This is a genomic window from Actinocorallia aurea (assembly GCF_054783995.1).
On the sequence record NZ_BAAGPQ010000034.1, the window covers coordinates 54,378 to 166,572 of the forward strand.

General features: G+C 73.2%; 102 protein-coding genes, 1 tRNA gene and 1 pseudogene (2 of these 104 only partly in view). 66 read left to right on the forward strand and 38 right to left on the reverse strand.

From position 1 onward, the window contains the following. The 3 genes in view from ACYVOM_RS36010 to ACYVOM_RS36020 are tightly spaced (at most 37 nt apart) and all read left to right on the forward strand, a layout consistent with a single transcriptional unit that may run on beyond the window. On the forward strand, positions 1-5 hold the 3' portion of the coding sequence (locus tag ACYVOM_RS36010; protein WP_460308073.1) for an acyl-CoA dehydrogenase family protein. Its footprint begins 1,135 nt before the window's first position; the window shows 5 of its 1,140 coding nt (coding positions 1,136-1,140); the start codon falls outside the window, past its left edge; it ends in the stop codon at positions 3-5. 35 nt (positions 6-40) lie between these two features. Next, positions 41-1,525: a class I adenylate-forming enzyme family protein gene (locus tag ACYVOM_RS36015; RefSeq protein ID WP_460308074.1), complete on the forward strand. Its 1,485-nt coding sequence runs from the start codon at positions 41-43 to the stop codon at positions 1,523-1,525. Between the two features lie 37 nt (positions 1,526-1,562). Then, the gene (locus ACYVOM_RS36020) at positions 1,563-2,357 is read left to right on the forward strand and encodes an enoyl-CoA hydratase/isomerase family protein (protein WP_460308075.1); all 795 of its coding nucleotides are present in this window, start codon (positions 1,563-1,565) and stop codon (positions 2,355-2,357) included. Positions 2,358-2,467: 110 nt separating this feature from the next. Here the strand turns inward: ACYVOM_RS36020 and ACYVOM_RS36025 are convergent, their stop codons facing one another. After that, positions 2,468-3,382: an NAD-dependent epimerase/dehydratase family protein gene (locus tag ACYVOM_RS36025; protein ID WP_460308076.1), complete on the reverse strand. Its 915-nt coding sequence runs from the start codon at positions 3,380-3,382 to the stop codon at positions 2,468-2,470. Positions 3,383-3,487: 105 nt separating this feature from the next. Here ACYVOM_RS36025 and ACYVOM_RS36030 point away from each other — a divergent pair, with 105 nt between their 5' ends. After that, complete coding sequence (locus ACYVOM_RS36030) at positions 3,488-4,435, forward strand: GlxA family transcriptional regulator (protein ID WP_460308077.1); 948 nt, start codon at positions 3,488-3,490, stop codon at positions 4,433-4,435. 57 nt (positions 4,436-4,492) lie between these two features. Here the strand turns inward: ACYVOM_RS36030 and ACYVOM_RS36035 are convergent, their stop codons facing one another. After that, positions 4,493-5,311, reverse strand: coding sequence for an enoyl-CoA hydratase/isomerase family protein (locus tag ACYVOM_RS36035; protein ID WP_460308078.1), 819 nt, complete (start codon positions 5,309-5,311; stop codon positions 4,493-4,495). Positions 5,312-5,383: 72 nt separating this feature from the next. Between ACYVOM_RS36035 and ACYVOM_RS36040 the strand changes: the two genes are divergently transcribed. Further along, positions 5,384-6,631: a CaiB/BaiF CoA transferase family protein gene (locus ACYVOM_RS36040; protein WP_460308079.1), complete on the forward strand. Its 1,248-nt coding sequence runs from the start codon at positions 5,384-5,386 to the stop codon at positions 6,629-6,631. 117 nt (positions 6,632-6,748) lie between these two features. On the opposite strand, the gene ACYVOM_RS36045 is transcribed toward ACYVOM_RS36040, so the two are convergent. Both ACYVOM_RS36045 and ACYVOM_RS36050 read right to left on the reverse strand, forming a co-directional pair. Beyond that, positions 6,749-7,573, reverse strand: a complete 825-nt coding sequence (locus ACYVOM_RS36045; protein WP_460308080.1) for an SAM-dependent methyltransferase — start codon at positions 7,571-7,573, stop codon at positions 6,749-6,751. 83 nt (positions 7,574-7,656) lie between these two features. After that, the gene (locus ACYVOM_RS36050) at positions 7,657-9,309 is read right to left on the reverse strand and encodes a FadD3 family acyl-CoA ligase (protein WP_460308081.1); all 1,653 of its coding nucleotides are present in this window, start codon (positions 9,307-9,309) and stop codon (positions 7,657-7,659) included. Positions 9,310-9,435: 126 nt separating this feature from the next. Here ACYVOM_RS36050 and ACYVOM_RS36055 point away from each other — a divergent pair, with 126 nt between their 5' ends. The 4 genes from ACYVOM_RS36055 to ACYVOM_RS36070 all read left to right on the forward strand — a co-directional run bounded on the left by ACYVOM_RS36055 (position 9,436) and on the right by ACYVOM_RS36070 (position 14,308). Beyond that, entirely contained in the window at positions 9,436-10,347 is a 912-nt protein-coding gene (locus ACYVOM_RS36055) for an SDR family NAD(P)-dependent oxidoreductase (protein WP_460308082.1), read from the forward strand. Further along, the gene (locus tag ACYVOM_RS36060) at positions 10,347-11,618 is read left to right on the forward strand and encodes an acyl-CoA dehydrogenase family protein (protein WP_460308083.1); all 1,272 of its coding nucleotides are present in this window, start codon (positions 10,347-10,349) and stop codon (positions 11,616-11,618) included. Before ACYVOM_RS36055 ends, ACYVOM_RS36060 begins: the two co-directional genes overlap by 1 nt. A 3-nt stretch (positions 11,619-11,621) precedes the next feature. Further along, complete coding sequence (locus ACYVOM_RS36065) at positions 11,622-12,494, forward strand: amidohydrolase family protein (RefSeq protein ID WP_460308084.1); 873 nt, start codon at positions 11,622-11,624, stop codon at positions 12,492-12,494. Between the two features lie 101 nt (positions 12,495-12,595). After that, positions 12,596-14,308, forward strand: coding sequence for a class I adenylate-forming enzyme family protein (locus ACYVOM_RS36070; protein ID WP_460308085.1), 1,713 nt, complete (start codon positions 12,596-12,598; stop codon positions 14,306-14,308). 52 nt (positions 14,309-14,360) lie between these two features. Here the strand turns inward: ACYVOM_RS36070 and ACYVOM_RS36075 are convergent, their stop codons facing one another. Next, a complete protein-coding gene (locus tag ACYVOM_RS36075; RefSeq protein ID WP_460308086.1) occupies positions 14,361-14,912 on the reverse strand; it encodes a GNAT family N-acetyltransferase in 552 nt (183 codons plus the stop codon). 79 nt (positions 14,913-14,991) lie between these two features. Further along, complete coding sequence (locus ACYVOM_RS36080; protein ID WP_460308087.1) at positions 14,992-15,228, reverse strand: hypothetical protein; 237 nt, start codon at positions 15,226-15,228, stop codon at positions 14,992-14,994. A 284-nt stretch (positions 15,229-15,512) separates the two neighbouring features. Between ACYVOM_RS36080 and ACYVOM_RS36085 the strand changes: the two genes are divergently transcribed. Further along, positions 15,513-15,668 carry a hypothetical protein gene (locus ACYVOM_RS36085; RefSeq protein WP_460308088.1) on the forward strand — a complete coding sequence of 52 codons (156 nt, stop codon included), beginning with the start codon at positions 15,513-15,515 and terminating at the stop codon, positions 15,666-15,668. A gap of 101 nt (positions 15,669-15,769) precedes the next feature. Beyond that, a pseudogene (locus ACYVOM_RS36090) lies at positions 15,770-16,453 on the forward strand (serine/threonine-protein kinase); the annotation flags it as partial. Here the strand turns inward: ACYVOM_RS36090 and ACYVOM_RS36095 are convergent. Continuing rightward, complete coding sequence (locus ACYVOM_RS36095) at positions 16,369-17,019, reverse strand: hypothetical protein (RefSeq protein ID WP_460308089.1); 651 nt, start codon at positions 17,017-17,019, stop codon at positions 16,369-16,371. The pseudogene ACYVOM_RS36090 and the gene ACYVOM_RS36095 overlap by 85 nt on opposite strands. A 261-nt stretch (positions 17,020-17,280) precedes the next feature. On the opposite strand from ACYVOM_RS36095, the gene ACYVOM_RS36100 reads away from it, so the two are divergent. Next, positions 17,281-17,354: transfer RNA gene (locus ACYVOM_RS36100), tRNA-Trp, on the forward strand. A gap of 61 nt (positions 17,355-17,415) precedes the next feature. Here the strand turns inward: ACYVOM_RS36100 and ACYVOM_RS36105 are convergent. From ACYVOM_RS36105 to ACYVOM_RS36115, 3 genes are read right to left on the reverse strand one after another with little or no spacing between them, the layout of a single operon-like run. Continuing rightward, positions 17,416-18,144 carry an enoyl-CoA hydratase/isomerase family protein gene (locus ACYVOM_RS36105; protein ID WP_460308090.1) on the reverse strand — a complete coding sequence of 243 codons (729 nt, stop codon included), beginning with the start codon at positions 18,142-18,144 and terminating at the stop codon, positions 17,416-17,418. After that, entirely contained in the window at positions 18,141-19,232 is a 1,092-nt protein-coding gene (locus tag ACYVOM_RS36110; protein ID WP_460308091.1) for an acyl-CoA dehydrogenase family protein, read from the reverse strand. The genes ACYVOM_RS36105 and ACYVOM_RS36110 overlap by 4 nt, the downstream gene beginning before the upstream one ends. Next, positions 19,232-20,578: an ABC transporter substrate-binding protein gene (locus ACYVOM_RS36115; RefSeq protein ID WP_460308092.1), complete on the reverse strand. Its 1,347-nt coding sequence runs from the start codon at positions 20,576-20,578 to the stop codon at positions 19,232-19,234. Before ACYVOM_RS36115 ends, ACYVOM_RS36110 begins: the two co-directional genes overlap by 1 nt. Before the next feature lie 89 nt (positions 20,579-20,667). Here ACYVOM_RS36115 and ACYVOM_RS36120 point away from each other — a divergent pair, with 89 nt between their 5' ends. Next, positions 20,668-21,081: a nuclear transport factor 2 family protein gene (locus ACYVOM_RS36120; RefSeq protein ID WP_460308093.1), complete on the forward strand. Its 414-nt coding sequence runs from the start codon at positions 20,668-20,670 to the stop codon at positions 21,079-21,081. 1 nt (position 21,082) lies between these two features. On the opposite strand, the gene fabG is transcribed toward ACYVOM_RS36120, so the two are convergent. Genes fabG through ACYVOM_RS36135 form a run of 3 tightly spaced genes read right to left on the reverse strand, consistent with a single transcriptional unit; the run spans position 21,083 to position 23,560 of the window. Beyond that, positions 21,083-21,826 (reverse strand): 3-oxoacyl-ACP reductase FabG, encoded by a 744-nt coding sequence (fabG, locus tag ACYVOM_RS36125; RefSeq protein WP_460308094.1) that lies wholly within the window; start codon positions 21,824-21,826, stop codon positions 21,083-21,085. Positions 21,827-21,879: 53 nt separating this feature from the next. Next, positions 21,880-23,094 carry an acetyl-CoA C-acetyltransferase gene (locus ACYVOM_RS36130; protein WP_460308095.1) on the reverse strand — a complete coding sequence of 405 codons (1,215 nt, stop codon included), beginning with the start codon at positions 23,092-23,094 and terminating at the stop codon, positions 21,880-21,882. A 13-nt stretch (positions 23,095-23,107) separates the two neighbouring features. Next, positions 23,108-23,560: a MaoC family dehydratase gene (locus ACYVOM_RS36135; RefSeq protein ID WP_460308096.1), complete on the reverse strand. Its 453-nt coding sequence runs from the start codon at positions 23,558-23,560 to the stop codon at positions 23,108-23,110. Between the two features lie 77 nt (positions 23,561-23,637). Here ACYVOM_RS36135 and ACYVOM_RS36140 point away from each other — a divergent pair, with 77 nt between their 5' ends. The 4 genes from ACYVOM_RS36140 to ACYVOM_RS36155 are packed head-to-tail and all read left to right on the forward strand — an operon-like array spanning position 23,638 to position 27,602. After that, the gene (locus ACYVOM_RS36140) at positions 23,638-25,152 is read left to right on the forward strand and encodes an AMP-binding protein (protein WP_460308097.1); all 1,515 of its coding nucleotides are present in this window, start codon (positions 23,638-23,640) and stop codon (positions 25,150-25,152) included. A gap of 42 nt (positions 25,153-25,194) precedes the next feature. Further along, positions 25,195-25,956: an SDR family NAD(P)-dependent oxidoreductase gene (locus tag ACYVOM_RS36145; RefSeq protein ID WP_460308098.1), complete on the forward strand. Its 762-nt coding sequence runs from the start codon at positions 25,195-25,197 to the stop codon at positions 25,954-25,956. A gap of 12 nt (positions 25,957-25,968) precedes the next feature. Continuing rightward, a complete protein-coding gene (locus ACYVOM_RS36150) occupies positions 25,969-27,135 on the forward strand; it encodes a thiolase family protein (protein ID WP_460308099.1) in 1,167 nt (388 codons plus the stop codon). A 2-nt stretch (positions 27,136-27,137) separates the two neighbouring features. Next, positions 27,138-27,602: a nuclear transport factor 2 family protein gene (locus ACYVOM_RS36155; protein WP_460308201.1), complete on the forward strand. Its 465-nt coding sequence runs from the start codon at positions 27,138-27,140 to the stop codon at positions 27,600-27,602. 116 nt (positions 27,603-27,718) lie between these two features. Here ACYVOM_RS36155 and ACYVOM_RS36160 read toward each other — a convergent pair whose 3' ends face one another. Both ACYVOM_RS36160 and ACYVOM_RS36165 read right to left on the reverse strand, forming a co-directional pair. Beyond that, entirely contained in the window at positions 27,719-28,402 is a 684-nt protein-coding gene (locus ACYVOM_RS36160) for a GntR family transcriptional regulator (RefSeq protein WP_460308100.1), read from the reverse strand. After that, complete coding sequence (locus tag ACYVOM_RS36165; protein ID WP_460308101.1) at positions 28,399-29,187, reverse strand: enoyl-CoA hydratase-related protein; 789 nt, start codon at positions 29,185-29,187, stop codon at positions 28,399-28,401. The genes ACYVOM_RS36160 and ACYVOM_RS36165 overlap by 4 nt, the downstream gene beginning before the upstream one ends. 123 nt (positions 29,188-29,310) lie before the next feature. Between ACYVOM_RS36165 and ACYVOM_RS36170 the strand changes: the two genes are divergently transcribed. The 7 genes from ACYVOM_RS36170 to ACYVOM_RS36200 all read left to right on the forward strand — a co-directional run bounded on the left by ACYVOM_RS36170 (position 29,311) and on the right by ACYVOM_RS36200 (position 35,599). Beyond that, positions 29,311-30,501 (forward strand): CaiB/BaiF CoA transferase family protein, encoded by a 1,191-nt coding sequence (locus ACYVOM_RS36170; protein WP_460308102.1) that lies wholly within the window; start codon positions 29,311-29,313, stop codon positions 30,499-30,501. A gap of 265 nt (positions 30,502-30,766) precedes the next feature. Then, entirely contained in the window at positions 30,767-31,102 is a 336-nt protein-coding gene (locus ACYVOM_RS36175; RefSeq protein ID WP_460308202.1) for a hypothetical protein, read from the forward strand. Between the two features lie 224 nt (positions 31,103-31,326). Continuing rightward, on the forward strand, positions 31,327-32,307 hold the full coding sequence (locus ACYVOM_RS36180; protein ID WP_460308103.1) for a Rieske 2Fe-2S domain-containing protein: 981 nt from the start codon (positions 31,327-31,329) through the stop codon (positions 32,305-32,307). Then, on the forward strand, positions 32,300-32,986 hold the full coding sequence (locus ACYVOM_RS36185) for a TetR family transcriptional regulator (RefSeq protein ID WP_460308104.1): 687 nt from the start codon (positions 32,300-32,302) through the stop codon (positions 32,984-32,986). Before ACYVOM_RS36180 ends, ACYVOM_RS36185 begins: the two co-directional genes overlap by 8 nt. Before the next feature lie 74 nt (positions 32,987-33,060). Next, a complete protein-coding gene (locus ACYVOM_RS36190) occupies positions 33,061-34,299 on the forward strand; it encodes an amidohydrolase family protein (protein WP_460308105.1) in 1,239 nt (412 codons plus the stop codon). 75 nt (positions 34,300-34,374) lie between these two features. Then, positions 34,375-34,752 (forward strand): nuclear transport factor 2 family protein, encoded by a 378-nt coding sequence (locus ACYVOM_RS36195; protein ID WP_460308106.1) that lies wholly within the window; start codon positions 34,375-34,377, stop codon positions 34,750-34,752. Between the two features lie 103 nt (positions 34,753-34,855). Beyond that, positions 34,856-35,599, forward strand: coding sequence for a GntR family transcriptional regulator (locus ACYVOM_RS36200; RefSeq protein WP_460308107.1), 744 nt, complete (start codon positions 34,856-34,858; stop codon positions 35,597-35,599). An 81-nt stretch (positions 35,600-35,680) separates the two neighbouring features. Here the strand turns inward: ACYVOM_RS36200 and ACYVOM_RS36205 are convergent, their stop codons facing one another. Next, positions 35,681-36,160: an FBP domain-containing protein gene (locus ACYVOM_RS36205; protein ID WP_460308108.1), complete on the reverse strand. Its 480-nt coding sequence runs from the start codon at positions 36,158-36,160 to the stop codon at positions 35,681-35,683. A gap of 41 nt (positions 36,161-36,201) precedes the next feature. Next, positions 36,202-37,149 carry a DUF5954 family protein gene (locus ACYVOM_RS36210; RefSeq protein WP_460308109.1) on the reverse strand — a complete coding sequence of 316 codons (948 nt, stop codon included), beginning with the start codon at positions 37,147-37,149 and terminating at the stop codon, positions 36,202-36,204. Between the two features lie 219 nt (positions 37,150-37,368). On the opposite strand from ACYVOM_RS36210, the gene murA reads away from it, so the two are divergent. After that, positions 37,369-38,709 carry a UDP-N-acetylglucosamine 1-carboxyvinyltransferase gene (gene murA, locus ACYVOM_RS36215; RefSeq protein ID WP_460308110.1) on the forward strand — a complete coding sequence of 447 codons (1,341 nt, stop codon included), beginning with the start codon at positions 37,369-37,371 and terminating at the stop codon, positions 38,707-38,709. Positions 38,710-38,884: 175 nt separating this feature from the next. On the opposite strand, the gene ACYVOM_RS36220 is transcribed toward murA, so the two are convergent. Then, positions 38,885-40,168 (reverse strand): amidohydrolase family protein, encoded by a 1,284-nt coding sequence (locus ACYVOM_RS36220; protein WP_460308111.1) that lies wholly within the window; start codon positions 40,166-40,168, stop codon positions 38,885-38,887. 161 nt (positions 40,169-40,329) lie between these two features. On the opposite strand from ACYVOM_RS36220, the gene ACYVOM_RS36225 reads away from it, so the two are divergent. Further along, positions 40,330-41,964: an AMP-binding protein gene (locus ACYVOM_RS36225; protein WP_460308112.1), complete on the forward strand. Its 1,635-nt coding sequence runs from the start codon at positions 40,330-40,332 to the stop codon at positions 41,962-41,964. Continuing rightward, a complete protein-coding gene (locus tag ACYVOM_RS36230; protein ID WP_460308113.1) occupies positions 41,964-42,779 on the forward strand; it encodes an enoyl-CoA hydratase/isomerase family protein in 816 nt (271 codons plus the stop codon). The genes ACYVOM_RS36225 and ACYVOM_RS36230 overlap by 1 nt, the downstream gene beginning before the upstream one ends. Before the next feature lie 34 nt (positions 42,780-42,813). Here the strand turns inward: ACYVOM_RS36230 and ACYVOM_RS36235 are convergent, their stop codons facing one another. Beyond that, a complete protein-coding gene (locus ACYVOM_RS36235) occupies positions 42,814-43,425 on the reverse strand; it encodes a TetR/AcrR family transcriptional regulator (RefSeq protein ID WP_460308114.1) in 612 nt (203 codons plus the stop codon). A gap of 98 nt (positions 43,426-43,523) precedes the next feature. On the opposite strand from ACYVOM_RS36235, the gene ACYVOM_RS36240 reads away from it, so the two are divergent. From ACYVOM_RS36240 to ACYVOM_RS36260, 5 genes are all read left to right on the forward strand, one after another. Next, positions 43,524-44,186, forward strand: a complete 663-nt coding sequence (locus tag ACYVOM_RS36240; protein ID WP_460308115.1) for a PaaI family thioesterase — start codon at positions 43,524-43,526, stop codon at positions 44,184-44,186. A gap of 58 nt (positions 44,187-44,244) precedes the next feature. Then, positions 44,245-44,766 (forward strand): septum formation family protein, encoded by a 522-nt coding sequence (locus ACYVOM_RS36245; RefSeq protein ID WP_460308116.1) that lies wholly within the window; start codon positions 44,245-44,247, stop codon positions 44,764-44,766. A 106-nt stretch (positions 44,767-44,872) separates the two neighbouring features. Continuing rightward, positions 44,873-45,907: a septum formation family protein gene (locus ACYVOM_RS36250; protein ID WP_460308117.1), complete on the forward strand. Its 1,035-nt coding sequence runs from the start codon at positions 44,873-44,875 to the stop codon at positions 45,905-45,907. Between the two features lie 105 nt (positions 45,908-46,012). Beyond that, positions 46,013-47,044 carry a DUF4190 domain-containing protein gene (locus ACYVOM_RS36255; protein WP_460308118.1) on the forward strand — a complete coding sequence of 344 codons (1,032 nt, stop codon included), beginning with the start codon at positions 46,013-46,015 and terminating at the stop codon, positions 47,042-47,044. A 122-nt stretch (positions 47,045-47,166) separates the two neighbouring features. Further along, positions 47,167-48,198 carry a septum formation family protein gene (locus ACYVOM_RS36260; RefSeq protein ID WP_460308119.1) on the forward strand — a complete coding sequence of 344 codons (1,032 nt, stop codon included), beginning with the start codon at positions 47,167-47,169 and terminating at the stop codon, positions 48,196-48,198. Between the two features lie 4 nt (positions 48,199-48,202). Here the strand turns inward: ACYVOM_RS36260 and ACYVOM_RS36265 are convergent, their stop codons facing one another. After that, complete coding sequence (locus ACYVOM_RS36265; RefSeq protein ID WP_460308120.1) at positions 48,203-49,429, reverse strand: CaiB/BaiF CoA transferase family protein; 1,227 nt, start codon at positions 49,427-49,429, stop codon at positions 48,203-48,205. A gap of 64 nt (positions 49,430-49,493) precedes the next feature. On the opposite strand from ACYVOM_RS36265, the gene ACYVOM_RS36270 reads away from it, so the two are divergent. Next, positions 49,494-50,876, forward strand: coding sequence for an OB-fold domain-containing protein (locus tag ACYVOM_RS36270; protein ID WP_460308121.1), 1,383 nt, complete (start codon positions 49,494-49,496; stop codon positions 50,874-50,876). A gap of 2 nt (positions 50,877-50,878) precedes the next feature. Further along, the gene (locus ACYVOM_RS36275; protein ID WP_460308122.1) at positions 50,879-52,069 is read left to right on the forward strand and encodes an acetyl-CoA acetyltransferase; all 1,191 of its coding nucleotides are present in this window, start codon (positions 50,879-50,881) and stop codon (positions 52,067-52,069) included. A 90-nt stretch (positions 52,070-52,159) separates the two neighbouring features. Here ACYVOM_RS36275 and ACYVOM_RS36280 read toward each other — a convergent pair whose 3' ends face one another. Beyond that, on the reverse strand, positions 52,160-52,903 hold the full coding sequence (locus ACYVOM_RS36280; protein ID WP_460308123.1) for a hypothetical protein: 744 nt from the start codon (positions 52,901-52,903) through the stop codon (positions 52,160-52,162). Positions 52,904-53,010: 107 nt separating this feature from the next. On the opposite strand from ACYVOM_RS36280, the gene ACYVOM_RS36285 reads away from it, so the two are divergent. Genes ACYVOM_RS36285 through ACYVOM_RS36300 form a run of 4 tightly spaced genes read left to right on the forward strand, consistent with a single transcriptional unit; the run spans position 53,011 to position 57,256 of the window. Beyond that, positions 53,011-53,844 (forward strand): enoyl-CoA hydratase/isomerase family protein, encoded by an 834-nt coding sequence (locus ACYVOM_RS36285; RefSeq protein ID WP_460308124.1) that lies wholly within the window; start codon positions 53,011-53,013, stop codon positions 53,842-53,844. 45 nt (positions 53,845-53,889) lie between these two features. Next, complete coding sequence (locus ACYVOM_RS36290; RefSeq protein WP_460308125.1) at positions 53,890-55,077, forward strand: acyl-CoA dehydrogenase family protein; 1,188 nt, start codon at positions 53,890-53,892, stop codon at positions 55,075-55,077. Then, the gene (locus ACYVOM_RS36295) at positions 55,068-56,042 is read left to right on the forward strand and encodes an acyl-CoA dehydrogenase family protein (protein ID WP_460308126.1); all 975 of its coding nucleotides are present in this window, start codon (positions 55,068-55,070) and stop codon (positions 56,040-56,042) included. Before ACYVOM_RS36290 ends, ACYVOM_RS36295 begins: the two co-directional genes overlap by 10 nt. Before the next feature lie 8 nt (positions 56,043-56,050). Continuing rightward, on the forward strand, positions 56,051-57,256 hold the full coding sequence (locus ACYVOM_RS36300; protein ID WP_460308127.1) for an acyl-CoA dehydrogenase family protein: 1,206 nt from the start codon (positions 56,051-56,053) through the stop codon (positions 57,254-57,256). Here the strand turns inward: ACYVOM_RS36300 and ACYVOM_RS36305 are convergent. The 8 genes from ACYVOM_RS36305 to ACYVOM_RS36340 form a co-directional block, all read right to left on the reverse strand. Further along, on the reverse strand, positions 57,219-58,727 hold the full coding sequence (locus ACYVOM_RS36305; protein WP_460308128.1) for a class I adenylate-forming enzyme family protein: 1,509 nt from the start codon (positions 58,725-58,727) through the stop codon (positions 57,219-57,221). The genes ACYVOM_RS36300 and ACYVOM_RS36305 overlap by 38 nt on opposite strands. A 128-nt stretch (positions 58,728-58,855) precedes the next feature. Next, positions 58,856-60,010 carry a thiolase domain-containing protein gene (locus ACYVOM_RS36310; protein ID WP_460308129.1) on the reverse strand — a complete coding sequence of 385 codons (1,155 nt, stop codon included), beginning with the start codon at positions 60,008-60,010 and terminating at the stop codon, positions 58,856-58,858. Continuing rightward, positions 60,010-61,053, reverse strand: coding sequence for a lipid-transfer protein (locus ACYVOM_RS36315; protein ID WP_460308130.1), 1,044 nt, complete (start codon positions 61,051-61,053; stop codon positions 60,010-60,012). Before ACYVOM_RS36315 ends, ACYVOM_RS36310 begins: the two co-directional genes overlap by 1 nt. Continuing rightward, the gene (locus tag ACYVOM_RS36320; protein WP_460308131.1) at positions 61,050-62,066 is read right to left on the reverse strand and encodes an OB-fold domain-containing protein; all 1,017 of its coding nucleotides are present in this window, start codon (positions 62,064-62,066) and stop codon (positions 61,050-61,052) included. The genes ACYVOM_RS36315 and ACYVOM_RS36320 overlap by 4 nt, the downstream gene beginning before the upstream one ends. Positions 62,067-62,174: 108 nt before the next feature. Continuing rightward, entirely contained in the window at positions 62,175-62,948 is a 774-nt protein-coding gene (locus tag ACYVOM_RS36325) for an SDR family NAD(P)-dependent oxidoreductase (RefSeq protein ID WP_460308132.1), read from the reverse strand. Continuing rightward, the gene (locus ACYVOM_RS36330) at positions 62,945-63,193 is read right to left on the reverse strand and encodes a phosphopantetheine-binding protein (protein ID WP_460308133.1); all 249 of its coding nucleotides are present in this window, start codon (positions 63,191-63,193) and stop codon (positions 62,945-62,947) included. Before ACYVOM_RS36330 ends, ACYVOM_RS36325 begins: the two co-directional genes overlap by 4 nt. A 101-nt stretch (positions 63,194-63,294) precedes the next feature. Further along, the gene (locus tag ACYVOM_RS36335) at positions 63,295-64,350 is read right to left on the reverse strand and encodes a methyltransferase (protein ID WP_460308134.1); all 1,056 of its coding nucleotides are present in this window, start codon (positions 64,348-64,350) and stop codon (positions 63,295-63,297) included. Continuing rightward, a complete protein-coding gene (locus tag ACYVOM_RS36340) occupies positions 64,350-64,820 on the reverse strand; it encodes a nuclear transport factor 2 family protein (protein WP_460308135.1) in 471 nt (156 codons plus the stop codon). The genes ACYVOM_RS36335 and ACYVOM_RS36340 overlap by 1 nt, the downstream gene beginning before the upstream one ends. 150 nt (positions 64,821-64,970) lie before the next feature. On the opposite strand from ACYVOM_RS36340, the gene ACYVOM_RS36345 reads away from it, so the two are divergent. The 3 genes from ACYVOM_RS36345 to ACYVOM_RS36355 are packed head-to-tail and all read left to right on the forward strand — an operon-like array spanning position 64,971 to position 68,298. Then, positions 64,971-65,987 carry an MDR family NADP-dependent oxidoreductase gene (locus ACYVOM_RS36345; RefSeq protein WP_460308136.1) on the forward strand — a complete coding sequence of 339 codons (1,017 nt, stop codon included), beginning with the start codon at positions 64,971-64,973 and terminating at the stop codon, positions 65,985-65,987. Further along, complete coding sequence (locus ACYVOM_RS36350) at positions 65,984-67,114, forward strand: winged helix DNA-binding domain-containing protein (RefSeq protein ID WP_460308137.1); 1,131 nt, start codon at positions 65,984-65,986, stop codon at positions 67,112-67,114. The genes ACYVOM_RS36345 and ACYVOM_RS36350 overlap by 4 nt, the downstream gene beginning before the upstream one ends. A 20-nt stretch (positions 67,115-67,134) precedes the next feature. After that, positions 67,135-68,298 (forward strand): acyl-CoA dehydrogenase family protein, encoded by a 1,164-nt coding sequence (locus tag ACYVOM_RS36355; protein ID WP_460308138.1) that lies wholly within the window; start codon positions 67,135-67,137, stop codon positions 68,296-68,298. A 58-nt stretch (positions 68,299-68,356) separates the two neighbouring features. Here the strand turns inward: ACYVOM_RS36355 and ACYVOM_RS36360 are convergent, their stop codons facing one another. Further along, the gene (locus ACYVOM_RS36360) at positions 68,357-69,571 is read right to left on the reverse strand and encodes a cytochrome P450 (RefSeq protein ID WP_460308139.1); all 1,215 of its coding nucleotides are present in this window, start codon (positions 69,569-69,571) and stop codon (positions 68,357-68,359) included. 43 nt (positions 69,572-69,614) lie between these two features. Further along, entirely contained in the window at positions 69,615-70,235 is a 621-nt protein-coding gene (locus tag ACYVOM_RS36365; protein WP_460308140.1) for a dTDP-4-dehydrorhamnose 3,5-epimerase family protein, read from the reverse strand. A gap of 127 nt (positions 70,236-70,362) precedes the next feature. Here ACYVOM_RS36365 and ACYVOM_RS36370 point away from each other — a divergent pair, with 127 nt between their 5' ends. Genes ACYVOM_RS36370 through ACYVOM_RS36390 form a run of 5 tightly spaced genes read left to right on the forward strand, consistent with a single transcriptional unit; the run spans position 70,363 to position 77,214 of the window. Next, positions 70,363-71,493: a glycosyltransferase gene (locus ACYVOM_RS36370; RefSeq protein ID WP_460308141.1), complete on the forward strand. Its 1,131-nt coding sequence runs from the start codon at positions 70,363-70,365 to the stop codon at positions 71,491-71,493. A 28-nt stretch (positions 71,494-71,521) separates the two neighbouring features. Next, the gene (gene uvrA, locus ACYVOM_RS36375; protein WP_460308142.1) at positions 71,522-74,047 is read left to right on the forward strand and encodes an excinuclease ABC subunit UvrA; all 2,526 of its coding nucleotides are present in this window, start codon (positions 71,522-71,524) and stop codon (positions 74,045-74,047) included. After that, complete coding sequence (locus ACYVOM_RS36380) at positions 74,044-75,039, forward strand: Gfo/Idh/MocA family protein (protein ID WP_460308143.1); 996 nt, start codon at positions 74,044-74,046, stop codon at positions 75,037-75,039. The genes uvrA and ACYVOM_RS36380 overlap by 4 nt, the downstream gene beginning before the upstream one ends. Further along, positions 75,039-75,464, forward strand: coding sequence for a cupin domain-containing protein (locus ACYVOM_RS36385; RefSeq protein ID WP_460308144.1), 426 nt, complete (start codon positions 75,039-75,041; stop codon positions 75,462-75,464). Before ACYVOM_RS36380 ends, ACYVOM_RS36385 begins: the two co-directional genes overlap by 1 nt. Positions 75,465-75,495: 31 nt before the next feature. After that, a complete protein-coding gene (locus tag ACYVOM_RS36390) occupies positions 75,496-77,214 on the forward strand; it encodes an MFS transporter (protein WP_460308145.1) in 1,719 nt (572 codons plus the stop codon). 59 nt (positions 77,215-77,273) lie between these two features. Here the strand turns inward: ACYVOM_RS36390 and ACYVOM_RS36395 are convergent, their stop codons facing one another. Next, positions 77,274-77,594: a 2Fe-2S iron-sulfur cluster-binding protein gene (locus tag ACYVOM_RS36395; protein WP_460308146.1), complete on the reverse strand. Its 321-nt coding sequence runs from the start codon at positions 77,592-77,594 to the stop codon at positions 77,274-77,276. A 174-nt stretch (positions 77,595-77,768) separates the two neighbouring features. Between ACYVOM_RS36395 and ACYVOM_RS36400 the strand changes: the two genes are divergently transcribed. Next, the gene (locus tag ACYVOM_RS36400; RefSeq protein ID WP_460308147.1) at positions 77,769-79,169 is read left to right on the forward strand and encodes an alpha/beta fold hydrolase; all 1,401 of its coding nucleotides are present in this window, start codon (positions 77,769-77,771) and stop codon (positions 79,167-79,169) included. Between the two features lie 53 nt (positions 79,170-79,222). On the opposite strand, the gene rfbB is transcribed toward ACYVOM_RS36400, so the two are convergent. Further along, positions 79,223-80,206 (reverse strand): dTDP-glucose 4,6-dehydratase, encoded by a 984-nt coding sequence (rfbB, locus tag ACYVOM_RS36405; protein WP_460308148.1) that lies wholly within the window; start codon positions 80,204-80,206, stop codon positions 79,223-79,225. Positions 80,207-80,344: 138 nt separating this feature from the next. Here rfbB and ACYVOM_RS36410 point away from each other — a divergent pair, with 138 nt between their 5' ends. Continuing rightward, positions 80,345-81,133, forward strand: coding sequence for an SRPBCC domain-containing protein (locus ACYVOM_RS36410; protein WP_460308149.1), 789 nt, complete (start codon positions 80,345-80,347; stop codon positions 81,131-81,133). Between the two features lie 48 nt (positions 81,134-81,181). On the opposite strand, the gene ACYVOM_RS36415 is transcribed toward ACYVOM_RS36410, so the two are convergent. Then, positions 81,182-81,979 carry an AfsR/SARP family transcriptional regulator gene (locus ACYVOM_RS36415; RefSeq protein WP_460308150.1) on the reverse strand — a complete coding sequence of 266 codons (798 nt, stop codon included), beginning with the start codon at positions 81,977-81,979 and terminating at the stop codon, positions 81,182-81,184. Between the two features lie 178 nt (positions 81,980-82,157). Further along, complete coding sequence (locus ACYVOM_RS36420; RefSeq protein WP_460308151.1) at positions 82,158-83,324, reverse strand: epoxide hydrolase family protein; 1,167 nt, start codon at positions 83,322-83,324, stop codon at positions 82,158-82,160. A gap of 63 nt (positions 83,325-83,387) precedes the next feature. Between ACYVOM_RS36420 and ACYVOM_RS36425 the strand changes: the two genes are divergently transcribed. Together ACYVOM_RS36425 and ACYVOM_RS36430 are read left to right on the forward strand one after the other, a co-directional pair. Further along, complete coding sequence (locus ACYVOM_RS36425) at positions 83,388-84,371, forward strand: helix-turn-helix transcriptional regulator (RefSeq protein WP_460308152.1); 984 nt, start codon at positions 83,388-83,390, stop codon at positions 84,369-84,371. A 138-nt stretch (positions 84,372-84,509) separates the two neighbouring features. Next, positions 84,510-85,115 carry a response regulator transcription factor gene (locus tag ACYVOM_RS36430; protein ID WP_460308153.1) on the forward strand — a complete coding sequence of 202 codons (606 nt, stop codon included), beginning with the start codon at positions 84,510-84,512 and terminating at the stop codon, positions 85,113-85,115. 13 nt (positions 85,116-85,128) lie between these two features. Here ACYVOM_RS36430 and ACYVOM_RS36435 read toward each other — a convergent pair whose 3' ends face one another. Together ACYVOM_RS36435 and ACYVOM_RS36440 are read right to left on the reverse strand one after the other, a co-directional pair. Beyond that, a complete protein-coding gene (locus ACYVOM_RS36435) occupies positions 85,129-86,361 on the reverse strand; it encodes a sensor histidine kinase (protein WP_460308154.1) in 1,233 nt (410 codons plus the stop codon). 421 nt (positions 86,362-86,782) lie between these two features. Further along, positions 86,783-87,688, reverse strand: a complete 906-nt coding sequence (locus ACYVOM_RS36440; RefSeq protein ID WP_460308155.1) for an MBL fold metallo-hydrolase — start codon at positions 87,686-87,688, stop codon at positions 86,783-86,785. Between the two features lie 164 nt (positions 87,689-87,852). Here ACYVOM_RS36440 and ACYVOM_RS36445 point away from each other — a divergent pair, with 164 nt between their 5' ends. Genes ACYVOM_RS36445 through ACYVOM_RS36455 form a run of 3 tightly spaced genes read left to right on the forward strand, consistent with a single transcriptional unit; the run spans position 87,853 to position 90,559 of the window. After that, a complete protein-coding gene (locus ACYVOM_RS36445; RefSeq protein ID WP_460308156.1) occupies positions 87,853-88,299 on the forward strand; it encodes a nuclear transport factor 2 family protein in 447 nt (148 codons plus the stop codon). 23 nt (positions 88,300-88,322) lie between these two features. Beyond that, positions 88,323-89,228 carry a glucose-1-phosphate thymidylyltransferase RfbA gene (gene rfbA / locus ACYVOM_RS36450; RefSeq protein ID WP_460308157.1) on the forward strand — a complete coding sequence of 302 codons (906 nt, stop codon included), beginning with the start codon at positions 88,323-88,325 and terminating at the stop codon, positions 89,226-89,228. Beyond that, the gene (locus tag ACYVOM_RS36455; protein WP_460308158.1) at positions 89,225-90,559 is read left to right on the forward strand and encodes an NDP-hexose 2,3-dehydratase family protein; all 1,335 of its coding nucleotides are present in this window, start codon (positions 89,225-89,227) and stop codon (positions 90,557-90,559) included. The genes rfbA and ACYVOM_RS36455 overlap by 4 nt, the downstream gene beginning before the upstream one ends. Before the next feature lie 33 nt (positions 90,560-90,592). Here ACYVOM_RS36455 and ACYVOM_RS36460 read toward each other — a convergent pair whose 3' ends face one another. After that, complete coding sequence (locus ACYVOM_RS36460) at positions 90,593-91,609, reverse strand: ketoacyl-ACP synthase III family protein (protein ID WP_460308159.1); 1,017 nt, start codon at positions 91,607-91,609, stop codon at positions 90,593-90,595. A gap of 162 nt (positions 91,610-91,771) precedes the next feature. Between ACYVOM_RS36460 and ACYVOM_RS36465 the strand changes: the two genes are divergently transcribed. The 13 genes from ACYVOM_RS36465 to ACYVOM_RS36525 all read left to right on the forward strand — a co-directional run. After that, positions 91,772-92,791 carry an acyltransferase domain-containing protein gene (locus ACYVOM_RS36465; protein WP_460308160.1) on the forward strand — a complete coding sequence of 340 codons (1,020 nt, stop codon included), beginning with the start codon at positions 91,772-91,774 and terminating at the stop codon, positions 92,789-92,791. Further along, positions 92,784-95,696: a type I polyketide synthase gene (locus tag ACYVOM_RS36470; protein ID WP_460308161.1), complete on the forward strand. Its 2,913-nt coding sequence runs from the start codon at positions 92,784-92,786 to the stop codon at positions 95,694-95,696. Before ACYVOM_RS36465 ends, ACYVOM_RS36470 begins: the two co-directional genes overlap by 8 nt. 2 nt (positions 95,697-95,698) lie before the next feature. After that, positions 95,699-101,713 carry a type I polyketide synthase gene (locus ACYVOM_RS36475; protein ID WP_460308203.1) on the forward strand — a complete coding sequence of 2,005 codons (6,015 nt, stop codon included), beginning with the start codon at positions 95,699-95,701 and terminating at the stop codon, positions 101,711-101,713. After that, on the forward strand, positions 101,710-102,690 hold the full coding sequence (locus ACYVOM_RS36480) for an aromatase/cyclase (RefSeq protein WP_460308162.1): 981 nt from the start codon (positions 101,710-101,712) through the stop codon (positions 102,688-102,690). The genes ACYVOM_RS36475 and ACYVOM_RS36480 overlap by 4 nt, the downstream gene beginning before the upstream one ends. Next, positions 102,683-103,831, forward strand: a complete 1,149-nt coding sequence (locus ACYVOM_RS36485; RefSeq protein ID WP_460308163.1) for an acyl-CoA dehydrogenase family protein — start codon at positions 102,683-102,685, stop codon at positions 103,829-103,831. Before ACYVOM_RS36480 ends, ACYVOM_RS36485 begins: the two co-directional genes overlap by 8 nt. Before the next feature lie 90 nt (positions 103,832-103,921). Further along, complete coding sequence (locus ACYVOM_RS36490; RefSeq protein ID WP_460308164.1) at positions 103,922-104,572, forward strand: FMN-dependent NADH-azoreductase; 651 nt, start codon at positions 103,922-103,924, stop codon at positions 104,570-104,572. A gap of 25 nt (positions 104,573-104,597) precedes the next feature. Beyond that, positions 104,598-105,866 carry a beta-ketoacyl-[acyl-carrier-protein] synthase family protein gene (locus tag ACYVOM_RS36495; RefSeq protein WP_460308165.1) on the forward strand — a complete coding sequence of 423 codons (1,269 nt, stop codon included), beginning with the start codon at positions 104,598-104,600 and terminating at the stop codon, positions 105,864-105,866. Further along, entirely contained in the window at positions 105,863-107,077 is a 1,215-nt protein-coding gene (locus ACYVOM_RS36500) for a ketosynthase chain-length factor (protein ID WP_460308166.1), read from the forward strand. The genes ACYVOM_RS36495 and ACYVOM_RS36500 overlap by 4 nt, the downstream gene beginning before the upstream one ends. Positions 107,078-107,112: 35 nt before the next feature. Beyond that, positions 107,113-108,714, forward strand: a complete 1,602-nt coding sequence (locus ACYVOM_RS36505) for an acyl-CoA carboxylase subunit beta (RefSeq protein ID WP_460308167.1) — start codon at positions 107,113-107,115, stop codon at positions 108,712-108,714. Continuing rightward, positions 108,714-108,929, forward strand: a complete 216-nt coding sequence (locus ACYVOM_RS36510; protein ID WP_460308168.1) for an acyl-CoA carboxylase epsilon subunit — start codon at positions 108,714-108,716, stop codon at positions 108,927-108,929. The genes ACYVOM_RS36505 and ACYVOM_RS36510 overlap by 1 nt, the downstream gene beginning before the upstream one ends. Beyond that, a complete protein-coding gene (locus ACYVOM_RS36515) occupies positions 108,922-110,682 on the forward strand; it encodes an acetyl/propionyl/methylcrotonyl-CoA carboxylase subunit alpha (RefSeq protein WP_460308169.1) in 1,761 nt (586 codons plus the stop codon). Before ACYVOM_RS36510 ends, ACYVOM_RS36515 begins: the two co-directional genes overlap by 8 nt. A gap of 83 nt (positions 110,683-110,765) precedes the next feature. Next, the gene (gene hisD / locus ACYVOM_RS36520; protein WP_460308170.1) at positions 110,766-112,100 is read left to right on the forward strand and encodes a histidinol dehydrogenase; all 1,335 of its coding nucleotides are present in this window, start codon (positions 110,766-110,768) and stop codon (positions 112,098-112,100) included. Beyond that, positions 112,097-112,195, forward strand: the 5' portion of a protein-coding gene (locus tag ACYVOM_RS36525) for an SDR family NAD(P)-dependent oxidoreductase (protein ID WP_460308171.1). 675 nt of this gene lie beyond the right edge of the window; 99 of the gene's 774 nt are visible here — the first part of the coding sequence; the start codon lies at positions 112,097-112,099; its stop codon lies beyond the right edge, outside the window. Before hisD ends, ACYVOM_RS36525 begins: the two co-directional genes overlap by 4 nt.

Here is a 112,195-nt window from a genome sequence, read left to right on the forward strand (position 1 = left end):
CGTGATCCCACCTCTCCCCACCCACCGAAAGGCGGCCGCGGTGCAGCAGACCCCGGGCGGTCTCACCGACTTCCTCCTCGGCCATCCCGCCGCGCGCGACACCCCCGTCCTCTATGGCGTCGACACCGAACGCACCCTGGGCGAGCTGACGGCGTCGGCCCGCGTTCTCGCCGGACGCCTCGGCCCCGTCGCGGGCCAGCCCGTCGCCTGCGTCGTCGACGACGGGGTGCGCGCCGTCACCGCGATGTTCGCGACCTGGCTCGCGGGCGGCGTGTACGTGCCCGTCAACGGCAGGCTCACCCCGCGCGAGGTGGCCGCGCACCTTGTCGCGTCCCGCCCGGCCGTGGTCGTCGCCGGCCCGCGGACGCCCGTCCCCGAGGGGTTCGACGTGCTGCGCGAGCGCGAGCCCGACGTGTGGACCGCGGGATGCGCGCCGGACCGGGGCGAGCCGGCCTCCTACGGGCCGGACGCCGCCATCGTCATCAGGACCTCCGGCACGACCGGCGAGTCCAAGCCGGTCGTGCTCTCCCACGACGGCGTCCGGGACGGCATCGACACCGTCCTCGGCAAGCTGCGCGGCGGCCGGAGCTCCGGCAGGGCCCCCATGCCGAACCTCATCCCCAGCTCGCAGGCGCTGTGGGCGGGCGCGTGGAACCTGCTGTTCGCGTTCCGCGCGGGAGCCCCCGCGATCCTCATGGACCGCTTCGACCCCGTCGCCTACGCGGGCCTGGTGCGCCGCTTCGAGATCCGCTCGACGATCCTCGCGCCCGCGATGATGGCGATGCTCCTGGAACATCCCGAGGTGGCCGATCTCGCGCCGCTGCGGCTCGTCAGGTCGGTCACCGCGCCGCTCGCGCCCGACCAGGCGCGCAGGTTCCGCGACAGGTACGGCGTGGACGTCCTCAACTCCTACGGCCAGACCGAGCTGGGCAGCGAGGTCGCCGGGTGGACCGCCGCCGACACCCGCGAGTTCGGCGCGGCCAAGCTCGGCGCGGTCGGCCGTGCCCACCCGGGCGTCGACATCCGCATCGCCGGGGACGACGGGGCCGCGCTCGCGTCCGACGAGTCCGGCGAGATCTGGATCAGGTCGCCGTTCGCCACCGGCGATGCCGCGGGCCGCGTCGACGCCGAAGGCTACCTGCGCACCGGCGACCTCGGCCGCCTCGACGCCGACGGTTTCCTGTGGATCGAGGGCCGGGTGTCCGACATGGTCAACCGCGGCGGGCTCAAGATCGTGCCGCAGGAGGTCGAGGAGGTGCTCCGCGGTCACCCCGACGTCGCCGACGCGTGCGTCGCGGGCGTGCCCGACGAGCGGCTCGGCGAGGTGCCCGTCGCCTGGGTGCGGCCCAAGGCGGGCCGCAGCCCTGACGAGGCCGATCTCGCGGAGTACGCGCGCCGCGAACTCGCCGGGTACAAGGTGCCCGTCGCGTTCCGCGTCGTCGCCGACTTCCCCCGCACCGAGATCGGCAAGGTGCTCCGCCGCGACCTCGTGGCGGGCTTCGCAGCCGAGCCTTCCGACGCGTAGGCCCCAACCGCAACGCTTTCGAGAACGGGAAACCCCTTTGAGTTACCAGACCCTTCAGGTGGAGCGGCGCGGCCGCGTCGGGTGGCTGATCTTCGACCGGCCCGAAGTGCGCAACGCCATGAACAACGCCATGCGGGACGAACTTCGCCAGGCCTGGACGGAACTCGCGGCCGATCCCGAGGTGCGCGTCATCGTCAACGCGGCCAACGGCAAGGCGTTCCAGACCGGCGCGGACGTGCACGAGCTGGCGACCGACGGTCAGGGCATGGAACGCTACCGGGCCTCGGTCGAGGCCTGGGACCTGGGTTTCACGAGCTGGCACCACGGCATCGACAAGCCGGTCATCGCCGCGGTGAACGGCGTCTGCGCGGGCGGCGGCCTCCACTTCGTCGCCGACGCCGACATCGTCCTGGCCGCCTCCGACGCCCAGTTCACCGACCCGCACGTCTCCGTCGGCCAGACCAGCGCCATCGAGACGATCGCCCTCATGCGCAAGATGCCCGCCGAGGCGGTCCTGCGCATGGCCCTGGTCGGCCGCTACGAGCGCATGAGCGCCGAGCGCGCGCTGGCCCTGGGCATGATCAGCGAGGTCGTCGACCCACCGCAGCGCCTCCACGAGGCAGCCCAGGAACTCGCCGAGAAGATAGCCCGCAACTCACCCGCCGCCCTCGCCGCCACCAAACGCGCCCTCTGGGGCGCCCTCGAAGCGGGCCTCACCGACGCCTGCCGCGCCGGCGCCGCCGAGCTCACCGGCCTGTGGGGCCACCCCGACCAGGCCGAGGGCCCCGCCGCCTTCGCCGAAAAGCGCGAACCCCGCTGGAAGACCCTCTGACCACGCGCCGGGCCGGGAAAGCCGCGCGAGCGTCCCCCGGCCCGGCCGCCTCCGCGACCGTCCGCGACACCCGCGCCCCCGCCGCGCCCGACGACGCCGTCCGGGCACGGTCAGGCGGGGGCGGCCATCTCCTTCAGCACCGTTTCGACCGGCGTCGCGGTGACGCCCAGGATCCGCTCGGTCTCGGAGGCGTCGAGCAGGCTCGGGCGCTCGGTCAGGTAGAGCATCTCCGGGATCTCGGCCATGATCGGGTCGTGCCGTCCGAGCTCCTCCAGTTCCGCGCGGGACACCCGGGTGACGACGGGCGCCGGGAGGCCCGCCGCGGCGGCGAGGTCCCCGGCGAGGGCGGCGGCGGAGGACTCGGAGGACGAGGGCACGTGCCAGGCGCGGCCCCACGCGTGCGGGCTGCGGGCGGCGGCCGCGAGGGTCCGCGCGGCGTCGCCGGTGTACGACCAGCTGTGCGGCAGGTCCGGATCGCCGGGGTAGGCGACGGGGAGTCCTTCCAGGAGCGGCCGTGACACGGTCAGCGTGAACGGGGACACCGCCCCTGCTCCCAGGTAGTCCGAGGCGCGGACTTCGGTGACCCGCACGCGGCCCGCCTCGTGCGCGGCGAGCGCGTCGAGCCACATCCGCGCCCGGACCCGGCCCTTGACGCCGGTCGGCGCCATCGGCAGGTCGGGCGTCATCGGCCCGGCCACGGGCCCGTAACCGTAGGCGTTGCCGAGCATCACGTAGTCGGCGCCCGCGCTTTCGGCCGCGCCGAGCAGCGAGGCGGCGAGCGGCGGCCACTCCTGCGGCCACCGGTCGTAGGAGGGCATCGCGGCGTTGACGAGGACGGCGGCTCCGGCGGTGAGAGCGCGCAGCGCGGCCGGATCGGCGGCGTCCGCGGCGACCCGCTCGATCCGGTCGTCGACCGGGCCCCGGCCGCTCCGGCTGACGAGGCGCACCGGGACGCCCTCCTCGGCGAGGAGGAGCGCGGTGGCCCGGCCGGTCGCGCCGGCTCCGACGATGACGTGCAGTGACATGCGAAGACTCTTTCGGGAGAGGGGTTTTCCTGCGAACCCCATCCTTGGTCTGCAAAGGCGCCTAGGGTCAGTGGCACGAATGCCATATATCTGGAGGTTCAGGCCATGCATCGTGTCGTCGTCATCGCCGTTCCGCCCGCCACGACCTTCGACCTCTCGATTCCGGCCATGGTCCTCGGTGAGGCCGAGGTGAACGGCGCGACCGCCTACGACGTCCGCGTGTGCACCGCGCGGCCCGGCCCCGTGACGACGGGCGGCGGCATGGTCGTGACCGTCTCGCACGGCCTGGACGCGGTCGAGGACGCCGACACGGTCATCGTCACCGGCACGGCGGCACGGGAGGACACCGATCCGCGTGTCCTCGAAGCCCTCGTCAGGGCGGCCGGCCAGGGCAAGCGCATCGCCTCGATCTGCACGGGCGCCTTCGTCCTGGCCCGCGCCGGACTTCTCGACGGCCGGGCCGCCACGACCTACTGGGCGCGCAGCGAGGAGTTCCGCTGCGCCTTCCCGCACGTGGACCTGCGCCCCGACGTCCTGTACGTCGAGGACGGCCGAATTCTCACTTCGGCCGGCCTCTCGGCGGGTATCGACCTGTGCCTCCATCTCTTGCGCACCGACCACGGCGCGGCCGCGGCGAACGCCGTCGCCCGGCTCGTCGTGGCCGCCCCGGTCCGGCCGGGCGGACAGGCCCAGTTCATCGCCAGTCCGCTGCCGCCCGAAACCGGCGCCTCCCTCGCCGCCACCCGGGCCTGGGCCCTGGAGCACCTCGACAGGCCCCTGACCCGGGCGGACCTCGCCGCCCACGCCGGCACGAGCGTGCGCACGCTGGCCCGCCGCTTCCACGCCGAAACCGGCCTCAGCCCCCTCCAATGGCTCCTCCACCAACGCATCCTCCGCGCCCGCGAACTCCTGGAGACCACCGACCTCCCCGTGGACCAGGTGGCGCGCCGCAGCGGCCTGGCCACCCCCGACTCCCTCCGCGACCACCTCTCCCGCCGCACCGGCCTGACCCCCACCGCCTATCGCACCTCCTTCACCCAACGCACAAGGTGAGTCGAGGCGCGCCCTTCTCTGAACGGTCGTGCCTCGACCTGGGCGAGGCGAGGCGGGTCAGCGGCCGGTGAAGTCGGGGGTGCGGCGTTGGGCGAAGGCGGCCATGCCCTCGCGGAAGTCGGGGCTGCGGGAGCTCAGTTCCATGGCGTAGGCCTCTTCGGTGAGGTGGCGGCGGAGGTCGTGGTCGGGGGAGGCGGCCAGGAGGGACTTGGTGAGGCCCAGGGCGACGGTCGGGCCGGCGGCCAGGCGGGCGGCGAGGTCGTCGGCGGTCTCGGCGACCTTGTCGGAGGGGACCGCCGCGTGGGCCATGCCCCACTCGACGGCCTCGGCGCCGGAGAGGCGGCGGTCGAGCATGAGCAGTTCGCGGGCGCGGGCGGTGCCGACGACGCGGGGGAGGAGCCAGGTGCTGCCGGAGTCCGGGGTGAAGCCGCGGCGCAGGAACGGGTACCAGAACACCGCGTCGTCGGCCGTCACGGTGAAGTCGGCGGCGAGGGCGAGCTGCGCGCCGATGCCGACGGCCCAGCCGCGGACCGCGCAGACGACCGGGAGCTGGAGTTCCAGCAGCAGGGGGATGAGGCGGTTCGCCTGGTTCGGGAGGCGGCGCTGGATGCTGCCCGTGCGGGGCTTGGGGGCGTCGGGGGAGCGGCGGTTGCGGGAGACGATGTCGAAGCCGCCGCAGAAGTCGCCGCCCGCGCCGGTGAGGAGGACGGCGCGGAGGTCCTCGTCGGTGGCGGCGGTTTCCAGCGCGCTGATGAGGCCCGCCATGGACACGTCGTCCAGGACGTTGCGGCGCTCGGGCCGGTCGAGGGTGAGCCGCAGGACGCCCTCCTGGACGGCGACCGCCAATCCGTCCACTGACGCGTACCTGTCGGACATGGGGCCTCCAAAACCACGACACCGGGCGAGTTGTAGTTTTAATATAATAAACAATCTACGGAGGGAGCTGTCGTGGCGGAGGCGATCCAGGGCGGCGGGCTGCTGTCCGGGCTGCGGGTGGTCGAGTGCTCGATGCTCGGTCCGGGCGCGGTGTCCACCCCGCTGGCCGATCTCGGCGCGGACGTGATCAAGGTGGAGCCGCCGTCGGGGGACTACATCCGGGCGATGAGCTGGCCGATCGTCGAGGGGAGGTCGCTGCTGCACCTGCACATCAGCCGCGGCAAGCGCAGCATCGTGCTGGACCTGCGCACCGAGGACGGCAAGGCGGTCTTCCTCGACCTCGTCAGGGACGCCGACGTCGTCGTCGAGGCGATGCGGCCCGGCGGCCTGGACCGGCGCGGCCTGGGCTACGCGGCGCTGCGCGAGGTCAACCCGAAGGTCGTGATGTTCACGATCTCCGGCTACGGCATGACCGGCCCGTACCGCGATCTGCCGTCGCACGGCATCGCCTACGACGCCTGGGCCGGCACCGTCACCCCCGTCCCCGGCCCCGACGGGCTGCCCACGATCCCCGACCACACCTCGATCGGCATCACCGCGGGCCCGCTGTTCGGCACCGCCGCCATCCTCGCCGCCGTCATCAAGGCCCGCGAGAGCGGCCAGGGCTGCCACCTGGAGGTCGCCCAGTCCGACGCCGCGGCCGCGTTCGACTGGCTGCGCAGCGAAGGCCACCGCGCCTACGAGCGCCCGCACTCGGAGGTGACCGGCAACCCCGCCGACGACCTGGAGCGCCGACCGCCCGGCACCGCGGGCATGGAAGAGGGCGTCCGCTACCAGTTCTACGCCTCCAAGGACGGCCACGTCCTGTTCATGGCCTCCGAGCAGAAGTTCTGGCGCAACTTCTGCGCCGCCGTCGGCCGCGACGACCTCTACGAGGCCAACCCGGGCTCGAAGCTCGCCGACCACGCCCGCGGCAACCTTCCCCTGCGACGCGTTCTCGCCGCCCTCTTCGCCCAGCGCACCACCGCCGAATGGATCGAGTTCGGCCTGGCCCACGACGTCCCCATCGGCCCCGCCAACACGCCCGCCTCGATCGCGCACGACCCCCAGTTCGCCGACCGGATGCCGTGGCAGCCCGCCTCCCGCCTCGTCGCCGACCAGCTCCCCTTCCCCGTCCGCGTCGTCGGCGAGGCCCCGCCCGCCGCCGCCCTCCCCGCCCCCGACCCCGGCGAGCACACCGAGGCCATCCTCCGCGACGTCCTCGGCTACGACCCCGCCCGCATCACCGCCCTGCGCGCCTCCGGCGCGCTGGGCTCCTGAGCGGTCGGGCGGCGCCCCGCACGCGCCCGGAGCGCCGCCCGGCCACGCACGCCGAAGGCCGCCCCTCACCAGCGTGGGGAGACGGCCTTCGGCCTTGACGGCAGGGGGCTACAGGGCTCAGGGGACGCGCGCGACGACGCCGTGCATGCAGATGTCCTCCGGGCGGGCGCGGAAGCGCTCGGGAAGGTCCGGCCGCCACTGGGACAGGCTGGTGACGCCGGGTTCGACGGTTTCGAGGCCCGCGCACAGCTCGGCGAGGTCGGCGGCCGAGCGGAGGCGGAACGGGATCCCCGCGCGGCGGTTGAGCTCCTCGCGTTCGGCGACGTCGACGCCGGGCTCGTCGTCGGTGGTGGCGTGGCTGAGGGCCACGTAGCTGCCCGAGGGGAGCTCGTCGCGCAGGATCTTGAGCACGCGGTGCACCTCCTCGTCGTCGTCGAAGAAGTGCAGGACGGCGAGCAGCATCAGGGCGACCGGGCGGCCGAAGTCGAGGGTCGCGGTCAGCTCCGGCAGCGCGAGGATCGCCGCAGGGTCGTGCAGGTCGGCCTGGAGGTAGGCGGTCCTGCCCTCGCGGGAGCTGCGCAGCAGGGCCCGCGCGTGGGTGAGGACGATCGGGTCGTTGTCGACGTAGACGACGCGGCTCTCGGGCGCGATCCCCTGCGCGAGCTCGTGCACGTTGCCCGCCGAAGGCAGCCCGGAGCCTATGTCGAGGAACTGGCGGATTCCCGCCTCGCCCGCCAGGAACCGCACGGCCCGGCGCAGGAATCCGCGGTTCTCGACCGCGGAGAGCCGGATCGTGGGGAACGCCTGCGCGAGGATCCGCGCCGACTCGCGGTCGGCCGCGAAGTTGTCCTTGCCGCCGAGCCAGTAGTCGTAACGCCGTGCCGGGTGAGCGCGCGAGGTGTCGAGGCCCGGGGGAACGCCATCGAAGTCCACAGCCGTCATTCTCCAACATTCCCGGCCCACCGGCACCCCGCGTCACCAAGATCGCATCGAGCGCGCCGCGCCGGGTCTCGAGGGCCCGCGGGTCAGGGACGGGTGCGGCGGTCGCGCAGGACGTTCTTCAGGACCTTGCCGGCGGCGTTGACGGGGAGCTCGCCGACGATGTGGACGTGGCGGGGGACCTTGTAGTTGGCGAGGTTCTCGCGGGCGAAGGCGATGACCTCTTCGGGCTCCAGGAGGGTGGCGCGCCGGGGCACGACGAAGGCGGCGCCGACCTCGCCCTGGCGTTCGTCGGGGACGCCGATGACGGCGCTCTGCGCGATCTTCTCGAAGGAGTCGAGGACCTTCTCGATCTCGGCGGGATAGGCGTTGAAGCCGCCGACGATGAACATGTCCTTGATGCGGTCGGTGATGCGGACGCGGCCGTCGGCGTCGATGAGGCCGACGTCCCCGGTGTGCAGCCACCCTTCGGCGTCGACGGTCGCGGCGGTCTCGGACTCCTCCCCGAAGTAGCCCTTCATCACCGTGTACCCCCGCACAAGGATCTCGCCTTCCTGCCCCGACGACACGGGCCGGCCGCTGCCGTCCACCACGCGGACCTCAAGGCCGGGAAGAGGACGCCCCGCCGTAGCGGTGATCGTCTCCAGCGGGTCGTCGTAGCGGCACATGGAGACGATCGCGCACGACTCGGTGAGGCCGTAGCCCGTGACGATGTGGGAGAAGCCGAGCGCGTCGCGGATGCGGTACAGCAGCGCGGGCGGCACATTGGCGGCGCCGGTGACGGCGAGGCGGAGGTGCGCGACGCCCTCGGCGGAGAAGTCGGGGTGCTCCAGCATCGTCTGGTAGAGCGTCGGCGTGCCCGGCAGGACGGTGACGGCCTCCTCGCGGGCCACCCGGAGCACTTCGGGCACGTCGAGGGTCTTGGCGGGCAGCACGGTCGCGCCGACGATGAGGGAGGCGAGCCATCCGGCCTTGTACCCGAACCCGTGGAAGAACGGGTTGACGACGAGGTACCGGTCTCCTTCGCGCAGGCCGACGACCGAGGCCCACACCGCGTACGCGCGCAGCGTCTGGCCGTGCGTGCACATCGCGCCCTTCGGGTTCCCGGTCGTGCCGGAAGTGAAGAGCATGTCCGAGAGGTCGTCCGGGCCGACCTCCTGCGCGCGCGCTCGGAGGTCTTCGTCGGGGACGGAGGCGCCCGCGCCGAGGAAGTCCGCCCAGGTCGTCAGGGGGGAGCGGGCCGCGGAGTCATCGAGCAGGACCGTCTTCTCCAGGTCGGGCAGGCCGCCGTAGGGGAGGCCTCCTTCCGGCCCGCCCGCCGCGCCCGCGAGGGACGCGGGGTAGTCGCGCCCGAGGAACTCCCCGACGACGCACAGGATGCGGGCCCGGCTCTTGCGCAGGATGAAGGCCGCCTCCGCGCCCTGGAAGCGGGTGTTCAGCGGCACGAGCACGCCGCCCGCGCGCTGGAGGCCGAGCGCGGCGACGATCCAGCGGGCGGTGTTCGGCGCCCAGATCGCGACGCGGTCCCCCTTGGCGAGCCCGGCGGCGAGGAAGCCGCGGGCGGCCTCGGTGACCGCGGCGTCGAGGCCGGCGAAGGTGAGCCGGACGCCGCCGTCGACGATCGCCTCGGCCGCGCCGAGCCTCGCGGCGGCGTCGGCGAGCAGCGCGCTCGTCGTGCCCCAGCGCAGGTCGGCCCGCGGGTCGGTGAATCCGTCGGGGGTCGGGATGGGTTCCGGCACCGGGGCCTCCGCAAAAGGGTGGAGCGAGGGGGCAGACAGCGATCAGTATCTTCAATAACATATACATTCTGCACCGTCGAGGGGCCGCGCGTCGGCCCCCGCCCCGCTGACGCCTGGAGGCAGACCGTGTCCCGCTTGCTGGAGAACAAGATCGCCGTGGTGACCGGCGCCGCCCACGGCATCGGCCGCGGCCACGCGCTGGAGCTGGCCAAGCACGGCGCCACGGTCGTCGTCGCCGACCTCGGCACCAGCGTGCGCGGCGAGGGCGCGGGACACGACGCCGACGACGTGGTCGAGCTCATCACCAAGCGCGGCGGCACCGCCATGGCCGACTTCGCCGACATCGCCGACGAGGCCCAGGCCACCGCGCTGGTCGAGCGGACCGTCGCGGAGTTCGGCCGCCTGGACATCCTGGTGAACAACGCGGGCATCGCCCGCGACAAGGTCATCTGGAACATGTCGGTCGACGACTTCGACGCCGTCATGCGCGTCCACGTCCGCGGCACCTGGCTGATGACGCACCTCGCGGCCAAGCAGTGGCGCGCCCGCTCCGCGGCGGGGGAGTCCTTCACGGGCCGGATCATCAACACCACGTCCGGCGCGGGCCTGGCCGGCAACTTCGGCCAGTCGAACTACGCGACGGCCAAGGCCGCGATCGTCGGCCTCACCCTCACCACGAGCCTGGAGCTCGCCAAGTTCGGCGTGACGGTCAACGCGGTCGGCCCCGGCGGCATGACCCGGCTGACGGCCACGATGGGCAAGGACCTGAAGGCGTTCGAGCCCGACGACCTGGCCGAGGACGAGTACCACCCCATGGACCCGGCCGGGTCCTCCCCGCTGGTGGCGTGGCTCGCCAGCGATCAGGCCCAGCACGTCAGCGGCCAGGTGATCCGGGCGATCCACGACAAGATCCACCTCATGGAGGGCTGGCGCGAATCCGCCACCATCTCCGCGAACAAGAAGAAGTGGGACGCCACCCGCCTGGGCGACCGGATCGCCACCGACCTCTTCCACACCCGCGCCCCCGGCCTGCGCTGATGGACGCCTCCGACACCCCGGAACTCGCCGCCTTCCGCGCCGAGGCACGCGCCTGGCTCGCCGCCCACGCGCCCGAGCACGCCGGGACCGTCAAGCACCGCCTGCACTTCGAGCACGCCGACACCGCCGAGGAGTACGAGGCGGCCGAACGCGCCAGCGTCCTGGCCGCCAAGGCCTGGCAGGCCAGGCTGCACGCGGGCGGCTGGGCCGGGATCTCGTGGCCCGCCGCGTTCGGAGGCCGCGGCGGGTCCCCGGGACAGGAGGCGGTCTTCGCCGAGGAGTCGGACCTCGCGGACGTCTCGGTCGGCCCGCTGATGATCGGGCTGAAGATGGTCGGCCCGACCCTCATGCGGCACGGCACCGCCGCCCAGTGCGACGCCCACCTGAGCCCGCTGCTGCGCGGCGAGCGCGTCTGGTGCCAGCTGTACAGCGAGCCCGAAGCGGGCTCCGACCTCGCCGCCCTGCGCACCCGCGCCGTCCTGGACGAGGCCGCGGGGGAGTGGGTCGTCACCGGCCAGAAGGTGTGGACGTCAAGCGCGCAGGTGGCCGACTGGGCGATCCTGCTCGCCCGCACCGACGCCGACGTGCCCAAGCACCAGGGCATCACCTACTTCCTCGTCGACATGCGCTCGCCCGGCATCGAGGTCAGGCCGCTGCGCCAGATGAACGGCTCGTTCCACTTCAACGAGGTGTTCCTCGACGCCGTCCGCATCCCCGCCGACCAGGTCGTCGGCGAGGTGAACGGCGGCTGGAAGGTCGTGCACACGACGCTCGCCGCCGAGCGCGCGATGATCGGCGGAGGCGGCGGCGAGAAGGCGCGCGCCCTCCTCGACCTCGCCCGGGCACGCGGCAGGGACGGTGACCCGCTCGTCCGGCAGCGCATCGCCGAGGTGTTCACCCTCGACGAGATCCTGCGCTTCCTCGGCCTGAAGATGCGCGCCGCCATAGCGCGCGGGGTCCCACCCGGTCCCGAAGGCTCGATCATGAAGCTGCTCGTCGCGCGACGCGCCCACGAGGCCGCCGCGGCAGGGCTCGCGATCGAGGGCGAGGCCGCGCTCCTCGCCGGCGCCGACGCGCCCGACGGCGGCGCCTGGCAGCAGCAGCTGCTCAGCGCGCAGGGCCTGCGGATCGGCGGCGGCACCGACAACATCCAGCTCAACGCGATCGCCGAGCGCATCCTCGGCCTGCCCCGGCGCAGGCAGCCCGACAAGGACACCCCCTTCCGCGACCTCACCGGGACGGTCGCCGAGCGGTCCCGCAAGGAGGCCTGACCCATGAGCGTGCTCGACGGACAGCCCATCATCGACACGATGATCGGGTTCCCCATGCGGGACCCGAAGGCGACCTACGCGTTCATCACCGACAAGACGAAGGACGCCGAGTCGAGCGCGCTCAAGATGCCCGCCGGCTACCTCTTCAAGGACGCGCCCGGAGAGCCCGAACCGGAAGCGGTCCTGCCCGACCCCGTCGCCGTCACCCTCGCCCAGATGGACGCGCACGGCATCGCGGTCGGACTCGTCGGGGTGAAGGGCGAGGACGGCAGGCGGGCCGTCCAGGAGTTCCCCGACAGGTTCGCCGGCTCGCTCTCGATCGACCCCAACAAGGGCGTCGACGCGCTCCGCGAGATCACCGCCGCGCACCGCGACCTCGGCATCAAGGCCGTCGACGTGTTCCCGGCCGGGCTCAGCCCGCAGGTCGCGATCAACGACAAGAAGATGTACCCGGTCTACGCCAAATGCGTGGAACTCGGACTGCCGATCTTCGTCTGCGCGGGCATCCCCGGCCCGCGCGTCCCGTTCGAACCGCAGAAGGTCGAGTACCTCGACGAGGTCATGTACGACTTCCCCGAACTCGTCCTCGTCACCCGGCACGGCTGCGAGCCCTGGACCGACCTCGCCGTCAAGCTCATGCTGCGCTGGCCCAACCTGTACTACTCCACCAGCGCCTTCGCGCCGAAGTACTACCCGCGCGACATCGTCGACTACGCCAACTCGCGCGGCGCCGACAAGATCATCTACGGCGGCTACTACCCGATGGGGCTGAGCCTGGAGCGCATCGCGCGCGAACTGCCCGGCGTGCCCTTCAAGGACGAGGTGTGGCCGAAGTTCCTGCACGGCAACGCCCGCCGCGTCCTCGGCCTCGCCTGACCCCCTCCACGCCTGCCGACTCCCCGCTCGTCCGCCCTGCTTTGTCCACCCTCCGCCCACCCCTGCTCGTCCACCCTCCGCCCACCCCCCTGGAGGAAACCGTGACCGAAACCCAGTCCGCGCCCGTCACCCTCCGGTGGCGCGGCGACCGCCGTCTCGACCAGGGCATGCGGGATCTGCTCTGCGGTCCGGGCGGCCCGTTCGAACGCCGGATCGAGGACGTGCTGGGCGCGCCCGCCGAGGTGTTCGTGCAGCGGCCGCGCAGCATCCCGGAGATGCTCGAGGCCGCCGTCGCCCGCGAACCCGACAAGACCTACCTCGTCCTGGACGGCCCCGAGCCCGAGTCGCTGACGTTCGCGCAGACCGAGCGCCTCGCGCGCGCCTACGCCGAGGTCCTCGCCTCCCGGTACGGGATCGGGCCCGGCGATCGCGTCGCCGTCGCCGCCGCGAACTGCCGCGAACACCTGCTGCTGCTGTGGGGGACCCTGTCGCTCGGCGCGGTCGCCGTCGGCCTGAACGGCTGGTGGGCGCCCGCCGAACTCGACCACGGCCTCCGCCTGACCGAGCCGAAGGCCGCCTTCGGCCTAGGCCGCCCGCTGGAGCGGCTGCGCGCGTCCGAAACGGTCTCCTCCGGCGCGCTCACCGCCGACTCCCTCGACGACCTGCACGCCGCCGCCGTCGCGCTCGGCGAGCCGTCCCGCGCGCTCACCGCGACCCCCATCGCCGAGGACGACCCGGCCCTCATCATGTTCACCAGCGGCACGACGAACCGGCCGAAGGGCGTCACCCTCTCGCACCGCAACGTCGTGCACTTCGGCATGTTCGGCGGCATCGGCGGGGCCGTCGCCGCGCTCACCGGCACCGGTCTGCGCCAGGTGCCGCCGGACCTCCAGCGCACGTCGATCCTCGCGAACCCGCTGTTCCACGTGTCCGGCGCGTGCGTGGCGCTCGCGAACGCGTCCCTGTACGGGCTGCGGCTCATCATTCTCGAACGCGGCAAATGGGACGCTGAGCGGGCGCTGGAGATCACCGACAGGTACCGCCTCACCCAGTGGACGGGCGTGCCCACCCACTTCTGGCGGATGCTGAACCACCCCGACTTCGCGAAGTACCGGACCGACCAGGTCACCGTCATCGGCAGCGGCGGCGCCACCTTCGCGCCCGAACTCCTGCGCCTGTTCGCCCGCAAGATGCCCGGCCTCCAGATCACCAACGGCTACGGCATGACCGAGACGACGGGCTCCGGCACGTTCCTCAACGGCGTCGAGATGGACGGGCACCCGGCCTCCGTCGGCGCCGCCGCCCCCACCGTCGAGGTGCAGGTGCGCGACGAGTCCGGCAACGTGCTGCCCGAGGGCGAGGTCGGCGAGATCCACGTGCGCAGCGCCTCGGTGTTCCTCGGCTACTGGAACGACCCCGAGGCGACCGCCAAGGCCCTCACCCCCGACCGCTGGTACCGCTCCGGCGACTACGGCCGCATCGTCGACGGCGTCCTCTACCTGGAGAGCCGGATGCGGGACCTGATCCTGCGCGGCGGCGAGAACGTCTACCCGATCGAGATCGAGTACCGCCTCGTCGAGCACCCTTCGATCGCCGACGCGGCGGTCGTCGGCGTTCCGCACGAAGCCCTCGGCCAGGAGGTAAAGGCCTTCGTCGTCACCGAAGAGGGCGCCTCCCTGACGTCCGACGAGGTCCGCGCCTGGGTCGCCGAAGGGCTGGCCGCCTTCAAGGTCCCCGCTCAGGTCGAGTTCCTCGACGCGCTGCCTTACAACGAGACGGGCAAGGTCCTGAAGCGCCTCCTGGAAGACCGGTAGCCGTGCGGACAGGGGCTCTCGGCGGCCCCCGGTGGGACGGGGACGCGGTCGGTCAACGGGACCTGTCGATCCGGTAGACGTAGTGCAGGGGCGGGTCGATCGGGTTGTCGGGCTCCAGGTCGCCTTCGGCGACGCGCCGGTAGCCCGCCTTCTCCAGGCAGCGCCACGACGGCCGGTTCCCCGCGACGACGGCGGTGATGACGCACGGGACGTCGGGGAGGTCGTGCCACACGCGTCGGGTGGCGGCCCGCAGCATGGCGGGGCCGAGGCCACGTCCGGTGTCGGTGGCCGAACCGATGAGGTAGTCGAGCATGGCGGCGCCGGCGGGCACGTCGGTCAGCGTGGCGAGGGGCGCGAGGTCCTCGGGGTAGTCCGCGACGCGGCACCGCTGGACGAGGCCGAACGGCCGCCCGCCGACGAGCGCCAGGAAATCCTCGGACGGCTCCGCGCCCCGCACCGCGGGCCCGAAGTCGCGTGCGACGGCCTCCGGCGACGTGTCGTGGTTCCACCACCGCGCCACATGCGGCTCGGCCAGCCACCGCCCGAGCAGCGCGAAGTCGGCCTCGGCCACCCGACGGAACGTGATCTCGGCGTCCGCGTTCACGGTGGCAGTATCGCAACCGCCGACGACGAACGAGAACCTGTTTTCCGCACCGGCGAAGGACGCCCTTCGCCGGTGCGGATCAGGCGCGGGGCTGGGAGGCGGGGAGGATGCGGCCCCGCGCCCCGCCGGAGCGCACGTTGCGGACGGCCTGCACGACGCCGAGCACCAGGAAGACGAGGAACGCGGCGGCGATGAGGGCCGGCGGGGTGTCGTCGTCGCTGACGAGGCCGAAGAGGATGTTCACGGTGAGCGCCGCGGCCGTGCCGATGACGAGCCACCAGAAGGCGACGATGCCGAGAGCCTTCAACCACTTCATGGGAACCCCCGTCAGCACGCCTGTTCTGTCCCCGCAAAATAGCCTGATGCGGGGGCGGATGCCGGAGTTATCGGTAACGCTTTCACACCACCGCGGTCGGTCGGTCAGAGCCAGGTCGTGGCGAGCCGGACGGTCGCGGCGGCCCAGCCGAGGAGGACGATGGTGAGGCCGATGAGGCGGGCCTCGCCGCGGGAGAGGTGGACGCCGATGCCGCCGAGCTGGATGAGGACGCGTAGGCGTAGAACGCGGCGAGCAGGGCGGCTGCGATCCAGTAGGCGAGCTCCATGAAGGGCCTTTCGGACGAGGCGAGGCACCGGCAGCCTGGTGGGTTCACCCCCACCGGCCGCAGCCTCATTCCCCCAGCCCTCGCCCTGGCCGCCTGGGCCGCCGATCACGTCCCCGAGATCGAAGCCGCCCGCGCCGCCGTCGACCCCCGCTGAGCCCGCCCGCCCGTTCGGGTGATCGCCGGACGGGACGGGACGGGACGGGACGGGGGAGAATGTCCCGTTCTGTTGGTGTGCGGCGGTAGGGGGAGGCCGGGGTGCTCGGGGCTCGGGATCCGGAGGAGGTCGGCGGGTACCGGCTGCTGGGGAGGTTGGGAGAGGGTGGGCAAGGGGTCGTCTACCTGGGGGAGGGGGCGGACGGGGAGAAGGTCGCCGTGAAGGTGCTGCACGGGGGCGCCGCGGGCGATTTCCGGCGTGAGGTGGCGGCGGCGCGGAGGGTGGCGCCGTTCTGCACGGCCCGGATCCTTGAGGCGGGGGACGATTTCGTCGTCTCGGAGTTCATCGAGGGGCCGTCGCTGCGGCAGGCGGTCGAGGGCGGCGGGCCGCTGGGCGGGTCCGATCTGTACCGGCTGGCCGTCGGGACGGCGACGGCCCTGGCCGCGATCCACGACGCGGGGGTCGTGCACCGGGACTTCAAGCCCGGCAACGTCCTGCTCGGGCCCGGTGGCCCGCGCGTCATCGACTTCGGGATCGCGCGCAGCGCCGACGCGACGGTCTCGGTGACCGCGTCGATCATCGGGACGCCCGCCTACATGGCGCCCGAGCAGTTCGCGACCCGCGCGGTCACCGCGGCGGCCGACGTCTTCGCGTGGGCTGCCACGATCGCCTACGCCGCCACGGGCAGGCCCCCGTTCGGTCAGGACTCGCTGCCGCTGGTGATGCACCGGGTCGTCACGGGCGAGCCGGATCTCGGCAGGATCGGCGGTGCGCTGCGCCGTCTCCTCGTCCGCTGCACGGCCAAGGACCCGGCGGCCAGGCCGACGGCGCGGGAGATCCTGGCGGGCCTGCTGGAGACGTCCGCGCCCGACGAGGAGACCCTGGTGCTCGGTCGGGAGGCGGCGGCCTCCACGCCGGCCGACGAGGCCCGTACCGCGCGCTGGACGGCGCTGACCCTCACCGAGCCGCGCGGGCGGCGCGCGCCCCGCTGGCTGCCCACGGTCGCCGCGGCGGTCGTCGGCGTGGTGGTCGCGGGCGGCGTCGGCTTCGCGGTCATCCGGTCCCAGGACGAACCGGCCCGCACTTCCGCGTCCGGGCGGCCGACGGCCTCGGCAGGGACGGAACCCGAGGACGCGAAGGGTTTCGCCGCGTTCGTCACGCGGGCGGTGGACGCGGCGGGCACCGCGTCGGTCGAGGTGAGCGGCGGCCGGACCGAGGGCCTGGACCAGATGGAGTCCGAGGGGCGGCTGGAGGTCGAGTCCGGCGCGCAGACGAGCTTCGACGTGACCGTCAGCAGGCCCGAGTACGAGGTCGGGGATCCCGCGCGCAACCCGGCCCGGATGATCCTCATCGGGCAGCGCGCCTACTACAGGTCCGTCGGCGCGTCCGAGGCGATAGCCGCGACCCGGGAGGCCTACGGGCAGGGCGACGGACATCTCGACGTGCTGCTGGAGACCCGCTGGATGAGCTGTCCGCGGCTGGGCGACGAGCGGCCCGATCACCAAGCCCTTCTGAGCGCCCGCTTTGCCGGGTCTCGGGGGGATCTTGGCCGAGGGAGGACGTTCGGGCGCGTGAACATCTCCGAGGGCCGGGGCATCAGAAGAAGTGTCGAAGGGCTGAGCCAAATGGATCGGCGTCCGGGGGTCCAACCTCGGCGGAATGCAGGTTCGACTCCTGCCGGCCCTGCACGGTGACGGCGCGGGATCCCCTGGAGGGCCCGCGCCGTCGTGTTCTTCGGGCCGAACGCTCAGCGGCCCAGCAGTTCGGCGAAGGCGGCGTCCTCGCGGGCCCGGGCGGCGAGGATCGCGGCGCGGTGGGACTCGGTGATGACGCGCTTGGTGGCGATCAGCGACGCCAGCGGCTTCTCGGCCAGCTCACGGGCCAGCACGAGCGTCTCCGGCAGGACCTCTTCGCGCGAGACGGCCTTCAGAGCCAGGCCGTGCGCCACGGCCTCGGCCGCGGTCAGGGCGTGGCCGGACAGCAGGACGAGGTTCGCGCGCTGGGCGCCGAGCCGCAGCGGCAGCAGGTAGCTGCTGGCCGCCTCCGGCGCGACGCCCATGGTGGTGAACGGCGCGCGCAGCTTGGCCTCCTCGGCGATGACGACGAGGTCGCAGTGCGGCAGGATCGTCAGGCCCAGCCCGACCCCGCTGCCGTTGACGGCGGCCAGCAGCGGCTTGGGGAAGGCCGTGACGGCGTCCATGAGGATCGGGAAGCCCTTGCCGACGTCGCCGACCTCCTCGCCCGCCGCGTGCCTGCGGGCGATCTCGGCCATCTCGTTCAGGTCGGTGCCGGCGCTGAACACGGTGCCCTCGCCCGTCAGGACGGCGACGCTGACGGACGGGTCGGCCGCCGCCGCGTCCAGGGCCGCGGCCGTGGCCCGGTACAGCTCCTCGTTGAACGCGTTGCGGACGTCGGGCCGCCGGAACGTCAGCAGCCGGACCGCCCCTTCGTCGGTGACGCCGAGCAGGTCGCTCATGATGCCCTCCCGGAGGCGGTGAGGCGGTCCACGAGGTCGTCGCGGTGCCGGTCGGACGAGCCGAAGAGCGCCTGGACGCCCTGGGCCCTGCGGAAGTAGAGGTGGGCGGGATGCTCCCAGGTCACGCCTATGCCGCCGTGCAGCTGGATCGCCTCCGTGGCGACCCTGACGTACGCGTCGGCGCAGTAGGCCTTGGCGAGGGAAGCGGCGAGAGGGCCTTCGGGGGTGCCGGAGGCCAGGAGCGCGTGGTGCGCCGCGGCGCGGGCCGACTCGACCTCGACGTACATCCGCGCGCACGCGTGCTGCACCGCCTGGAACGCGCCGATCGGCTCGCCGAACTGCACCCGGTCCCGCACGTGCGCGACGGTCCTGGCGAGCAGGAACGCCGCGCCGCCGACGGCTTCGGCGGCGAGCGCCGCGCACGCGTGGTCCAGCACGTCGGCGATGATCGGGCCCGCGTTCCCGCCGACGCGGCGGGCCGCGGCCCCGTCGAACTCCAGCCGGGCGAGCGGCCGGGTCGCGTCCAGCGTCCGCAGCGGGACCGCGGTGAACTCCCGCACCGCGTAGAGCCCGGGCCCGTCCGCGCCCTGCGCGGTGACCAGGACGAGGTCGGCCCGCGCCCCGTCCGGCACGAGGTCCTTCAGGCCGTGCAGCACCGGCCCGTCCGGCCCGTCGGCGGCGGTGACGCCCGGGGACGCCCCGTGCCGCTCGGACTCCCCGAACGCGACCGCCGCGACGGTCCGCCCCGAGGCGATGCCCGGCAGGTGCTCCGCCGACGCCGCCGGGTCGCCCGCGGCGAGCAGCGCGCGCACCGCGAGGACCGCCGACAGGTACGGCCCGCCGTACAGTGCCCGGCCCATCTCCTCAAGGACGATCCCGGTCTCGACCGGCCCCGCGGCCGAGCCGCCGAACTCCTCGGGCACGGCGAGCCCCTGGAGGCCGAGCTGGTCGGCCATCCGCGTCCACACCGCGAGGTCGTGGCCGGGCGCGGTGTCCGCCCAGCGGCGCACCTCGGCCTCGGGGGAGTGCTCGGCGAGGAACGCGCGGACGACGCCGCGCAGTTCCTCCTGCTCGTCGCCGAACGCCATCACGCCTGCTTGAGCAGGGGCGAGCGGGTGTTGGACGGCCATTGCGGCCGGTGGTAGCCGCGGAAGTGGAGTTCGCCGCCGCGCAGTTCGCGGATGGTGAGGAAGTCGCCCTTGTAGCCGCGGTGGTCGTATTCGGCGAAGGTGAGGTAGCAGCCGGGTCCGCCGTTGGTGCAGGGCATCCACTTGATCTTCTCCAGGCCGATCTTCACCTCCTCCGGAATGGCGATGCGGGCGCCTGCGATCCCGTGCAGCGCGGCCCGCGCGGTGTCGTAGGAGAGCGCGACGACGACGTTGCGGCTGACGCGTCCGAAACGGGCCTCGAAGCGTTCCAGCATGGCCTCGTAGTTGGGGTTCGCGCCGTCCTCGCCGAGCTGGTCGACGCCGTGCCAGCCCTCCAGGCCCTCGGCCCAGGCGTTGGAGTTGGAGTAGAACATGAACGCGGTGCCCATGAAGCGCGGCGGGTCCCAGTCGAGGGCCTTGAAGCCCCGTGCGAAGTGGAAGGTCGAGTAGCCGTAGCCCATGTAGACGATGGCTTCGGCGCCCTGCTCCCGCATGGTCGCGAGGTGCTTTTCGAAGTTCTTGGGGTTCGGGCCCAGGCAGACCTCTTTGATGATCTCCAGGTCGTAGCGGCGGGCCGCGTCGCGGAAGTAGTCGGAGTACAGGTCGCCCGACGAGCCCTGCTCCCAGAAGAAGCCGACCTTGCTGTAGCCGTTCCGGAAGCACCAGTCCGCGGCCATGACGCCCTCGGTCGGGATGTCCCCGTTGGCGACGGTGAAGCAGTACTCGCCCGCGAACCGCGTCGTGCCCGTCCAGCCGAGCGCCGCGACGCCGGTCTCGTTGACGGTCTTGCACAGGTTGACGGAGTTGTCGGAGATGAACGGCCCGATGACGACGACGCAGCCGGCGTCCACGAGCGCCTGGTAGCCCTTGCGGACCTTCAGGTAGTTCTCCCGGGGCAGCCCCCGCGCGTCGACGGTGAGGATCTCGACCGGCCGGTCGTAGACGCCCTCGTTCAGGGCGTCCTCGACGGCCAGGATGATCGGGTCCATGAGGTCGGCCGTCAGCTGCCCGAGGTCCATGTCGATCAGCACGCCGATCTTCACCGGCTCGAACGGGTCGCCCTGCCCGACCACGCCGCCCGTCGGCGGGTAGATGACGATCGACTCGACGGGCTTCTCACCGATCTTCCCGCTGCCCTGGTACCAGAGTTCGTTGACGTGCTCGCCGTGCTCGGTGTCGGTCCCGGACCTGACGGACGCGACGGCCCGGTCGGGCCGGGCGATCCCGAGGTCGACGGGGGCGGGGAAAAGCCGGTCCGCGTAGCGCGGGGCGTCCTGCTCGGACATGCAGCAACCTCCTCGTACCGCCCTGGGGCGGCCTGTCCTCTGGGTGCTAACTTATATACAAAATATATTTGCTACAAGGGAGTGGGTCCATGCTCGACAGCCGGGACGTCGGCGACGAACTGGAGATCAGGAACGTCGTCGCGAGGGCCGCCCAGTACGCCGACACCGGCGACCTCGACGACTACGCGGCCCTGTTCACCGAGGACGCCCGCTGGGCGATGCCGGGCTTCCCGGAGAAGAACGGCCGCGCCGCCATCCGCGCCGCGGGGGAGGCCCGCCGCGCCGAGGGCCAGACCGGCCCGGGCAGTGCCAGCCGCCACCTCGTCAGCACCGTCGCGGTCGCCCTCGACGGCGACCGCGCGGTGGCCGACTCCTACTGGCAGTTCTTCGTCGAGACGGCCTCGGAGGCGCCGCGCCTGTTCTCCATGGGCGCCTACCGGGACTCGTTCGTGCGGACCGGCCAGGGCTGGCGGATCGCCGAGCGCGCCATCACCTCCGGCTGACTCACATGTGCCGCCCCCCGGTGACCTCCAGCACGGTCCCCGTCATGTAGCTGGACAGGTCGCCCGCCAGGAACAGGGCGACCTTCCCGACCTCCTCGGGCTCCGCGGCCCGCCCCATGGGCACCCCGGCGAGCTTCTCCGCCCAGAGGTCGGGGCGCAGCGCCTCGGTCATCGCGGTCCGCACGAGGCCGGGCTGGATCGCGTTGACGCGGACGCCCAGGTGGGCGAGTTCCTTCGCGGCGGCCTTGGTCATGCCGACGATGCCGGCCTTGGCGGCGCTGTAGTTCGTCTGCCCGGGCAGGCCCACCTTCCCGGAGATCGACGAGATGTTGACGATCGAGCCCGCGCCCTGTTCGCGCATGCGCAGGGAGGCGTGCTTCATGCCGAGCCAGGTGCCGTACAGGTGGACGTCCATGACCTGGCGGAACTGGTCCTCGGTCATCTTGCGCAGGGTCGCGTCGCGGGTGATGCCCGCGTTGTTCACCAGCACGTCGATGCGGCCGTAGGCGTCGGCGCAGGCTCTGACCATCGCCTCGACGTCGGCCTCCTCGGTCACGTCGCAGCGGACGGCGACGGCCTCGGCCCCGTCGGCGGCGAGTCCGGCGGCGGCCTCGGCGGCGGCGTCGCCGTCGATGTCGGCGATGACGAGGCGGGCGCCTTCGGCCGCGAAGACACGGGCGATGGCGAGGCCGATGCCCTGGGCGGCGCCGGTGACGACCGCGGAGCGGCCTTCCAGGAGGCTCATCCGGTTACCTCTTCCTCAGATCCGGGGGAACACGGGCAGGGTCAGGTCAGGGGTCAGGCGGGGAGGCGTTCGAAGACCGCGGCGATGCCCTGGCCGCCGCCGACGCAGAGCGTTTCGAGCCCATAGCGGGCCTCGCGCCGGTCGAGTGCGCGCAGCAGGGTCGCGAGGATGCGGCCACCGGTCGCGCCGACGGGGTGGCCGAGCGAGATACCCGAGCCGTGGACGTTGGTGCGGTTCCAGTCGGCGGCGCCGAAGCCCCAGGCGCGTCCGCAGGCGAGGACCTGGGCGGCGAACGCCTCGTTCAGTTCGATCAGGTCGATGTCGGCGAGCTTCAGCCCGGCCCGCTCCAGCGCGAGGGCGGTCGCGGGGACGGGGCCGAGGCCCATCGTGCGGGGCGGAACCCCGGCGACGGCCCACGAGGCGAGCCGGGCGAGGGGCCGCAGACCGAGCCGTTCGGCGTTCTCCCGGTGCGTCACGACGCACACCGCAGCGCCGTCGTTCTGGCCGCTGGCGTTGCCCGCGGTGACGGTAGCGTCGGGGTCGGACCTCAGCAGGACGGGCTTCAGCCGGGCCAGCGCCTCGGCGGAGATTTCCCGCCGGGGGTGCTCGTCGGTGTCGACGGTCTGCGCGCCCTTGCGGGTCTTCAGCACGACCGGGACGATCTCTTCGGCGAAGAGCCCGGCGTCCTGCGCGGCGACCGCGCGCTGGTGCGAGGCCAGAGAGAGGGCGTCCTGCTCCTCCCGGGTGATCCCGTATTCGGCGCGGAGGTTCTCGGCGGTCTCCAGCATGCCGCCGGGGACGGGGTGGTCCTTGCCGCCCGCCGTGGTCCTGCCGCGCGCCAAGGCGTCGTGCAGGGGCACCGAGGGGTCCTTGACGCCCCAGCGCATCCCGGTGGTGTAGAAGGCGGCGGAGCTCATGCTCTCCGCGCCGCCCGCGACGATGAGTTCGCTGACCCCGGTCTGGATCTGCATGGCGGCGTTGAGGATCGCCTGGAGGCCTGAGCCGCAACGGCGGTCGATCTGCAGGCCGGTGACGGTGACGTCCAGGCCCGCGTCCAGGGCGGCGACGCGGCCGATGGCGGGGGCGTCGGAGGTGGGGTAGCACTGGCCGAGGAGCACCTCGTCGATGTCGGCCGAGTCCAGGCCGGTGCGGGCGAGCAGGCCGCGGATCGCGGTCGCCGCCAGTTCGGCCGGCGGGACGTCGCGCAGCGCGCCCCCGTAGCGTCCGACGGGAGTCCGGACGGGTTCGCAGATGACGGCTTCACGCATGGCGGCCTCCCGCTCAGGCGGAGTAGCGCAGGAGCATGGCGGCGACGCACGCGGGCTTCGCGGCGCCCTCGACCTCCCAGGTGAACCGCAGCCTGACCTGGAGGCCGCCCGGGACGTCCTGGACGTCCTCGATCTCGGCGCCGACCCGGACCTTGGCGTCGACGGGGACGGGCGAGGGGAACCGGATGCGGTCGTAGCCGTAGTTGACGCCCATCCTCATGCCCTCGATGCGGTAGATCTCCCGCACCAGGCGGGGGCCGAGCGAGAGCGTCAGCAGGCCGTGCGCGATGGTGCCGCCGAACGGGCCCTGCGCGGCCCGTTCGGGGTCGACGTGGATCCACTGGTCGTCGCCGGTGAGGGCGGCGAAGGTGTCGATGTCGGCCTGCGTGACGGTCCGGTAGGAGCTGTAGCCGAGGTGCTCGCCGATGGCGGCCTTGATCTCCTCGACGCCGTTGAGGACGCGCATGGGGTCTCCCTAGTCAATAAAATATTAAAAAGAATGTATCAAGAGTGCCCTTCCGGTCCAGGGTTAGGGTGCGAGCTGTGACAGGAACGCGCGCGCATCCCGACACCCTCCCCGGCGTCCTGGAGCGGACCGCCCGGGACCACCCCACCCGTCCGGCGGTCCGCGACCCCCGCCTCACCTATCCCGAGCTCCTCGACGCCGCCGTGGACGCCGCCGCCGGACTCGTCGGGCTCGGGGTGCGGCCAGGGGAGAGCGTCGGCATCTGGCTGCCCAACGGCCTGCCGTGGATCGTCGCTTCCTACGGGGTGCTGTGCGCGGGCGCAAGGCTGGTCCCCCTCAACACCCGGTACACGGCCTCGGAAGCGGCCGACCTCATTGCGCGGTCCGGGTGCCGCGTCGTCATCGCCGGGGGAGACGGCGCGGGAAGGCCGCTCGCCGAACTCGCCGCGGAGGCGGGCGCGCGCATTGTCGTCGCCCCAGAAGAACTGGAAGGCGGGGCCGCCGACGAGGCGGAGGCCTTGCGGCGGATGGAGGCGGTGCGCCCCGAGACCGTCAGCCACGTGCAGTACACCTCCGGCACGACAGGGCGGCCGAAGGGGGCGCTGCTGCGGCACGGCGGCCTCGTGGAGACGACGCGCAGCTGGATCGAGATCACCGGGCTGCGCGCCGGGGACGTCTACCCGGTCGTCGCGCCCTTCGCGCACATCGGCGGGCACAAGACCGGGATCCTCGCCTGTGCCGTCGCGGGGGCGGCGCTCATCCCCGTGCCGTCGCTCGATCCCGCCGCGCTCGCCCGGACCGTCGGCGCGCGCGGCGTCACGTTCCTCCAGGGTCCGCCCGCGCTGTTCCGGGCGCTGCTCGCCGAGCCGGAGATGCCGCGCGGCGCCGTCCGCGCCGCGGTGACGGGCGCGGCGGTCGTCCCGCGCGACCTCGTCGGCGCGCTGCGCGAGCGGCTCGGGATCCGGCACGTCTTCACCGCCTACGGGCTGACCGAGGCGGGCGGCGTCTGCACCATCACCCGCCCCGACGATCCGGTGGGCGTCGTCGCCGAGACGTCGGGCCTGCCCATCCCGGGCACCGAGCTGCGGATCGACGCCCCGGACGGGCCCGGCGAGCTGCTCGTGCGCGGCCCCGGCGTCATGGCGGGCTACCTCGACGACCCGGCCGCCACCGCCGGGGCGTTCACCGACGGGTGGCTGCGCACCGGCGATGTCGCCGAACTCGACGGCGCGGGCCGGCTCCGGATCGTGGACCGGCTGAAGGACGTCGTCATCGTGGGCGGCCTCAACGTCTACCCGGCCGAGGTCGAGCACGTGCTGACCGTCGCGGCGGGGGCGCGGGCCGCGGCCGTCGTCGGGATCCCGCACGCACGGCTCGGCGAGGTGCCCGCGGCGTTCGTCGTCGGCGGCGGGCCGGCGGAGAGGATCGTGGCGCGCTGCGCGGCCCGGCTCGCCGCGTTCAAGGTGCCGCGGACGGTCTGGCACGTGGACGCGCTGCCCTTGACCGCCGCGGGCAAGGTGGACAAGGCCGCGCTGCGCCGGAGCGCGCTGGAGCTGCTGGGCACCCCCTTGAACCCCGCCGATCAGCCATGATTTATTATCTTTTATATAATTCTCCCACCCCCGGAGGCTCGTGTGGACGCAGCGAACAAGGTGGCAATGGTCGTCGGCGGCGGATCGGGCATGGGCCGCGCGACAGCCGAACTGCTCGCCCGGGCGGGCGCGAAGATCGCGATCCTCGACCTGCCGAACGGCCGGGGCGAGGACGCCGCCAAGGAGATCGGCGCGACCTTCCACCCCTGCGACGTCACCGACGAGACCGGTACCGAGGCCGCCATCGAGGAGGCCGTGCAGGCCCACGGCGGCCTGCACATCGCCGTCAACACGGCGGGCGGCGGCGTCAGCAAGCGGACCATCGGCAAGAACGGCCCGCTGCCCCTCGCCGAGTTCCGCAAGATCGTCGAGCTGAACCTCATCGGCACGTTCAACCTCAACCGGCTCCAGGCCTGGCACATGAGCAAGAACGAGCCCGAGGACACCGGCGAGCGCGGCGTCATCATCAACACCGCGTCCATCGCCGCGTTCGAAGGCCAGATCGGCCAGGTCTCCTACACCGCCGCCAAGGCCGGCATCGCCGGAATGAGCCTCACCATGGCCCGCGACCTCGGCAGCCTCGGCATCCGCGTCATGGCGATCGCCCCCAGCCTCTTCGCGACCGGCCTGCTCGAAGGCGCCCCGCAGGAGATCATCGACGTCCTCACCAAGGACGCCGCCTTCCCGCGCCGCGCCGGGCTGCCCGTCGAGTACGCCTGGCTCGCCGAGTCCATCGTGCGCAACCCGATGCTCAACGGCCAGACCATCCGCCTCGACGGCGGCCAGCGCTTCGCGCCCAAGTAAGGAGGCCGACCGATGCCCGAAGCCGTCATCGTCGCCGCCGCGCGCACCCCGATAGGCAAGGCCCACAAGGGCTCCCTCGTAGACGTGGACGCGTTCGCCCTGGCCGAGACCGCGATCGTCGCCGCCGTCGAGCGCTCCGGCGTGCCCGTGGACGACATCGACGACCTCGTCCTCGCCGAGTCCCTGCAGGGCGGCGGCGTCATCGCCAGGCACGTCGCCGTCCGGGCCGGGATGCACCAGGTGCCCGGCCTCGCCGACAACCGGCACTGCGCGGCCGGACTCAGCGCGCTCCAGATCGCGGCAGGATCCATCCGCGCCGGGATGGACCGCGTCGTCGTCGCCGGCGGCACCGAGAGCCTCAGCTCCATGCCGCAGGGCCTGAAGTCGGTCCCCGCATCCGCGCGCGACTACCAGCCGTGGATGTCGGCCAGCCACCCCGCGACGCCCGAGGCGCCCGCGTTCGACATGGCCCTCACCGTCGGCGAGAACACCGCGCGGATCGCCGGGGTCACCCGGGCCGAGGCCGACGCGTGGGCCGCCCGATCGCACCAGCGCGCGGCGGCGTCGATCGCGCGCGGCGACTTCGCCGCCGAGATCGTGCCGGTGACGCTGCCGGACGGGAGCCTGTTCGACACCGACGAGCACCCCCGCGCCGACACCACCGCCGAGAAGCTCGCCGGGCTGCGGCTGCTGCACCCCGAGATCGACGGCGCCGTCGTCACCGCGGGCAACTCCGCGGGCGTCAACGACGCCGCCGCGGCCCTCGTCGTCGTCTCCGACGACTACGCCCGCGCGCACGGTCTCACGCCGCTCGCCCGGATCGTCTCGTGGGGCTCGGTCGGCGTCACGCCCGAGCGGACCGGCCTCGCGCCGACGCTCGCCGTGCCGAAGGCGCTGGACCGGGCGGGCCTGAAGATCTCCGACATCGAGCTGTTCGAGATCAACGAGGCGTTCGCGACGATGGCCGTCGCCTCCAGCCGGATCCTCGGCCTGGACGAGTCCATCGTCAACGTGAACGGCTCCGGCTGCGGCCTCGGCCATCCCATCGCCGCCACCGGCGCCCGCATGGTCGTCACCATGCTCGGCGAACTCCGCCGCCGCGGCGGCTCCCTGGGCTGCGTCTCCATGTGCGCCGGCGGCGGCATGGGCTCCGCCCTCGTCCTGGAACTCCTCGGGTGAGCATGCCGAAGCCGACCCCCGCCGACGAGGCCCGCGAGATCATCGCGGCCTTCTGGACCGCCCTGTACGACCGCGACTGGACCCGCCTGAAGACCTTCTTCACCGCGGAGTCCATCTATTACGACATCCCCACGGGCCCCGGCGCGGCGGCCCGCGGCCCGGAGGGCATCGAGGCCCGCCTCAAGCTCGGCCTGGAGCCCCTGGCCGGCTACGCCCACGGCGACTCCCTCACCCTCGCCTCCGACGGCCTCGTCGTCACCGAGCACGAGGAGCACTGGCGCTGGCCCACCGGCGAGACCGTCACGCTCCCGTTCGTCTCCGTCCAGCACGTCCGCGACGGCAGGATCACCCTGTGGCGCGACTACTGGGACCTCGGCACCCTCATGGCCGGCGCCCCGCCCGACTGGCAGGACACCCTCTCCTCCGGCGACCTGTCCTGGCTCGTCGACGTCACCGGCGAGGTCTGACCGCACGGCGCAGCGGCGGACGCCTTCGGGCGCCCGCCGCTTTCGCGTATCGCGGATCCTGGCAGGTGAACAGCTCAGGAGGGGAAGCTCAGGAGGGGACGCTCAGGAGGGGACGCTCAGGAGGGGAAGAGGCCTCGGGAGGAGAAGAGGGAGGCCACCAGGTCGCCTTGGGACTGGAGCATGGTGGCGTAGGCGGAGGCCGCGGCTTCAGGGTCGGCCGCGCGGACGGCGGCCAGGACGGCCCGGCTGCCTGTGCGCTCGACGTCGATGGCGCCGGGGACGAGGGCGAAGAAGTTGCCGGGGACGATGCCGACCATCGCGCGCAGCACGGCGCGCAGGCGGGGGGAGCTGGCGGTGCCGAGGATGAGCCGGTCGAAGTCGCGGTTGAGGCGGGCGACCTCGTCGGGGTCGTCCTCGGCGGCGAGCCGGTCGCAGACGGCCGTCAGCCGCTCGATGAGGGCGGCGTCGGCGCGTTCGGTGGCGCGGCGGGCGGCGAACCCGTAGACGAGGCCGTAGAGGGCGTAGTGGTCGCGGACGGCCGCCTCGTCGAGCGCGCCGATGAACGCGCCCCGGTGCGGGCGGATCGTCACCCAGCCTTCGCGCTCCAGTGACAGCAGCGCCTCCCGGACGGGGATGCGGCTGACGCCGAGGGTGCGGGCGATCTCGTCCTGAGGCACCCGGTCGCCTTGGCGGAGCCGCCCGTCGAAGATGAGCCGCCGGATGTAGAGGGCGGCCTGCTCGCCGCTGCTGCGCCGCACCATCGCCTCACCGGGCGGCGGAAGCCGGGTCTCGGACGTCATCGGTCGCTTCCCCTCGGGTTCGGGCCGCGGCGCAGGCTCTCCTGGATCCGCCGGACGTTCTCGGCGAAGCCGGGCCGGTCGATCGACCACTGCTGGGCGGTGAGTTCGAGCGCGGCGGCCTCTTGCGCGGTCGGCAGGGCGAGGCTCTCGGTGAGCGTCTCCTTCGCGCGCCGGACGAGCTGGGGGTCGCGCGCGGCGGCCCGGCCGGCCAGCTTCAGCGCCAGCGGCTCCAGTTCCTCGTCCGGCACGCAGCGCCAGGCGAGGCCGCGGGCCGCGGCCTCCTCGCCGGCGAGCGCGTCGCCGCACAGGACGAGCGCGGCGGCGCCCTGCGCGCCGATCCGGGCCGCGAGCCGCCACAGGTGGCCGCCGCCGGGGTGGATGCCGACGTCGAGGAAGCGCGGGTCGAACCGGGCGTTCGGCGTGGCGAGGACGATGTCGCAGGCGAGCGGCAGGTTGACGCCGGCCCCGATCGCGGCGCCCCCGACGGCGGCGATCGTCGGCACGGGCGCTGCGGCGAGCGCCTGCATGCCCGCGTACATGTCGGCGAGCGGGTGCTCGCGGCTGATCAGCCCGTCGAGGGAGCCGCCCGCGCAGAACACGGGCGGGGCCGCGGTCAGGACGAGGGCGCGGGCTCCGCCGTCGAGGGCCGCCCCGACGGCGCGGGCCAGATCGTCGCTGAGCGGTTTGGACAGCGCGTTGCGCCGGTCCGGATCGTTGAGCCGGAGGACCGCGACGCCTTCGTGCAGCGCGAGGTCGACCAGCCCGGCTTGCGCGGTGGCCGTCATGTCCGCACCTTCCTGTGGCTCTCTGTCACTGTCGCTCTCGGTCACTCGATATCAAGATGCTATTTTATACATAATCAAATCGACAATGTTGTGCCAGAGGTTGTGCCCAGAGAAGGAGGCCCCATGCTGCCGCTCGCCGGTGTGCTCGTCGTGGCGGTGGAACAGGCCGTGGCCGCCCCGCTCTGCACCCGCCACCTGGGCGACCTCGGCGCGCGCGTCATCAAGGTGGAGAACCGCGCGGGCGGCGACTTCGCGCGCGCCTACGACGAGGTGGTCAACGGGATGGCCGCGCACTTCGTCTGGGCGAACCGCAACAAGGAGTCCCTCGCCCTCGACCTCAAGCACCCCGAGGGACGGGAGGCGCTGACCCGGCTCGTCGCGCGGGCGGACGTCGTCGTGCAGAACCTCGCCCCCGGGGCCGCCTCCCGCCTCGGCCTCGACCCGGCCGAACTGCGGGAAAGGCATCCGCGCCTCATCTGCGTCGACATCTCCGGCTACGGCAAGGGCGGGCCTTACGCGCAGGCTCGGGCGTACGACCTTCTCGTGCAGTCCGAGGCCGGCTCCTGCTCGATCACCGGGACGCCCGAGGCGCCCGCCAAGCCGGGCATCCCCATCGCCGACATAGGCGCCGGGATGTACGCGCTCTCCAGCATCCTCACGGCCTTGTACGTCAGAGAACGCACCGGACAGGGCGCCGCGATCTCCGTCGGCCTCTTCGACGTCGTGGCGGAGTGGATGGGCTTCGCGCTCAACCAGGCCAGGTACGGCGGTTTCGACGTCGCGCCCAACGGCCTCAGCTCCCCGATGGTCTCCCCGTACGGCGCGTACCGCACCGCCGACGCGCAGACCCTCGTCCTCGGCACCACCAACGACCGGGAGTGGCACCGCCTCGCCGAACGCGTCCTTCGCCGCCCCGACCTCGCCGCGGACCCCCGGTACGCGACCAACGCCGACCGCGTCGCCCGCCGCGCCGAACTCGACGCCGTCATCGCCGCGTGGGCCGCGACCGTCCCTCTGGCCGAGTGCCGCGCCCTGGCCGAAGCCGCGGGCCTCGGCCACGCCCGCCTCAACACCCCCACCGAGGTCCTCGCTCACCCCCAGCTCCTCGACCGGGAGCGCTGGCAGACCGTCGACAGCCCGGCAGGACCCGTCAAGGTTTTGCTCCCGCCCCCCGAGTGCGACTCCTGGGACTGGCGCCTCGACGCGGTCCCCGCCCTCGGCGCGGACTCCGGCCGCGTCCTCGCCGACCTCGGCTACCCGCCCGACGAGATCACCCGCCTCCACACCGAAGGAGTCGCGGGCCCGGCGAAATGACGGAGCCCGCGTTTCCCGCGGCCCCGCCCCGCCTTTCCCCGACCTGCCTTTTCCGGGCAAAAGCGCTGAGGCTCGCGTTAGCAGGAATTCCTTGGGCGGCTCTCATCCAGGAAATTGCGAACTGCTCCGTACCAGGTCGGCGACACGGTGAACTATCACGTATTTACGAATTCTGGTGTTATGTAAAGATTTTCCGGTTAGTATCGGAGTCCGTTTCGCCAGGAGAAGGAAAACCGTGGACATCGATGTCGTGCTCAAGGAGACCATGGCGATCGACGGGGCACTCGGTGCCGCCCTCGTCGACTACGAGAGCGGACGGTCGCTGGGCTCGCTCGGCGGAGGCCCCGCCCTCGACCTGGAGGTCGCCTCGGCGCACAACGCCGAGGTCGTCCGCGCCAAGCTCCGCGCCATCCGGGCGCTCGGCCTCAACGACACGATCGAGGACATCCTCATCTCCCTGGGCCGCCAGTACCACCTCATCCGCCTGTTCGAGGCGAACGCCCAGTCGGTGTTCCTCTACGTCGCGCTCGACCGCGACCGCTCCAACCTCGGCCTCGCCCGCTACGGCCTGCGCCAGGTGGAGCGCCTGATCACGGCCTGACGGCCGCCCCCAGATCCCGCCTCCCACCCCCGGCGCCGCCCGGGCCGACCACCCGTCGGCCCGGGCCGCGTCGTTTCGGGGGCCGGCGGAAGGGGCGGGCGCGGAGGCCGCCGTGAGCGGGCGGCACCGTGTCCTCGGGGCCTGGCGAGGGGGGCGGCGGAGTGTTATCTTCCGGAATTAAAGAAGGTTCTTCAAGAAGTCTCTTCACTCACTCGGAGGTCCCGATGGGCCGGTTCCCGTTTCCGATCCCCAACGGATGGTTCGCGGTCGCGCGGTCGGACGAGGTCGCGGCAGGGCAGGTCATGCCCGCGCACTACTTCGGCAAGGACCTCGCGGTCTTCCGGACCGTGGACGGCGAGCCCAGGGTCGTCGACGCCTACTGCCCGCACCTCGGGGCCAACCTCGCCAAGGGCGGGCGGGTCGAGGGGCAGCTCCTGGAGTGCCCGTTCCACGCGTGGCGGTACGACGGCGTGAGCGGCCGGTGCGTGGACGTCCCCTACACCGACGCCGAGCCTTCGCCGAAGGCCCGGGTGCACGCCTACCCCGTCGTGGAGCGGTTCGGGCTCATCTTCGCCTGGCACCACCTCGGCGGGCAGGCCCCGTACATCCCCATGCCGGAGATGCCGGAGTTCGACGAGGAAGAGTGGTCGGCGCCCGTCTTCCACGAGTTCAAGTTCGCGACCTGCTGCCAGGAGATGGCCGAGAACAACGCCGACTACGTCCACTTCAAGTACGTGCACGGCATGGAGTCGGTCCCCGGCGGCGAAGTCGGCTATGACGGGTTCGTGAAGACGGTCACCGAGCGCCAGGAGTTCAAGAGCAAGAGCGGCCAGGTCCACGCGATCGACTTCGTCCGCAAGTCCTACGGCCTCGGCCTCGGCGCGCTCCGCCTCAAGGGCGTCATGTCCTTCGTCTCCTCGGTGACCCCCGTCGACACCGAGAACGTGCACATCCGCTGGGTCTTCGTCATGCCCAAGTCGATGGAGTCCTTCTCCGCCAAGATGATCAACACCTTCGTCGAGGCGATCGCCGAGGACGTGCCCATCTGGGAGAACAAGATCTACATCGACAAGCCCCTGCTCATCAAGGGAGACGGCCCCATCATCGAGTTCCGCCACTGGGCGAGGCAGTTCTATGGTGAGGCGGTGCCCACCGAGGCGTGGGCCCCGAACCGGGTGAGGCGCAGGGAAGAGAGCGGTGTCTGAGAAGCGGGCGAGCGCGCGCGGCGTCGAGACGCGGGAGCGGATCCTCGACGCCGCGGAGCGCCTCATGGCGGACCGGGGGATCGGCGGGGTCTCGCTCAACGAGATCAACACCGCGGCCGGGCAGCGGAACACCGCGGCGCTGCACTACCACTTCGGCGGGCGGGAGGAACTCGTCAGGGCGATCCTGCGCCGGCACGGGGTGTGGCTGCGGGCGCGCCATGACGAGCTGTACGCGGCACTGGAGGGGCGGGAGCCCTCCACCCGGGAGCTCGTCGAGGTGATCATTCTGCCCGTCGCGGAGTACGTCGCGGCGGGGCCCGGCGCGCGGGCGGCGGTGCGGATCTGGGTGGCGGCGATCAACCGGCCCGAACTCGCCGTCGAGGAGATCCAGGGGCTGGTCGACGCCACGCTGACGCGGGCGGCGCGGGCGCTGATCGAGCGGATGACCACGGCGATGCCGCGCGCGCTGGCCGTCACGCGGCTCGTCACCGCGGCGCAGGCCGCGCTGCACGTGCTGGCGGACCGGGCCGTCCTGGAGGACGCCGCCGAGCCGCGGCGGGACGCGCCGCCGCTGGCGCTGGTCGCCGCGAACCTCGTCGACATGACGGTCGCGGCGCTCACCGCGCCCGTCAGCGCGGCGACGCGGGAGGCGCTGGACCCGGCGTCGGCCCCGGCCTGAACGGGCGGGGCCCCTTCACCGGGGCCCGCCCTGCACGTAAGGTGTATATAGAATCCATTATATAAGGAGGCGTCGTGACCGAGCAGTCACTGGCTCCGGACGTCCTCGCCGAGCGTCTGGCGAAGATCCCGCGGCTCATCGACGTGGACGCCCACGTCGTGGAGCCGGCGAACCTGTGGAGCACGCGGCTCCCGGCGCGGCTGCGCGAGGCCGGTCCGCGCATCGAGTACGCGCCCGCCGGAGACGTCCGCCTCGTGGACGGCCGCTACGTCGAGACGCCCGGCACCGAGGGCCCGGACGTCGCGTGGTGGGTCTACGAGGACAACCGGTCGCAGATCAAGAAGTACATCGCCGCCGCCGGCGTCCCCGCCGACGAGGTGACGAACGAGGGCATCACCTACGACGACATGCGGCCCGGCTGCTGGATCCCGGCGGAGCGGCTGGCCGACATGGACGTCAACGGCGTCGAGGCCCAGATGTGCTTCCCGAACTACGTCAGGTTCTGCGGGCAGATCTTCCTGTGGGGCAAGGACAAGGAACTGTCCCTCGCGTCCGTCCGCGCCTACAACGACTGGATGGTCGAAGAATGGTGCGGCGGCAGTGGAGGCCGTCTGATCCCGCTGTGCCTGGTCCCGCTGTGGGACGTCGACCTCGCCGTCGCCGAGGTGCGCCGCAACGCGGCCCGAGGCGTCCGCGCCGTCGCGTTCTCCGAGCTGCCCTCCTACCTTGGGCTGCCGAGCCTGCACTCCGGCTACTGGGACCCGTTCTTCGCCGCCTGCCAGGAGACCGGCACCGTCCTGGCGATGCACATCGGCTCCGGCACCAAGACCCCGCAGACGTCCCCGGACGCCCCCGGCGCGGTCGGCGCGACCATCATCTTCGGCAACAGCGTCGCCAGCATGACCGACTTCCTCTTCTCCGGCGTCCTGCACCGCTTCCCGCGCCTCAAGCTCCTTTACGCCGAAGCCCAGATCGGCTGGATCCCCTACCTCCTGGAGCGCATCGACGACGTCTGGGAGACCCACCGCGGCTGGGCGAACGGCCAGCTCAACTGCCCCGAGAAGCCCTCCACCTACTACTACCGCCAGATCACCAGCTGCTTCTTCAAGGACGCCGTCGGCGTGGAACTCCTCGACAAGGTAGGCCTCGACAACGTCACCTTCGAGACCGACTACCCCCACCAGGACGGCACCTGGCCCCGCTCCCGCGAAGAGGCCGCCCTCCAATACGGCCACCTCGACCAGCCCTCCATCAACAAGATCGCCCGAGGCAACGCCATCCGCCTCCTCGGCCTGGACCTCCCCGAGTCCTGAGGCCGGCGACGCCGTCCGCGGCCGCTGCGCCCGGCGCGGCGGCCGCGTGGCTTCGGTGCTCGGTAGGTTCGGGGGATGGAGAGTTTTCTGCGGGAGCTGGAGCAGCTGTTCTGGGACGCGCGGAGGGACGGGGACGGGGAGTTCTACGCGCGGATGCTGCGGGCGGACGCGGTGTTCGCCGGGGTGGACGGGCTCGCGGGCAAGGACGCGGTCGTCGCGCGGGTCGCGGCGGGGCCGGAACCTTTCCAGGACGCGGGGCTGACCGAGGTCGAGTTCGGGTGGCTCGGCGCGGACGCGGCCTACCTCGCCTACCGGGGTGGCTACACCGCGTTGCCGCCGGGCGGTGAGAAGCGGGATCTCGACGTGGCGGTCACCAGCGTCTACGCGCGAGAGGGCGGAATGTGGCTGCTGGTGCTGCGCCACGAGACGCCGTGGGTCGACGCCCCCGACTGAGGTGAAGATCATGTCGAGTTGGGATACGGGGAGTGACCTGGATATCTTATTCTCTATAGATGAGACGGCGGGTGGCCGTCCGGGGCGTAGGGGGATGAGGTCGATGGCGCGGCGGCGTGAGGCTGTGGTGGCGTTGCCTCCGGAAGAAGAGAAGGTCGCGCTGCCGGGGGAGAACCTGGCGCGGCTGAGCAGCGGTGAGCAGGTCCGGCTGTACGTGCGGCGGCTCATCTTCGACGGGGTGCTGCGGCCCGGGGCGCGGATTCCGCAGGGCGCGATCGCCGAGACGCTGGGGGTCTCGCGGATCCCGGTGCGCGAGGCGCTGATCGCGCTGGAGCGCGAGGGCTGGACCACGATCATCCCGCACCGCGGCGCGTTCGTGAACGGGCTCGACGAGCCGTCCGTGCGCGACCACTACGAGCTGTACGGGATGTTCTACGGCTTCGGCGTCCGCCGCGCCGTCGAGCGCCGCGGCCCGTCCCTGGGCGAGGCCCTCAAGCCGATCCAGGACAAGATCATGGCCGCCAAGGACCCCGGCACCCTTCACCGCCTGACGATGGACTTCCACCGCACCGTCATCGACGCCGCCAACTCGCCCCGCCTGCGCACGATGCTCCGCCAGATGACGGACATCGTCCCCGGCAACTTCTTCGAGCTGATCCCCGGCGCCGACACCGTCGAGCGCGAAGGCACCGCCGCCATCCTGACGGCCATCGAGCGCAACTACCCCGAGATCGCCGAACGCGAGTACGCGACGATGCTCCGCCGCCAGGGCGACCTCGTCGTGGCGCTCTTCCAAGCCCGCGGCATCTTCGACGTCACCGAGACCGAGGACGCCGACACCGAGTAGCCGCGCGCGCTCCGCCCGCCGCGGCCCGCATCTGCTCACCGTGGCGGCGTCGGCCTCGCCATCGAGCACCGACCCTCGCCCTCACGTGAGGATCTGGTCCAGGAAGGCCCTGAGCCTGCCGGTGGTGCCCGCGACCTTCTCCGCGACGGGGACGGGGTCTTCGTAGCGGTCGTCGAGGAAGGGGCTGCGGGCGCGGATGTGCAGGGAGCAGGCCAGGTCGGTGCAGAGGTAGGCGCCGACGGAGTCGGCCTCCGTGCGGGGGCGGCGGGCCGTCATCAGGGCGACGCCGTCCCCGGTGTGGGAGGTCTGGCACAGGGAGCACATGCTGTGGCGTGCGCCGCGGTGCGTCACGGTCAGCCGCATGGCCACGCCGACGAGCCGGCCGCCGTGCTCGGCGACGAGGTAGGAGCGGTCGGGGGCGCCCAGGTCGCGCCAGCCGAAGAAGTCGAGGTCCTCCCAGGGGCGCTCGGCGAGGTCGCGGGGGACGCGCAGGCGCCGGGCCTCGCCCTTGGAGCAGTTGATGAACGACGCCCGGATCTCACGCTCCGTCAAGACTCTCATGGTTCAGGGAACCTATCCGTCTCCTCCGGCGCGTCAACCGATTATCGGTAGTGCTCCTGGTCGGACGGGCGGGGGCTCTCCGGGCCGTCGGGGCCCAGGCGCAGGAAGCGGGAGACGCGGATGGTGCGGAACGTGCGGCCCATGACCTCCCATTCGGGGCCCGGGTTGCGGGCGATCCAGTCCGCCGCGCGGCGCCATCTGGCCAGCTCGTCCTCGGTGGGCGGATCGCCCTGGTAGGCGCGGATGCGCGGCAGGATCTCGGTGAAGTGGCAGGCGAGGTGCTCGCGCGCCTGGAGGGGGCCGTGGGCGCCCGTCAGCGGCTTGGACCCGCCGTCGACGACCTCCACGATGGTGAACTCCGGCGGCAGGACGACGACGGCGGGATGCGTCTTCACCGCGTGCCTCGCCTCGGCCTGGATCTGGTCGGGGACGGTGCCGGGGATCGGCTCGTAGCCGTGCAGGTTCAGCCGCAGCTGCGCCTCCCAGAACCCCGTCGGAACCAGGGGGTCGATGGGATGACCGCGCAGCAGCTGCGCCTCCCTGGGCGGGTCGGTGTCGGTGTGCCGGGGCGGCTCCATCACCCCGTTGCCGATGAGGGTGTACTTCTCGATGCGGATGATCCGGTAGCGGTGGTCGAGGATCTCCCACTCGTCCTTGGCGAGCTGCTCGCCCTCTTCAGGGTCGAGCTTCCCGGCGGCCTCCAGCAGCGCCCCGGCCCGCTCGGGACCGACGTCCGGAAGCTGCGCCGTCCTGCGGAAATGGGAGGCCAGACTGATGCGGGCCCCTTCCGGATAGCTCCCTCCCACGCTGCCGATCCGCCACCGCCGCCCGACCTGCACCGCGAACCCGAAGTCGGGCGCACCGGCCGGGAACAGCTTGAAATGGACGCCCATCCGCTCGCCCAGCTCCTGATCGCGCACCGCCATGGCGGGATCGAGATCGGCCACCACGTTGATCTTGTTGAAGCCACTCATCAGCGGAAAACCCATGCCCCCATCCTCCACAAACCGCAGGGGCGGCGCGGCGAAACGTGTTCATCCGATCACCCACAGCCGCAGGGCGGCGCGGAAGCCGCGGACGTCGGCGGGGCACGGAACACGTCGGCGGTTTTCTGCGTCTGATGAGGGTAGAGCGTCCTGCGGACGGTGAGGCTTAGGCGGCCTCCACCCCGTATCTTGCGCGAGAGAACTCTCATCTTGAGGAGCCCCATGAGCACTGGCACCGCCGCCATGTCCGCTGACCGGCGCCTGTACCGGATCACCGGTGGCATGCCGTTGAAAGGCGAGGTGAAGGTCTCCGGCGCGAAGAACGCGATCACCAAGCAGATGGTCGCCGCGCTGCTGACCGAGGAGCCGGTCCGCATCGCGAACGTGCCGCGCATCGTGGAGGTGGACCTCGTCGTCGGGATGCTGCAGCAACTCGGCGTCACCGTCGACTGGATCGGGCCGCACGAGATCCGCGTCGAGGCCGGCGCGATCGCCGACTCCGGGCTCGCCGAGCGGTACACCGGCGCGAACCGGATCCCGATCCTGATGATGGGCCCGCTGCTGCACCGGGTGGGCGAGGCGGTGATACCGCTGCCGGGGGGCTGCCAGATCGGCAAGCGCCCGATCGACTACCACCTCGACGCGCTCCGCCAGATGGGCGCCGAGGTCATCGAGCAGCCCACGGCGGTCCACGTGCGCACCAACGGGCTGGTCGGCGCGCACATCGACCTGGCCTTCCCGAGCGTCGGCGCGACCGAGAACGTCATCCTCGCCGCCGTGCTGGCCCGCGGCACCACGGTCATCCACAACGCCGCGGTGGAACCCGAGATCATCGACACGATCCTGATGCTGCAGAAGATGGGCGCGCTCATCGAGGTCGAGACCGACCGGCGGATCGTCATCGAGGGCGTCGAGCGGCTGCGCGGCACCAGCCACACCGCCATCACCGACCGGGTGGAGGCCGCCTCGTTCGCGGCGGCGGCCGTGGCGACCGGCGGCAGCGTGGAGGTCATCGGCGCGCGCCAGGCCGACCTGAGCGGCCTGATCAACGCGCTGCACCGGATCGGCGGCGGCTTCGCCGAGACCCCGCGCGGGCTCACGTTCTACCGGGCCCGCGACCTCACCGCCACCAACATCCGCACCGACGTCCACCCGGGTCTGCTCACCGACTGGCAGCAGCCGCTCGTCCTGCTGCTGACGCAGGCCAAGGGCGCCAGCGTCGTGCACGAGACCATCTACGAGGACCGGTTCGGCTACACCGAGCAGCTCCGTCAGATGGGCGCGCGCATCGAGCTCAACACCGCCTGCCTCGTCGGCGACTCCTGCCGCTTCGCCAACCGCGACCACCAGCACTCCGCCATCGTCAGCGGCCCCACCCCGCTGACCGGCCGCGACCTGGAGATCCCCGACCTGCGCGCCGGCTTCGCCTTCGTCCTCGCCGCCCTCGTCGCCGAGGGCACCAGCACCATCTCCGGCACCCGCTACCTGGAGCGCGGCTACGAGGACCCGGTAGGCAAACTCACCGCCATGGGCGGCCAGGTCGAAACGGCCCCGCTCACCTGACCCGCCGCCTCCGGCCGTAGCCCGGGGGCCGGTTAGGGCGAGCGGAACGTGAGCCCGGAGGCTTGGCACACGGCGGGATGTTCCGGGAGGAGCCTGGCGTCCGCGGCCCTCCCGGCCGGAGGTTCTGACGCACGGAGCCGTCCCGTCGAAGGGACGGCTCCGCGGAGGGGTCGGGTCAGGCTGTGGCGTTCTTGGCGAGGGTGCCCATGTCGATGCCGACGGCCTTCTCGAAGCGGCCGGTGTCGGTGGCGCGGATGGCGACGTCGTGGTCGCCTGCTTCGGCGCGGAGGGCGCCGACGGTGGCGTTCTCCTTGGTGCGGCCCGCTACGAAGGGGTCGAAGGAGTACCAGCGCATGGCGTTCTCGTAGGTGATCTTGTTGAGGTCGGCGGCGGGGACGCCTTCGGCGACGGCCATGAGCTCTTCGGGGGCGTTGGGCCACGAGGAGTCGGAGTGGGGGTAGTCGCACTCCCAGGCGATGTTGTCGATGCCGATCATGTGGCGGAGCTGGACGCCCACGGGGTCGCTGATGAAGCACGTGAGGAAGTGCTCGCGGAAGACCTCGGACGGGAGGCGGGAGCCGAAGTCCTGGCCGGTCCACAGGTGGTGCATGTCGTAGGTGCGGTCGAGGCGGTCCAGGAAGTAGGGGATCCAGCCGGTGCCGCCCTCGGACAGGGCGAAGCGGATGTCGGGGAAGTTCTTCAGGACGCGGGACCACAGGAGGTCGGCGGCGGCCTGGCAGACGTTCATGGGCTGGAGCGTGATCATGACGTCGATGGGGGCGTCGGGGGCCGTCACGGACAGCTGGCCCGAGGAGCCGAGGTGGATCGACAGGACGACGCCCTCGTCGGAGGCGGCGCGCCACAGCGGGTCCCAGTAGTCGTTGTGGAAGCTGGGGTAGCCGAGGGTGGCGGGGTTCTCGGTGAAGGTCATGGAGCGGCAGCCCTTCGCCGCGACCCGGCGCACCTCCTTGGCGCACTCTTCGGCGTCCCACAGGATCGGCAGGGCCATCGGGATGATGCGGCCGGGGTAGGTGCCGGCCCATTCGTCGATGTGCCAGTCGTTGTAGGCCTTGAGGACGGCGAGGGCGAGGTCCTTGTCCTCGGCGGCGGCGAAGAGGCGGCCCGCGAAGCCCGGGAACGAGGGGAAGTTCATCGACGCGAGGATGCCGCCCGCGTTCATGTCCTTGATGCGCTCGTGGATGTCGTAGGTGCCGGGGCGGATCTCGGAGAAGGCGGTCGGCTCGATGCCGTACTCCTCCTTGGGGCGGCCCGCGACGGCGTTGAGGCCGATGTTGGGGATGACGGAGCCGTTGAAGGTCCAGACGTCGGAGCCGTCCCGCTTCGTCTTGACCTTTGGCGCGAGGTCCCGGTACTTGGCCGGGATGTGGTTGTCGAACAGCGTCGGGGGCTCGACGACGTGGTCGTCCACGCTGATCATGATCAGGTCTTCGGCCTTCACGGTGCTCCTCGGGTGGGGGTCACGGGGCGGCTGAACGAGGGTCTCAACAGAGTGAACCGCAGTTCAGTTCGGCGCACAAGCGCCCGCTCGTCTTGTACCTCAAAAAGTAGATTAGATAACATATACAAGTTGCACCGTCCCGCCCCCGAGGAGACCCGAAAATGCCAGACTGGGTGAACGGCGAGCAGCTGACCCTGCTCGATCTGCTGGACAGACGCCTCGCACGGGACCCGGACGGCCCGTTCCTCGACCTCTGCGGCACGCCGTACACGGCGGCGTCGCTCGACGCCGAGGCCGATCGCGTCGCCGGAGCCCTGCACGCGCTCGGCGTCGGGCACGGCTCGACCGTCGCGACGATCCTGGAGAACGGGCCCGAGGCGGTCGTCGCCTGGTTCGCGATCCATCGGCTGGGCGCGATCGCCGTCCCGGTGAACACCGCGCTCAAGGGGCCGCTGCTGCGACACGTCCTCGCGGACTCCCAGGCGGCCGTCGTCATCGTGCACGACGACCTCGCGGACCGGCCCGTCGAGGTCCTGGAGCAGGTCGAGACGGTGCGGCACCTCGTCGTCGTGGGGAAGGGGCGGCCCGTCGTCTCCTGCTCGCGGGGCACGCGGGTGCACGGCTGGGACGAGCTCGCGGCCTCCGCGGAGCGGGCCCCCGGCGTGCTGGTGCGGCCCACCGACCTCGGCACGATCGTCTACACCGGGGGCACGACGGGCCCGTCGAAGGGCTGCGCGCTGAGCCACAACTACCATCTGTCGATCGCGCGGCAGATCATCTCCTCGTGGGGGCGGACCCCCGAGGACGTCGTGTGGAGCCCGCTCCCGCTGTTCCACTTCAACGCCATCTCGTGCATGCTCACCGGAACGCTCATCAGCGGGGGCAGGGCCGCCCTGTCGCGGCGCTTCTCCGTGTCGGGCTTCTGGCCGGAGATCAACCGGACCGAGGCGACGATCGCGTCTCTGCTCGGCTCCCTCGCCGTCCTCGTGGCGCGCGCGGACGACCACCCGGAGGCGAAGAACGCGGGGACGCCCGAGGCGAACACGAGCCTTCGCCTGCTCACCGGCGCGCCGATACCCCCGGAGATAGACGAGCTGTACCGGGAGCGCTTCGGCATCACCACCTTCAGCAACGCGTACGGAGCCACGGAGGCGTCCCTCATCTCTTGGCTGCCCCCGGGCGAGCCGGGGAAGCCGGGTTCGGCGGGCATCGTGAACGCGGAGACCTTCGACGTCCGGATCTTCGACGACGAGGACCACGAGGTGCCCGTCGGGGAGCCCGGCGAGATCGTGTGCCGGCCGAAGATGCCGCACGTGATGTTCGAGGGCTACTGGCAGCGCCCGCAGGCGACGGTCGAGGCGTGGCGCAACCTGTGGTTCCACACCGGCGACATCGGCAAGGTCGACGACGACGGCTACCTGTTCTTCGTCGACCGCAAGGCCGACTACATGCGGCGGCGGGGCGAGAACATCTCCAGTTGGGAGCTGGAGAAGGTGTTCCACGAGCACCCGGCCGTCAAGGACGTCTGCGTGCACGCCGTGCCGAGCGAGGTCAGCGAGGACGACGTCAAGGCGACGCTCGTCCTACGGGACGGGGCGGCCGTCACCGAGGAGGAGATGTGCCGGTGGTCGGTGGACCACCTGCCGTACTACGCGGTGCCCCGCTACTTCGAGTTCCGGGAGGAACTGCCCATGAGCCGGACCGGCCGGACGACCAAGAACCTGCTGCGCGACGAGGGCGTCACCGCCGCCACCTGGGACCGCGAGGCGGCCGGCGTGAAGTTCGAGCGCCGCTGATGGGCGCCGAAGCGCACGGCCTCAAGGGCGACGACCTCGGCACCCCTTACCTCCGCCTGGAGCGGCGCGGCCCGCTGGCCTGGTGCGTCGTGGACCGGCCGGACTCGCGCAACGCCCTCACCAGCGCGATGTACTTCGGGATCCGGCGCGCCGTCGACGTCGTCAACCGGGACCCGGACCTCGCCGCGCTGATCATCACCGGGACCGGCGACGTGTTCATGCCGGGCGGCGAGCTGCGCGGCCGCGAGCCCGACAGGTGGCTCGACTTCCCCGACCTCCTCAGCCTCGACTCCACGCCCTTCGAGGCGATCCGGCGGTCCCCGAAACCGGTCGTCTCGGCCGTCAACGGGATCGCGCAGGGCGGCGGGCTGCTCATCGCGATGCTCTCCGACGTCGCCGTCGTCGGACGCAGCGTGACCGTCCGGGCACCGGAGCTGTTCCGGGGCATCGCCGACACCGGGTACGCCTGCTACCTTCCCGGCCAGATCGGCATCGCCCGCGCGCGCGACATGCTGCTGACGGGCCGGACGGTCACCGCGGCCGAAGCCGTCGCATGGGGCATGTTCACCAGGCTCGTCGACGACGCCGACGTCCTGAAGGAGGCCGAGGAGGTGGCGATCCAGATCTGCCGGACCGCACCGCAGGCCCGCCTCCAGGTGAAACGCCTGGTCAACGAGCGCTACGGGACCGTCGACCGGATGACGTTCGACGCGCTCCTGTACAACGACGAGATGGTCGAGGGCGGCCGGGCGTTCGCCGAGAAGCGCGAACCCTCCTGGGTGCCCGAGGAGTTCCGTGGCGGAAGGCGCCTGTGACGGATGCGGGCCGGGCGCTCACCCGGCCCGCCCTTCAGGCGAGGAACGCCCGCTCGACCGTCTCGGTGAGGAGGTCGATCGGCAAGGGCGCGCCGCCGGACAGCTCGCTCGTCTGGAAGGCGCTCACCAGACCGGAGAACATGCGGGCCATGAGCACAGGGTCGCCTTCGCGGAGCAGGCCGGCCCGCTGGCCGTCGCGGAACAGCTCGGCCTGCATGTCGATCGAGCGGCGGAAGTTGGCGAGGGTCTCGGTGTCCTCGGGCGGGTCGGCGACCGGCGACGCGATCGCCCCGCCCCGCAGGACGAGCCTCCCGAACTCGGGAAATCTCCGGAAGAACCCGACCTGCCATGCGGCGAGGGCGACGAGGCGGCGGTCGGCGGGCTCGTCGGCGCTCAGCACCTCGGCCATCTCCGGCATGAACGCGGAGGTGCGGCGGTGGAAGATCTCCCGGTACAGCTCGTCCTTGCCCGAGAAGAACCCGTAGACCGCGCCCACGGAGTAGTCGGCGAGTTCGGCGATCTCGCGCAGGGACGCGTCGTGGAAGCCCTTCGCGGCGAACACCTGCTCGGCGACGTCGAGGATCTGGTCGCGGCTGAGCGCGCGGCGCTGCTCCCGGCGCTCGTCGCGCAGACTCCGTCCGCTCATCCCCGCCCGAACCCCCTTCGCATTGTGAATCATGGTATCGCCGCCGCCCGCGCGCTCACGTGGACGGTCCACAGCCCAGGAATGAAGGAAGGCCCTCCGTGACCGAAGCCGACCACCCCGTCCTGCTCGGACGGCTGGAGGAATCGCGGGCGCTGGCCGCCTCGGTGCGCCGCCTCATCGAGGTCGCCACCGCGACCACCGCGCCCCCGGAGGCCACCCTGGCCGCCGCCCGCGGCCTCGACGCGATCACCGAAGCGCTCGCCCGCCACGTCCCCGACCCGCTGCCGCCGATGACCCAGCTCCACTTCCCGGACGAGAGCGAGACCGACCTCGCGGCCCGGATGCCCTTCGACGTGATCCTCGGCCGCCACAGCCCCCTCGCGCCGCCTTTGACCCTCTCGTCCGAAGGCACGACCGCGGTCCTCACCGGCACCCTCACCCGCCCCTACGAGGGCCCTCCGGGGTGCGTCCACGGCGGCGTCCTCGCCGCGGCCTTCGACATCGTCTGCGCCGCCGCCAACTACCTCTCCCAGGTCGCCGGCCCCACCCGCAGCCTCCAGATCACCTACCGCCGCCCGACCGCCCTGAACACCCCGTGCCGCTTCGAAGCCTGGGTCGACCACGTCGAGGGACGCCGAGTCCGCACCCTGGGCCGCCTCCTCCAGAACGACGTCGTCACCTGCGAGGCCGTCGGCGAATTCGCCCTCCTCGACCGCGAAGGCATAGCCCGCATGTTCACCCGCACCCAGACCGGCCCCTGATCGGGCCCGCTCTATCGGATTCACGGATATCCGCCGCGAACCGCCCTAGTATGGGGCGATGCCCCATGATCTGGAAGTCGACGGCTTCCGGTCCGAGGCGCTCGGCTCGGGTCCGCGGGAGTCGCGGCGGACATCCGTCCTGCGGCCGGTGCTCCTCGTCGTGGCGGTGGTCGGGATCGGGCTCGTCGTCCGGGCCTTCGCGGCACCGGAGGACGGCATCCCGGACGACCCGCTCAAGCCCGGAAGCTGCCTCGACCTGGCCTTCAACACCAAGGGCGAGATCGCCTCGCGCAAGCCGGTGAGCTGCACGGAGCCGCACTGGTTCCAGGTCCTCTCCGTCGAGGTCCTGCCGGACGGCCCCTATCCGGGCTACGAGACGCTGCATGAGCAGGCCGACGAGGCCTGCGGCACCAGGTGGAACACCACGGTGCGGCAGAGCCCCTACGCACTGTCGCACCAGCGCACCGTCCTCGTCCCCACCGCGGACCGCTGGCCCGCCGACCGCATCACCGCCTGCGCCCTCTTCTCCTTCCACGCCCCCACCACGACCCCGGCGATCCTCCCGCCCTCCGCACCCTGACGACCGCCCGCCCCGAGCCCGCTCCGCGCGGCGGCGACGCGAAGGAGGAGAGTGAAGTCGGGTGAAATGATCGAAACGGATATTGCTGATCATTTAGCATGCGGCTATGACGCACGACCCCTACGGCGGCAGACCTCCCGCCGGGTACCCGCCCGCGTACTCCCCGGGCGGGCACCCGGGCGGCCCACTCTTCGCGGGACCGCCCGCGCCGCCTCCGCGCGACGGCCTCGCGACGGTCGCGCTGATCCTCGCCGGGCTCGGCGCCGTCTGCGTCTCCCTGCCGCTGTCCATCGTCGCCCTGATCCGGGTGCGCCGGAGCGGCCGTTCCGGGCGCAGGCTCGCGATCGCCGGCATCGTCGTGTCGGTCGGCTGGATCGTGGCGCTGAGTCTCGCCGCGGGACTGGCGTTCTTCGTGTCGGAGAAGACCGAGGTGGCGCTGACGCCGGGCGTCTGCTTCAACGAGGCCGCCGACGAGGAGGCGCTGGTGCCGCGCACGGCGACGGAGTGCACGAAGCCGCACATGTACCAGGTGCTCTCCGTGGAGGAGCTTCCCGGCGGCGCCTACCCGGGAGACCGCAAGGTCGAGCAGCGGTCGGACGCACTGTGCGGCGACCGCTGGAACCCCGCTCTGGTCCAGAGCCCGTGGGCGGCGACGCACAATGTCGGCTACCTGGCGCCGGCCCGCGACGACTGGGACTTCGACAAGACCGTCGTCTGCCTCCTGACCACTGTCGACGGCGGCAGCACCACCTTCCTCGCCGACCTCGCCGCGGTCGAGGTGGATCCCGCCCGGAAGCGGTGGGCCGACCTCGCCGTCGGCGACTGCTTCGACCTGCCGGAACAGGAGGTCTACGCGGTCACCACCACGGCCTGCGACAAGCCCCACGACGCGCAGGTCGTGAAGACCTTCTCGCCGCCGAAGGGCTCCTGGCCGGGGCAGGAGAAGGTCGACGAGCGCGCCGAAGACCGCTGCCACCGCCTCGTCACCTCGTTCTTCGAGGCGCATCCGCCGGGCGTCCGCACCGTCGACAACTACGTCGGCCCGACGCAGGCGGAATGGGTCCAGGGGGACCGGCGCGTCCTCTGCATCGTCGAGTCCGGCTACCAGGACACCCAGCTGCACCGATCCCTTGTCCCCTGACCCCTGTCCGCTCTCACCCGATCAGGGTTCAGGGCCGCCGTGGGGCACGAAGGGCATCTCCGCAGCGAAGCATTCAAGGGAAGCGCCGACCATGAGCATTCAGCCGTGACACGTGATCCGTTCTCCGGGCCCCTCGCGCAAGGCCACGCGGCCACTCCGGGGGCCCGGCCGCCGGAGTCGCCGCCCCCTCCCGGCCCGTATGCCGCGGTGCCGCCCCCGCGGCCCCGCAACGGGCTCGCCATCGCCTCGGTGGCGCTCGGTATCGTCGGCGCCGCCTGCGTCTCCCTCCCGCTGGCGATCGCCGCGCTGGTCCGCGCGCGCAGGACGGGCGGGCCGGGCACCGGTCTCGCGGTCACCGGTATCGTCCTGTCGGCCCTGTGGCTCATCGCGGGAAGCCTGGTCGGGGCGCTGCTGTTCGCAGTGGTCGCGGACATGAAGGACGAGAGGCCCGCGCCGGGAGCCTGCTACAACGAAGTTCAGACGGCCGGTCGCGAGTTCACGGACTGCACGAGCCCGCACACCCACCAGGTCCTCTCGGCCGAGGAGCCGTCCGGCAGCGGGTATCCCGGTGACAGGGAGCTCGAGAGGAGGGCCCGGCGCGAATGCGTCGACCGCTGGTACCCCGCTCTGCTCCAGGGGCCGTACGCCGATGACTACGGGCTCACTTACGAGCTGCCCTCCCGCTTCTCCTGGCTGGTGGACAAAAGGGTCATCTGCCTGCTGAAGGCCGTTGACGGGAAGACGAGTTCGTTCGTCGATCTGTCCGCGGTGAAAGTGGACCCGGCCAGGAAGCAGTGGTCGGACCTCGCCGTCGGGGACTGCTTCGACCCGCATGGCGAGGACTCCCGCACCGTCGTCGCCCGTGCCTGCGACCGGCCCCACGGCGCCCAGGTCTTCCACGCCTTCTCCCTGGGCAAGGGCCCCTGGCCGGGCGAGGAGCGCGTCGACGAGCGCGCGGGCTCGCGGTGCGACCGCTACTCCTCCCGCTTCTTCGACGAGCACCCGCCGGGTGTGCTCACCGCCGACTCGTTCGTGTCCCCCACCCGCGCGTCCTGGGCCCGGGGCGACAGGCACGTCCTCTGCCTCGTCAAGACCGGCTACGACGACATCCCCCTTACCAGGTCGCTCGTCCCCTGACCCACCCCGCCCGTCCTGGGGACGGCGTGCCCGCGGTCGCGGGGACGGGCCGTTGGACGTTGGCGGCACGCCGAGGGGTGAAATGGTCAAAAGGGAGATTCATGATGATCTAGCATGCGGCCATGAATCATGATCCTTTGTCCGGGCATGAGGTGCCGGGGCCGGCGAACGTCCCGCCGGGGGTTCATCCGCAGGGCGGGTACTTTCCGGGGCCGCCCGCGGCGCCGACGCGCGACGGGCTCGCGATCGCTTCGCTGGTGCTGGCGCTCGTCGGGGCGGTCTGCGTCTCGGTGCCGTTGGGGATCGTGGCGCTGGTGCGCGCGCGGAGGGCGGGGGGCGGGGGGAAGGGGTTCGCGATCGCGGGGATCGCCGTGTCGGCCGGGTGGCTCGTGGTCGGGAGCCTGGTCGCGGCTGCGGTGCTCGTCTGGGTGGGGGATCTGAAGGACGAGCGGTTGAAGCCGGGCGTCTGCTACAACGAGACGGGCTCGGGCGAGACGCCGGAAGAGCGGACGGTGACGGGCTGCACGAGCCCGCACACGATCCAGGTGCTCTCGGTGGCGGAGCAGGCCGACGAGCCGTATCCGGGCGGCGAGGAGATCGGGCGGCGGGCGGACGCGGAATGCCACGACCCCTGGTTCCCCAGGCTGCTCCAGAGCCCGTACGCCGAAGCCTATGAGCTCACCTATCTCACGCCGACCAGCTACTCGTGGAGGTTCGACAGGAGGATCGTCTGCCTCCTTGAGTCCTCTGAGGGGAAGACGAGCACCTTCGTCGACCTGGCCGCGGTGAAGGTGGACCCGGCCAGGGAGCCGTGGTCCGAGCTGGCCGTCCGGGACTGCTTCGACCTGCCGGACGAGGCGTCCTACTCGGTGGCCACCGTCGCTTGCGACGAGCCCCACGACGCGCAGGTCGTCAAGGTGTTCTCCCTCCCCGAGGGCCCCTGGCCGGGCCCGAAGCGCGTCGAGGAGCGCGCCGAGGCCCTCTGCCAGGACCGCCTCGACCGGTTCTTCGCCGACCATCCGCCAGCCGTCCGCACGGCTTACAGCAGCGTGACCCCCACCCGGAAAGACTGGGCCGCGAAAGACAGGCGCGTCCTCTGCCTCGTCGAGTCCGGCCATGAGGACACCGCCCTCACCGACTCGCTCGTCCCCTGAGGCGTCAGGTGATGACGCCGTCCGCGCGCAGGGCGGCGACGGCCTCGGGGGTCAGGCCCAGTTCCGCCGTCAGGACGGTGTCGGTGTGCTCGCCTAGCCAGGGAGGGCGGGCCTCCGGCGGCGGGGTGTGGGCGCTGAGGCGGACGGGGTTGCCGGGGGTGAGGACGGGCTGGGGGACGCCGTCGGTGCGGTGGAGGGCGACGAGCATGTCGCGGGCCTGGACGTGGGGGTCGGTCACCAGTTCCTCGTCTGAGAGGCACGGGCCTGCGGCGATGCCGGCTTGGCCGAGGCGGTGGCAGGCCTCGATCTTGGTGTGGGGGGCGGCCCAGGACTCGATGGCCGGGCGGAGGACCGTTTCGAGGTGGTCGACCCAGCCTTGGCGGGTGGCGAGGCGGGGGTCGGTCTTCCAGTCGGGGTGGCCGATGAGGTCGGCGAGTTTGGCGAAGTGGGCCTCGCGGCCGACCTGGAGGATGAACCAGCCGTCCTTGGCGCGGAAGCCGTGCATGATCAGGGGGCCGGTGTCGCCGTTGCGGAGGCCCATGGACCAGAAGTTGCTGACGATGTCGGTCATCGCGATGACGGAGTCGAGCATGGCGATGTCGACGTACTGGCCGAGGCCCGTGGTCTCGCGGTGGCGGAGGGCGGCGAGGATGCCGATCGTGGCGAAGAGGGCCGCGCCGATGTCGCCGAGCGCGCCGACGGGGGCCACGCGGGGCGGGTCGTCGCCTTCGCGCTTCATCTCGTAGATGCCGGACATCGCCTCGACGATCGGGGCGAAGGCGGGCCAGGAGCCGTAGGGCGTCGGGACCGTGTTGCCGAAGCCGGACACCGAGACGTAGATGCCCGCGGGGTGGACGCGGGCGATGTCGTCGTAGCCGAGGCCGAGCCGGGACATCGCGCCGGCCTTGGAGTTCTCGGCGATGACGTCGAAGCGCGGGGCCAGGGCGAGGACGAGGTCGCGGCCGCGCGGGTCCTTCAGGTCGACGCACAGGCTGCGTTTGCCGAAGTTGTTGCGCAGGAACGTCGCGCCGACGGGACGGCCCGCGGGGTCGGCCATCGCGGGGCGGGAGCCGCGGCCGGAGTCGCCGGACGGCGGTTCGATCTTCACCACGTCGGCGCCCAGACGGGCCAGGAGCTGGGTCGCGTACGGCAGCGCCTGCATCTGCTCCAGCGCGAGGACGCGGACGCCCGCGAGGGGGCGCGCGTGCGGATCGGGCTCACCCTGTGTCATGAACCGCAGTATTGCAGATTGAATCTTTTATGCAATATTCGAGATCGCCGCTATGATGCCGCCTATGCGCGGAATCCTGTCCTGGGGCGGGTACCTGCCCCACCGGCGGCTCGACCGCCGCACCATCGCCGGGATCGCAGGGAAGGGCGGAGGCAAGGGCACCCGAACGGTCGCCTCCTACGATGAGGACGCCGTCACCCTCGGCGTCGCCGCCGCGAGGCTCGCCCTGCGGCACGCCCCCGTCTCCCCGGCCTCCCTCTGGTTCGCCACGACCGACCCTCCCTACCTCGACAAGACGAACGCCGCGACCGTCCACGCGGCCCTGCGCCTCGACCGCGAGGCCCCGGCCTATGACGCGGTCGGCTCGGTCCGGTCGGCGGCCGGCGCGCTGCGCGCGGCGCTCGGCTCGACGGGGCCCGCCCTGGTCGTCGCGGGCGACCTGCGCGGCGGCCTGCCGGGCAGCGGCGACGAGGCAGCCGGCGGCGACGGCGGCGCGGCGCTCCTGGTCGGGGGCGAGGACGACGGCCCGGTCCTCGCCGAGTTCCTCGGCGCCGCCTCCGTCACCGAGGAGTTCACCGACCGCTGGCGCGTTCCCGGCGAGGCCGCCTCCCGGCTGTGGGAGGAGCGGTTCGGCGAGACCCGGTACACCGCGCTCGGCGCGGAGGCGCTGAAGCTGGCATTGGCCCGCGCGGGCGTCGCCGCCGAGGAGGTCGGGGCGCTGGCCGTCGCGGGGCTGCACGCGCGCGCGGCGGCGGCCGTGGCCGCGCGCTCCGGGATCGCCGCGGTCGTGGACCGCCTCGACGGCTCGGTCGGCGCCACCGGCGCGGCTCAGCCGGGGCTCCTGCTCGCAAGCGCGCTTGAGGAGGCGGGTGCCGCGGGCCGCGTCATCGTGCTCCTGGTGCTCGCCGACGGGGCCGACGCCTTCGTCTTCCGCACCACCGAGGCCCTCGCCGCCCACCCCGTGCCGCGCCCCGTCGCCGCGCAGGCCGCCGAAGGCGCGCCCGTGGACTACGGCACGTTCCTCGCCTGGCGCGGGATGCTGCCGGTCGAACCGCCGCGCCGCCCCGAGCCCGCCCGGCCCTCCTCGTCGGCCGCGGCCCGCAACTCCGCCTGGAAGTACGGCTTCACGGGCTCGCGCGGCGACGACGGGATGGTCCGCATGCCCCCGTCGCCGCTCGACGCCGCGCCCGCGCCGATGGCCGACGCGCAGGGCGTGATCGTCACCTTCACCGTCGACCGGCTCGCGTACTCGCCGAGCCCGCCCGTCGTCTTCGCCGTCGTCGACTTCGACGGGGGAGGCCGCCTCCCCATCGAGCTGACGGACGTGGCCGCGGGCGAGGTGGCGATCGGCGACCGGGTGGAGCCGGTCTTCCGGAGGCTCTTCACCGCCGACGGCATCCACAACTACTTCTGGAAGGCCCGGCCGGTCCGGGGCGGGGAGGCCTAGAGATGGGTTCGCACGGGATCAAGGACCGGGTCGCCATCGTCGGGATGGGCTGCACCCGGTTCACCGAGCACTGGGACAAGGGCGTCGACGAGCTGCTCCTCGCCTCCACGGACGAGGCGTTCGCTTCGGCGGGCATGGCGAAGGAGGAGGTGGACGCCTACTGGCTGGGCACCGCCCAGTCGGGGATGAGCGGCCTCACCCTTTCCAAGCCGCTGCGCCTCAAGGACAAGCCCGTCACCCGGGTCGAGAACTACTGCGCCACCGGGTCCGAGGCCCTGCGCCAGGCCGCTTACGCGGTCGCCAGCGGCGCGTACGACGTCGCCATGGCCGTCGGCGTGGAGAAGGTCAAGGACTCCGGCTACCAGGGCCTCAACGCCTTCCCCATCCCGAACGACGGCACCCAGCGCACCCTGACGGCCGCCGCCATGTTCTCCATGGTCGCGCCCGCCTACGGCCGCAAGTACGGGGTCTCCGACGACGAGATGCGCACGGTCCTGGCGCGGATCGCGTCCAAGAACCACGCCAACGGGGCCCGCAACCCGCGCGCCCAGTTCCGCAAGGAGATGTCCGTCGAGCGGCTGTGCGCGATGCCGGCCGTCGCGGGCGGCCTGTCGGTGTTCGACTGCGCCGGTGTCGCCGACGGTTCGGCGGCGGCGATCGTGGTGCGCGCCGAGGACGCCCACCGGTACACCGACAGGCCCCTGTTCATCAAGGCGCTGTCGTTCGTCGCGGGCGACGGCTCGGGCCTCGTGGACCCGTCCTATGACTACACGACGTTCCCCGAGGTCGCCGCGTCCGCCCGGGACGCCTACGCGCAGGCCGGGATCACCGACCCGGCCGCGGAGCTGGCCATGGCCGAGGTGCACGACTGCTTCACGCCGACCGAGCTCGTGCTGGTGGAGGACCTGGGCCTGGCCGAGCGCGGTGCGGCGTGGAAGAAGGTCCTCGACGGCGCCTACGACCTCGACGGGGCCCTGCCGGTGAACCCGGACGGCGGCCTGAAGTCCTTCGGCCACCCCGTGGGCGCGTCCGGCCTGCGGATGATGTTCGAGGCGTGGCTGCAGCTGCGCGGCGAGGCCCCGGCCGAGCGGCGGATCTCCACCTTCGGCGAGCGGTCGCTGGCGCTCACCCACAACCTGGGCGGCTACCCGGGGGAGATGGTCAGCTTCGTGTCGATCCTGGGCACGGAGTGAGCCGGGTCCATGGGTAGGGCCCTGCGCGGGGGCGGCGGACGGGATGAGGGATCGGCCGCCGCCCCGGACACGCGTGGCGCGCGAGCCCGTTCAGTCGGTCCAGTCCGTCCGGTCGTCCCGGTGCGGCTGGCGGCCGAGGCGCATCGGGCAGAGCGGCGCGTCGACGAGCAGGATCCGGTCGCGCGTGAGCAGGCCCGTGCCTTCGGGGAGCAGCCCTTCCCGGCCCCGGACGGCCTCCTTCTCGGCGGCGGCCCACGCCTCCCAGTCGGGGATCGCCCACAGGAGGATCACCTCGTCGAGCGCGTGCATCGCCGTGACGAACGCGCCGATCAGCCGCCAGCCCGTGCGCGCGCGGGCGGGCTGCGCATGGGCGGCGACAAGGTCGGCGGCCTTCCACGCGGTGCCCTGCGGGACGGCGAGGATCTCGTGCGCGTACAGCTCCGCGCCGACGGGCCCGTCCGCGCACAGCTCCCCGATCGTCGCGCTCGACGGGTGCGGGACGACGATCCGGTCGAAGCCGCCCGAGCGCAGGTCGGCCGCCGCCGCCCACCACTTCTCCAGCGCCGGGTCCTGAAGGATCTTGTTGCCGAACTCCAGCCGGAACGAGGCGGCGAGCCCGTCGAAGCCGTCCTCCTCCCACATGTTCACCGTCTGCGGCCACGGCCCGGTGCTGCCGACGACGCCCCACACCCCGTAGCAGAGCTGGTTCCGCTGCTCCTGCGCGATCGGGCTCCAGTTGGCCGTCATGTGGTGCATGTACCGGGCGCGGTTCTGCTTGGTGATGTGGATGAACTCGTGGATGTAGACCTTGTCGTTCGCGCGAGCGGCGTTCACGGCGTCCTCCTCGGGCCGGGGCCGGGTTCCCCGGAGTCATGTCTTTGTATACTTTATAAAGCATTGGAATCGTGGCGCGCTGTGCGTCGGAGAAAGGCGGTGGCCTCGTGGCCGACTCGGCGGCGGAACCCGAACTGCTCTGGGAGCTCGGCGCGGACGGCGTCGCCACGCTGACGCTCAACCGGCCCAAGGCGGGCAACTCCATCAGCGGCGCGCAGCGCGAGGGGATCATCGCCCGGCTCGGCGCGGCGAGCGGCGACGCCCGCGTGCGGGCGATCGTGCTCACCGGCGCGGGCGGCCGGCACTTCTGCACCGGCGCCGACCTCTCCGGCTCCGCCGCCCCGGCCCCGGACCGCCCCGAGGGCCTCCCCGACCAGCCCGCGGGCTCGATCACCCGCACCATCGCGGGCGGCGCGCAGCGGCTCATCGCGGCGGTCCTCGACTGCGACAAGCCCGTCATCGCCGCGGTCAACGGCACCGCGGCAGGGATCGGCTGCCACCTCGCCTACGCCTGCGACCTCGTGCTGGCCGCCGACAACGCCAAGTTCATCGAGCTGTTCGTGCGGCGCGGCCTCGTCGTCGACGGCGGCGGCGCGTACCTGCTGACGCGGCTCGTCGGCCCGCAGCGGGCCAAGGAGCTCATCTTCTTCGGCGACGACCTGCCCGCCGCCGAAGCCCACCGCCTCGGCCTCGTCAACCGGGTCGTGCCCGCCGAGGACCTCGCCAAGACCGCCGCCGAATGGGCCGCCCGCCTCGCCGCCGGCCCCACCGTCGCGCTCGGCCTCGGCAAACGCCTCGTCAACCGCGCCCTCGACGCCGACCGCGCCACCGCGTTCGGCGAGGAGGCCATGTCCGTCGAGGTCAACATGAGCAGCGAGGACGGACAGGAAGGCCTGCGCGCCTTCCTGGAGCGCCGCCAGCCCAGCTTCCGCGGCTGGTAGCCCCCGCCCTAGAGTCGGCGACCCCCCCACCCTCAGGAGCCTCCCGTGGACCTGCGCCTCACCCCCGCGGAAGCGGCCTTCCGGGACCGGTTGCGGTCCTGGCTGGACGCGACCCTCCCGACCCTGCCCCCCAAGCCCGACCGCGACGACTGGCCTGCGCGCCGCGCCTACGACACCGCGTGGCAGCGGCTCCTCTTCGACGCCGGTTACGCGGGCGTGGACTGGCCGTCCGAGCACGGCGGCCTGGGGGCGTCGCCCACCGAGCAGCTGATCTTCCTTGAGGAGACGGCGAAGGCCCGCGCCCCGTATGTGGGCGCGAACTTCGTCGGGCTCCTGCACGCCGGGCCGACCCTCATCGTGGAGGGCACCGAGGAGCAGCGGGCTGCGCACCTTCCGGGCATCCTGCGCGGGGACGCGGTGTGGTGCCAGGGCTTCTCCGAGCCGGACGCGGGCTCCGACCTGGCCTCCCTGCGGACCGTCGCGGTGCGCGACGGCGACGAGTACGTGATCAACGGCCGCAAGGTCTGGACGTCGCACGCCGAGGTCGCCGACCACTGCGAACTCCTGGTGCGCACCGACCCGGACGCGCCCCGGCACAAGGGCATCACCTGGCTGATCCTGCCGATGGACACCCCCGGTGTCACCGTCAGGCCGCTGCGCACGGCCGTCGGCAGCAGCGAGTTCAGCGAGCTGATCCTGGACGACGTCCGCGTGCCGGTCGCGAACCGGGTCGGCGCGGAGAACGACGGCTGGCGGGTCGCCATGGTCACGTTCTCCTTCGAGCGCGGCACCGCCTTCATCTCCGACGTGGTCGAGTCCCGCAACCTTCTCGCCGAGACCGTCGCGACGGCCAAGGCCACCCCCGCGCCCGGCGGCGGCACCCTGTGGGACGACGGCGCGCTGCGCCGCGACCTCGGGGCGCTCGCCGCCGAAGTGTCCGGATTGTGGTCGCTCATCCGCAAGAACGTCTCCGAGGCGTCCGCCGGGATGATCCCGGTGCAGGGCGCTTCGGTGTTCAAGTTGAAGTTCACCGAGAACCGCCAGCGCATCGGCGATCTCGCCGCGCACGTGCTCGGCCGCGCCTCCCTGGCCATGAGCGGCGCCGGCGGCCACATCGTGGAGGACCGGGTGAACACCCTCGCGTTCACGATCGCCGCGGGCACCTCGCAGATCCAGAAGAACATCCTCGCCGAGCGCGTCCTCGGCCTGCCCAAGGAGCCCCGATGGACCTGATGCCCTCGGCCGACCAGAAGGACCTGCGGGCCGGTCTGCGCGACTGGCTCGCCGACGCCTGGGACGCCGAACGCCTGCGCGCGGCGGCGGCGGTGCCCGCGCCGCCGTTCGACCGCAAGGCGTGGAAGGCGCTGGCCGATCTCGGCGTCCTCGGCCTGACCCTGCCCGAGGACGCCGGCGGCATGGGCCTCGGGCTCGCCGAAGCCGTCCTGCTCTTCGAGGAACTCGGCCGCGCGCTGGTGCCGGGCCCGCTCGTCGGGACGTTCCTCGCGGCGGGCCTCGTGCCGGGAGCCGCCGAAGGCGACGCGATCGTCACCGTCCTCGACACGGCCGAGCCCGTCCGCGTCCTGGAGCACCCCGAGACCGCCACGGACGTCCTCGTGCTGGACGACGTCGGCGTGTTCCTCCTCGCGCCCGCCGACGTGGCAGGTCCGCCCGCCGCGCACCCCCTGGACCCGCTGACGCCCGTCGCGTCCGCGGCCCTCGCCCTGGAAGGCGCGAGGCGGCTCGGGGACGCCGCCGACGCCGCGCGGCTGCGCCGCACCGGCCGGATCCTCACCGCGGCCCTCCAGGTCGGCGTCGCGCAGGGCGCGCTGGACCTCGCCGTCCGGTACGCGGGGGAGCGCAGCCAGTTCGACCGGGTGATCGGCTCGTTCCAGGCGGTCAAGCACCTGCTCGCCGAGGCCCTCGTGCGGGTCGACCTGGCCCGTCCGGCGGTGCTCGTGGCGGCCCTGACCGTCGACGACCCGGGCTCCGGCGACCCCGGCGAGGCCGCCGCGACCGCGAAACTGCTGGCCGACGCGGCGGCATCCGGAAACGGGCGTACCGGCGTCCAGGTCCATGGCGGCATGGGGTTCACTTGGGAGGTCCTGGCGCACCTGTACGTCAAGCGCGCTTGGGTGCAGGAGACCGCGTTCGGGACGGCCGCCGCGCTCGCCGAGGAACTGGCGGCCGGGATCGCGTGAGGAGCGAGATGAGCAGCAGACTGGCCCGCACCGAGGGGCTGACCGAGCAGCAGCGCGAGATCCTCGCGGCGGTGCGGGAGTTCACCGAGCGCGAGATCATGCCGGTGGCGACGGAGTTGGAGCATGCCGACGAGTACCCGGAGAAGATCGTCGCGGGGATGCGGGAGCTGGGGATCTTCGGGTTGATGATCCCGGAGGAGTACGGGGGTCTGGGCGAGTCGCTGCTGACGTACGCGCTGGCGGTGGAGGAGATCGCGCGGGGTTGGATGAGCGTGTCCGGGATCATCAACACGCACTTCATCGTCTCCCACCTGGTGTTGAAGCACGGCACGGAGGAGCAGAAGCGGAACTACCTTCCCCGTTTGGCGGAGGGCTCCTTGCGGGGTGCGTTCTCGATGTCGGAGCCGCATTGCGGGTCGGACGTGTCGGCGATCAAGACGAAGGCCGTGCGCGACGGTGCCGGGCCGGATGCCGATTACGTGATCTCCGGCCAGAAGTACTGGCTCACCAACGGCGGCACCTCAAGCCTGGTCGCGGTGCTCGTGGTGACCGACGAGGGCGCGGACTCCGTCTACCGGAACATGACCACGTTCCTGGTCGAGAAGACCCCCGGCTTCGGTGAGGTCGCCCCCGGCATGACGATCCCCGGCAAGATCGACAAGATGGGTTACAAGGGCGTCGACACGACCGAGCTGGTCTTCGATGGTTTCCGGATCGGTGCCGACAAGGTGCTGGGCGGGAAGAACGGGCGCGGTTTCCATCAGATGATGGACGGCGTGGAGGTCGGCCGCGTGAACGTCGCCGCCCGCGCCTGCGGGATGGGCCGCCGCGCGTTCGAGTTGGCGATCGACTACGCGCAGCAGCGTGAGACGTTCGGCAAGCCCATCGCCGAGCACCAGGCCATTCAGTTCAAGCTGGCGGAGATGGCCACCAAGGTCGAGGCCGCGCACCAGATGATGGTGATGGCCGCGCGCCGCAAGGACGGCGGCGAGCGCAACGACCTTGAGGCCGGGATGGCCAAGTACCTCGCGGGCGAGTACTGCAAAGAGGTCGTGGAGGACTCCTTCCGGATCCACGGCGGTTTCGCCTACTCCAAGGAGACCGAGATCGAGCGCCTCTACCGCGAGGCCCCGATGCTGCTGATCGGTGAGGGCACCGCCGAGGTCCAGAAGATGATCATCGGCCGCCGGCTCCTTGAGGAGTACCGGAGGTGAGCGGCGCCGCGCGCCGCCGCAGTTCGGTGACGTCCACCTTGAAGGTGGCGTTCACCGGCAGGTCCGGGACGAACGCGACGGCGTCCGGACACTTGTAGTCGGCGATCCGCGCGCGGCACCACGCCTTCAGGGCCTCCTCGGTGAGGTCGGCGTCGCCGACCACGAACGCGACGCCGACCTCGCCGATGACGGGCGCGGGAGCGCCCACGACGGCCACGCGGTCCACCCCGGGGTGGGCCGCGAGCGCCGCCTCCACCTCCGAGGGGTACACGTTGTAGCCGCCCCGGATGTAGGCGTCGTCGGCGCGGCCCACGATCGCGAGGTTGCCTTCGCCGTCGAGGGCGCCGAGGTCGCTGGAGGCCAGCCAGCCGTCTTCGCCGATCGTCTCGGCGGTCCTTTCCGCGTCCTGCCAGTAGCCGCGCATGGCGGCCCGGGAGCGCAGGTGGACCCGGCCGACCTCGCCGGCGGGCAGCACGGTCCCGTCCGGGTCGCGCACCTGGAGTTCCGCGCCGCCCAGCGGCCGTCCGACGGTCCGGGCGACGAGTTCGGCGGGGTCGTCGGGCGCGGTGCCGAAGGCGAGGGGGACCTCGGTGCTCGCGTACCTGACGACGACGGGGCACGGCAGCCGCTCGCGCAGCCTCCGGACGAGTTCGGGGGAGACCCGGCTCGCGCCCGTCGCGACGAGGCGCAGCGCCGACAGGTCGGCGGTCTCCAGCTCGGGAAGGGCGACGAGTTTCTCCCACTGGGTCGGCACGCCCTGCCCGAGCGTCACCCGTTCGCGCTGGAGGATCTGGAGCATGTCGGCCGCGTTCCAGACGGGCTCGGTGAGGATCAGCGCGGAGCGGTGCGCGAGCTGGTCGTAAAGGCGCGTGACGTACCCGGAGTGGGCGAACGGAATGGGGAACAGCTTGCGGTCGTAGGGGACGCTGAGCGGGCCGAGGTGGCAGCCGATGAAGCGCAGCGTCCGGTGGTCGAACCAGGCGCCCTTGGGCATCCCGGTCGTGCCCGTCGTCCAGACGATGACCGCCGGGTCGGTGCCGCGCGCCCGGTGCGCCGGCCCTTCGCCGTCGCCGAGCGGCTCGCGGGCGTCGAGGACGGGGCCCGGGACCCGCGCGGGCTCGTCGGTGACGGTGCGGACCGGCCGGGAGGCGGCGAGGATGTGCGCGGTCTCGGTCGGTCCGAGGCGCGGGTTCACCGCCGAGACGACCGCCCCGAGCCGCAGCGCGGCGAGGTACCAGACGGCGAACGCCCGGCCCGAGGGCAGCAGCAGCGCCACGATGTCGCCCGCGCCCACGCCCCGCTCGGCGAGGCGGGCGGCGGCCGCGCCGGACTCCGACCACCAGTCCCGGTAGGTCAGCACGTCCGCGCCCTGCACGAGGGCGGCGAGGTCGGGTTCGTCGGACAGGACCGCGGCGAACAGGTCGCCGATGCCGGAGGCCGCCGCGTGCGGCCCGGCGGTGGGTGCGCTCATGCTGTGCTCCTGCGGCGCACGGGGACCGGGCCGCTCGTCCGTGGGAAGGCGGGGTGGGTGAGAACGGACAGAACGGGTCGAACATCGCATCGTGGGCGACCGGGGTCAAGGGCGGGGGCGCCCCGGGCTCAGGAGAAGTCCGGGTCGGGGTCGGCGCTGACGATCCACATCGCGAAGTACTGCGCCGCGCCGCCGTAGGCATGTCCGAGCGCGACCTTCGCGCCGTCGACCTGGTGCTCCCCGGCCGTCCCGCGCACCTGCCGCGCCGCCTCCAGGCAGCGCACCAGCCCTGACGCGCCGATCGGGTTCGACGACAGCACGCCGCCCGAGGGGTTCACCGGGAAGGAGCCGCCCAGTTCCGTCGCGCCGGAATCGGTGAGCTTCCAGCCCTCGCCGGGCGCGGCCAGCAGATGGCCTTCCAGCCACATCGGCTCGTACCAGGAGAACGGCACGTACAGCTCGGCGCAGTCGATCTGGCGCAGCGGGTCGGTGATCCCCGCCTTGCGGTAGAGGGCCTCCGCGCAGTCCACGCCGGCCTGCGGGCGCACCGGGTCGCGGCCGGGGAAGGAGGCGAACTCGCTGCGTTTGGCGTGCGCGACCACCCACGCAGGGCGGGACGGAGCCTTGCGCGCTGCGTCTTCGGAGGCCAGGACGACGGCGGCGGCCCCGTCGGAGGACGGGCACGACTCCAGGAAGTGCAGGGGCTCCCACAGCATGGGCGACTCGCGCACCTTGTCCTCGGAGATGTCCGGGATGCGCAGGTGCGCGTGCGGGTTGCGCAGCGCGTTCCTGCGGTCCTTCACCGCGACCTTCCACCCGATGTGCTCGGGCGCGCCGGACCGCCGGATATAGCCGCGGATCCAGGGCGCGAACGTGCCGCCCGCGCCCTGCCCGCCGGACTTGCCGCCCGACAGCGCCCACGTCGCGTTCCCCTCGGACTGCTTCTCGTAGGCGACGACCAGCACCCGCTCGTAGCGGCCCGACTCGATCAGCGTCGCCCCGCTGATCGCGGTGGCCGCGCCGACCGAGCCCGCCGTGTGCACCCGGTGGATCGGCTTGCCGACCGCGCCGAGCGCGTCCGCGAGCGTCAGCTCCGGCATCATGACGCCTTCGAGGAGGTCGGGGGCCTTGCCGATGACGATCGCGTCGATGTCGGCGAAGGTGAGGCCGGCGTCTTCGAGCGCCTCCAAGGCCGCCCAGCGGACGAGGCCTTCCAGGCTGACCTCCAGACGACGGCGGTAGTCGGTCTGCCCGATCCCGACGACGGCGCAGCGGCGGCCCATCAGCGGTCTCCTTCCAGGACGGCGACGAGGTTCTGCTGGAGGCAGGCTCCGCTGGAGGCGTGCGCGAGGCCGCGCCCCGCCTCCCCGGCCGCGATGCGCCGGGCCACCTCGACGACCCGGGCGAGGCCGGTCGCCATGACGGGATGGCCCGCGAGCGGCCCGCCCGAGGGGTTCACGGAGGTGGCGTCCTTCAGCCCGAGGGCGGCGCGCAGGATCGTCTCCTCGGGGGAGTGCACGACCATCAGCTCCGCGACGTCGATCGGCCCGGCGTCCGCGCCCGCGCCCGCCGCGGCGGCCCGGGTCGAGGGCGAGTCGGTCAGGTCGCGCAGGCCCGGGAGCCGGGACTCGATCCGGTGGTCCATGCCGGTGATCCACACGGGCGTGTCGGTCAGCTCGCGGGCCCGGTCGCCCGCGACGAGCACGAGCGCGGCGGCCCCGTCGGCGGGGACGGCGACGTCGTGGGCCCGCAAAGGGTCGCTGACGTACGGGGCGGCGAGCAACTCGTCCAAGGAGCCCGCGCCGGAGCGGGCGGCGGTGGCGGCGAAGTCCGCCTCGGTCGCCAGGCCCGCGTCGAGAAGCGCGCGCGCTTGGATCCCGGCGAGGGAGACGGGGTCAAGGCCGAGCGGGGCCATCGTGTAGGGGTCGGTCTGGAGGGCGAAGACCCTGCGCTGGTCCCCAGCGGAGGACTTGCCTGAGCCGATGACGAGCGCGGTGTCCACGTCGCCCACCTGGAGCCGCAGCCACGCCTCGAACAGCGCCCACGCGCCGTCCATCTCGACATGGCTCTCGTAGACGGGCGGCCAGGCGCCCACCCCGTCGAGGTTCATGACGAACGAGAAGGGCGTGCCGCCGAGGTAGTCGCAGCTTCCGGCGATCGTGAACCCGAGCTCCTCGCGGGCCAGGCCCGTCGCGGCGACGAGGTCGTTGACGCAGGACATGACCAGCCCGGCCTCGGGCCCGGCATAGGCCGGGTGGACGGGGGTCGCGGAGGTGGCGACGATCGCCACCGGCCGGTCTGCGGGGGGCGAAAGGCGAGTGCTCAAAACGCGTGCTCCTCCAGTGCGCGGACGTCGGCGTCGGGCTCGCCCGTGGGCTCCCAGCGGGCGAAGACGCCCTCCCAGCCGCCGGTGGACCTGTTGTCGAAGCCGGAGAGGTCCCGCTCCTCCTCGGGCCGCCAGAGCGCGCGCAGGCGCAGCCCGACCCGGAACTCCGCGAGCGGGATCGTGCGGATGTCGACGCCGGTGATGGGCGAGTCGCTGCCGTCGAGCAGGATCGAGGCGCGGATGTACGGCTCGGTCTCCTTCTGCCCGTGGTAGGCGACCGGCGTGATCTCGGTGAAGGAGCTGACCGCCCCGGCCGCCGCCACGACCACGTCGTCGGCCTCGGTCATCGGGACCCGCTCCAGCTGGTCGTAGCCGCGGCCCGGCACGTACACCTTGCCGCTGACCGGCGAGCGCTGCCCGACGACCTCGCCGCGCAGCAGCCCGGCGAGGAACCGCGCCCGGTGCGGGTGCAGCGGCTCGGTGTACTCCAGCGAGATGAGCTGCGTCGTGATCGCGACGGGCCCGGCCTCCGGACCGCGGACGGGAGCCTCGCCCGGGCCGTCGGCCTCGGGCACGAAGTGGAAGTCCGTCACCGCGCCCGTGCGCTCGGCCGCGTACCGGACGGTGACGCGCATGCCCGTCGCCATCCGCTCGGGGCTCCCGGCGTCGACGGCGTGCACGAAGGGGGTGTCGGCGCCGTCGAGGAGGATCAGCGCGAAGCCGAACGGCCGGTCGAACGGGTGGCTCGCGGTCGGCTGCCGGACCCACGTCCACGCGGTGACGGTCCCGCCCGGCCCGACCTCGACGAAGGTGACGTCGGCGGGGGCGCCGGTGGCCGGATCGTATTCGGGCGGCGGCACGACCGTCCGCCCGTTCACCTCGCCCCCCAGCAGGCGCCCGTCGCGCGCGCCGGTGAGGAACGCGCCCATCGCCCCACCCGTCGTGCGCGTATAGGGAAACTCCAGGACCGTCCGTACGGCGCCGGGCACGGACGCTGAGGCTCGCGATCTCATGTCTAAAATATATTGAATATGAGATCGGGTCCGCCAGAGGCTGAGGGGAACACCTTCCGCGCCCCCGCCCGGCGCGGCGGAGGGCGCGGAAGGCGCGGAAGGCGCCGGTCAGTAGTTGCCGAGACCGCCGCAGACGTTCAGCGCCTGCGCCGTGATCGAGGCGGCGGTGTCGGTGACCAGGTAGGAGACGAGCCCTGCCACCTCCTGCGGGGTCGAGTAGCGGCCGAGCGGGATCTTGGCGTTGAACCGCGTCAGGACCTCGGCCTCGGAGACGCCCCAGAAGTCGGCGTAACCGCGCCGCACGTTCCCGGCCATCGGCGTCTCCACATAGCCGGGGCACACCGCGTTCACGGTGATGCCCGACTTCGCCAGTTCGAGCCCGACGGCCTTGGTGAACCCGACCACGCCGTGCTTGGACGCCGAGTAGGGGGAGGCGTAGATGACGCCCTGCTTGCCCCCGGTGGACGCGATGTTGATGACGCGCCCGTACCCGTCGCGCCCCATGCCGCCGTTGGCCAGGACCTCGCGGGTCACCCGGAAGACGCCGTTCAGATTGGTCTCGATGACGTCGAGCCACAGCCGCTCGTCGAGGTCGGCTATCTCCCCGCCGCCTCCGCGCCCGGCGTTGTTGACCAGGACGTCGATCCCGCCGAACCTGGCGACCGCGTCGGCCACCGCCGCCCGGACGCTGTCGGTCGAGGCCACGTCGCACGGCCCGCCCGCGACCTCGAGGCCGTCCGCCGCGAGCTTGCCGACCGCGGCGTCCAGCCGCGCGGTGTCGCGGGCGCAGGCGTAGACCGCGAGGCCCTGCTCGGCCAGCGACCGCGCGACCGCGAACCCGATGCCGCTGCTCGCCCCGGTGACGAAGGCGACCCGGCTCATGCGGCGAGCCTGTCGTTGACCATGCCGAGCAGGTCCTCGGGGGTGGGCAGGTCGGCGATGTCGTCGGTGACGTCGACGCCGTACTCGCGCTTGATCAGCGCGGCGGTCTCCAGCAGCGCGAGGGAGTCGTAGCCGAGCTCGCTGAACTCGCGCGCGCTGATGTCCCCGTCGAGCGTGATCGCCTCGTCCTCGCCGGCGCTGATGCGGAGCAGGTCCTTGAGCCGGTCGATCGTCAGTTGGGCCATGGTCTTCCTCCTGGAGGTGAGGGTTGTCTGAGGGAAGGGTCGCCCGGCGGCCTCGGGACCGGCTGGGGGCGGACTGGGGGCGGGGTGGAGGCCCGCACGGGTCAGGGGACGACCGCGGTGACCAGGACCGACTGGTCGCCCTCGACCGGAGTGGCGCCGCGGTAGACGAGGCCGGCGCGGGCGAAGAGGTCGGCGAACGCCGCGACGCTGCGCCGCTTGCCGCCGCCCATGAGCACCATCAGCAGGTCGACCGTGGCGCCGACCTGTTCGAAGGGGCCGCCGCCGCCGAGCAGCATGTCGACGACGACGACGCGGGCGCCCGGCGCGCCCGCCTCGGCGGCCCGGCGCAGCACCCGGACGACGGTCTCGTCGTCCCACATGTACATCATGTGCTTGTAGACGTAGACGTCCGCGCCCGCGGGCACCGCCTCCCGGCAGTCCCCGCCGACCAGCTCGGCCCGGTCCGCGAGATCGCCGCCCGGCCGCAGCCGCGCGTCCACCCCTCCGACGACCTCCGGCAGCTCCACCAGGACGCCCCGCGCCGTCGGCTCCCGGTCGAGCAGGCCCGCCAGCAGCCTGCCGTGCCCGCCGCCGACGTCGGCGACGGTCTGGCCGGGCTCGACCGCCAGCGCCTCGACGAGGGCCGGGGCGTTGTTGAGCAGCATCGTGTTCGCGGTCATGGCGCGGTCGAAGATGCCGCCGGCCTCCGGGTCGTCCTTGATGAAGTAGCTCTGCGCGTCGGTCCCGAAGACCTTCGGGAACACCGCCTCACCCGTGCGCACCGCGTCGGCGGTGTGCCGCAGCACCGTCATCGGGACGTGCATCCAGCCGAACCTGACGACGTCGGGCGCGCCCCACGGCGAGTCGGCGGCGATCATGCGGGACAGCTCGGTGTGCGTGAAGAGGCCGTCCGGCGTCTCGGCGAAGAAACCGGCGCAGGCCAGGGCCCGCAGCAGCCGCGCGAGCGCGTCGGGGTCGGCGCCGACGGCCTCGGCGAGCGAGGCGCCGGACCGTGGCTCGTCCCCCAGGGCGTCGGCGACCCGCAGGTCGATCGCCGCCTGGACGAACTGGAGCGTGGCGTAGCCCTGGCCGAGCCGGTAGAGCGCCACGCGGGCGTCCAGGGACGGCAGCGGGGGCGGCACCTTCCCGGCGTCCATCAGTGCCCCTCGGCCTGGAGGGCGAAGTAGACGCCAGGGTTCGGCAGATCGTGGCGGATGATCCGGTAGCCGGTGCGCAGGACGCCGTCGGCCTCGCGCACCAGCTCGTCGCGCACGGTGCAGCTCGGCTCGAACGACACGGCCCCCTCCGCCGACGTCACGCTGACGAGGCAGGTGGCGGTGACGAGGATCGCGCCTTCGGGGGAGACGCTCGCGCGCCGGTTCTCGAACCAGTGCCGGACGGTGCTGGAGCCGTAGCGGGCGAAGTTCGCGCGCATCCCCTCCAGCAGCGCGGACCTTCCCTGGATCTGCCAGGCGCCCTCGTAGCCGAAGACGCAGTCGGCGGTGAAGGTCTGGGCGAACCGGGTGAAGTCGCGCTCTTCCAGGAGGGGCATCTGGGCGGCGTAGAACGCCGCCACCTCCGCCGCGAGCACGTCGGCGGAGGCGGAGGGGTGCAGAACGTGGGACACTGCGGGCCGTCCTTTCGGGTAGGAGCCTCGGGCACCATCACCGCGGCCGCTCCAGCACCGGTGGAGCCCCGGTCCAGTGCCCGCGGCGGCTCCAGCGCCGCTCCAGCGCGGGTCCCTAGCCTCGGGCCGACGCCGTGAAGGGAGCGCAGCATGTCCGAAGGAATCCCCGCCGTGAACCGTGAGGTGCGGCTCGCCTCGTACCCTGAGGGAGCCGTGCGCGCGAGTGACTTCGAGATCGTGGAGACGCCGCTGGAGGAGCCGGGCGACGGCTTCGTCCTCGTGCGCAACGACTGGATGTCCCTCGGCACCGTCTACCGCGACCAGATGCAGCCCGCGCTGGACATCCCGATTCCGGTGTTCCAGCTGCACGGCCCGATGTGGGGCCGTACGGTCGGTACCGTGGTGCGCTCCAGCAGCCCGGACCTCGCCGAAGGCGACCTCGTCGAGCACTTCAGCGGCTGGCGCGACTACGTCGCGGGGCCCGCGGCCCAGTTCGTCAAGCGCGACAGGGCCCAGTTCCCCGGCCCCGAGTACTTCCTGTCCAACGGGCCCACCGCGTGGCGCGGCATGGTCGAGATCGCCGAGGTCGGCGAGGGCGACGTGGTGTTCGTGTCGGGCGCGTCCAGCGGCGTCGGGTGCCTGGCCGGCCAGATCGCCAAGGCGCGCGGCGCCTCGCTGGTCATCGGCAGCACCGGATCGCCGCAGAAGATCGACTTCCTCGTGAAGGAGGCCGGCTACGACGTCGCCTTCGACTACCGCGACGGCACCGTGGCCGAGCGGCTTCGCGAGGCGGCCCCGGAGGGCATCACCGTCTTCTTCGACAACGTGGGAGGCGCCCAGTTCGAGGGCGCCGTGGCCGCGGCCGCGCCCGGCGCCCGCTTCGCGCTGTGCGGCGCGCTGGCCGCCCAGCACGGTGAGGAGTCCGCGCGCCCGCGCCTGGACCTGCAGAGCCTCATCCCCCGCGAGCTGTCCTTCCGGGGCTTCGCGACCCTGCACACGCCCGACCAGATCACCGACTGGAACGCGCGCTTCGCCGCGCTGATCGCCGAGGAGAAGATGAGCTACCCGCGCACCGTGGCCGAGGGCGGCGTGCCCGCGCTGCCGCAGGCCGTCGTCGACCTGATGTCCGGGGGATTCAGCGGCACCGCGCTGGTGAAGCTGTCTTGACCCTGACCTCCCGCGGCCCGGTGGGCGCGCCCGTTCTCAGCACGCGGGCGCTCAACCGGGCCCTCCTCGACCGCCAGCTGCTCCGGGCCAGGGCCGACCTGTCCGCCGAAGCGGCGCTCACCCATCTCGTCGGCCTCCAGTCCCAGGCGGTCGACCCGCCCTACGTCGGGCTGTGGACACGGCTGGAGGGCTTCTCCGCCGACGACCTCTCCACGCTCCTGCTGGAGCGCAGGGCGGTGCGGATCGCGCTCATGCGCTCCACGCTGCACCTGGTGACCGCGGCGGACTGCCTCGCGCTGCGGGCGCTGCTCGCCGAGCAGCTCGCCCGGACCGTCAAGGGCCAGTTCGGCAGGCAGATCGAAGGCATCGACCCCGCCGACCTCGCCGCCGAGGGCGCCCGCCTCGCGCAGGACACCGCGCTCACCTTCGCCGACCTCGGCAAGCTGCTCGCCGAACGGTGGCCCGAGCACGAGCCCAACGCGCTCGCGCAGACCGTGCGCAACCTCGTGCCGCTCGTGCAGATCCCGCCGCGCGGCCTGTGGGGCCGCAGCGGCCCCGCCGCGCACCTGACGGCCGGGGCGTGGCTCGGCCGCGACCTCGACCCCGAACCCTCCATCGACGGCTACGTCCTGCGCTACCTCGCCGCCTTCGGGCCCGCGAGCGTCAAGGACATGCAGAAGTGGTCGGGCCTGACCCGGCTCAAGACGGCGTTCACCCGGCTCGGCGCGCGGCTGCGCCGCTACCGGTCCGAGAGCGGCGAGGAACTGTACGACCTCGCCGACCTGGAGCCGCCCGGGGCCGACGTGCCCGTCCCCGTCCGCTTCCTGCCCGACTTCGACAACATCCTGCTGTCCCACATGGACAGAACGCGGATCATGGCCGACGCCCACAGGGCCCGGGTCTTCACCAGCAACGGCCTCATCCGCGCCACCATCCTCGTCGACGGGTTCGTCGCCGGGCTGTGGCGCGTCGAGCGGTCCGGGAGCACGGCCACCCTCGTGATCGAACCGTTCGGGCCACTCGACGCGGCGTCCCGCGCCGCCCTGGCCGAGGAGGGCGCGCGGCTGCTGGACTTCGTCGCCCCCGAGGCGCCCGACCACGATCTGCGGTTCCTTTCCGTCAGCTGACGCCTTGAAGGAGGCCCGCCATGACGACCACGGCCACCGAGCACATTTCAGGAACCGGGGGCGCGCCAGCGCCCTCCGCGCAGGACCCGTCCGGGCTGCCGGCCGCCGCGCGTCTGCTGCGGCCCCTCGCGGCGGCCCACGCGGCCGAGACCGAGGCCGCGCTCCGCGTCGCCGCGCCGGTCGTGCGGGGCCTGCGCGAGGCGGGGTTCGCCCGCCACTTCGTCGCCCCGCGCTGGGGCGGCGCCGACGGGACGTTCGGCGAGTTCGTCCGGGGCGTCTTCGCCGTGTCGGAGGGCTGCGCCTCCGCGGGGTGGTGCGCCGCGCTGCTGGGCGCGTCCAGCAGGTTCGCGGCCCACCTGCCCGAGGAGGGCCACGAGGAGCTGTGGGGGAGCGGCCCCGACACCGCCATCGTGACGGGCCTGGTGCCGTCGGGGACCGCCGAGCCCGTCGAAGGCGGGTACCTGCTGTCGGGAGACTGGGCCTACCTCAGCGGCGTCGACTTCGCCGACTGGGCGCTGCTGTGCGCGTCGGTGCCCGGCGACCCCGCACCCGAGCTGCGGTTCTTCGCCGTCCCCGCAGGCTCCTACCGGACCGTCCGGACCTGGGACTGCGCCGGGATGCGCGGGACCGGGAGCCACACCGTCGAGCTGCGCGAGGTCCACGTGCCCCGGCACCGGACGTTCGCGCGGTCCGACTTCGAGCGCGGGGCGAACGCGTGGTCCGCCCAGCCGTCCCACAACGTCCCGTACCAGGCGGCGGGCGCGCTGATGCTCGCCGCCCCGGCCGTCGGGGCGGCGCTGGGGGCGCTGCGGGCGACGGGCGAGACGCTGCGCGGCAAGCGGCTGACCGAGCCGGCCCAGGTCGACCTCGGCCGCGCCGCCGGCCGGATCGACGCGGCGCGGCTGCTGGTGGAGCAGATCGCCGGCGTCGTCGACGCGCGCGACTTCGCGCCCGGCCTGCTCGCCCGCAACCAGCGGGACGCCGCGTCGGCCGCCGAACTCGCCGCCGAGGGCGTCGCCGTGCTCGTCAGGGTGGCCGGGACGAGCGGGCTGTCGGAGGCGGGCGATCTCCAGCGGTTCTGGCGCGACGTCACGGCGGCGACCACGCACGTCGCCCTGCGCTGGGACATCACCCGCGCGGCCGTCAACTACGCGGCCTCCCTCGTCGCCGCCGACGCGGCCTGATCGCACACGGGAACGCCCACCGGGAGGAATCCCGGTGGGCGTTCTCCTGTCTGGTGCCTCACCAGGTCACGGGCAGTCCCCACACGCCGTAGACGACCGAGCCCTCCTTCGTGCGGATCTCCGAGCTCGGCACCGCGAGCTTGAGGTCGGGCAGCCGCGCGAAGATCTTCGGCAGCGCGATCTGCAGTTCCAGCCGGGCGAGGTCGGCGCCGATGCAGTGGTGCGCGCCGTACCCGAAGCCGAGGTGGCGGCGGGTGCCGTTGGCCAGGACGAGGTCGTCGGGGTTCTCGAACACCGACGGGTCGCGGTTGGCGGTGAGACCGAGGCAGAGGATCCCCGCGCCCTTGGGGATGACGGTCCCGCCGATCTCGATGTCCTCCAGCGCCACCCGCGGGACGGCGAGATCGCCGATCGTGATGTAGCGGACCAGCTCCTCCACCGCCGGGACGACGAGGTCGGGGTCCTCCTTGAACCGGGCGAGCTGCTCGGGGTTCTCCAGCAGCGCCATCACCGACAGGGAGATCATGTTCGCGGTGGTCTCGTGGCCGCCGTTCATGAGCAGCCGGCACAGGTTGACCAGGTCGCGCCGGGTGTAGTCCTCGCCGGAGTCACGGTAGGCGGCGATGGCCCTGCTGATCAGGTCGTCGCCGGGCTCGCGCTCCTTGCGGCCGACCAGGCCCTCCAGGTACCTCCCGACCTCGACCATCGCGGCCTGGCGCTGCTCGGCGGTGCTGTGCCCGCCGAGGAGGTTGGTGCCGTGCGCCGCGAAGAACTCGTGCTCCTCGTAGGGCACGCCGAGCAGCTCGCAGATCATCGTCATCGGCACCGGCAGCGACACGATCTCGTGCAGGTCGGCGGGCGGGCCCGCGGCGACGAGCACGTCGAGCCGTTCGTCCACGCTCGCCGCGATCTTCTCGCGGAGCAGCTGCACCCGACGGTTGGTGAAGGTGACCGCGGCCTTGCGGCGGGTCGTGGTGTGCTCCGGCGCGTCGTACCCGATGAACGAGGTCTCGGTGCGGAACTCGGGCGGGGCGTGGAAGTAGAAGGGGAACCCGTCGTGCTTGCGCGAGGAGCTCACCCGCGGGTCCATCAGCAGCGTGCGGATGTTCTCGTACCCGGTGACGGCGTAGGCGTCGAGCCCGGTGACGAGCTGGACCTTGAAGACGGGGGCGTCGTCCATGAGCGGCCGGTACTCGGCCGGCATGGAGAACGGGCACTCGCGCGGATAGGGGAAGGTCGATTCGGTCGTGCGGGCGACGGAAGTCGTGGACAAGGCTGTCTCCTCCCAGTGGCTGAAGCGAAACCATCACCCCGCCCTAGGGGTGGGCTAGACCCTCGGTGGACCCCGCGGCGGCGTAGATCTCCAGGCACTCCCGATAGCCCGGGAGGACGCCCCGGTCGAGCGCCTGCCGCAGCGTCGGGGCCCGGAGGTCCTTGGCCGCGATGACGGGGTCGTCGGCGAGGTTCCACGGCAGGGCGAGCTCGGGGTCGAGCGGGTGGATCTCGAACGGGGTGCCGGGTACGTAGGGGGTGTTGAACACGTAGCTGACGCAGGAGTCGTCGGCGAGGGACAGGAAGCCGTGCGCCATCCCCTCGGGGATGAACACCGCGGTGCCCGTCCCCGGTTCGAGAAGGTTCGAGTCGTACTCCCCGAACGTCGGCGAGCCGACCCTGAGGTCGAGGACCACGTCGAGGACCGCGCCGCGCACGCACGTGACGAACTTGGCCTGGCCCGGCGGCAGCCCGACGCCGTGCATGCCGCGCAGCACGTTCCGGTGGCTCACGGAGAAGTTCGTCTGCACCGGGCGGAAGGCCCGGCCGGTGGCGCGGGTGAACGCGCCCTGGCGGAACGACTCGAAGAACATGCCGCGCTCGTCCCGGTGAAGGGTCGGGCGCACTCGGTAGGCGTCGTGGACGGCCATCTCCTGGATCTCCATGCCGCCGGACGCTAGGAGCGCCGCCTAGAGGCCCGGTAGCGGGCCCGTCGAGCGGTCGAGCGGCGCACGTGCGCGGCTCCAGTCCGGCTCAAGTGGGACGTGCGTAACTTTCGCCGTGAAGATCCTGGTGAGCACGGGCCCTTCCTACGGGCTCTATTGCCCCGTCGTCCCCATGGCCTGGACGCTGCGCGCGGCGGGCCACGACGTCCTGGTGGCCGCGCCGCAGACCATCGACTCGGTGGTCAAAGGCTCAGGGCTGCCGTTCATCCCCACTTACGGACCCATGCACATGCGCGAGGTCATGGCGCAGGACCGCGACGGCAAGCCGATCCCGCTGGCGCGGGAGGAGTCGGCGATGCTGGAGCAGGCCGGCCGCGGCTTCGGCAGGCTCGCCGCCCGCACCCTGCCGGGCCTCCTCGACGTGATCGACAAGTGGCGTCCCGACCTCATCATGGGCGAGCCGCACTCCTATGCCGCGGGTATGGCCGCGAAGGCCAGCGGGTTGCCCTGGGTCGAGCACGGCGTCGGCCTCGGCTACTTCCGCGAGATGGACAAGTCAGGCGCGGAGGAGCTCGCCGTCGAGCTCGCCGGCCTCGGCCTGCCCGGCATGCCCGTTCCCGACCTCGTCCTCGAACCCTGCCCGCCCTCCCTGCGGCCGCCGGGACCCGCCCTGGGCGAGTCCATGCGCTACGTCCAGTACGACCCGCCCGCGACGGTCCCGTCGTGGGTGTTCGCGCCCCGCTCCCGGCCCCGGGTCCTGCTGACCCTCGGCACCGTCGCGCCCGGCGCGGGCGGCGCGGGCGTGCTGAAGGAGTTGGTGCGCACGCTGCCGTCGCTCGGCGTCGAGCTGCTGGTGGCGGTCGCCGACGACGTCGTGCCGCAGCTCGGCCCGCTCCCCGACGCCGTCGTGGCCGCCGGGTTCCTGCCGCTGGCCTCGGTCCTGCCGTCCTGCGACCTCGTGGTGCACCACTGCGGCGGCGGCTCCACCATGGCCGCCATCATGGCGGCGCTGCCGCAGCTCCTCGTGCCGCAGCCGATCGTCGCCGAGCAGTACGACAGCGCCCGCCGGGTGACCGCCTACGGCTGCGCGCGCCAGCTCGTCGACCAGCCCATCGACCCCGCCGCGGTCGTGGAGAACTGCCGCGCCCTGCTGGACGACGCCGTCTACCTCGACCGGGCGAGGGAACTGCGCGCCGAGGTCGACGCCATGCCCGCCCCCGCCTCCCTCGTCCCGCGCATCGAGGCGCTCGCCGAGTGAAGATCCCTGCGACCCTGAAGGAGAGCCCATGAGCCCGTTCGACCCCGCCCCGGACGGCCCCCGCGCGGGAGCGTCCGCGCTCCCGGAGACGCTGGTCGTCCGGGGCGCCCGCGAGCACAACCTGCGCGGGGTGGACGTCGACCTCCCGCACCGCGGGCTCGTGGTCTTCACGGGGGTCTCGGGCTCGGGCAAGTCGTCGCTGGCCTTCTCGACCATCTACGCCGAGGGCCAGCGGCGCCAGCTCCAGTCCATGTCGACCTTCGCCCGGCAGTTCATGCAGCAGATGGACAAGCCCGACGTGGACCACATCGGCGGCATGTGCTCGGCGGTCGCGGTGGACCAGCGCTCGTCGGCCTCGCGCAGCCCGCGCTCGACGATCGGGACCGTCACCGAGATCTACGACCTCCTGCGCGTCGCCTACGCGGGAGTCGGCCAGCCTCACTGCACCGAGTGCGCGGCGGCGCTGGAAGGCCAGGGCGGTTCGGCGGCCTGCCCGAACGGGCACGCCACGGAGCTGCCCGAGCTGACCAGCCGCGCGTTCTCGTTCAACCTGCCGTTCGGGCAGTGCAAGGCGTGCGTCGGCGTCGGAACCCGACTCGAAGTGGACCGGTCGAGCCTCATCTCCGACCCGTCGCGCTCGCTCGTCGAGGGGGCGATCGCGCCGTGGCGGCCGACGTTCACCGAGCCCGAGCGGATGAAGGCGCGCGCGGTCGCGGGCCCGTCGCTGGAGCACACCCCGTGGCGCGACCTCCCGGCCGAGCTGCGCGAACGGCTGCTGCACGGGACCGACATCAAGGTCCGCGCCCGCAAGTTCGACAAGCCGAACGACCCGGTCAAGGACGTCGTGTTCACGGGCGTGGTGCCGTGGCTCTACGAGCGGTACCGCAAGTCCTCCGGCGAGAGCTTCGGGCAACTGGAGAACTACATGCGGCCGGCCCGGTGCGGGGAGTGCGGCGGACGCAGGCTGGCGCGGGCCCAGCTCGCGGTGACCGTGGGCGGCAAGGGCATCGCCGACGTCGCGGGCCTGCCCGTGGCCGAGAGCCTCGCCTTCTTCGAGGCGCTCGACGTGCCCGACCGGGACCGGACCGCCGTCGCCCAGGTCCTCGAAGAGATCGTCGAGCGGCTCGGCCACCTCGTCCGGATGGGCCTCGGCTACCTGACGCTGGACCGGCCCGCGCGGACCCTGTCCGGCGGCGAGGCCCAGCGGATCCGCCTCGGCGGGCTGCTCGGCAGCAACATGTTCGGGCTCCTCTACGTCCTCGACGAGCCCACCGCTGGCCTGCACCCGAGGGACACCGAGAACCTCCTGGGCGCCCTCACCGTGCTGCGCGACCAGGGCAACACCGTCCTGGTCGTCGAGCACGACAACCAGGTGATCTCCGCGGCGGACTGGGTCGTCGAACTCGGCCCGGGGGCGGGGGAGCGGGGCGGGGAACTGCTGTTCTCCGGGCCCGTGGCGAAGCTCCTCGCCGACGAGTCGTCCATCACCGCGCCCTTCCTGAACGGCTCGCGCGGGCTCGCCGGGCGCGGCACCCGCCGGATCCCGCGCGACGACCGGCGCATCACCGTGCGCGGCGCCGCGGAGAACAACCTGGCGGGCATCGACGTGTCCTTCCCGCTGGAGACGTTCGTCGCCGTCACCGGAGTGTCGGGCGCCGGCAAGTCCACTCTGGTGGACGACATCCTCTACCCGGTCGCCGAGGCCCGGCTGGGCGGCGCCGCGCCCGCGCCCGGCGCGCACGACCGGATCGACGGCCTCGACCTCATCGACCGGGTGATCCGGGTGGACCAGGCCCCGATCGGCAGGTCCGGCAGGTCCACCCCCGCGACCTACACCGGTGCGTTCGACGGCATCCGCAAGGTCTTCGCCGCCACGCCGGAGGCCAAGAAGCGCGGCTACAAGGTCGGCAGGTTCTCCTTCAACTCCGCGGGCGGCAGGTGCGAGACCTGCACCGGCGACGGCACCGTCAGGGTCGAGATCCAGCTCCTGCCCGACGTGTTCCTGCTCTGCGAGACCTGCGACGGCGCGCGGTACAACGCCGAGACGCTGGAGATCCGCTACCGCGGCAAGACCATCGCCGAAGTCCTCGACCTCGCCATCGAGGACGCCGTCGGGTTCTTCGCCGGCGAGCCCGCCATCGAGGCCCCGCTGCGCGTCCTCGACGAGGTCGGCCTCGGCTACCTGCGGCTCGGCCAGCCCGCGACGACCCTGTCGGGCGGTGAGGCCCAGCGGGTGAAGCTCGCCAACGAACTCCAGCGCAAGGCGGGCACGCGCACCCTGTTCCTTCTCGACGAGCCCACCACCGGCCTGCACTCCAGCGACATCGAACGGCTCCTCGACGTGCTGCACAGCCTCGTCGACCGCGGCCACACCGTCGTCGCCGTCTCGCACAGCCTCGACGTCATCAAGACCGCGGACTGGGTCATCGACATCGGCCCCGACGGCGGCGACGGCGGCGGCCACCTCGTCGCCGAGGGCGCGCCGGAGCACGTCGCGGCGCAGGACGGCGGCCACACCGGCCGCTTCCTGCGGCGTGCGCTGGAGGGGCGGTGAAGGGGCCGGTGGCGGTCGGCGTGCTCGGCTGCGCCGACATCGCGCGGCGCCGGGTCCTGCCCGCGTTCGCCGCCGAGCCCGCCGCCCGCATCGCCGCAGTGGCCAGCCGCAGCGGCGAGCGGGCCCGGCGGGTCGCCCGGTCCTACGGCTGCGCGGCGGTCACCGGGTACGACGCGCTGCTCGCCGATCCGGACATCGAGGCCGTCTACGTGCCGCTGCCCATCGCCCTGCACGCCGAGTGGATCGAGCGGGCGCTGCTGGCGGGCAAACACGTGCTGGGCGAGAAGCCCCTCACCGACGACCCGGACGAGACCGCGCGGCTGTTCGCGCTCGCCCGGTCCCGGGGGCTCGTCCTCGCGGAGAACTTCATGTTCCCGCACCACCGCCTGCACCGCACGATCCGCAGGCTCGTCGCCGAAGGCTCCGTCGGGCAGCCGCTCAGCTTCACCGGCGCCTTCGGCATCCCGCCGCCAGCGGCCGGGGACATCCGCTACCGCGCCGAACTGGGCGGCGGCGCGCTCCTCGACGTCGCGGTCCAGCCGCTGCTCGCCGCGCTCACCCACCTCGGCGACGGTCTCGAAGTGCGGGGCGCGGCGCTGCGCCGCCATCCCGTCCACAAAGTCGACACCGGCGGCTCGATCCTGCTCGCCGCGCCCGGCGGCGCCACCGCCCAGATCGTCTTCGGCATGGACCACTTCTACCGGGCGGCGCTGGAGATCTGGGGCGCCAAGGGCCGGCTCACCGTCGAACGCCCCTACGCCCCGCCCGCGGACCACCGCCCGGTGATCGCCCTGTCCGGGCACGGCGGGCAGCGGGAGATCACGGTCGACGCCGACGACCAGGGCCGCAACGCCGTCCGCGCCTTCTGCGCCGCGGTCCGCGGCGCGTGCGAACCGCCCCGTCCCGACCAGTCCCTGGCGCTGATCCGGCTCGCCGCCGACGTCCGCGCCGCCGCAGCAGACGGTGTGCCCTTCGAGAGCGGGAGAGCCTGATGAGCACCACGGACCAGACCACCGACAAGTTCCGCTACACCCGGGTCGCCGCCTACGACCGCGTCATCCCCGACGACGGTCCCGGCCGCCTCCCCTCGCCCGCGGGCGACCTCGTCCGGTTCGCCAACGGCGGGTCCTACGCCTTCGCCGCCTACTGGGACTGCCTGACCGGCGGCCCGTGCCGGGGCAACCACTACCACCTGGACAAGACCGAGGTCATGTACGTGATCTCCGGGAGGCTCCAGGCGGCCTACTACGACCTGGACACCGACCGGCGGTTCGACCTCGTGCTGAACGCGGGCGACCTCGTCACCGTCCTCCCGCGCCTGGTCCACAGCTACCGCGCGCTCGACGACGCCCAGGTCGTCGAGGTCGCCACGCACCCCTATGACCCGCAGGACACCTACCGGCACGTCCTGCTCTGACCGGTTCCGCCACGACGAAGGAGACCCCCTCATGACCGACGTAGCGAATGTCCGGGCCTCGGCCCCGGACGAGGAGCTCAACCCGAAACGGTGGATAGCCCTGACGGTCATCCTCGTCGCGGCGTTCATGGACATGCTCGACAGCACGATCCTGAACGTCACGATCCCGTCGATCCAGGCGGACCTCGGGGCGGACTACGCGGCGATCCAGTGGATCACCGCGGGCTACCAGCTCGCCTTCGCGCTCCTGCTGATCCTCGGCGGGCGCATCGGCGACATCTTCGGCCGCAAGCGCATGTTCATGCTCGGCACCGCGGGCTTCACCGCGGCGTCCCTCGCCTGCGCGCTCTCGGCCAACCCCGAGATGCTCATCGCCTTCCGCCTCCTGCAGGGCGGTTTCGCGGCCGTCATGGTGCCGCAGGTCCTCGCCATCATCCACGTGAGCTTCCCGCCGCAGGAACGCGCCAAGGCGTTCGGGTTCTTCGGGACCGCCGCGGGCCTCGCCGCCATCTCCGGCCTCAGCCTGGGCGGCCTGCTGATCCAGCTCGACCTCTTCGGCCTGGACTGGCGGCTCGTCTTCCTCATCAACGTCCCCATCGGCCTCGCGGGCCTCATCATCGGCCAGGGCAGCATCCGCGAGTCCAAGGCCCCGGTGCCGCTTCGGCTCGACATCATCGGCACGATCCTCGCCGCCGTCGCCCTCTTCCTGCTGATCTTCCCGCTGGTGCAGGGCAGGGAGCTGGACTGGCCCGCCTGGGGCTTCGTCATGATGGCGCTGTGCCCGGTCGCGCTCGTGGTGTTCGTGCTGCACCAGCGCGCCAAGACGCGGCGCGACGGCTCGCCCATCGTGGTGCTCTCGCTGTTCGGCATCCGGAGCTTCTCCTCCGCCCTGGCCGTGCAGATCGCCTTCAACATCGGCGTCGGCATCTTCTTCCTGTCCTGGACCCTCTACCTCCAGCTCGGCCTCGGCTGGACCCCGATGCACGCCGGCCTCACCAGCCTGCCCTTCTGCATCGCCACCTTCATCACCTCCGCCCTGTCGTACGCGGTGCTCGCCGCCAAGCTGGGGCGCAAGCTGCTCCAGATCGGCTCGGTCTCCGCGGTGATCGGCCTCGCCTCCTACGCGTGGCTGGTCGGCGAGCAGGGCGCCGACATCAACAGCTGGCAGATGATCGTCCCGCTCGCGTTCTTCGGCGCGGGCTTCGGCATGATCATGTCGCCGATCCCCGACATCGCCACCAGCGAGGCGCCTCCGCAGGACGCGGGCTCGGCGTCCGGCCTGGTCAACACCAACCAGCAGCTCGGCTTCGCCATCGGCACCGCGCTGGTGACCGTCGTCTTCTTCGGCGCGCTCGCCGGGGCCGCGGCCGACACCTCGCGCGATCTCGCCCCGCAGCTGCGGTCCGACCTCACCGCGGCGTCGGTCTCCGCGCCGTCGCAGGACCAGATCGTGGCGTTCTACGAGGAATGCACCAGTGCCTGGGCCGAGAGCGAGAACTGGTCGCCGCCGCCGTGCGGGACGCCCCCCGCGGGCGTCGCCGAGCCGGCCGCCGCGCCCGTCCTGGCCGCGGCCAACGAGGAGGGCACCGGGCAGACGTTCGCCCGGACCTTCGAAGGCTCGCTCTGGTGGTTCGTCGGCATCATGGCGCTGGTCTTCCTGCTGACGTTCCTGCTGCCCCGCAAGAACGCCGCGCTCGAGGCCGCCGCCGCCTACCACGCCGCACAGGAGGAAGGGGAGCGGAAGGACTGACGTCCCGCCGCTCCCCTCTAGGGGGCCGGAGCCCATCCTCACGAGGCTCCGGCCCCTGCTCACTGCCGTTCGGGCAGGTCCACCACGAGCCCGTCGACCGCGTCCGTCACCGGCAGCTGGCAGCTCAGCCGGCTGTTCGGATGGCGCGGGCACGCCGTGGTGTACAGCAGTTCGTCTTCGATGTCGGACATCGGCGGCAGCGCGTTCTGCGCGCCGTCAGCGACGTACACGTGGCAGGTCCCGCACATCGCCCCGCCCCCGCACTCCGCGACGATCCCCGGCACCCCGTTCACGAAGGCGCCGCGCATCACCGACTCCCCGGTGGGGACGTCGACGACGGTCTCGGTTCCGTCGGGGCTCCGGTAGGTGATGCTTGCCATCCGCTCCTCCACCCTCGCGGTGTTCGATTCTCCCCACCCTGCCCCGGCCCGCTCGCGAAGCGCTCGACGGCCGCTGGAGCAGGGGCGGTGGAGGCTCCAGGCGGCTTCGAGAGCACTGGCGGAAGGTGGGCGCGGGGCATCCGCGCCCCGCCCGCGACCGAAGGAGGAGCAGACGTGAAGACCAGCCCGGCACTCGCCTGGGCGCCCGCCGCCCCGGGCGAGCCCCTGGAGCACACGACGCTCGACGTCCCGCTCGACCACGGCGACCCCGGCGGCGAGCGGATCACGCTCGCCCTCAGCAGGCTCCCGGCCCGGGACCCCGCCCGGCGAAGGGGCGTGCTCCTGCTCGTCCACGGCGGACCGGGAGGCGACGGCGGCGTGGGCCGCGAGCTGCCCTCCAGGCTCGCCGGGACCCCGCTCGCCGACGTCTACGACCTCATCGGCTTCGACCCGCGCGGCACGGGCGCGTCCACGCCCCTGTTCGTCGAGGTCACCCCGGTCACCGCGCCCTTCGACTCGCGCCCACCGGATTCGGCGTTCGCCGCGCTCGCCGCCGACATGCGCGAGCGCGAGCTGGGCTGCCTGCGCGCGGGCGGTGCGCTGCGCCCCCACGTCAGCACCCGCAACATCGCCCGTGACATGGACGCGATCCGCGCCGCCCTCGGCGAGGAGAAGATCAGCTTCGTCGGCTACGCCTACGGCACGTACGTCGGGGCCGTCTACGGCACCCTCTTCCCCGAGCGGCTCGACCGCAGCGTGCTCGACTCCTGCGTGCACCCCGGCTGGACCTGGCGGCAGCAGTTCCTCGCCCAGGCCAGGGAGATCCGCGCCAACGTCGACCGCTGGACGGCCTGGACGGCACGGCGCGCGTCGTACTTCGGGCTCGGCGCGGAGCCCGCGGCGGTCCTCGGCGCCGTCGAGGACGCCGCCGCGGCCCTCGACACCGCGCGGCGCACCTCCCTCGACGGGATCATCGGGAGGATGTCCACCGACCGCGCGGCCTGGGAGCGGCTCGGCCGCCTCGTCGCGGACCTGCGCGCCGCCGTCGCCGCGGAGAACGCCGAGGAGGTCGACGCGCTCCTGGCCGCGCACGCCGACCGCGTCTGGGCCCGGTCAAGCACGCAGCTCGCGCAGAGCGTCCTGGAGGCCGTCACCCTGGAGACGGAGTGGCCCGCGGACCTGGAGACCTACTACGCCGACATGCGCGAGTGCCGCGAGCGCTACCCCTATGGGCTCGGCGTCCTGCGCGCGAGCCCCTGGGTCGGGGCCTTCCGCACCTTCCAGCCGCCGGAGCCGCCCACCAGGCCGGTCCGGGACGGCTATCCCGTCGGCCTCATCGTGCAGGCCGACGGCGATCCGATGGACAGCTACGAGGGCGCCGTGGCGATGGCTGAGCTGCTCGGCCACCACCTGGTCACCCTGACCGACTCCGGCGAGCACGAGGTGTACGGGCTCGGCGGCCCGAACCCCGCGCTGGACCGGATCGTGGAGGACTACCTCATCGGCGGCGTGCTCCCCGCGCCGCGCGTCTCGGTGCCCGCGGGCCGTCCCGCGCCGCCGATCCCCGAGGGCTGACCGCGCCCGCGCGCCGGCGGAGTCCGCTCCGCCGGCGCGCGGGCCCGCGCCCGTCAGCGGACGGGTGCCGCCGCGGCCTTGACCGGCTTCCACCACGTCGGGTTGTCCCGGTACCAGGCGACCGTGGCCGCGAGCCCCTCGGCGAAGGGGACCAGGGGCGCGAAGCCCAGCTCGGCGCGGATCTTGCCGTCGTCGAGCGCGTAGCGCCGGTCGTGGGCCTTGCGGTCGGCGACCGGGCGGATCAGCGCGGGGGAGGCGTCGCAGAGCTCCAGGAGGAGGTCGGCGACCTCGCGGTTGGTGTGCTCGGCCTCGCCGGCGACGTTGTAGACATGGCCAGGACGCCCCGCCCTCAGCACCTGCGCGACGGCCCGGCAGTGGTCGGAGACGTGCAGCCACTCGCGCCGGTTCTGCCCGTCGCCGTACAGCGGCGCGGGCTCCCCGTTCAGCAGGTTGGTGACGAACAGCGGGATGAACTTCTCGACGTGCTGGTAGGGGCCGTAGTTGTTGGAGCAGCGGGTGACCGCGACGTCGAGGCCGTGGGTGCGCGCGAAGGACAGCGCGAGGAGGTCGCTGGCGGCCTTCGACGCCGCGTAGGGGGACGTCGGCGCGAGGATCCACTCCTCGGTCCACTTGCCGTCGGCGATGGACCCGTAGACCTCGTCGGTGGACACGTGCACGACGCGCCCGACCCCGGCGTCCACGCACGCCTGCATCAGGTGGTGGGTGCCGAGGACGTTCGTCTGGACGAAGTCGAGGGACGACATGAGCGACCTGTCGACGTGGGACTCCGCGGCGAAGTGCACGACCGCGTCGTGTCCGGGCACCAGCTCGGCGAGCAGCGCCCGGTCGCACACGTCGCCGCGCACGAACTCCATCCGGGGGTGGGCGCCGGGCAGGTTCGCACGGTTCCCTGCGTAGGTGAGCTTGTCCAGGACGGTGACGGCGGCTTCGGTGAAGCCGGCGTGAGCCCCGTCCAGCAGGCCGCGCACGAAGTGCGAGCCGATGAACCCGGCGGCGCCGGTGACCAGTATGCGCATGCCGCGATCGTCGCGCGTCCTGCTCGAACCCCGCTGCACGGGCGGTCGACCGGACGCCGGGCGCTTCGACCTCGCCTCGATCGGGGTTCGAGAGCCGGGGCGGACCCTGGCGGGGATTCCCCCTATCTGAGGAGCGCCATGACCGAGCAGAGCATCCCCGAAGTGCGCAAGTCGGTGACGGTGGACGTCGGCGTCGAGCGGGCCTTCGCCATCTTCGCCGAGCGCCCGATCGAGTGGTTCCCCGAGAAGCACGTGTTCGTGGAGGACCGCAGGTCCCTCACCATCGAGCCCCGCGTCGGCGGCAGGTACTTCGAGGTCGGCGCGGACGGGACGGACATCGCGTGGGGCACCGTCGTGGAGTGGGAGCCGCCGCGGCGGATCGTGCTCACCTGGCGGGTCGGGCCGGGCTGGCGGCCGGTCTACGACGACGCGCTCGCGAGCTTCATCGAGGTCGACTTCGCGCCCGCGGGCCCCGACAGGACCGAGGTCACCCTCACCCACTCCGGCCTGGAGCGGCACGGCGAGATCGCCGGGATGATCCGCGCCGCCCTCGACGGGCCGTCCCCGGGGGAGACCCTGGCCCGCTACAGCGAGGTCGTGGCCCGGCACGGGGCGCGGCCCGCGGCGGAGCCGGTCACGCTCGTCAACAGCTTCACCGTCACCGGGGACGCCGCGGAGTTCGAGAAGGTCTTCGCCGAGACGTCGGCGTTCTTCGCCGAGCAGCCGGGCTTCGTGGACCACGTCCTGATGCGGCAGACGGACGAGCCCGGCAGCTACGTGAACCTCGCCCGGTGGCAGAGCGCGGGGGCGCTGCGGGCCGCGGTGGCCCGGCCCGAGTTCGCCCCGCACGCGGCCGCGCTGCGCGGCCTCAGCACGTCGGTGCCGCGGGTGTTCACCGGCGTCATGGCCGAAACCGCGCAGCACTAGGGAGAGGGGCGGCGGGAACGGCTCCCTGGACCGTTCCCGCCGCCCCTCTCACACGCGCTGGACCAGAAGGCCGGCCTCGGGGAGTTCAAGGGACGGGTCGGCCGTGAGGATCGCGTGCTGGAGCCGCTGGAGCCGCGCCGAGGGCTCGACGCCGAGCTCCGCCGCGAGAGCCGAGCGCAGCTGCCGGAACACGCCGAGGGCCCGCCACTGCTGCCCCGAGCGGTACAGGGCGGTCATGAACATGGCGCACAGGTTCTCGTGCATGGGGTTGCGCGCCACCAGCATGGAGAGTTCGCTCAGGATGCCGTGGTGGCGGCCGAGCCGGAGCTCGGCGTCGATCCTGGTCTCCAGGAGGCTGATGCGGCTCTGCTCCAGGCAGGTGACCTCGATCTCCAGGGGCATGCCCTTCTGGACGTCGATGAGCACCTGTCCGCACCACAGTGTGAGCGCCTGCCGGGAGAGCCGGGAGGCCTCCGCGTAGTCGCCTTCCTCGTGGCAGCGCATCGCGGCGGCCGCCAGTTCGTTGTAGAGATGGGCGTCCACGCGCACCGTGTCGGCCGCGAGCAGGTAGCCGTTGTATCGGGTGATGAGGACGTTCTTGGCCACGCCCGGGGCGATCTGCCCGATGAGCCGGCGCAGTTGCAGAATGTAGGTCTGCATGGTCGTCAGCGCGCTTCTCGGCGGATTCTCGCCCCAGATCTCCTCGACGAGCGTGGAGACCGGAACGACCTCCCCGGCACGCAGTGCCAGCAGGGCGAGAATCTGCCGTGGTTTTCCTGCGGTCGGCGCAATGGAACGTCCGCCGCCCATCGCCTCCAGAGGGCCCAGTACCTTGATTTCCAGCATTAATCCTCCACAAGCGGGATGGTTTTGTCCGCTTTGAGAACCTTCCTCTGCATAGTGCAGAGTGAGTCGGCGCGGAAGACAGTGTTGCTCTCACAAGATCGCATGAAGATCTCAGTCCGGAACTCAAGGCCGGCTTGACCCCGGAAGCAGGCGGGCTCGAGCGGGAGGTGCGCCGGGTTCAGCGCAGGGCGGTGAAGAACTCCCGCAGATCGGTCGTCAGCAGGTCAGGGGCCTCCAGCGCGGCGAAATGGCCGCCGCGCGGGAACTCCGTCCAGCGGACGACGTGGTGGACGGCTTCGGCGAACGGGCGGATGGAGAAGTCGGTCGGGAACACCGCGACGGCCGTCGGCACGGTCCCGCGCTCGGGACGCGCCCGCATCGCCGGGTCCTGGAACCTCTCGTAGTAGGTGTGGGCCGCGGAGCCCGCGGTGCCGGTGAACCAGTAGACGCTCACGTCGGCCAGGACGCGGTCGATGCTGACCGCGTCCTCGGGCAGGCCGGCCTGCGGATAGGTCCAGTCCTTGAACTTCTCCACGATCCAGGCGAGCTGGCCGGCCGGGCTGTCGTGCAGGGCGGCGGCGATGGTCTGCGGCCGGGTGCCCTGGAGGCGCATGTACGCGCCCTCCTCCTCGCGCCAGCGGCCCATCCGGGCGAGCCTGTCACGCTCGGCGTCGCTGAGCGACCCCATCACCTCCGGGTCCTCGACGGGGAAGGTGAGCAGGGCGTTCACGTGGACGCCGACGACGTGCTCCGGCGCGATCCGCCCCATGATCGGGGCGATCAGCGCGCCGACGTCGCCGCCCTGCACGCCGTACGCGTCGTAGCCGAGCAGGGCCATCAGCTCGACCAGCGCGGCAGCGGTGCGGCCGTCGGTCCAGCCGGGACCGGGCAGCGGGCCGGAGAAGCCGTAACCGGGCAGCGACGGGATCACCAGGTGGAAGGCGTCCTCGGCCGAGCCCCCGTGCGCGACGGGATCGGTCAGCGGTCCGATGAGGTCGAGGAACTCCACGACCGACCCCGGCCAGCCGTGCAGCAGCATCAGCGGGCGCGCGCCGGCCTCGGGGGAGCGCACGTGCAGGAAGTGCACGCGGGCCTCGTCGATCACGGTGGTGAACTGCGGCCAGGCGTTGAGCTCGGCCTCCTGGGCGCGCCAGTCGAAGCCGCCGGCCCAGTAGTCGGCCAGCTTGCGCAGGTAAGAAGTGGGTACTCCGCGCTCCCAGCCGGCGCCGGGGATCTCCGGGGCCCAACGGGTGCGGCGGATGCGGTCACGGAGGTCGCCGAGGTCCCGCTGGGGGACCTCGACGCGGTGCGGAGTGATCCGCGAAGGCGTTGCGTCGTCGTTCATGCGGCGACCGTAGCAACGATTGGTGACAGGTTCTGGCACCAATAGGGGCGCATAATGGATCGCATGGTGGACACTTCGCTCCGGCTCCTCCGCCTGCTGTCGCTCATGCAGTCCCGCGCCGACTGGACCGGCGCCGAACTCGCCGACCGGTTGGGCGTCGGCCTGCGCACCCTGCGCCGGGACGTGGACCGGCTGCGCGAACTCGGCTACCCGGTGGACGCGACCCCGGGCGCCGCGGGCGGGTACCGGCTGGGCGTCGGCGCCGCGCTGCCGCCCCTGCTGCTCGACGACGAGGAGGCGGTAGCGGTGACGATCAGCCTCCGCACCGCCGCGACGGGCCCCGTGGCGGGCCTCGAAGAGGCCGCGCTGCGGGCCCTCAGCAAGATCCAGCAGGTCCTGCCCTCCCGGCTCCGGCACCGCGTCAGCGCCTTCCAGGCGGCCGCCGTCCCGCTCGGCGGCGGCTCGGCGGACGTGGTCGACCCCGACCTGCTCGCCGCGCTCGCCGCGGCATGCCGCGACCACAGGATCACCCGGATCAGCTACCAGAGGGGCGAGGAGGTCACCCAGCGCTCCCTGGAGCCCTACCACCTCGTGCACACGCCCCGCCGCTGGTACCTGCTGGCCTGGGACACCGGCAGGGAGGCGTGGCGGACCTTCCGCGTCGACCGGATCGTGCCTCCCGTCCTGGCCACCGGCCCCCGCTTCACGCCCCGCCCGCTTCCCGCCGACGACCCCGCCGCCTACGTCTCGGAGGCCATCAGCGCCGCGCCCTACCGGCACCGTGCCCGGGTCCTGTTCCACGCGCCGATCGAGGAGGTCGCCCCGCACACGTCGCCGACCTCGGGGCGGCTGGAGGCCTTGGACGACCGCAGCTGCGTCTTCCACGCCGGTTCGGTGTCCCTGCGCGACTTCGCCGTCCACGTCGCGGTCAAGGGGTTCGACTTCGAGGTCATCCACCCGCCCGAGCTCGTCCCGGTGCTCCGCGAGGTCGCCGAACGGCTGGCCAGAGCCGCCGACGCGGGCGTGCGCGCCGTTCCGGAGCGCTGAGGCTCCGCCACGTCCGGCCACGGTCCTGCCACAGTCGGCCTCGCACGTGACAACGCGGGAGTCGGCTCCTTAGGCTGGCAGCGCTTGGCGCGGGTGGCCGACACGCCCGTCTGTGCGCTCACAGATGAGGACTGCTCCATGCTCAGAGTGATGCTGGCCGAGGACATGCACATCGTCCGGGCGGCCCTGGCGGCTCTGCTGGACCTGGAAGCCGACATCGATGTCGTGGCCGACGTCTCCTCCGGCGACGAGATCCTGCGCGTGGCGCGCAACGTCCGGCCCGACGTGGCGATCATCGACGTCGACCTGCCCGGCCTGGACGGCATCACCGCCGCCGCGGCGCTGCGCACCCAGCTGCCGGGCGTGCGGACCCTCATCCTCACCGGCCTGGGCAGCCCCGGCACGCTGCGCAGGGCGCTCTCGGCGGGGGCCAACGGCTTCATCGTCAAGGCGGCGCCGCCCGAGGAGCTCGTCGGCGCGATCCGGACCGTGGCGGCGGGCCGCCGCTATGTCGACAGCCAGCTCGCGATCGCCGCGTGGAACGACGCGGGCTGCCCGCTCACCGAGCGGGAGCTCGAGGTGCTCTCGCTCACCGAGCAGGGCGCGCGGCCCGAGGAGATCGCCTCCGAGCTCTGCCTGACCTCGGGCACCGTGCGCAACTACCTCACCGCCGCGGTCTCCAAGCTGAACGCGCGCAACCGGATCGACGCCATCCGCATCGCGCGCTCCGCCGGCTGGATGTGAGGAGCCGGGGCGATCACTCGGTCCGCGGCACCACGGCGCGGAACGCGACGGCGCCTCCGCGCCGCGGGGCGGCCCGCAGCGACCCGTCGAGTGCGGCGAACCTGCGGCCGAGCCCGCTGACGAGGCCGTCCTCGATCGCGCCGAGCGGCGGGGACACCCCGTCGTTGAGGATGTAGAGCCGGAAGTCCTCGCGGGTGCCGTGCACGGCGATCCGGCACGAGGTGACCTGGCTGTGCCGCAGCACGCAGGCGACGCCGGTGCGCAGCACGACGGAGAACAGCGAGTGCACGCGGGGAGGCAGCGCGCCTATCCCGAGCCGCACGTGCGGCTCGATGCCCTCGGCGGCCAGGAGGGTGCTCGCCTGCGACGACTCGGCGGCGAGCGTCAGGGAGCGCGTCCGCAGCGCGAAGGAGCGGATGCGGCTCAGGGTGTCGCGGGCGATGCCGAGCAGCTCGGCCAGTTCGGCTCGGGCGAGTTCGGGCGAGTTCGGGCACAGCGAGAACGCGTGGCGCGCCTTGCGGACGACCGCGCACAGGCTGCGCTGGACGAAGTCGCGCAGCAGCCTGTCGGCGTCGTGCAGGGGGAGGGGCGGGAGGACGGCTGGGGCCGCCGCGTCGGGCAGCGGCACGCTGCCGCCGAGCAGGAACCCCCGGTCCCTGCCCTGACGGGTGAGGAGGGTGCCGCCCACGGCGGCCATGCGGAGCGCGAGGCTGCCGAGGCCGCTTCCCCCCGAGGTGGAGTCGGAGAGCCGCGGCCTGTCGTTGGCGACGGTGACCGACGCCTGCGCGCCGTCGCGCCGCACGGCGATGTCGCAGCGGGTGGCGGCGCTGTGCCGCAGCACGTTGGTGACGCCCTCGCGCACGACCGCGGAAAAGGCACGTTCCACGCCTGGGGGGAGCGGGGTGTCGGCTCCGGTCAGGTGGGCCGTGATCCCGGCCGCGGCGAGGACGGGTGCGGCGCGGGCGAACTCCTCGGCGATCGGTATCCCGGGCCGCCCCGCGGCGACCTCCCGCATGTCGGCGAGGGCGCGCTCGCCGAGGGCGAGGACCTCGCGGAGTTCGTCGGCCGCGCGCGACGGGTGGCTGCCGAACAGGCGGAGGGCGAGCTCGCCCCTGAGGGTCAGGGCGAGCAGGTGGGAGCCCAGCAGGTCGTGGACGTCCCGGACGAGCCGCGCCTCGCCGGGAGGTGGGGGAGAGGCCCCCGGCACGGGGGCTAGCGGCGTGTGTCGTTCTGCCTGGAAGTGCATGGCGATCACCGTTCGCTGGGTCGTCCGGACCGTGAATCAGTGCTATTCAGGTGAGCTTTAACGGAAGTATTCTCCGTGCCGTGATCATGGTTGGCAACCCGATGCGGGGTTTCTCACATCCGTGGCCAATTGTGGATGATCGGGTGGCCTGTTCGTGGATCGGATGTGAATGCACGAAGATCCATCCGGTAGCGGATGCCGTGCGACCTCTGATCATGCGTATGACGCTCCGAGAGGGCGGCGGAAATCTTTTTCCGCTATGCCCCGGTCTAAACTTCCTGCAATTCTCTCTCGGTCGGTACTTCATTGTGAATGTATTGGGACAAAACAAATAGAGCAGGTTGGCACACGCTCATTACAACCGTGTTTCTCACTGAAAATTCTGTGTTGGCGAATGCGGTGCGACGAAAGGTTCCGCCGTTCACGCATGGCAGGCGGGAAGCCCTCCGTGGAACTCCACCATCTCCGCGAACGCCAGGGCCTGGTCGGGCCGGCCCGCCGTGAGATCGGCGTACGCCCGGTGCAGGTTGCCGACGATCCGCTCCGGATCGGCCAGCAGTCGGTGGACGCCCGGATCCGCGGCGCGCGCGGCGTCGAGCGGACTGAGCCCGGCGCGCAGCCCCGCCTCGGCCACTTCGAGCAGCCACGTCAGGTACGCGCCGGTCTCGTCGATCAGCCCGGGTCCGCCGACGGGTCCGTGCCCGGGCACGACGACGTCGGCGCCGAGCGCGCGCAGCGCGTCGAGCACCTTCAGCGAACCGGTGACCGAGCCCATGAGGCAGAACGGGGTGATCCCGGACCAGACGATGTCGCCGGCGAACAGCACGCCGTCCTCGGGCAGCCAGACGACGGTGTCGCCCTCGGTGTGCGCGGGACCCGGATGCAGCAGTTCGAGGGCCCCGCCGAACCCGTCGAGGGAAGCCGCCGGGCCCGGGTAGACGATGTCGGGAAGCACGATCGGCGTCGCGCCCCACTCGACCTGCGGCCACAGGCCGCGCAGGCCGGGGCCGGCGATCTCCTGGTCGCGCGCGCAGTTCTCGTGCGCGACGATCACCGCCCGCGGCTTGAAGCAGCCGTTGCCGAACGTGTGGTCGCCGTGGAAATGGGTGTTCACCACGTAGTCGGGGCCGCCGGGCGCGAGCCCGTCGACCGCCTCGGCCAGCGCCAGGGTGCGCCGCTCGGTCGCCGCGGTGTCGACGAGCGCCGTCGCCCCGTCCCGCCGCACGATCCCCGCGTTGTTGACGCACCAGCCCCCGTCCGGCTGGACGTAGGCGTGGACGCCGTCGGCCACCTGCTGCAGCCGGGGCGCTCCTGTCTTCTCGAGCATCGCCCGCCTCCCCTCTCCGTCGCTTGTGCGGCGAACCTCGCACGGGCCGTCGGAGCCTCGCTGGAGCCGGAGGAGAGGCCCGCATCGACTGAGAGTCCAGCACGGTTAGAGCGCATCGGATGACGATCGGGCCCCCGAGACCCACCGCAGTGAAGGAGCAGACCATGGGACGCACCGCGGCAACCGCGACCGTGCCCGCCGAGGACTACGTCGCCATCCTGGCGTTCTACGCCCGCCAGATGCACCTGCTCGACGCCCTGAAGGTCGAGGACTACGCCGAGACGTTCACCGAGGACGGCGCGGTCGACCACGCCCACCGCGGCGAGCGCCTCGACGGCCGCGAGGCGATGCTGGCCATGATGCGGGCCGCGCTGCCCCGCTACCGGTCGGTGGCCGTCCGGCACTGGTTCGACCACCTCCTGATCGAGCCGACCGAGGAGGGCTGGAAGGTCGCCTACTACTCGCTCGTCACCCGCACCGACGCCGCAGGCAAGGTCGACTTCGAGCCGACCTTCACCGTCCACGACGAACTCGTCCGCGGCGCCGACGGCGAGATCCGCACGAAGCTGCGCGTCATCCATCAGGACAAGCCCGCGACCGCGGCGGGTTGAGCCGCCGCGCCCAGGGAGACGAGATGAAGGGCATCGTCCTCGCCGGCGGGACCGGCACACGGCTGTTCCCGATCACGCTCGCCGTGTCCAAGCAGCTCCTGCCGGTCTCCGACAAACCGATGATCTACTACCCGCTGTCCGTGCTGATGCTGGCCGGGATCAGGGACATCCTCATCATCACCACGCCGTCGGCGCTCCCGCAGTTCCAGGAACTGCTGGGCGACGGCGTCCAGCTCGGCGTCTCGCTGCGCTACACCGTGCAGGAGGAGCCGAGGGGCCTGGCCGAGGCGTTCACGCTCGGCGCCGACTTCATCGGCGGCGACAGCGTCGCCCTGGTGTTGGGCGACAACATCTTCCACGGTCCCGGGCTCAGCGAGCTGCTCGCCCGGCACGCCGGCCCGGTCGACGGCTGCGTCCTGTTCGGCTATCCGGTGAGCGACCCCGAGCGCTACGGGGTGGGCGAGACGGACCCGGAGACCGGCGTGCTCGTCTCGATCGAGGAGAAGCCGCGCGAGCCCCGCTCCAACCGCGCGATCACCGGCCTCTACCTCTACGACAACGACGTCATCGACGTCGCCAAGAACCTGCGGCCCTCGGCCCGCGGGGAGCTGGAGATCACCGATGTGAACCGCTGGTACCTCGCCCGGGGCAAGGCCCGGCTCGTGGACCTGGGCCGGGGCTTCGCCTGGCTCGACACCGGCACGCCCGGGTCGCTGCTCAAGGCCGCGCTCTACGTGCAGACCATGGAGGAGCGCCAGGGCGTGCGGATCGCGTGCCTTGAGGAGATCGCCTACCGGATGGGCTACATCGACGCGGAGGAGTGCCGCAGGCTGGGCGAGCGCCAGGCCAAGTCGTCCTACGGAAGGTACGTGATGAGCGTCGCGGCCGAGACGCTGCCGGTCAGGTTCCCGGCCGGAGACGCACGGTGAGCCGCGGCGTGCCGCTCGCCGAGCGCCTGGCGGTCTCGGCGGCCCCCGTCGCGAGCGAGAGCGCCGCGGAGTGCCACCGGTGGCTGCGCGAGCGCGCCGACGCGCACCGCTTCGCGATCGAGCCGATCCCGTTCGGCGCGCTGCGCGGCTGGCGCTTCGCCGACGGCACCGGCAACCTCGTGCACGACAGCGGAAGGTTCTTCACCGTCGAGGGCCTGCGGATCGGCGGCCCGGACGGCCCGGTGCACCAGCCGGTCATCGACCAGCCGGAGATCGGGATCCTCGGCATCCTGGCCAAGGAGTTCGACGGGGTGCTGCACTTCCTCATGCAGGCCAAGATGGAGCCCGGCAACCCCTGCCCGGTGATGCTGTCGCCGACCGTCCAGGCGACGCGCAGCAACTACACCCGCGTGCACCGGGGCTCGCCCGTCCGCCACCTGGAGCACTTCCTCGGGCCGGGCCGCGGAAGGGTCGTCGCCGACGTGCTCCAGTCCGAGCACGGCGACTGGTTCCGGGGCAAGCGCAACCGGAACATGGTGGTGGAGGCGCTCGGCCCGGTGGAGGAGCACGAGGACTTCCGCTGGGTCACCCTCGCCCAGCTCCACGCGCTCCTGGGCCGCGACAACGTCGTCAACATGGACGCCAGGACGGTCCTGTCCTGCCTTCCGCGGGCCGAGTCCGCCGCCGAAGGCCGCGACGTCCCGGTGACGCCGACGCAGGAGCTGCTGAGCTGGTTCACCGACCGGCGCGCCGACGCGGGCCCGCCCGCGGTCCGCCTCCCGCTCGCGGGCCTGCCGGGCTGGCGGTACGGCCCGACCGCCATCAGCCGGGAGGACGGCGCGGGCTTCCGCGTCGTCGCCGTCGACGTCAGGGCCGAGGCCCGCGAGGTCGCCTCCTGGTCGCAGCCGCTGATCGAGCCCGTCGGCAGGGGCCTGGCGGCCTTCCTCGTCCGCGAGTTCGGCGGCGTCACGCACGTCCTGGTGCAGGCGCTCCCCGAGCCGGGCTTCCGCGACGGCGTCGAGCTGGGCCCGACGGTGCAGCGCATGTCGCGGGCGGTCCCGGCCTACGGCTCCCAGGCGTTCCTCGACCACGTGCCGCCGCCGGGCTCGCCGCTGATCAGGTTCGAGGCGGTGCACGCCGAGGAGGGCGGGCGGTTCCTGCGCGCCGAGAGCCGCTACGTCATCGCCGACGCCGGCCCCGGGGTGCCCGACGCGCCCCCGCCGGGCTTCGCCTGGGCGACCGCGGCGCAGCTCACCGAACTGCTCAGGCACTGCCACTACGTGAACGTCCAGGCGCGGACCCTCATGGTGTGCCTGAACGCGCTGGGCTGAGCCGGGCGCGGGGGCGGCCGCCCCCGCGCCCCCTCACGGCGCGCGCAGGACGTCGAGGATCGCCACGGTCCAGGAGAACGATCCGCCCGCGCTCACCAGCGCGCACGTCTGCCCCGCGGCGAGGCCCCCGGTCGCGGCGAGCCGGGCCAGGCCCGCGAACTGGTCGCCGCCGCCGAGGTGGCCCACCGTAGAGCCCCACGGCCACGTGGTGCGGCCTGGGTCGAGGTCGAGCGCGGTGAAGAACTGGAAGTCCATCTTGGCGTGGCCGAGGTTCGGCGTGACGAACCAGGTGATCTCCTTGGCGTCCAGGTCCGCCTCCTCCAGCGCCAGGTCGAGCGCCTCCTGCTGGCCCGAGTGCAGCCGCTCGGCCACCTGCGACAGCCCCAGCGTGCGCACCAGCGCCGCCCGGTGCCGCTCGATGCCGATGGGCACGCCCGCGCCGAGCGGCACCACGCCGAAGGGGTCGTCGCCGCGGCCCATCGCCTCAAGGCCCGGATCGCTGACCGTGACCAGGCTCCGCAGCCGCGCGAAACCGTCCGACCGCGACAGCACGAGCGCGGTCCCGCCGTCGCCGAGGACGGTGCCGGGGTCGCTGGCCCAGCGGTCGAACCCGGGCAGGCAGAAGCGGTCGCCGGTCGTCACCAGGGCACCGCGCCGCGCGGCGTTCGCGAGGAGGTGGGAGACCGCGAGCTCGAACGCGGCCATCCCGCCGTTGGACAGCTGCTGGAGGAACATCGCGGGGCACGCGTTGCCCACCGACTCCCGCTGCACGTAGGAGGCCGGCGCCCACAGGTCGTGTCCCTGGTAGTACACCGCGGCGTGCAGGACGAGGTCGATGTCCCGCGGCCCCGCCCCCGCCATGGCCAGCGCCTTCCGCGCCGCCTTCGCCGCCATCTCCGGGCCCGACTCGTCGGCGACGCACACCGACCGCATCCGGGTCCGCCGCACCGTCCGCTCGTCGGTGAGCCCGCGCGCCACGGCCTCCTCCGCGTCCATCACCGGGGGCAGATGCAGGCCCACCCCCGCCACGAAAACGTCCTCGATCAGCACCCGTGCCTCCTTCGCCTACCCGTGCCTGGAAACGCGCCGAGGCTAGGCGCGCGGGCTCAAAGCAGCCTCAAGTCCAGGCGGAGCCGCGCCTCCATCGGCGCTCAGGCGAGTCTTGATCGGGCACTCCTAGCCTCGGCGGCAGAGCACAGGAAGGGAGCTCCGATGCCGCGCACGCCCTCGCCCCCCGCGACGGCCCTCGTCTTTCCCGGCCAAGGGGCCCAGCACCCGAGGATGGCCGCCGGGCTCTACGGCCACGACGCGACGTTCACCGCATGCATGGACGAGGCGTTCACCCTGCTCGGCGAGGCGGGACCGCGGCTGCGGGACGCCTGGCTCGCCGCGGACCCGCCCGAGGCCTACGACGACGTGACCGTCGCGCAGCCGCTGCTCTACGCGGTGAACCACGCGCTCGGCAGGATGGTCATGGACTGGGGCGCCGTCCCGGTGGCCCTGCTGGGCCACAGCGTGGGCGAGCTCGCCGCCGCGACCCTCGCCGGCGTGCTGAGCTTCGCCGACGGCATCGCCCTCATGCGCGACAGGCTCGACAGGTTCGCCGCGACGCCCCCGGGCGGGATGCTCGCCGTCGCCGCGTCCGTGAACGACGTGGCCGATCTGCTGGCGACCGGACGGGTCCACCTTGCCGCCGTCAACGCCGCACGGCAGCTCCTGCTCGCCGGGGAGAGCGCACCGCTGGCCGAGGCGGCGCGGATCCTGGCGGACCGCGGCGTGATCTGCCGTCCGGCGGCGGCCCGGCAGGCCTTCCACAGCCCCGTCGTCGCCGGCGCCGTCGAGGAGACCCGCGCGGGCTTCCGCGCTGTCGCCTGGCGCGAGCCGCGGCTCACCCTCTACTCCGCCTACACCGGCGGGGTCCTGACGGCCCGCGACGCGCGCGACCCCGACTTCTGGGCCTGGCAGGCGGCGCGCACCGTCCGGTTCGCCCCGACCCTCGCCCGGCTCCTGGACGACCACGACTGCCTCCTGCTCGAAGCGGGCCCCGGCGACGGGCTCTCCCGGCTCGCCCGGCGGCAGCCGCGGATCGCCGCGGGGCGCAGCGCGGTCCGCTCGCTGCTGCCGTCCCGCTCGCGCGGCGACGCCGCGGACCGCTCGTCCGCGGCGGAGGCGCGCGCCTGGCTCACGGGCGAGCGGCACGCGCTGAGCGTCGGGGGAGGCGGCCGTGGCTGAGCGCGAGGAGCCGCTCGCGGTGGTCGGGATGGCGTGCCGGTTCCCGGGCGCGCCCGGCATCGAGGAGTTCTGGAGTCTGCTCGCCGAAGGCGGGGACGCGGTGGCCCCCGGGACCGGGGACCGGGCCGGCCGCCGCCCCGGCGGGTACGTCGAGGGCGTCGCGGAGTTCGACGCGGAGTTCTTCGGCGTCCCCGCGCTGGAGGCCGCGGCGCTCGACCCGCAGCAGCGGCTGCTCCTCGAACTGTGCTGGCACGCCTTCGAGGACGCCCGCGCGGTGCCCGGGCCGCAGCCGGGCGGGCCGGTCGGCGTGTTCGTCGGCTGCTGCGCCGACGACTACGCGCGGCTCAGCGCGCCCGAGGGCCCCGGCCCGTTCACGATGACCGGGACGACCCGTGCGTTCCTCGCCAACCGGGTCTCCTACGCGCTCGGCCTCACCGGCCCGAGCCTCGTCGTCGACTGCGGCCAGTCGTCCTCGCTGGTCGCCCTGCACCAGGCGGCGTCGGCGCTGCACCGGCAGGAGTGCGCGACGGCGCTCGTCGCGGGAGTCCAGCTCAACCTCTCGGCGGACGGGGACCTGGTGCTGGAGGAGCTCGGCGCGCTGTCGCCGACCGGGCGCTGCCGCACGTTCTCGGCGAAGGCCGACGGGATCGTGCGCGGCGAGGGCGCGGCGGTCCTCGTGCTCAAGCCGCTGTCCGCCGCGACCCGGGCGGGCGATCGCGTCTACTGCACGGTCCTGTCCTCGGCGGTGAACAACGACGGCGGAGGGCCCGGCCTGACCGCCCCGAACCGCACCGCGCAGCGCGACGTCCTCGTCGCCGCCTACCGGCGCGCGGGCATCGCGCCCTCCACCGCGGCGTACGTGGAGCTGCACGGCACCGGCACCCGGGTCGGCGACCCCGTCGAGGCCCGCGCGCTCGGCGCCGTGCTCGGCCGGGGCCGTCCCGCGGACGCGCCGCTGCTCGTCGGCTCGGTGAAGACGAACATCGGCCACCTGGAGGGCGCGGCGGGCCTGGCCGGGGTGGTCAAGACGGCGCTCGCGCTGCATCGGCGGCTGCTCCCGCCCACCCTGCACCACGACGAGCCGAACCCGGCGATCGACCTGGCTGGACTCGGCATCGAGGTCTGCATCGAGGCGCGGCCGTGGCCGCGCGTCCCCGGCCCGCTCGTCGCGGGCGTCTCGGGCTTCGGGCTGGGCGGCACCAACTGCCACGTCGTGCTCGGCGAGGCCCCGCCGACCGGGGAGCGCGCCGACGTATCTGGCCAAGGGGCCGAACCCGGCCGGGCGCTGCCCTTCCTGCTGGCCGCCCGCAGCGAGGCCGCCCTGCGCGACCTTGCAGCGCGCTCGGCGGACCTCGTGGAGCACGGCGCGGCCGCGCTGGTCGACCTCGCCTACTCCACGGCCGCCACCCGCGCCGCGCTCCCGCACCGGGCCGCCGTGGTCGCCGCGGCCCGGGGCGACCTCGCCGCCCGGCTGCGCGGCCTCGCCGAGGAAGGCGACCCGGACGGCCCCGACCGTCCCGGCGTCGTCTCCGGCACGCCCGCCGGGGGACGTGTGGCCTTCCTGTTCCCCGGCCAGGGCATGCAGCGGCTCGGGATGGGCCGCGGCCTGCACGGGACCTACGGGGTGTTCGCCCGCGCCTTCGACGAGGCGTGCGCGGCGGCCGAAGAGGTCCTGCGCGCCGACCTGAAGGAGGCGCTCTGGGAGCGCGCCGACCTCCTCGACCGGATGACCTACGCCCAGCCCGCGCTGTTCGCGCTGGAGGTCGCGCTGCACAGGCTGCTCGAATCCTTCGGGCTGGTCCCCGACGTCCTCGTCGGCCACTCCCAGGGCGAGGTCGCCGCCGCGCACCTCGCCGGGGTGCTGTCCCTCGCCGACGCCGCGGAACTCGTCGTGCACCGGGGCCGGCTGATGAGCGGGCTGCCGCGCGGCGGGGCGATGGTCGCCGTCCAGGCCGCCGAGGACGAGGTGCGCGAACTCCTCGCCGCGGAAGCCGGCGTGCTCGCGGTCGGCGCGCTCAACGGGCCGCGCGCGGTGGTCGTCTCGGGCGAGGAGGAGGCCGCCGAGAGGGTCGCCGCGGCCTTCCGCGCCCGCGGCCGCCGGACCCGTAGGCTCCCGATCGAGATCGCCGCCCACTCCCCGCTGATGCGCGCCGCCCAGGACGAGCTCGAGGCGGTCGCGGGCAAGCTCGTCAGGCACGAGCCGACCGGGCCCACGATCGTCTCCACCGTCACGGGCGAACCGGTCGACCCGCGCGACTTCGGGACCGCCGCCTACTGGGCGGGGCACCTGGTCTCGACCGTGCGGTTCGCGCCCGCGGTGCGGACCGCGCACGAGCTGGGCGCGCGGTTCTTCGTCGAGATCGGGCCGGGACCCGGCCTGTCCACGCTCGCCGCCGAGACCGTCGGGGGCGCCGCGGAGACCTTCAGCGCGCCGCTGGCCGCAGGCGAGGAGACCGAGGGCGTCGCCGAGACGCTCGGCGCGGCGTTCGTCCGCGGCGTCCCGGTCGGCTGGGACGCGTTCTTCGGCCCCGCGGCGCACCGGACCGACCTGCCGGGCTACCCGTTCCAGCGACTGCGCCACTGGCTGGACGCCGCGCCCCCCGAACGGGCGGCGGCCCCGCGCCGCGCGCCCTGGACCGGCGACCACGTCGCCCTGGTGACCGAGCGGACCTGCGCCGTCCTCGGTCGGCCCGCCGCCGACCTCGATCTCGACGCCACCTTCACCGGACTCGGCCTCGACTCGCGGATGTCCGTGGCGCTGCGCGGCGTGCTGGCCCGCACCCTCGGCCGCGATCTGCCGACGACGCTGCTGTTCGACCACCCGACGCCCGCGGCCCTGATCCGGGCCCTCCAAGCCGACGCGTCACACGGGCCCGCGCCCGTCAACGAAGAAAGGCCGTGGTGACGATGACCCGTGCGCCCGAACCGTCCTCCCGCGACGGCGAGGCCATCGCGATCGTCGCGATGGGATGCCGCTACCCCGGCGGGGTCCGCTCCCCGCGCGACCTCTGGCGGCTCGTCGCGGAGGGCGTCGACGCCGTCGCCGAGGCGCCCGCCTCCCGCGGCTGGGGCGCCGCCCTCGACGGCGCCCCGCCCCGGGGCGGGTTCCTCGAAGACGCCGACCGCTTCGACGCGCGCTTCTTCGGCATCTCCCCGCGCGAGGCCGACGGGATGGACCCGCAGCAGCGCGTCCTCCTGGAGGTCGCCTGGGAGACCTTCGAACGCGCCGGGCTGAGCCGCAAGGCCCTCGCCGGAAGCGGCACCGGCGCCTTCATCGGGGCGATGGCCCAGGAGTACGGGCCGCGCATGCACGAGGACAACGGAGCCCTCGGCGGCTACCGCATCACCGGCGGCTCGCCCAGCGTGCTCTCGGGCCGCATCGCCTACAGCTTCGGCCTGCGCGGTCCTGCCGTGACCGTCGACACCGCGTGCTCGTCGTCGCTCGTCGCGCTGCACCTCGCCGTGCAGGCGCTGCGCCAGGGCGAGTGCGACCTCGCCCTGGCCGGGGGAGTGGCGGTGATGCCGACCCCCGGCATGTTCGTCGACTTCGCCCGCCAGGGAGGGCTGTCGCCCGACGGCCGCTGCCGCTCCTTCTCCGACGACGCCGCGGGCACCGGCTGGGCCGAAGGCGCGGGCCTGCTCCTGCTGGCCCGCCACGGCGCCGCGATCGCCCGCGGCCTCCCCGTCCTCGCCCTGGTCAAGGGCACCGCCACCAACTCCGACGGCGCGAGCAACGGCCTCACCGCGCCGAGCCGGGAGGCCCAGGAGGACGTCGTCCGCAGGGCCCTGGCCGCCGCCGGCCTCGGCCCGCACGACGTGGACGCGGTCGAGGCGCACGGCACGGGCACCGAGCTCGGCGACCCGATCGAGGCCCGCGCCCTGGCCGCCGTCTACGGCGCGGGCAGGGCCGCGGACGCGCCGCTGTGGCTGGGCTCGCTCAAGTCGAACCTCGGGCACGCCCAGGCCGCCGCAGGCGTCGGCGGGGTCATCAAGATGGTCGAGGCGCTGCGCGCACGGACCCTGCCGAGGACCCTGCACGTGTCCGCGCCGACCCGCCACGTGCACTGGGAGGGCAGCGGACTCGCCCTGCTCACCGAGGCGCGCGCCTGGTCTCCCGGGGACCGCCCGCGCCGCGCGGCGGTCTCCTCCTTCGGCATCAGCGGCACCAACGCCCACACGGTCCTCGAAGAGGCCCCGCCGCCCGCGGCCGCCCCGCGCGAGGCGGCGCGGGGCCCGCTGGTGTGGCAGGTCAGCGCGCCCGACGCCGCGGCCCTGCGACGCCAGGCCGGAGCCCTGCACGCCGCGGTGACGGGCGACGGGGCCCCCGCCCCCGAGGACGTCGCGCTGACGCTGCGCCGCAGGACGAGGTTCGCGCACCGGGCCGCGGTCGTCGCCGACGACGCGGCGGGCCTCACCGCGGGCCTCGCCGCCCTCGCCGACGGCGCGCCCGCCCCGTCGGCCTCGGGAAAGTACGGCTCCCCTGCGGTGCTGCGGACCGAGCGGCACCCCGACCCGGCGGGCCCCGTCCTCGTCTTCCCCGGCCAGGGCGCGCAGTGGCGCGAGATGGGCCTCGCCCTCATGGAGGAGTCCCCCGTCTTCCGCCAGGCGATGCGGGAGTGCGCCGAGGAGCTCGCCCCGCTGTGGGGCCGCCGCCTGACCGACGTGCTCCGCTCGGGCGCGTTGGAGCGCACCGAGATCGTCCAGCCCGCCCTGTTCGCCGTCATGGTGTCGCTCGCGCGACTGTGGCGGGCGGCCGGCGTGCGCCCGTCGGCGGTCGTCGGCCACTCGCAGGGCGAGATCGCCGCGGCGTGCGTCGCGGGAGCGCTGTCGCTCGCCGACGCGTGCCGCGTCGTGGTGCTGCGCAGCCGCGCGCTCACCGCGCTGGAGGGCACCGGCGGCATGGCCTCGGTGCCGCTGGACGCCCGCGGCACCCGCGAGCTCCTCGGCAGGGTCGGCGGCGACCTCGACCTCGCCACCCTCAACGGCCCCCGGGCGACGGTCGTCGGCGGTGACCCCGCCGACCTCGGACGGCTGCTCGCCCTCTGCGAGGCCGAGGGCGTCGACGCCCGAAGGGTCGAGGTGTCCTACGCCTCGCACACCGGGGCCGTCGACCGCATCGAGGACGAGATCCTGGACGGGCTCGCCGGGATCACCCCGCGCACGCCCTCGGTCCCGCTGCACTCGACGCTGACCGGCACCGTCGTGGACGGCCCCGCCATGGACGCCTCCTACTGGTTCGACAACCTGCGCGGCACCGTCAGGTTCGCCCCCGTGATCGCCGACCTCGTCGCGCGCAGGCACCGCACCTTCGTCGAGGTGAGCCCGCACCCCGTGCTGACGCTCGGGATCCAGGAGACCCTCGACGACGCGGGGGCGCTCGGCACCGTCACCGGGACCCTGCGCAAGGGCTCGGGCGGCCTGGGCCAGTTCCTCACCGCCGCCGTCGCCCTGCCCGACGCCGACGACACGCTCGACCTCGCGCCGCTCCAGCCCGCCGGCGCGCCGGTCGACCTCCCGGTGCACCGCTTCGCCGGGGCCCGGCACTGGATCGAGGCGCGGCCCGCCTCCGCGTCCGGCCTGGCGGGCGAGCCGGTGGACCTGCCGTCCGGCGAGACCGTCGTCGCGGCCCGCCTGGACCCCGCGGCCCGGTCCTGGACCGCCGACCACGTCGTCGGCGACGGCGCGCTCGTGCCCGGCACCCTCTTCCTAGCCCTCCTCGGCGAGGCCGGACGGCGGGTCGGCCTGCCCGTCGTGGACGACCTCGTGCTCGGGGCGGCGCTGCCGCTGACCGGGCCGCTCGACCTGAGGCTCGTCCTGGCCGCGCCCGACCAGGCGGGAGGGCGGGCGGTGACCGTCCACGCGCGTGGGGCGGACGGCGGGTGGACCCAGCACGCGACGGGCGTGCTCAGCCCCGCCGGCCTTTCCGCCGCGCCCGCGGTGGGCGCCTCCGCCCTGGTCTGGCCGCCGCGCGACGCGACGCCTGTCGACGTCGCCGGGATGTACGCCGATCTCGCCGAGCGCGGCTACCGCTACGGGCCCGCGTTCGCCGGCGTGCGGGCGGCGTGGACGCGGGGCGAGGAGGTGTTCGCCGAGGCCGTCCTGCCCGACGCGGTCGGCGACCTGGGCGATTTCGCCGTGGCGCACCCCGCGCTGCTCGACGCCACCCTGCACGCCGCGCTGCCGCACGCGGGAGGCGGCCTCGCCGTGCCGTTCGCCTGGCGCGGCGTGCTCGCGCCGCCCGGCGGCACGCAGACGCTGCGGGCGGTCCTCACCGCGCGTGACGGCGAGTTCGCCGTCACCTGGTACGACGGGGAAGGCCGCCGGGCCGGGCACGCCGACGCGCTCGCGCTGCGGCCCCTGCCCGGCGCGGAACCCGCGGCGGCCAGACTCGCGCTCGCCTTCGGCGCCGCCCCCGCCGCGCCCCCCGCCGAGGACTGGGCGGCGCTCGGTGGCTCCTCCCTCGGCGCGCCGCGCGTGTTCGCCGCGCTGGAGGAGCTCCCCGACCCGTGGCCCGCACACGTCGTGGCCGAGGTCCGCGCGCCGGGCGGCCCCGACGCGGCGGCGGCCGCCGAGACCGTGCTCGCCGGGACCGTCGCCCTTCTGCGGTCCTGGACGGCGGCGCGCAAGGACGGCGCCCGGCTCACCCTGGTGACCAGGGGCGCGCTCGCGGCGAGCGAACGCGAGCCGATCGCCGATCTGGGGGCCGCCGCGGTCGTCGGGGCGGTGCGCGCCGCGCAGGCCGAGCATCCCGACGCGTTCCGCATCGTCGACCTCGACGACGCGCCCGCGTCCCTCGCGGCGCTGCCCAGCGCGCTGGGCAGCGGGGAGTACGAGCTCGCCATCCGAGCGGGACGCCTCCTGCGGCCCCGGCTCGTCCCGGCGCCCGACACGGGGTTCGTGCCGCCGGAGGGCCCGTGGCGGCTCGACGTCACCAGCCGGGGGACCCTCGACGACCTCGCCCTCGTGCCGCACCCGGAGGCCGCGGCCGCGCTCGGCCCGCGCGAGGTGCGGCTCGACGTGCGCGCGGCGGGCCTGAACTTCCGCGACGTCACCGTGGGCCTCGGCCTCGTCGACACCGAGCGGACCATGGGCGCGGAAGGCGCGGGCGTCGTCACCGAGACGGGCTCGGAGGTCACCGGGTTCCACCCCGGCGACCGCGTGTTCGGCGTCTTCGCCCGCGCGCTCGGCCCCGTCGCCGTCGCCGACGAGCGGATGATCAGGCCGCTGCCGCCCGGCTGGAGCTTCACCGACGGCGCGGGCGTGCCCATCGTCTTCATCACCGCCTACCAGTGCCTCGTGGACGAGGCGCGGACCCGGCCCGGCGACCGCGTCCTGGTGCACACCGCGACCGGCGGCGTCGGCCTCGCCGCGCTCCAGATCGCCCGCCACCTCGGCGCGGAGGTCTTCGCGACGGCGAGTCCCGCCAAGCACGGGACGCTCCGCGACCACGGTCTTCCCGACGACCACATCGCCTCCTCACGCAGCCTCGCCTTCGCCGAGGAGTTCCGCGCCGCGACCGGCGGCCGCGGCGTCGACGTCGTGCTCAACTCCCTGTCCGGCAAGGCCGTGGACGCCTCGCTCGGCCTGCTCGCGGGCGGCGGAAGGTTCGTGGAGATGGGCAAGACCGACCTGCGGCCCGCCGCCGAGGTCGCCGCGGCCCACCCCGGCGTCGGCTACGGCGCCTACAACATCCTCGGCGTCGCGCCCGACCGGATCGGCGAGGTCCTCGACGAGCTGATCGCGCTGTTCGCGGCGGGCGCGCTCGGCCACCTGCCGACCCGGACCTGGGACGTGCGCCAGGGCAAGACCCCGCTGCGGATGCTGAGCCGGGCCAGGCACCGCGGCAAGCTCGTGCTGACGATGCCGCGGTCGCTCGATCCCGACCGTCCCGTCCTCATCACCGGCGGCACCGGAGGGCTCGGCGCGCTCACCGCACGGCACCTCGCCGAGACGCACGGCGTTCGCAGACTGATCCTGCTGAGCAGGCGCGGACCCGCGGCGCCCGGCGCGCGGGAACTGGCGGCCGATCTCGCCGCGCTCGGCGCGGACGCCCACATCGCCGCCTGCGACGTCACCGCGCCCGACGCGCTCGCCGCGCTCGTCGCCGCGCACGCGCCCGGCGCGGTCTTCCACACCGCGGGCGTGCTGAGCGACGGGCTGCTGACCCGGATGACCCCGGCGAAGCTGCGCGCCGCGGTCCGGCCGAAGGTCCGCGGCGCGTGGCTGCTGCACGAGCTCACCCGCGACCTCGACCTGTCTGCCTTCGTCCTGTTCTCCTCGGCGGCGGGGGTGATAGGCAGCCCCGGCCAGGCCAACTACGCCGCCGCCAACGCCTTCCTCGACGCGCTCGCCCAGCACCGCAGGGCCCTCGGCCTCGAAGCGACCTCCCTCGCCTGGGGCCTGTGGAGCCAGTCCACCGGCATGACCGGCCACCTCGCCGAGGCCCAGACCGCCGCCCTCGCCAGGATCGGCCTCGCGCCGATGGACGGCGCCGACGGGCTCGCCCTCCTGGACGCGGCCCTGGCCTCCCCGGCCGCGCTCCAGGCGCCCCTGCTGCCCGCCCCGCGGGGCCTGCGGGCCGGAAGCCGCGCGGGCAGGCTCTTCGGCGTGCCGGACCCCGCCACCGCCGCCCCCTCGGCCACCGGCCATCGGCCATCCGAGGCCACCGACGCCCCGCCCGCCGACCTCATGCTGCTCGTGCGGACCCAGGCGGCCCAGGTGCTCGGCCACCCCGGTCCCGACGCCATCGACCCCGACGCGGAGTTCAAGGGCCTCGGCTTCGACTCCCTCCTGAGCGTCGACCTGCGCAATCGCATCAACGCCGCGGCGGGCCTGCGCCTGCCGGCGGGCGCGGTCCTCGACCATCCCACCCCGCGCGACCTCGTCGCCTACCTCACCACCACCACGGAGGGAAAGTCATGACCACCTCTCCCGGCGCCCCCGCCGCGCCCGCCACGCAGGTCGCGCACCGGATCGACGTCGCGGCCCCCGCCGACGCCGTCTACCGGATCATCGCGAACGTCAGCCTGTGGCCGCTGTACTTCCCGCCCACCGTCCGCGCCGAGCGCGTCTCCGGCGACGACGCGCAGGAGACCGTCCGGATCTGGGCGATCGCGCAGGGCGGCCTGCGGTCCTGGGAGTCGCACAGGTCGCTGGACGCCGCCGCCCTGACCGTCTCCTTCGCCCAGACCAGGCCGCAGGCGCCCGTCGCGGAGATGAGCGGGCGGTGGTGGATCAGCGAGACCGGCGACGGCTGCGCCGTCACCCTCGACCACACCTACCGCGCGATCGGCGACGACCCCGCGGCGCACGACCTCATCGCCGCGGCCGTCGACGCCAACAGCCTCGCCGAACTCGCCCGGCTCAAGCACGCCGCGGAACTCGGCGCGGGCGCCCAGGGCCTGGTGTTCGACTTCGCCGACACCGAGGAGATGACCTGCTCCCAGGAGGAGGCCTACGCGTTCATCAACGAGGCGGACCTGTGGCCGCAGCGCCTCCCGCACGTCGCCCGGCTCGACCTGCGCGAGGACGGCGACGGCCTCCAGTACATGGAGATGGACACCCGCTCCCCGGACGGCTCGGTGCACACCACGGTGTCCTACCGGGTGTGCGAGCCCTCCCACCGCGTCGTCTACAAGCAGACCATCCTGCCCAAGGCCCTCCAGGCGCACAACGGCGAGTGGCTGTTCGCGACCCGGCAGGACGGCACGGTCGCGGTGACCGCCCGCCACCAGGTCATGCTCGACCCCGTCGGGATCGCGTCCCTGCCCATGCCGCCCGCCTCGCTGGAGGCCGCCCGCGACGCGGTCCGCCAGGCGCTCGGCGCGAACAGCCGGGCGACCATGGTCGCCGCCCGCGCCTTCTACGAGGCGGCACGCGCCGGAGCCGGCGATGAGTGACCTCCTGGAGCGCGTCCGCGCCTTCGCCCGCGCCGAGCTCACCGGCAAGGAGGAGCACTTCGACTCGCTGCCCGAGCCGCCCGCGCCCGAGGCGCTGCGGCTGCACGAGGCGGGCCTGGCGAACTGGTGGATCCCCGCCGAGTTCGGCGGGACCGGCGCCTCGCTGGAGGAGAGCGTCGACGTCGTGTCCGAACTCGCCTACGGCGACGCCGGCTTCGCGTTCGGCGCGCTGCTGCCCGTCCTCGGCACCCTCATGCTCCAGCTCTACGGCCCGGACGAGCTGGCCCGGCCCGTCCTTGAGCGGCTCGCCCGCGAGGGCGGGGTCCTCGGCGTCATGGGCAGCGAGCAGGAGGCGGGCAGCGAACTCGCCCGCACCGCGACGACCTTCCGCGACGAGGGCGGCACGCTCGTCCTGGACGGCGAGAAGTTCTTCTCCACCAACGCCGACGCCGCCGACCTGCTCCTGGTGCTCGCCGCCGACGACGACGGCGACTTCGCCATGGTCGCGGTGCCGCGCGACGTGCCCGGCGTCGAGATCGTCAAGCGGTGGGACATGGTGGGCGTGCGCGGCTCGGCCACCTACCGCGCGCGGCTCGCCGGCTGCGCGGTGCCCGCCTCGCACCGGCTGCGCGGCAACGGACTGCGCCACCTCGAAGTCGGCCTGAACGCCAGCAGGGTGCTCATCGCCGCGACCGCGGTCGGCGCGGCACGGCGCGTGCGCGACCTCGCCCTCGACTACGCGGCAGGCAAGCGCGTGCGCGGCGGCCCGCTCACCGCCAACGCGGTGTTCGCCGCGAAACTCGGCCAGATCGAGACGCTGATCGACGTCATGCGCAGCCAGTGCCGTGCCGCCGCCGCGGAGATCGACGGGCTGCTCGCCTCACCCGACCCGTCGGCCGCCCTCTACCGGGCGGGCTCGCTGCGCTCGGCGCTCGCCGCGAAGCTCTTCTGCGGCCAGGCCGGCTGGCAGGTCGCCACGCTCGGCTCGGAGATGTTCGGCGGCCTCGGCTACACCCGCGAGCACCCCATCGGCAAACTCGTCCGCGACCTGCGCTACGTCGCCGTCGTCGAGGGCGGCGAGGACGTCCTGCGCGACCTGATCTACCACCGCTTCGTCGTACCCGCCGCCAAGCGGCGCTGAGGCTCAAGGCGCGGTCCGCTCCGGCCCGAGCGGGCTGCGCCACCGTGATCCATGTCCGGCCGCACACGCCCCCACGACGGGAGACCCGCCATGCCGCACCTGCTCCACCTCGACACCTCGCCCTCGGAGACCTCGGTCTCCCGGGAGCTCGCCCGGACCTTCCGCGCCGCCTGGGCGGAGGCCAACCCCGAGGGGACCATCACCTACCGCGACCTCGCGTCCACCCCCGTGCCGCACCTCGCCGCGGCGGGGGTCACCGCGGGGTTCACCCCGCCCGCCTTCCACAGCCCCGCGGAGAAGGAGGCGACGGCGCTGCGCGAGGAGCTGATCACCGAGCTCCTGGCCGCCGACACCGTCCTGGTGAGCACCCCCATGTACAACTGGTCGGTCCCGAGCACCCTCAAGGCCTGGATCGACCAGGTCCTGGTCAACGACCGGACGCTCAGCTTCGACGGCTCGCCCGGCCCGCTCGCCGGCCGCCCCGCCACCGTCCTGGCCAGCTACGGCGGCGGCTACATGCCGGGCGCGCCGCGCGAGAACGCCAACCACTGCGGCCCCTACCTGGAGACGGTCTTCGGCCTCGGCCTCGGCATGGAGACCGAGATCATCGCCGCCCACCTCTCGCTCGCGCCGCGCGTCCCCGCGATGGCCGACCTCGTGCCGCTCGCCGAGAAGTCCCGGGCCGCGGCGAACATCGCCGCCGCCGACCGCGCCCGCGCCGTCGCCTCGGTCCTGGTCTGAGCGCGGGGAAACAGGAGGATCTGACATGTCCCGTCGCGCCGTCATCACCGGCATCGGCGTGCTCGCGCCCGGTGCCAACGGGGTCAAGGAGTACTGGAACCTGCTCGCTGAGGGACGCTCGGCGATCCGCGCCATCAGCCTCTTCGACGCCTCGCCGTTCCGCTCCCGCATCGCCGGGGAGGTGGACTTCGACCCTGTGGTCTCGGGCCTCGGCGTCCAGGAGATCCGCCGCATGGACCGGGCCGCCCAGTTCGCCGTGGTCGCCGGACGCGAGGCGGTCCACTCGTCCGGGCTCGACTTCGAGGCGCTCGACCCCACGCGCGTCGGCGTCGCCCTCGGCTGCGCGGTCGGCTGCACCACGAGCATCGAGCGGGAATTCGTCGTCGGCAGCGGCTCCGGCGCGCTGTGGGAGATCGACCAGGACTACACCGTCCCGCAGCTCTACGACTTCGTGAACCCCAGCTCCCTGGCCGCCGAACTCGCCTGGACCGTCGGCGCCGAGGGCCCGGCGACGGTCGTGTCGACCGGATGCACCTCGGGCATCGACGCGGTCGGCTACGCCGCGCGGCTCATCGAGGAGGGCAGCGCCGACATCGTGCTCAGCGGCGGGACCGAGGCGCCGCTGACGCCGATCACCACGGTCTGCTTCGACGTGCTGCGCGCCAGTTCCACCCGCAACGACGACCCGGCGACCGCCTGCCGCCCCTTCGACAGGTCCCGCGACGGGCTCGTCCTCGCCGAAGGCTGCGCCGTCCTCGTGGTGGAGGAACTCGGCCACGCCCGCGCGCGCGGCGCGCAGATCCTCGGCGAGGTAGCCGGATACGGCACCCGCTGCAACGCCTACCACATGACCGGCCTCCAGCCGGAGGGCGCGGAGATGGCCGAGGCCATCGGCATCGCGCTGGACCGCGCCAGGGCCGTGCCCACCGACGTCGACTACATCAACGCGCACGGCTCGGGCACCAAGCAGAACGACCGGCACGAGACCGGCGCCTTCAAGCTCAGCCTCGGCGAGCACGCCTACCGGACGCCCGTCAGCGGGTTCAAGTCCATGATCGGGCACTCCCTGGGCGCGATCGGCTCGCTGGAGATCGCCGGTTGCCTGCTGGCCATGAAGGAGGGCCTGGTCCCGCCGACGGCCAACCTGCACGAGCCCGACCCGGCCTGCGACCTCGACTACACCCCGAACGTCGCCCGCGAACGCGACATCGACACCGTCGTCACCGTCGGCAGCGGGTTCGGCGGGTTCCAGAGCGCGATGGTGCTGCGCCGCCTGGAAGGCGCGAGCCGGTGAAGGCGGTCGTCACCGGCATCGGCGTGGCCGCCCCGAACGGTCTCGGCGCCGACGCCTACTGGGACGCCCTGATGCGCGGCGACTCCGGCATCCGCAGGGTCACCCGCTTCGACGTCTCCCGCTACCGCAGCACCCTCGCCGGCGAGGTCAGCGGCTTCGACCCCGCCGACCACCTCCCGGACCGGCTGATGCCGCAGACCGACCACACCACGCGGCTCGCGCTGGTCGCCGCGGACTGGGCGCTGCGCGCGGCGGGGGTCGGCAAGGACGACCTGCCGAGCAACCGGATGGGCGTGGTCACCGCGGCCGCGGGCGGCGGCTACGAGTTCGGCCAGCGCGAGCTGACCAAGCTGCACGGGCAGGGCCCCGACCACGTCAGCGCCTACCAGTCGTTCGCGTGGTTCTACGCCGTCAACACCGGCCAGATCTCCATCCGCAACGGGCTGCGCGGCGCCGGCTCGGTCGTGGTCAGCGAGGAGGCCGGCGGCCTCGACGCGCTCGCCCAGGCCCGCCGCCAGATCCGCGAGGACGGCACCCTGCTCGCCCTCGCGGGCGGCATGGACAGCGCCCTGTCCCCGTGGGCGTGGGTCGCGCACCAGTCCACCGGCATGATGACCCGCGCCGCCGACCCGGCCCGCGCCTACCTGCCGTTCGACGGCGACGCCAGCGGCTACGTCCCCGGGGAGGGCGGCGCGATCCTCGTGGTCGAGACGCCCGAGACCGCGGCAGCCCGGCCCGGCGTCAAGGTCTTCGGCGAGATCGCCGGATACGCCGCGACGTTCGACTCGCGGCGGCCGGGCCGGCCGCCCGGTCTGCGCCGGGCGATCGAGCAGGCGCTCGCCGACGCGGACATCGCCCCGGAAGGCATCGACGCGGTCTTCGCCGACGCCGCGGGGGACACCGTGCTCGACGCCCGCGAGGCCGAGGCCATCGGCGCGGTCTTCGGCCCGCGCGGCGTGCCCGTGACCGCGCCGAAGACCATGACGGGAAGGCTCTTCGCGGGGGGCGCCGCTCTCGACGTCGCGACCGCGCTTCTGGCCATGGACCGCGGCGCGATCCCGCCGACGACCGGCGTCGGCGAGCCCGTCGCGGACTACGCGCTCGACCTCGTCGTCGGCGAGCCCCGCCGGACCCCGGTCCGGGCGGCCCTCGTCCTGGCCCGCGGCCGCGGCGGGTTCAACTCGGCACTGGTGCTGCGCGAGCACCGCTGACCCCGTTTCCACAGCTCAAGGCAGGAGGGGAGCCCATGACCACCCAGCTCGATCCGCCCATCCCGGCGGCGGTCGCGCCGCCGCCGGACGACCTGCGGACGCGTGCCGCGGCGCTCGCGGCGGCCAAGACGGAGATCGCCCTGGGCCCCGACCCGAAGGCGACCGAGAGCCAGCGGGCGAAGGGCAAGCTCACCGTCCGCCAGAGGCTCGACCTGCTCTTCGACGAGGGCACCTTCGTGGAGGTCGAGGCGTTCCGCAGGCACCGCGCCACAGGCTTCGGCCTGGAGCGCCGCCGCCCGCACACCGACGGCGTCGTCGTCGGATGGGGCAAGGTCCACGGCCGCCAGGTGTTCGCCTACGCGCACGACTTCCGGATCTTCGGCGGCGCCCTCGGCGAGGCCCACGCCGCCAAGATCCACAAGGTGATGGACCTGGCCCTGGCCGCGGGCGCGCCGCTGGTGAGCCTGTGCGACGGGGCCGGCGCCCGCATCCAGGAGGGCGTCACGGCGCTCGCCGGGTACGGCGGGATCTTCCGCCGCAACGCCGCGGCGTCCGGGGTGATCCCGCAGATCAGCGTGATCCTCGGACCGTGCGCGGGCGGGGCCGCCTACTCGCCCGCGCTCACCGACTTCGTGTTCATGGTCCGCGACATCGCCCAGATGTTCATCACCGGACCCGACGTGGTCGAGGCGGTCACCGGCGAGCGCGTCAGCATGGACGGCCTCGGAGGGGCCGACGTGCACGGCTCCCTGTCGGGCGTCGCCTCGTTCGTGCACGACGACGAGGAGTCGTGCCTGGAGGAGGTCCGCTACCTGCTCTCTCTGCTCCCGCAGAACAACCGCGGCCTCGCCCCCGCCGGACCGCTGGACGACCCCGCCGACCGGGGGACCGAGGCGCTGCTGGACCTCGTGCCCGCGGCGTCGGCGCAGTCCTACGACATGCACGCGGTCATCGCCGAGATCGTCGACGACGGCGAGTACCTGGAGGTGCAGGAGCACTGGGCGCGCAACCTCGTCTGCGCGCTCGCGCGGCTCGGCGGCAGGCTCGTCGGGCTGGTCGCCAGCCAGCCCGCGGCCTCCGCCGGGACGCTCGACATCGACTCCTCCGACAAGGGCGCCCGCTTCGTCCAGATGTGCGATGCGTTCAACATCCCGCTCGTCACGCTCGTCGACGTCCCGGGGTTCCTGCCCGGCAGGGACCAGGAGCACGGCGGCATCATCCGGCACGGTGCGAAGCTGCTCTATGCCTACTGCACCGCGACGGTCCCGCGCGTCCAGCTCATCCTGCGCAAGGCCTACGGCGGCGCGTGGATCGTCATGGACTCGCCCTCGGTGGGCACCGACCTGTCGCTGGCCTGGCCGACGAACGAGATCGCCGTCATGGGGGCCGAAGGCGCGGCCAACATCATCTTCCGGCGGGAGATCGCGGCGTCGGCGGACCCCGACGCGACGCGGGCCGAGCGGATCGCGCACTACCGGGACGAGCTCATGCACCCGTACTACGCGGCCGAGCGCGGTCTCGTCGACGACATCATCGACCCCGCCGCGACCCGGCTCAGCCTCATCAGGGCCCTGGAGATGCTCGAGCGCAAGCACGCCGCCGCGCCCTCCCGCAAGCACGGAAACCCCCCGATGTGATGTCCGGGACGACCGCAGCGTTCACCGTGGTGTCGGGACGCCCCGACCACCGCGAACTCGCCGCCCTCGTCGCGGCGCTCCTCGTCCGCGCCGCGGCCGCCCCGGCCCCGCGCGCCGAGATCCGGCCGTCGTGGGCGGCCCCGTCCTACATCCCGCCCGGCGCCTGGACCGCCCTAGCGCCGGGCCACGCGTTCCCGGGAGGCGCAGGTGCGTAAGGTCCTCATCGCCAACCGCGGCGAGATAGCCGTTCGGATCGCGCGCGCCTGCCGCGACGAGGGGCTGGCGAGCGTCGCGGTGTACGCCGCGCCCGACCTGGACGCGCCGCACGCGCGCATGGCCGACGAGGCGTACGCGCTCGGCGGCAGGTCCGCCGCCGAGACCTATCTCGACGCCGCGAAACTGCTGGAGGTGGCGGCGCGGTCGGGCGCGGACGCCGTCCACCCCGGCTACGGCTTCCTCGCCGAGAACGCCGGCTTCGCCGAGGCGGTCATCGCGGCGGGCCTGACCTGGATCGGCCCGCCGCCCGAGGCGATCAGGGCGCTCGGCGACAAGGTCAGCGCCCGCGCCATAGCCCGCCGAGTGGGCGCGCCCATGGCCGCGGGCACCCCGGGCCCGGTGTCCGGTGCCGCCGGCGCGCTCGCGTTCGCGGCCGAGCACGGGCTGCCGATCGCGATCAAGGCGGCGCACGGCGGGGGCGGCAGGGGGCTGCGCGTCGCGCGGACCGAGCGGGAGATCCCCGAGCTGTTCGAGGCCGCCGTCCGGGAAGCGGTCGCGGCGTTCGGGAGGGGCGAGTGCTTCGTCGAGCGCTACCTCGACCGGCCCCGCCACGTGGAGACCCAGTGCCTCGCCGACGTCCACGGAGAGGTCGTCGTGGTGTCGACCCGGGACTGCACCCTCCAGCGCAGACACCAGAAGGTGGTCGAGGAGGCGCCCGCGCCGTTCCTCACCGCGGAGCAGGACGCGGTGCTGCGCCGTGCGTCGCGCGACATCCTGCGGGCCGCCGGATACGTCGGGGCGGGCACCTGCGAGTTCCTCGTCGACGCCGACGGGACCGTGGCGTTCCTGGAGGTGAACACCCGGCTCCAGGTCGAGCACCCGGTCACCGAGGAGGTCACGGGCATCGACCTCGTCCGTGAGATGTTCCGGCTGGCCGAAGGGGAGGCCCTCGGCTACGGCGATCCCGCGCCGACCGCGCACGCGCTGGAGTTCCGGATCAACGCCGAGGACCCCGGCCGCGGTTTCACGCCCGCGCTCGGCACCCTCACCCGGTGGCGGCCGCCCGAAGGCCCCGGCGTCCGAGTGGACTCCGGGTTCGCCGAGGGCATGGCGGTGCCCGCGGAGTTCGACTCGCTGCTGGCCAAGCTCGTCGTGACCGGCGCGACCCGCAGGCAGGCGCTGGAGCGGGCCCGCCGCGCCCTCGCGGAGTTCGAGGTCGCCGGGGTGGCCACGGCGCTGCCCTTCCACCGTGCGGTCGTGGCCGACCCGGCCTTCACCGCGGAGCCGTTCGCGGTGCACACCCGCTGGATCGAGACGGAGTTCGCGCACCCCATCGCCCCGCACCCCGTCTTCGCGCCGGGCGAGGTCCAGGCCAGGCAGGTCCTGACGGTCGAGGTGGACGGCCGGCGGGTGGAGATCGTCCTGCCCGAGGGCGCCGGGGCCGGCGCGGGTTCCGCGCCCTCGGGCGGGGCCGGGCTCCGCGCCCCCGCCCGGCGCTCCGGCAGGGGGCCGAAGGCCGCGGGCGACGCGCTGGTCAGCCCCATGCAGGGCACGATCGTGAAGGTCGCGGTCGCGGACGGCGCCCTGGTCGCGGCGGGGGACACCGTGGTGGTCCTGGAGGCGATGAAGATGGAGCAGCCCGTGACCGCGCACAAGCCCGGGACCGTCAACGGGCTGTCGGTGGCGGCGGGGGAGTCCGTCGCGGCCGGAGCCGTGATCTGCGCGATCGGAGGCGCGGCCGGAACGCCTTGACACCGCTCGCGGAAGCCCAGCAAGCTAACGGTGTCAATGGAAACGGTATTCCGCATGGCGGAACAAAGCGGCTGGAGCGGGTCATGCCGTTGGAACTGAAGGCAGCCTCGGGCGCGGCGGCAGGGGCGGGCGCCGAGGGCGCGGCTCGGGTGCGGGACGCGGTGGCCGAGGTCGTCGCGGACATCCGGGAGAACGGCGACGAGGCGGTGCGCCGCTACTCGGAGAAGTTCGACGGATGGGCGCCCGAGTCGTTCCGGCTGTCGGCCGAGCGGGTCGCGGAGATCGTCGCGACGGTCGAGCCGCAGGTCATCGAGGACATCACCTTCGTGCAGGCGCAGGTGCGGCGGTTCGCCGAGGCGCAGCGCGCGGCCCTGCGCGACGTCGAGATCGAGACGCTGCCCGGGGTCGTGCTCGGGCACAGGAACGTGCCGATCTCCGCGGCGGGCGCCTACGTGCCCGGCGGGCGGTACCCGCTGGTCGCGTCCGCGCACATGACCGTCGTGACGGCCAAGGTCGCCGGGGTCGAGCGGGTCGCGGCCTGCACGCCGCCGATCCGGGGCGAGATCCCGAAGGAGACCGTCGCGGCGATGCACCTCGCCGGGGCCGACGAGATCTACCTGCTCGGCGGCATCCAGGCCGTCGCGGCGCTCGCGCTCGGCACCGAGACGATCGGCCGCGTCGACCTCATCGCCGGGCCCGGCAACGCCTACGTCGCCGAGGCCAAGCGGCAGCTCTTCGGCGAGGTCGGCATCGACCTCATCGCGGGGCCGACCGAGATCCTCATCGTCGCCGACGAGAGCGCCGATCCCGTCACCGTCGCGGTCGACCTGCTCAGCCAGGCCGAGCACGGGCCCGACTCGCCGGCCGTGCTCGTCACCACGTCCGAGCGGCTCGGTCGGGAGGTCATCGACCTGGTCGAGCGGATCCTGCCGGGCATGCCGACCAAGGACTACGCGCTGCCCGCGTGGCGCGACCACGGCCAGGTGATCGTCGCGGCCGACCTCGCCGAGGCGTGGCGGATCGCCGACTCGTTCGCCTCCGAGCACGTCCAGGTCCTCACGGCGGAGCCGCGCCGCGCGCTCACCGAGATGCGGAACTACGGGGCGCTCTTCCTCGGCGAAGGCACCTGCGTGTCTTACGGTGACAAGGTCATCGGCACCAACCACGTCCTGCCGACCCGGCACGCGGCCCGGTACACCGGCGGGCTCTGGGTCGGCAAATACCTCAAGACCGTGACGTACCAGGAGGTCCGGAACCCGGAGACGAGCGCGGAGCTCGGGCGGGTGTGCGGGCGGGCCTCGCGCGTCGAGCTGTTCGAGGGCCACGCGCGCTCCGGCGACATCCGGGCCGCGCGCTACGACGGGACCCCGGAGTGGCTGCGCGAGATCGGGGTCGAGATCCCCGGGGCCGAGGCGTGATCCCCGCTCTCGCCGGGCGTACGGCGCTCGTCACGGGCGGCGGAAGCGGGCTCGGCCGGGTCATGGCGAGGCATCTCGCGCAGGCGGGCTGCCGG

Bases quoted from the DNA above. Each gene is read 5' to 3' on its own strand.
- ACYVOM_RS36025 (WP_460308076.1), bottom strand. From the start codon at position 3,382: ATGTCACTGCACGTCATCGTCGGAGCCGGCGCGACCGGCCGGGCCACC.
- ACYVOM_RS36030 (WP_460308077.1), top strand. From the start codon at position 3,488: ATGCATCGTGTCGTCGTCATCGCCGTTCCGCCCGCCACGACCTTCGAC.
- ACYVOM_RS36035 (WP_460308078.1), bottom strand. From the start codon at position 5,311: ATGTCCGACAGGTACGCGTCAGTGGACGGATTGGCGGTCGCCGTCCAG.
- ACYVOM_RS36045 (WP_460308080.1), bottom strand. From the start codon at position 7,573: ATGACGGCTGTGGACTTCGATGGCGTTCCCCCGGGCCTCGACACCTCG.
- ACYVOM_RS36060 (WP_460308083.1), top strand. From the start codon at position 10,347: ATGGACGCCTCCGACACCCCGGAACTCGCCGCCTTCCGCGCCGAGGCA.
- ACYVOM_RS36065 (WP_460308084.1), top strand. From the start codon at position 11,622: ATGAGCGTGCTCGACGGACAGCCCATCATCGACACGATGATCGGGTTC.
- ACYVOM_RS36080 (WP_460308087.1), bottom strand. From the start codon at position 15,228: ATGAAGTGGTTGAAGGCTCTCGGCATCGTCGCCTTCTGGTGGCTCGTC.
- ACYVOM_RS36085 (WP_460308088.1), top strand. From the start codon at position 15,513: ATGAAGGGCCTTTCGGACGAGGCGAGGCACCGGCAGCCTGGTGGGTTC.
- ACYVOM_RS36095 (WP_460308089.1), bottom strand. From the start codon at position 17,019: ATGAGGATCATCCGGGCCGGGTTGCGCGCGGGATCCCCGACCTCGTAC.
- ACYVOM_RS36105 (WP_460308090.1), bottom strand. From the start codon at position 18,144: ATGAGCGACCTGCTCGGCGTCACCGACGAAGGGGCGGTCCGGCTGCTG.
- ACYVOM_RS36110 (WP_460308091.1), bottom strand. From the start codon at position 19,232: ATGGCGTTCGGCGACGAGCAGGAGGAACTGCGCGGCGTCGTCCGCGCG.
- ACYVOM_RS36115 (WP_460308092.1), bottom strand. From the start codon at position 20,578: ATGTCCGAGCAGGACGCCCCGCGCTACGCGGACCGGCTTTTCCCCGCC.
- ACYVOM_RS36120 (WP_460308093.1), top strand. From the start codon at position 20,668: ATGCTCGACAGCCGGGACGTCGGCGACGAACTGGAGATCAGGAACGTC.
- fabG (WP_460308094.1), bottom strand. From the start codon at position 21,826: ATGAGCCTCCTGGAAGGCCGCTCCGCGGTCGTCACCGGCGCCGCCCAG.
- ACYVOM_RS36130 (WP_460308095.1), bottom strand. From the start codon at position 23,094: ATGCGTGAAGCCGTCATCTGCGAACCCGTCCGGACTCCCGTCGGACGC.
- ACYVOM_RS36135 (WP_460308096.1), bottom strand. From the start codon at position 23,560: ATGCGCGTCCTCAACGGCGTCGAGGAGATCAAGGCCGCCATCGGCGAG.
- ACYVOM_RS36150 (WP_460308099.1), top strand. From the start codon at position 25,969: ATGCCCGAAGCCGTCATCGTCGCCGCCGCGCGCACCCCGATAGGCAAG.
- ACYVOM_RS36155 (WP_460308201.1), top strand. From the start codon at position 27,138: ATGCCGAAGCCGACCCCCGCCGACGAGGCCCGCGAGATCATCGCGGCC.
- ACYVOM_RS36160 (WP_460308100.1), bottom strand. From the start codon at position 28,402: ATGACGTCCGAGACCCGGCTTCCGCCGCCCGGTGAGGCGATGGTGCGG.
- ACYVOM_RS36165 (WP_460308101.1), bottom strand. From the start codon at position 29,187: ATGACGGCCACCGCGCAAGCCGGGCTGGTCGACCTCGCGCTGCACGAA.
- ACYVOM_RS36170 (WP_460308102.1), top strand. From the start codon at position 29,311: ATGCTGCCGCTCGCCGGTGTGCTCGTCGTGGCGGTGGAACAGGCCGTG.
- ACYVOM_RS36175 (WP_460308202.1), top strand. From the start codon at position 30,767: ATGGCGATCGACGGGGCACTCGGTGCCGCCCTCGTCGACTACGAGAGC.
- ACYVOM_RS36180 (WP_460308103.1), top strand. From the start codon at position 31,327: ATGGGCCGGTTCCCGTTTCCGATCCCCAACGGATGGTTCGCGGTCGCG.
- ACYVOM_RS36195 (WP_460308106.1), top strand. From the start codon at position 34,375: ATGGAGAGTTTTCTGCGGGAGCTGGAGCAGCTGTTCTGGGACGCGCGG.
- ACYVOM_RS36200 (WP_460308107.1), top strand. From the start codon at position 34,856: ATGGCGCGGCGGCGTGAGGCTGTGGTGGCGTTGCCTCCGGAAGAAGAG.
- ACYVOM_RS36205 (WP_460308108.1), bottom strand. From the start codon at position 36,160: ATGAGAGTCTTGACGGAGCGTGAGATCCGGGCGTCGTTCATCAACTGC.
- ACYVOM_RS36210 (WP_460308109.1), bottom strand. From the start codon at position 37,149: ATGGGTTTTCCGCTGATGAGTGGCTTCAACAAGATCAACGTGGTGGCC.
- murA (WP_460308110.1), top strand. From the start codon at position 37,369: ATGAGCACTGGCACCGCCGCCATGTCCGCTGACCGGCGCCTGTACCGG.
- ACYVOM_RS36225 (WP_460308112.1), top strand. From the start codon at position 40,330: ATGCCAGACTGGGTGAACGGCGAGCAGCTGACCCTGCTCGATCTGCTG.
- ACYVOM_RS36230 (WP_460308113.1), top strand. From the start codon at position 41,964: ATGGGCGCCGAAGCGCACGGCCTCAAGGGCGACGACCTCGGCACCCCT.
- ACYVOM_RS36235 (WP_460308114.1), bottom strand. From the start codon at position 43,425: ATGAGCGGACGGAGTCTGCGCGACGAGCGCCGGGAGCAGCGCCGCGCG.
- ACYVOM_RS36245 (WP_460308116.1), top strand. From the start codon at position 44,245: ATGCCCCATGATCTGGAAGTCGACGGCTTCCGGTCCGAGGCGCTCGGC.
- ACYVOM_RS36250 (WP_460308117.1), top strand. From the start codon at position 44,873: ATGACGCACGACCCCTACGGCGGCAGACCTCCCGCCGGGTACCCGCCC.
- ACYVOM_RS36260 (WP_460308119.1), top strand. From the start codon at position 47,167: ATGAATCATGATCCTTTGTCCGGGCATGAGGTGCCGGGGCCGGCGAAC.
- ACYVOM_RS36265 (WP_460308120.1), bottom strand. From the start codon at position 49,429: ATGACACAGGGTGAGCCCGATCCGCACGCGCGCCCCCTCGCGGGCGTC.
- ACYVOM_RS36270 (WP_460308121.1), top strand. From the start codon at position 49,494: ATGCGCGGAATCCTGTCCTGGGGCGGGTACCTGCCCCACCGGCGGCTC.
- ACYVOM_RS36275 (WP_460308122.1), top strand. From the start codon at position 50,879: ATGGGTTCGCACGGGATCAAGGACCGGGTCGCCATCGTCGGGATGGGC.
- ACYVOM_RS36295 (WP_460308126.1), top strand. From the start codon at position 55,068: ATGGACCTGATGCCCTCGGCCGACCAGAAGGACCTGCGGGCCGGTCTG.
- ACYVOM_RS36300 (WP_460308127.1), top strand. From the start codon at position 56,051: ATGAGCAGCAGACTGGCCCGCACCGAGGGGCTGACCGAGCAGCAGCGC.
- ACYVOM_RS36305 (WP_460308128.1), bottom strand. From the start codon at position 58,727: ATGAGCGCACCCACCGCCGGGCCGCACGCGGCGGCCTCCGGCATCGGC.
- ACYVOM_RS36310 (WP_460308129.1), bottom strand. From the start codon at position 60,010: ATGGGCCGCCGCTGCGCCGTCGTCGGGATCGGGCAGACCGACTACCGC.
- ACYVOM_RS36320 (WP_460308131.1), bottom strand. From the start codon at position 62,066: ATGAGATCGCGAGCCTCAGCGTCCGTGCCCGGCGCCGTACGGACGGTC.
- ACYVOM_RS36325 (WP_460308132.1), bottom strand. From the start codon at position 62,948: ATGAGCCGGGTCGCCTTCGTCACCGGGGCGAGCAGCGGCATCGGGTTC.
- ACYVOM_RS36330 (WP_460308133.1), bottom strand. From the start codon at position 63,193: ATGGCCCAACTGACGATCGACCGGCTCAAGGACCTGCTCCGCATCAGC.
- ACYVOM_RS36335 (WP_460308134.1), bottom strand. From the start codon at position 64,350: ATGGACGCCGGGAAGGTGCCGCCCCCGCTGCCGTCCCTGGACGCCCGC.
- ACYVOM_RS36345 (WP_460308136.1), top strand. From the start codon at position 64,971: ATGTCCGAAGGAATCCCCGCCGTGAACCGTGAGGTGCGGCTCGCCTCG.
- ACYVOM_RS36355 (WP_460308138.1), top strand. From the start codon at position 67,135: ATGACGACCACGGCCACCGAGCACATTTCAGGAACCGGGGGCGCGCCA.
- ACYVOM_RS36365 (WP_460308140.1), bottom strand. From the start codon at position 70,235: ATGGAGATCCAGGAGATGGCCGTCCACGACGCCTACCGAGTGCGCCCG.
- uvrA (WP_460308142.1), top strand. From the start codon at position 71,522: ATGAGCCCGTTCGACCCCGCCCCGGACGGCCCCCGCGCGGGAGCGTCC.
- ACYVOM_RS36385 (WP_460308144.1), top strand. From the start codon at position 75,039: ATGAGCACCACGGACCAGACCACCGACAAGTTCCGCTACACCCGGGTC.
- ACYVOM_RS36390 (WP_460308145.1), top strand. From the start codon at position 75,496: ATGACCGACGTAGCGAATGTCCGGGCCTCGGCCCCGGACGAGGAGCTC.
- ACYVOM_RS36395 (WP_460308146.1), bottom strand. From the start codon at position 77,594: ATGGCAAGCATCACCTACCGGAGCCCCGACGGAACCGAGACCGTCGTC.
- rfbB (WP_460308148.1), bottom strand. From the start codon at position 80,206: ATGCGCATACTGGTCACCGGCGCCGCCGGGTTCATCGGCTCGCACTTC.
- ACYVOM_RS36410 (WP_460308149.1), top strand. From the start codon at position 80,345: ATGACCGAGCAGAGCATCCCCGAAGTGCGCAAGTCGGTGACGGTGGAC.
- ACYVOM_RS36415 (WP_460308150.1), bottom strand. From the start codon at position 81,979: ATGCTGGAAATCAAGGTACTGGGCCCTCTGGAGGCGATGGGCGGCGGA.
- ACYVOM_RS36420 (WP_460308151.1), bottom strand. From the start codon at position 83,324: ATGAACGACGACGCAACGCCTTCGCGGATCACTCCGCACCGCGTCGAG.
- ACYVOM_RS36425 (WP_460308152.1), top strand. From the start codon at position 83,388: ATGGTGGACACTTCGCTCCGGCTCCTCCGCCTGCTGTCGCTCATGCAG.
- ACYVOM_RS36430 (WP_460308153.1), top strand. From the start codon at position 84,510: ATGCTCAGAGTGATGCTGGCCGAGGACATGCACATCGTCCGGGCGGCC.
- ACYVOM_RS36435 (WP_460308154.1), bottom strand. From the start codon at position 86,361: ATGCACTTCCAGGCAGAACGACACACGCCGCTAGCCCCCGTGCCGGGG.
- ACYVOM_RS36440 (WP_460308155.1), bottom strand. From the start codon at position 87,688: ATGCTCGAGAAGACAGGAGCGCCCCGGCTGCAGCAGGTGGCCGACGGC.
- ACYVOM_RS36445 (WP_460308156.1), top strand. From the start codon at position 87,853: ATGGGACGCACCGCGGCAACCGCGACCGTGCCCGCCGAGGACTACGTC.
- rfbA (WP_460308157.1), top strand. From the start codon at position 88,323: ATGAAGGGCATCGTCCTCGCCGGCGGGACCGGCACACGGCTGTTCCCG.
- ACYVOM_RS36465 (WP_460308160.1), top strand. From the start codon at position 91,772: ATGCCGCGCACGCCCTCGCCCCCCGCGACGGCCCTCGTCTTTCCCGGC.
- ACYVOM_RS36475 (WP_460308203.1), top strand. From the start codon at position 95,699: ATGACCCGTGCGCCCGAACCGTCCTCCCGCGACGGCGAGGCCATCGCG.
- ACYVOM_RS36480 (WP_460308162.1), top strand. From the start codon at position 101,710: ATGACCACCTCTCCCGGCGCCCCCGCCGCGCCCGCCACGCAGGTCGCG.
- ACYVOM_RS36485 (WP_460308163.1), top strand. From the start codon at position 102,683: ATGAGTGACCTCCTGGAGCGCGTCCGCGCCTTCGCCCGCGCCGAGCTC.
- ACYVOM_RS36490 (WP_460308164.1), top strand. From the start codon at position 103,922: ATGCCGCACCTGCTCCACCTCGACACCTCGCCCTCGGAGACCTCGGTC.
- ACYVOM_RS36495 (WP_460308165.1), top strand. From the start codon at position 104,598: ATGTCCCGTCGCGCCGTCATCACCGGCATCGGCGTGCTCGCGCCCGGT.
- ACYVOM_RS36505 (WP_460308167.1), top strand. From the start codon at position 107,113: ATGACCACCCAGCTCGATCCGCCCATCCCGGCGGCGGTCGCGCCGCCG.
- ACYVOM_RS36510 (WP_460308168.1), top strand. From the start codon at position 108,714: ATGTCCGGGACGACCGCAGCGTTCACCGTGGTGTCGGGACGCCCCGAC.
- hisD (WP_460308170.1), top strand. From the start codon at position 110,766: ATGCCGTTGGAACTGAAGGCAGCCTCGGGCGCGGCGGCAGGGGCGGGC.